A 112,666-nucleotide genomic window follows, 5' to 3' on the forward strand; every position below is an offset into this window, starting at 1 on the left:
GTTAGTCTGTTAGTCTGTTAGTCTGTTAGTCTGTTAGTCTGTTAGTCTGTTAGTCTGTTAGTCTGTTAGTCTGTTAGTCTGTTAGTCTGTTAGTCTGTTAGTCTGTTAGTCTGTTAGTCTGTTAGTCTGTTAGTCAATAATAACGATGCTTTCATATAAGTAAATAGCTATCATGAGTAGAGGAATTAACACTACTTTGAGTGCAAGACCCTTATCAACCTAACAAATGGTGTCACACAAAAAACTCATGTGGTTAAGCTATTAGACCTTACATTTTAAACGTTCATTTTTCGCATATTTTAAGTGTTAACTAGGAAATTCTGTCAAGCTTATACATGTAACAATGAGTCATTCGATATAAATTTTACATCATGAAGCTAATCAGGCTTGTAGACGTTAGCCTTTCATTATTGGACAGATATGCATTAGTTAATTTATTAACTAAGTTGCAATGAAACTAGAAAGATATTGTAAAGACTCCTTCTAACAATATTCCCTGTTTATCAAGTAAATCATGTGCAAAATCAATTTTTATTGTAAATTCAACATTCTAAATAGAGTTTTATTTCTTTTTTTCGCGTCTTGAAGAATTTTATCAAAAGACAATATTTCGAAGTAGATATTGTATGTTGGATGATACCAAATAAAACCATTGTTATCTGATGTTGGCGTATATGAATTATCCTCACAGTAATCTCGAATGCTCTTTGTCAAATCGCATACTATATAGCAGTAAATAGGTATACCTTTTGCCAAATATAAACTGCGTCCACGGACACCTACATTGTTCTTATCGCGCAGTTTTTTTGCACTTAAGATGGACAGGCACTTAAAGTCATGCTTAAAATCTCTGACCTTGTCTTTTTAGTCCCTCAAATTCATTTTAATATTAACCGATATGTTCCCAAAAATAACTTTTCTCACAAAAAAAACCGTGACTTATGTGCTGATTACCTTGAAATTACAATGCAACTCGCACAGTTTCTCGCACCCTGCGCTATGTTTTTGTAAGGTGTTTATGTAGTGAATGTTTTATTTTGATTAAGCCAATAATGCTTTGCTGTTTTTGATGCTGCTTCGTCGCTTGTGTTGTGCGCGTTCACAGTACATATCTAACGAATGCGCTTTGCCTACGGCACCATGAAAAACACGTTCAAACTGGGTGGTCAGTTTTAGCCAGTTTCCGGCCTGAATATTGAGGCGCTGTAGAATCGGAGCTTGGTGTGGTTCTATATGGCCTCGTTTATCTGCTCGTATGCAGTTCCCAGTGAGTTCAACCAGCTCAAGATAAGGCTTTAATTCAAATGGAATACCTTTTGGCATATGTTTTCTGGGACTACCTACAAAGCGGGCGAGTAGTTTAGGTTGTTTGCCTGATGTGGCAGCTTCACAGCGTTTTTTGATGCTGGTATGTTCTGATTGTTCTGGGGTGCGTGCCATTTGGGCGCGTATTGGGTTTAAATCTACGTATGCCATGCAGGCCAGTAGTGCTGACTCATCCAGCAAGGCTTGTGATTTAAATCGTCCTTCCCAAAAATGCCCAGTGCATTTATCTTCTTTGTTAGCTCGTCTGGCAATGTGTTCGTTTAGCACACGCATAAACCAACTGATACTCGCTAGTCGGGTTCTATACTCTTTGATATCTTTACTTAAAAAGAACCGCTGACCTTCATCTAACGCTTCACCATTGAGATATTGATGGCTAAGCAGCGTGCCTTTAAACAATTTATGCCAACGCAGTAAAATGTCTCTATCACTGAGTCTTTGTACCTTTTTATCATCTACATACAGCACAATATGGGTATGGTTACTCATCACCGCATAAGCACAGACATCAATACAAAACACCTGCGCTAAAAACAACAAACGCTCTTCTACCCAGCCTCGTCGATGCTCATACGATTTGCCAGTGAGTTTATCTTCTCCACACAAAAACGCACGGCGAACACAACGCGAAACACAGTGATAATACTTAGTATCGGATAGGCTAATTTGACACTTCCTTGCTAATCCCATCGTTCACTCCTTGAACTGAGAATTGAAATGATTTTTAAGAACTAAAAGCTTAGACAAAAGACCCAAGGTTTCAAGTTTGAATGCCTGTCCTTATAAATTTTTTGTAAATTTTTTGTGATAAATTTTTTAGACTAAATGCTCTTTTATAGCTTTAGCCATTTCTAAAATTTCAGGGCCATGCAAACCTAGAGTATTACGATTAAGGTTAGCAGCCTTCATGTTTTCAATATGCCTAAGCCAAGCCTTATGGTGTAGCTCATTTCTTTTTATAACACTAATTCTAGATTCTTTCGTTTTAATTTTCGTCCAGTTATCATGCTCAGAGTCGATATAGCGATGATAAAGGTAAGAAACGAAAAAAGTAGCGCCAATAGTTGTAAGCAGCTCCCCCCCTTCAAACGAAAAAGTATGTCTATGAAATTTAGTCACCATCACTTTCTCCAATTCAAGAGCTTCAATTGTTATTTATCCACGCTTTCCATAATTCTTTTAAGCAGCTTTTCTTGCTTTCCTTCCAACACATCAATAAGCTGCTTCGAGAGTTCAGTTATATTTTTTATCATCTTTTTCTCTGCTCCATAAGCTTTCCAATGAATTGGCAAAACAAATGGTTCAAATCTACTTTTACCGGCCACATCTTCTACGTAAAGGACATAGCCATTCTCAAATGGGTCATCACCACTATGAGCTGCAAGGTTATGCCTCATTCTTCGTAACTCATCATGAACAACAATGTAATTCTTAGGTACGAGCTTCCTATTTAACTGAACTCCATGTCGCCCTTTTGTATCGGCGAAACACTTCCAGTAAGTCGTGAGCATTGAAACAAATAAACTGTGCAGAATTGGTTTATTTTCAGATAATTGAGCCTTTCTATCAAGCAAAGTCATAGCAATGTTTCCCCAACTCAAAACACTTGCCAAATCAGCAATGATCAACTTATAACCAATATAGCTTTGAGATAACCTGTCATCTAACACTCGGGTTTGAAGGAGCTTTCGACGGTACGTTACTTTGTGAACTAACTGCCCTTTACCAGAATCAAAGAAAGCTTTAACCTCAAAACCACCAATTTTTTCGTAGTACACTGAAACACTCCTTTGGTGCTTACAAATTACTCCCAAAACCTGTGCGATTATTAGTTTCCAGCACTTGCTAAAACCTGTTTATATTCGTCAAACATTATTTTGAAATTAAACGCTGATTCAGGATGACTTAGCATGTACACCTCATTAAGCCCTGACTTTGAGCTCAGGTGAAGTTCTCCATACTGAACAACAGGAATTTGATAGTTGTCAGTATAACGTTTATCTCTACTGCCATCTTTATTTGACATTGCCCAAGTATGGTCAACCACTTCAGAATCACTTGGCACGGATTCACGTTCTATAAAATTTGTCAGAGTAAATTCTACATCAACATCAAGTAAATCAATCAGAGCGAAGTCATCGCCGTTCTCAACAAAGAGAAACTGAGGAAAGACATACAAATCACCACCATTAGCATTTTCTAAATGAAGTGCTTTATAGTCACAGTGTATTTTACTGTTGCTTGTTCTCTTTAAACTGATCTCTCTGCGCTCAATGACATTGTCAGCAACTGTTCTTTCTGCAACACGGTCTATCGACTGCGATGTCGTAATATCCCATACTTTCTTTGTGTTAAGAACTTCAGAGAATCTATCATCAAGAGTACCAAAAGCGGCTTCAAGCTGGTCAGTAAGCTCAACTTCAAGCCCCAACGTGTGTTTTTCATAGTCTTGCTCTTTTCTCCTTAGTGCCTCGCTAGTTTTTGCTATAGCTTGTTTTTTTGATTCTATCTTACTTTGAAAAATAAGTTTCAGAGGAACCCAATTAATCCACGAAAGCTCTGACTCCTGCTTTTTAAGCTGTTCGTTCGCGTCATTGATTTCACTTTTGAGTTTACTCTTTCTACCCTCAATTTCAGTGAGAGTAGATTTTAGCTCATTCAAACTCTGTGATGACAACCTTCCTACGGCTTTGCTTTTGAAGTAAATTTTATCGAAATGATTCATATTCATCCCTTTGAAATTATTTTAAATTTCTAGCCAATTTATCAAAACCTTTGACAAGCACTGTAACCAACTACAACTTTTTATCTTCTGCGACAAAAAGCTCAATCACTCGATTTAATACAGAGTTTTTTACTTAACTGAAAAGCCTGTTGAGCCAGATTTAACGGACTCTTGCCCAAGTTGTAAACCTATGCCGAATGTCTTAACAAGACTTTCGTACAATTGATCCAATAATTCGTCAGAAACTTCCTCTTTAGGCACTTTTAGTAATACTACCTCGTCTAATTTGAAAACAAATTCCACATCATCATCAATAAGACAAATAGTGAGATCAACTGAGCTCATTTTTATCTCCTTGTTAGTAAAGTAAAAAATTATAATTCTTTTGTATTGAGTTCACGCCATTTCTATCTATTTTGAATCCTATTCACTATCCACCTATAACTGCATGGCTTTAGCTCAACTAAATCAGCCTCGCGCCTTTCAGCGTTGAGCGTATCAAGCTGTTCTAGAAACTGGTCATACACCTTTTGATACCTCACCACCGTGTGCGTGCGAAGGTATTCGTTTATCACGTCACCAATGAGGTCATGAACTTCTTGGGGCAATTGCTTGGTTCGATTGCCTTTGGCTTTATGCCTTGGTATCAGTGCGTGTTTATCCCAGCCGCTTTCCACAAAGGCTTTGTTCCAATGGGCTAGCGTTCGCCATGACGGTGGACTGCTGTCGTTTATCTCCACCGCCTTTTGGGCAATAAATGGTGCTAGCCATTTCTCTGTATAGGCAGGTACGCTCTGCTCAATTGCGCCTTGCACATACTTATAGCGTCGCGCCATTTCTTGTTTGGCTGCAAGGTCTTCAACTGTCTCCGCTTTAGGCTTTTTAACGTTACTAAGACGCTTAAAGGTTAACTTGGTTGGTAGCTCACGCCGTGCGATGGTTCTGAGCTGGCCGTTTGACACCAGTTTCTCAAGCCTTGGCTTTGCAAAATTAAAACGTCCGCCGCTTTCAATGTCCGTCAACACCACATCAGTTCCCGCAAAGTAAGAGCATGAGTGTTCTGATAGGCGTTTTACTAAAATCAGGTCGGGGTTTTGCAAGTCCATTGTGGTGGCGTTTCCTAAAGCAACGGCAAATCATAGTTCAAATAGCGTATACCCTACTTGAACACCACCAATACCGCTTAAAAGTGTTCATTTAGGGTGGTTTAAGGCGTTAGTACGCACTATGTTTATTTAGTCTAGATGCTAAATGAACAATTTCCATGAGTAAGAGGTATGTAGCTAGGTATTTACCAACATTGTTTACTTTGTTGATTTGTGGGTCGAATAAGGCGCGTGCGGCTTTTCCAACCTACGAGAACAAGTTAATAAAACACTATTGATTTAATGAACTGAGAATGAGTTTTTAACTTTAAAAAGATAGGAATTAGTATGTTTTAGTATAGTTTTGAGTACTATCAATAAGACTTACACTACAAACAACAAAAAGAAGAGTTGGGTGGCAGTCTTACCAGCCACATCTCGGCACACAAGTCACAAGCTGTGGCTGCTCCCTTCCGGGCCTGACCAGGTTCACCTGCTATTGTTGCGAGAGGACCAATAAGACTACCATAGAGGGCCTTGTTTGGCGCGGGAAGGATTATCTCTACTTTCGAGGTGAGTTTCAAGGGAAAACTCATTTATTCACGCCGACTGCTGGATGTTTAAGCAGTCGGCGCTTGTGAGTTACTGATTAAGCGATTTTTGTAGGGCACTTAGGCGCTGTTTTACTTTTTCCATATTTTCAGGGCCCATACGCAAAAATTGCTTTTGCGCTTCCGATAGCTGCTCCCACTCTGGGTAAGCATAACGGTATGTAACAGAGTCTTTTATCAATGGCACGCTGCTTTTCGGAATAGGTGTATTTAACAGCTCGGTAATGGCTTTGTTGAGTGTGCTATTAAAGTCAGTGCCTTCATAGCCAATCTCTTCATAGGCTTGTGTGATCAGTGGCTGAAACTTGTCTAACACACGCATCATTTGTGCCGTGCTCATGCTAGTGAGTATGTCTACATACGGTGTGTAACGCTCAAAGCTATTTGGATCAGTGACCACTATGTCGTCTTCTAGCGCCATAAATGGTTCTTCAGGCTTTTTGACCGGCATATGTTTTTCTGCAATTTTACCTTTAGCAAGGTTATCAACAAACACCACGCCACGGCGTACCATGTCATCGCTCACTATCAAAGATAGGGCTTTTTCAGTCATTATTTCAGCAACAGTTTGTTTTACCATCTCGTCGCTGTCGTCAAGCGTTGGCAGTGGTACTTCGGTCGATGTTGCAGTTGGCACATTAACAGGCATCTCGTTGCGCTCCATCTGTGGTGGCTGCGCAACGGGTTCTGGTGCATCTGTGGTTTGCGACTCAACAGGTTTAGATTGAGCCGTGTTAAGCTGCTCAGTGCTTTGTGGTTGCTGCGCTACCACATCTTGAGAATACTTGGTATTGGTTTGCTTTTGTTCATTTTGCTTTGATAATACAAACACCACAACAATAACCAACGCCACTACAACGGTAGCGGCCAGTAACAATTGACTGCGCGATGGTTTAGCGCTTTGAGAATGATCTGCACCGGACTCAGACATAACAGCTCCATAAAATTAGCTTGAAAAACAATATTCTTTTGAATATTTAAAAATTAAAACATAAAGTAAAAGTTATAGCACTTATAATGCGATGATAGCAGGACTAATTCTACTGACGAGCAAATTAGTAAAAAGTTCATTGTTTTTAGAGGATTTATGAATTTAAAACAACGTTTAGCCAAGCGCCCGCCAGTCGCCTTATTGTTAACTGGTGGTGGTGCTCGTGCTGCTTATCAAGTAGGGGTATTAAAAGCGCTTGCTTTAAGTATGCCTCGCACCGCGCCCATTCCATTTCAAATTATTAATGGTACATCCGCAGGCGCTATAAATTCAGCAGCGTTAGCCTGTTATGCGTCTTGTATGCATTTGGCGGTGCGTAAAATTGAATGGGTGTGGAAAAGCTTTCATTCTCACATGGTGTATCGCAGCGACTTTATTGGCGCATTTGGGCATTTGCTAGGCAATGTGATGCGCAGCTTTCAGTCTGGGCATTTAAATCATCCACCCGCCAGTTTGTTAGACAACTCCCCCCTTCGTGGTTTATTAAACGAGGTGTTAGATCTAACGCGTATCGAACGTAATATTCATAAAGGCTTTTTAGATGCAGTATCGGTTACTGTATCAAGTTATTCAACGGGTCGCTCTGTTGCATACTATCAAGCGAAAGACGCGCTACCTTGGCAACGTGCAAAGCGCCAAGGTGTGCCTGGTCGTATTTCTTTAGATGTTTTAATGGCCTCAAGTGCAATTCCTATGGTGTTTCCAAGTGTTCGGGTAAAACATCATTACTATGGCGATGGTTCAATTCACCAACTCTCGCCACTGAGTCCTTCTATTCATTTAGGGGCCGAGAAAATTTTTGTGATTGGTGTAGAGCAGCCTAAGATCCGTGCGCCATTAGGTTATGAGCCACACTTTCCTGGCATGTCGGCGATTGCCGGTCACCTACTTGATAGTGTGTTTAGTGATACGCTGCAATCTGACTTAGAACGCTTAGAACGTGTAAATCGTACGGTTGGTTTATTACCCCCTAAAACCCGAGATAAACACCGAGAGCTTAAACCCATCAATACATTGGTGGTTAACCCTACCGTTAATTTTAGGGATATTGCCGACCAATATTACGATGATATGCCGTTAGCCATTAAGCTGCTGTTACGCACTATAGGGGTAAAGCGCCACTCTAGTTCAAGTTTAACCAGCTACTTATTGTTTGAAAAAAACTACACACAACATTTAATAGATATTGGCTATCAAGATGGTATGGCGAGGCTTGACGAAATACGCCAGTTTTTAGAATTAGATAGTTAGGCCGCAATGCTAACCATACAGCAAGTACTGCTCTGCGCGCTCAACGCGCCTCGGCTTGCCTTTAAGCAGCAAAACATCATTGGCTTTTAGCACCATACTTTGCTGAGGGGCGGCCAGCTCCTCGCCATCACGGCGTAACGCGGTGATCACCACTTTTTGTTTATCTAAGCAAAGCTCCGCTATACTTTTGTCTATTGCAAAAGCTGAGTCTGGTAACGCCATGGCGTGCAAATACTCAAGCCTATCGATGTTATCTCCTTGCGGCTCTTGGTCGTCACCGGCAAAAAAACCGTGTAAATACTCATAACGATTATGGCGTTCTTTACTCACTCGCTTAAATATACGGCGCATGGGTACACCCGACATATGAAGTACATGCGACACCAACATTAAACTGGCTTCTAATGCCTCAGGCACCACCTCTGTTACCCCCAGCGCTTTAAGAGCATCAAGGTGACTATCATCCGTTGAACGTGCCAGTATTTTTACCTCAGGCGCCACTCGCTTAATGGCATCAATCACCTCTTGGCTTTGATTAAAGTCAGAGCAGGTAATAATCACCAAGCGGGCTTTATCTACATTGGCTTGTTTAAGTAATACCTGCGAGCCTGAATAACCAAACATCACAGGCTCCCCCGCCGTTTGCGCTTCTTCTACAATGCGGGGATTGCGCTCTATCGCCACATAAGGAATTGCCTCGGGCTTTAAAAAGCGCGCGATGGTTTGCCCTACACGCCCATACCCTAAAATAACCACATGGTTACTCAAACTTTCATTTATAATGTTTTGCCCAATATCATGCTGATAGTGCTCACCATTCACATTAAGTTTTTGCAAAATCATGGGTGTTCGGTCAATCAGGTAAGGGGTAACAGCCATAGATAGCACCCCTAGTGCAATTAAAAACGAGGCGCTGTTTAGGTCTAGTAAATTGTGTTTGCTGGCAAGCGCTACAAGTACAAAACCAAATTCCCCCATTTGCCACAGTAAAATACCAGCAGCAACAGCGTCTTTTTTACGCTCGCCCATAAGCTGTGCTAATAACGCTATAATTAGTACTTTTAGCAGTAATAACACCGCTAACGCTAAAATAATGTAGCCAATTTTATCAATAACATAAGGTATATTTAACTGCATACCTACGGTAACAAAAAACAACCCCATCAAAATATCGCGAAACGGTCTGATCTCGGCTTCTAACTGATGTCGGTATTGGCTTTCACCAAGCATCATACCAGCAAGAAAAGCCCCCAATGCCATCGATAACCCAAACAAATAGGTTAAGCCACCTGCACAAAGTGCCACCACTATCGTGGTCAGTACAAACAACTCATCGGTACGCACAGAGGCAACTTCGTTAAATATTTTGGGTAAAAACCACTTACCTATTGCCCATAGCAAAACGCAAACAAAGGCCCCTTTGGCCAAAGCAAACATCAGTGCACCTATTAATACTTGATTATCAGACTGGGCTATTAATGGTAACGCAATCAGTAAAGGCACTACGGCTATGTCTTGAAACAGCAGCATACCAATTGCTAGCTGACCACGGCGCAAATTAAGGTTGCCGCTTTCTTTGAGTATTTTAACCACCACTGCGGTTGACGATAATGCCATCAAACTGGCAATAATAAACGCACTAAGCCAATCGTAATTAAGCGCTTTAATCACAAACATACCAACTATGGTTGTGAGTAGGACTTGTAAACTGCCCAGACCAAACACCAAGTTGCGCATTGCCATGAGCTTAGGCACCGAAAACTCTAACCCCAAACTAAACAATAAAAACACGATACCTAGTTCGGCAATAAAGTGCATTTCGTAGCTGATACTCATCCAGCCAATACCGTGGCTACCAGCCAATACACCCGTCACTAAGTAAGCCAAAATGGCAGGTAAGCCCACACGCTTAAAAAGCCACACTAAAATCACAGCGGCAAGCAATAGGGCAAAAACCTCGGCAAAAATACTCTGCAAACGGCCTCCAAAGTGTCAAAAAATGTGGGATTTATCAAAAGTGCTCGTCATTAACTATAGCAAGCAACTGTTTTTCAGCCAGTTTAAATTATTGGCATGTTTTTAGCTTAAAGTAAGTAAATAGTAGTAGTTAGGGGAATACTCGATGGAAAATGTCCATATTTTAGCTCAGCGTGTGTCTACACGCGGCGATTTTTTGCCGTTCGATACCGAGCAATTTGTAAATACAAGTGCGGATCCCATCTATAAGCTTGTTGAGCAGCTGCAAACCACATTGCATGTTGATGAGCTATTAACCGTATTCGCCGAACATGCTCAGCGTATCATTAAGCTCTCGGGGCTCCAGTTCCACTCATCTTTGGGTGTGGCTCAAATGTACGAAAGTGATAACCAATTTACGCCTTACAAATTTGATTTAGAGCTAAATGAAGAGCATTTAGGGCAACTCGTTTACTATTGCCAATATCAATTAAGTGACAGCATTAGGGCAAAACTATGCCGTTTGCACAGCGCCCTTCTATATCCTTTGCGTAATGCGTTAACCTACAACCGAGTGCTAAAACTTGCTACCAAAGACGCATTAACCGGACTAAATAACCGTAGCCAGTTTACTGATAACCTTGCACAACGTATTGAACGTGGCCGTCGCCTGCAAAGTAAGTTTAGTTTGATGCTGCTTGATTTAGATAATTTTAAGCAAGTTAATGACGTGCACGGGCACAGCACTGGTGATGACGTACTAAAAAGATTTTCTGATATCTTAAAGCTGTCGGTTCGTAGCACAGACACTGTGTATCGATTTGGTGGTGATGAATTTGCGATCATTATCGACGACCCTGAATTTACCACCAACAAGGTAATAGCTGAGCGCATTATGCACGCCGTTCGTACGTGCCACATATTATCAACGTATAATGTAACTACCAGTATTGGCTTTACATTGTCTAATACTCAAGACTGCGAAAACAGTATTTTCTCACGCACTGACAAAGGGCTGTATCGTGCTAAAGCCGATGGCAGAAACTGCGCAAGAACGATATAAGTGAGTCTGATTCGGCTCAGTTCCCCTCACTGAGTCGAATCGTTTTGTCTGTGTTACTTTTTATTCAAAATCATCAGCTTGTAAATCGCCAAAGCCAACGCAAAGCCAAAAAAGTAGCCACTAATAAGCCAAGCCAACGCAATAAAGCTGCTCAGGTCACTAATAATGATCAACAACAGGGGCATTAAAAGCGCCAAAATAAAAAAGCTGCCCCCTTTTTCATGCCAATAACCCAATAATGTAGCTGCACTGGCAAAACCAAATAGCAGCGCATACGCCATATTGCTCAAAATAGGCATACCATCGATGACACCCAATACGGTAAACACCAAAATATTAAATAACATCGCCCAAACAGCTTTATCTGCTAACGAGCGACCAATTTCTTTCTTATTCACCATCAACTACTTCCCAACGAACGCCTTGTTGTGGCACATACATCGAATGCTCAAAATAATAACCAACAATTTGTACTAACTGTTCATCATAAAAGATCAACGGTACATGCGCACGTTGCCAACTCGGCACGCCCGCCTCTTTTAACCAATGTTTAACGGCGTTTCTGCCCGGTTTATTGCGAGGCCTTATTTTGCTGCTAAGTAAACCAAATTGCACTGATATTCGCTCATTGTTGTTTGGCGCTCTAACCCCAACACCGTGTTCCACTATCAAAGCGCGGCCGTCATTAAGTGTTATCGGCGCAAGTGCTACATCAACGCATGGCTGTGGGGGGTCTTGTGCAATAACAAAGTAAAGAAAACCGCGGTGCTTTTTTACACACCCTTTGCCCATCACAATGTTTATCTGTGCATCTTGCTTACTGGTTAAAGCCTGATGAAGTAGTTGCTCAAGCTGCACCTTAGAGGGCATTTTCTCATTGAATGATGCAAGCCAAGAGCGCACAACATTGGCCTGTCTAAGCTGACTAAGCGCACCCAGCCTTTGTAAATCTAACTGACCTTGCTCAGAGCAACAGGTTTGTAAATCTTGCAAGGTTAGTTCTTCAATGAGGCTTTGTTGTTGTTGAAGTAGTTCGATGCTACGCAACACACTTTGCAAAAAACCATTAAAACGAGATTTAAACAAAGGGATCACTTGATTACGTAAAAAATTACGATCAAAGCGGTCGTCTTTATTCGAGTGATCTTCAATATGCTCAATCGCAAACATGCGCGCAAATGCTTCTATATCCTCTCTAGAGGCATTTAACAAAGGCCTTATACACACTCTACCCGAGTCTAAAATGCGTTGTGCACGCATCGACGCCAGCCCATCAAGGCCAGAGCCTCGTTTTAAGCGCAGCAAAAAGGTTTCTAATTGGTCGTCGCCGTGTTGCCCTAGCACTATCATGCTATTTGCCATCGCCAGCGAGTCTAATGCCGCATATCGAGCATCGCGTGCCTGCGCCTCAAGACTATGACGCGCTTTTGCCTTAACCTCAACTGAGGCCGTTTTAAAGTCGATGCTAAGCGATTCACACAAGCGCTGGCAAAATGCACGCCATGAGTCGGAGTCGACCGATAAGCCATGATCAATGTAAATGGCTTCGATGACCCACCCTGGCATTTGCTCACGAAGCGTGTAACACAAATGCAGTAAAACAACCGAGTCAACCCCTCCTGACAAGGCTATGCTCAGCGGTCGCTGCTCAGAATTTGACCCGTTTATCGCAACAAAAAACTTTTTATAAAGCGTGGTATTTTTCATAATTCATAACGTAAAAAAGCCGCTTAAGCGGCTTTTTTAGTTTAGCATTGGCTTAGCAGTAACCAAAAGACATCAGTCTTTGGTAACGCTGCTCAAGCATAGTTTCAGTACCAAGCTCTTCTAGCTCCGCTAAATCACGTTTTAGCTGCGCTTTAAGGTTTTTAGCCATAACGTCGTAATCACGATGTGCGCCACCCAGTGGCTCTTCTACGATGCTATTAATCAAGTCTAACTCTTTAACGCGCTGCGCTGATACACCCATTGCCTCGGCGGCTAAAGGCGCTTTTTCAGCACTCTTCCAAAGAATTGAAGCACATCCTTCTGGTGAAATAACCGAGTAAGTGCTGTATTGCAGCATGTTTACACGATCACCCACACCAATAGCAAGTGCACCACCAGAGCCACCTTCACCGATAACGGTACAGATAGTTGGCACTTTCAGCGCCGCCATGACTTTTAGGTTACGGGCAATTGCTTCACTTTGACCACGTTCCTCTGCGCCCACACCTGGGTATGCCCCTGGCGTGTCGATAAAGGTAACGATTGGCATTTTGAAGCGCTCAGCCATTTCCATTAAGCGTAATGCTTTACGGTAACCTTCAGGCTTTGGCATACCAAAGTTGCGTTTGATTTTTTCAGCTGTGTCACGGCCTTTTTGCTGCCCGATCACCATAACTGGTTTACCGTCTAAACGCGCTACACCACCTAAAATTGCAGGATCGTTAGCAAACGTACGGTCCCCTGCAAACTCATCAAACTCGGTAAAAATGCGCTTGATATAGTCACGAGTATATGGACGAAGCGGGTGACGAGCTAATTGAGAAACCTGCCAAGCACCTAAGCCTGCAAAGACCTTTTCGGTTAGCTCAACGTTTTTCTCCTTTAAACGCGTGATTTCTTCTTCAAGGCTCAGATCTAAGCTACCTGAGCGGCTAACATTTTGTAACTCTTTAATTTTCGCTTCCAATTCTGCGATTGGAAGCTCAAAGTCAAGATAATTGAGGCTCATGCTCTAAACTACCTAATTTAGTTAAATTCTAGTTCTATTTCCTGCGCCGCCATCTGCGATAATCGAGTCAAAAGATCATCGGTTGGCGTCACACACCATTGGGTTCCCAGCGTTAGCTCGGCTAATGCATCCGGACGTTGATACATAATCTTTATAGGACATGTACCAAACTTATAAGGTTCTAACACTTTTCGTAAATTTTCGAAGAAGTTTGCTTCAATTTGAACCATATTTAATGTCATTTTTATTGCTCTTATGCGTTTTTCTCGCGCCTGAGCTATAGTACATACGTCTCTAGCGGTCATTGTAATGCCACCAGAGAAGTTATCAAAGCTGACCTGTCCGGTTACAACCAAGATTTGGTTAATTTGCAGCAATTCTTGGTAAACTTCAAACTGTTCAGGGAATAAGCGTACATCAATCCGGGCACTCTTGTCATCTAAAGTTATCAGTCCCCAGCGATTCCCCTTTTTATTTATTAGAGTTCTTGCATTAATCACCAGCCCTGCCGCCGTAGATTGCACATCTCGATTAGTTGGTTGCAAGTCTATCAGTCGGCCCGAAGTATAATGTTTCAGCTCTTTTCTATACTGATTAATCGGATGCCCGGTGAGATATAAGCCTAAGGTTTCTTTTTCACCGTCTAACCATTGGTTATCAGTCAGCGGCACCGCGCTGGTAAAGGCTTGTTCTACCTGTTCGGGCTCCACTGCAAGTAAACCAAACAAGTCAGATTGACCAAGTGACTCAGCTTTGTGGTGCTGCTCTGCCGATTTCATTGCATCGACTAAGCTGGCAAGTAAGGTTGCGCGGCCCGGTTGGTTTTTCTCTGGACCTAGTTTGTCTAGCGCCCCTGCATAAATCAGCTTTTCGACAACACGCTTATTTAGGCGTTTTAAGTCAACTCGCGCACAAAAATCAAAAAGATCTTTGAACTCTCCGCCTTGTTCTCTGGCTTCTAATATGGCTTCTACAGGGCCCTCACCCACCCCTTTAATCGCACCGATACCATAAACGATTTCACCCTGACGATTTACAGTAAACTTATACACCCCCGCATTCACATCAGGTGGAAGCAGTGTCAACTTCATGTTTTCACACTCATCCACCAAGGTGACGATTTTGTCGGTATTATCCATATCCGCAGACATTACCGCAGCCATAAACTCAGCTGGATAATGGGTTTTCATCCACAGTGTTTGGTAAGACACCAGTGCATAAGCGGCGGAGTGTGACTTGTTAAAGCCATAACCTGCGAACTTCTCTACAAGATCGAAGATTTTCATCGCAAGTTCGCCATCAACGCCGTTAGCTATGGCACCTTCTTCAAAGGTTGAGCGCTGCTTGGCCATTTCTTCAGGCTTTTTCTTACCCATTGCACGACGTAACATGTCAGCGCCGCCAAGCGTGTAACCGGCTAAGACCTGTGCTATCTGCATAACCTGTTCTTGATACAAAATAATACCGTAGGTAGGTTCAAGAATAGGGATAAGGCTATCGTGCTGCCATTGCACATCTGGATATGATAGCTCTTCTCGACCATGCTTACGGTCGATAAAGTTATCTACCATGCCTGATTGCAGTGGACCGGGGCGAAACAGTGCCACCAGTGCTATCATATCTTCGAAGCAGTCGGGTTTTAGGCGACGAATTAGGTCTTTCATTCCTCGGGATTCAAGCTGGAATACCGCAGTGGTTTCCGCTCTAAGTAGCAGCTCAATACTCTTTCTGTCATCCAGCGGAATGGCGTTAATGTCGACTGGCTCTTTACCTTCTCTAGCCAGTCGCTCGTTGGTCATATCTAATGCCCACTGCAAAATGGTCAGCGTTCTTAGACCCAAGAAGTCAAATTTGACCAGACCTGCGGTTTCTACGTCATTTTTATCAAACTGAGTAACCGGGAATTTACCTTCTTCATCACAATACAAAGCAGCAAAGTCTGTGATGGTGGTGGGAGAGATAACCACGCCCCCTGCGTGTTTACCCGCGTTACGCGTACAGCCTTCCAAGATCCGACACATGTCAATCAGATCGCGTACTTCTTCATCGCCGTCATACACCTCAGGAAGGCGCGGTTCAACATCAAACGCTTTCGCAAGCGTCATACCCGGATCGCCCGGTACTAATTTAGAAATACGGTCAACAAAACCATATGGGTGACCAAGTACACGCCCAACATCTCGAATAACCGCTTTGGCTGCCATGGTACCAAAGGTAATGATCTGCGATACCGCATCTCGTCCATATAGCATAGCCACGTGATCGATTACTTCATCTCGACGGTCCATACAAAAGTCAACGTCGAAATCGGGCATCGAAACACGTTCAGGGTTTAGGAACCGCTCGAAAAGTAAGTCGAACTCTAGTGGGTCCAAATCGGTAATTTTTAGCGCATAAGCCACCAAAGAGCCCGCACCAGAGCCCCGCCCTGGGCCTACTGGGATATTATTATCTTTACTCCACTGGATGAATTCCATTACGATTAAGAAGTAACCAGGGAACCCCATTTGGTTGATAACGTCCAGCTCAATCTGTAGTCGTTCATCGTATTCTTTGCGCTTAACTTGGCGCTCTTGTTCATCGGGAAACAAAAACTGCAAACGTTCTTCTAGGCCATCACGCGATACCTTAACCAAGAAGTCTTCAATTTTTAAATCACCCGTGGGGTAATCTGGTAGGAAATATTTGCCTAGCTGTACCGTGACGTTACAACGCTTTGCGATCTCGACTGAATTCTCGATAGCTTCTGGAATATCGCTAAATAGCTCGATCATCTGCTCGGGCGTTTTAAGGTATTGCTCTTTTGAAAAACGTTTAGGGCGGCGTTTATCTTCAAGCGTATAACCATCATGGATAGCTACACGGATCTCATGGGCTTCAAAGTCCTCTTCGTGTAAAAACACCACTTCATTGGTGGCTACAACCGGTATATCGCGTTCGCTGGCAAGGGCTACTGCTGCGTGTAAATACTCTTCCTCTTGTGCGCGGCCGGTTCGCGTTAGTTCCAAAAAGAAATGATCCGCAAAGTGTTGCTCATAAAACGCCAATGTATCGAGTGCAAGCTGCTGATTGCCTTTTAATAAGGCTTTACCCACATCGCCATCTTTGCCAGCTGAGAGCAAAATGAGACCTGTTTTAAGTTCAGCTAACCATTGCTTATCTACTACAGGACGATGGAATACATGGCCGCGTTGATACGCTTTTGAGATAAGTAGCGTGAGATTTTTGTAGCCTTCGTTGTCTTTAGCTAACACGACCAGTCGGCTTGGTTCATCTGGAAATTCGTCACTTTTGAGCCAAATATCAGCACCAACAATTGGTTTGATCCCTGCGCCATGGGCTGCGCCATAAAAACGAACCAAACCACATAAGTTCATCTGATCAGTAATGGCAAATGCTGGCAGCCCTAATTCTTGTGCTCTGGCAACGATTGGTTTCGTTTTCGCCAGCCCATCTACCATAGAAAAGTCACTATGCACACGTAAATGAACAAACTGGGGCGCAGCCATAATTACAACTCCTTCATTGCTAAAATACGTTGCACCGGCTTAAAGCTTTTTCTATGGTGAGGTGTAACGCCATGCTGCTCAAGCGCTGCAAAATGTGCCTTGGTTGGATAGCCTTTATGGCCTGCAAAACCAAACTCAGGAAATTGCGCATCTAACTCCATCATTTCTTGATCGCGAGCTACCTTGGCAATGATTGAGGCAGCACTAATTTCGGCGACTAAGCTATCACCCTTAACAACGCTTTGTGCAGCCATTGTCAACTTAGGTAAACGATTACCATCGACAAATACAAAATCAGGGGTGATGCTCAACCCTTCAACCGCGCGACTCATTGCCAACATAGTTGCATGCAAAATATTAAGCTCATCGATTTCATCAACCGATGCTCTGGCTATACAGTAACACAGCGCTTTTTGTTTTATTTCAGCTGCCAATTGTGTACGCTTTTTCTCGGTTAGCTTCTTTGAATCAGTTAGCCCCTCAATCGGGTTATTAGGGTCAAGAATAACGGCAGCAGTCACCACATCCCCCACCAAAGGACCTCGACCAACTTCATCTACACCAGCGATATATTGTACTTTAGGGCGCTCAACCTGCATCAATCAACTCCTCAACTGCATTTGCCGCTTGTTTGCTGGCATCTAGACGAATATTACGGTGAATATCGTAAAACTTTTGAATCAGTGCGTCATTGTTACCTTTTAGCATTGGATATAAGGCGTCTACCAATGCGTCTGAATTACAGTCTTGCTGCAAAAACTCTGGCACCAAGGGCGCATCAGCTAATAAGTTTGGCAGCGAAAAATACTTAATATTAAAGGTAAAAAAGTGCTTAAAAATCCAATAACTGAGCGGCTTAAACTTATAGCCCACTACCATAGGTTTTTTATACAGCATAGCTTCTAATGTGGCAGTGCCCGAGGCCAACAATACCGCATTTGCCGCTGCCATCACCTTACTTGATTGTCCATCCACCAAAATCGGTGATAAGTTAGGGGCGACTTGCCGTAAAATTGCCTCAAATTGGGCACGACGTTTGGCATTGACCAAAGGCACAATGATTTTCAAGTTAGGCAATCGTTGACTTAGCTTTTGTGCAGCCTGCAGGTAAGTTTCACTTAGTAATCCAACTTCTGATCCACGACTACCAGGCAGTAACGCGAGTACCAGATCGTCTTTATCTAAACCAAGTTCTTGTCGAGCCACACTGCTATCATGATCAAGCTCAATTTCGTCAGCTAATGTATGACCAACAAACTTACAAGGTACATCATGCTTATCGTAAAATGCTTTTTCAAAAGGTAGCAAGGATAGCACCAAGTTAGTCGCTTCAGCGATTGTAAAAATACGCTTTTGGCGCCATGCCCATACAGATGGGCTAACATATTGAACCGTTTTAATACCAGCCTTCTTTAGTGGTTTTTCAACTCGCAAGTTAAAGTCTGGTGCGTCAATTCCCACATAAATATCAGGCGGATTATCAATAAAATACTGTACTAATTGTTTGCGAATTTTGAGCAATCTAGGTAAGCGCCCTAGTACCTCTACCAGACCCATGACGGCCAACTCATCCATATCAAACAAAGTACGACAACCAGCCGCCTGCATTTTAGGACCAGCAATGCCGACAAACTCAGCGTGAGGGTATTTCTCTTTCAACGCTTCGATAAGTCCCGCACCTAAAATGTCACCTGACAATTCACCCGCCACAAGGCCAATAGTTAACTTTTTGTTGTTAGTCATCACATTAATCTATTTATAAATAAAAACGCCATACAAAGCATCGTATGGCGTTTATCAGCATCTTGCTATCACAGGCATTATCTAACGAATAATGCCGCGATCTGAGGTATCTAAAAAGTCTATCATTTGCTGCACCGCAGCAAACTCAGACGCATCTTCACGCATTGCTGCAACTGCGTCTTCCAAATTTAAGCTTTTGCGATACAGTGCTTTGTATGCTCGGCGCACTGCCATAATTTCATCGCTGCTAAAACCACGACGCTTCATACCTTCAGTATTAATCGCCGCAGGTCTGGCTGGTGTACCTGTGGTGGTAACAAACGGAGGAACGTCTTTGCTCACGCCTGAATACATACCAATAAAAGCATGGGCCCCTACTTTGCAAAACTGGTGAACACCGGTATTACCAGCTAGGATTGCCCAATCACCTACATGAACATGCCCTGCAACACTCGCGCCATTTGAAAAAATAACATGGCTGCCAATCACAGCGTCATGTGCGACATGGGTATAAGCCATAAACAGGTTGTTACTACCTATTTTAGTTACACCTTGATCTTGAATAGTACCACGATGGATAGTGGCACACTCACGAATGATATTGTTATCACCCATGATAAGTTGAGTTGGTTCATCCTTGTACTTTTTATCTTGGCAAGCTTCACCCACAGACGCAAACTGGTAAATATGATTACCAGAGCCAATGGTTGAAGGTCCTTTGATTACCACGTGTGACTCGATGATACAGTTGTCACCTATCACTACATCATTCCCGATGTAACTGTAAGGACCCACAGAGACGTTATCGCCCAACTGTGCGCCAGATTCAATAATCGCAGTAGGATGGATCACTATTAAAACTCTCTTCTTGCGCACATTAGGTCAGCACTACACACAACTTTGCCATCGACCTTGGCTTCACCATAAAATTTCCAAATATTACGACGCTCTTTCACAAAATCAATGTGTAAATGCATCGTATCGCCAGGAAGTACCGGCTGCTTAAAACGTGCGTTGTCTATCGCTGCAAATAAGTATAGCTCGTTCTCGCTACGATTCTCGACCGTTTTAAAACCAAGTAGGCCTGTGGCCTGCGCCATTGATTCTAAAATCATTACACCAGGAAAAATCGGTTGTTCAGGAAAGTGCCCTGTAAAAATAGGTTCGTTTATCGTGACGTTTTTTATCGCATGCAGATATTCACCCGCTTTGTAGTCGATCACTTTGTCAACTAGCAGCATTGGATAGCGATGCGGTAGTAACTTTAAGATTTCTTGGATATCAAAACCGTTCAGTTCGTTTGCCAAAATAGCGTCCTTTTATTATTCGTCTATTGTTTTGAGCTGTTCTGTTAAAGATTCTAACGCTTTCAAGCGCTGTTTAAAATCAGTCAGATTGCGTAAATGAGCCATGTTGCGTCGCCACTCTTTATTGGTGCTATGAGGCACGCCAGAGGAATAAACGCCCGCAGAAGTAATTGATTTGGTGATCATTGTCATGCCGGTGATGATGACGCCATCACATATTTCCATATGACCATTGATGCCAACTAGCCCCGCGATTTGACAATGTTTGCCAATTTTGGTGCTACCAGCAATCACCGAAGCGCCTGCAATTGCAGTGCCTTCGCCAATTTCAACATTATGTGCAATTTGGATTAGGTTATCTAAAATCACGTTATTGTGGATAACCGTGTCATCAAGTGCGCCTCTGTCAATCACTGTATTAGCGCCAACTTCAACATTATCACCAATAATAACCCGTCCAACTTGCGGTATTTTAACCCATTTGCCAGATTGATTTGCATAACCAAATCCATCACTGCCGATCACTGCGCCTGACTGAAATAAGCAATTTTTACCAATTTCAACTTCATGGTAAACACTTACATTCGCCCAAAGCTTAGTGTTTTCACCAATTTTTGCGCTGTTACCAACAAAACAGCCTGCGCCAATTTGAACATTGTCATCAAGCACTACATTTGCTTCAATCACCGCATTTGCCGCTATTGCGACATTTTCGCCAAGTTTTGCACTTTGATGAACAACTGCGCTAGGGTGAATGCCTTCGGCAGCCCTTGGAGTTGTATCCATCAATTGTGCTAATTTGGCATAAGCAATATAAGGGTCTTTTACGACCAATTTATTGCCGTCAAAATGTTCAGCGTCAGACTCCGACAAAATAACAGCACCAGCGTTCGTTGTTTCCAACTGAGTGCGGTATTTGCTATTTGCTAAAAAGCTAATATCTTTGTCTGTCGCTTGTGTGAGTGTCGCTATTTTACTAATTTGACACTCACCGTCGCCAACCAGCGTTGCATCAATCGATGCCGCTAGCTGAGCTAAACTATAATGTCTAGTCATTACTTTTTGCTTACCGCTTCAACAACTTTGTCAGAAAGGTCCGCTACTTTATCAGGGTTAAAGTAAATTGTCGTATCTTTTACCTTAACTTCGTCAAACTTACCGCTTTTAGCAACACTTTCGATTGCATCGATAATCAATTTTTGTACTTTCGCTAATTCTTCGTTTTGGCGCTGTTTAATTGCTTGCTCTAAAGGACGACCTTTTTCAGCTAGCTCTTTTTGCATGCCTTGGATTTTAGTACGCAAAATCTCTTTGTCTGCATCGCTCATAGTTGCGCCTTCACGTTGAAACTTCTCAACTTCAAAGCGAATGTCACCTTGTAGTTTTTCAAGTGCTTGACGCGGCTCCGCAAACTCGCTTTGTAGTTGTTGCTCAATTTTAGCCATCTGCGGTAGTTGCTTGTAGATACTCTGCATATCCACAATACCCACTTTATGAGCCAGCGCACTTGCAGAAGTACCCATCATAAGTGCTGCCATTAAACCCATTGCTGTCGTTTTTATAAGTTTGTTCACAATTAACTCCTTAGAATGTATTACTGATATTAAAACTGATCGTCTTCGTTTCGTCATCTTCTTCTTTCTTAAGCGGATAAGCAAAACTGATCAGCATTGGGCCCATCGGTGAGATCCACTGAATAGATAAACCGGTAGAAACCCTAAAACGGGTTGGATCTGAATAATCCGAGAGCTTTTTATATTGGTCTTCATGTAAGTTTGAGTATCTATCTACATCAAACTCGGTATCCCATACGTTTGCAGCATCAACAAATAAACTAGTACGTACCGAGCTGGTGTTTTCTTCATCTAAAAACGGTGTTGGTACAATTAGCTCAGCACCGAGCGTTGCTTTGGCATTACCACCAATACGGCCACCTTCAAACAATTTATCAAACTCGGTGCTACCACCTATATCTGATGTTGTCGTGCCATCTGGCAGCGTTGAACCAGGAATTTCGGTCATGCTACGCTGAATGGCTCTTGGTAATATCGTGTTACGGTCAAAACCGCGCAGTTCATTTTCAGAAATTCTGAAAAACTCTTGGAACGGTAATGTTTGTTCAAAGCCATTGGTTTCGCCGTAGCCATTACCATATGCTAAGCCTGCTCTAGTTGAGAACACCCACTGATGATCATTACTGATTGGCCAGTAATAACGTGAATCGTAATCAACTTTAAAGTAGTTAAGATCTGAGTTTGGTGTGGTTGCCCTAAAGGTCAAACTCTGGCGAGAACCCGCTGTTGGGAACATACCGCGGTTAACAGTGACACGAGACCAACCTGCACTTAGCTCATATTTGGTAAAGTCATAAGCGCCATCTGGATCTTCTGGGTTCAAAAACGCCAAGCGTAAAATGCGTGTCTGCTCATAGTCGGCAATATAATCTAGTTTTTCATCAATCCAACGTGCACCGAAGTTGATACGGTTAATCGCATTGATTGGGAAACCAAAACTCGTACCAATACCATATTGACGAGAATCATAGCCGATCAGACCAACTTTACTACCATCAAAATTACTGTAGAAAATACTACTACCTTGAGATACACCATCAGGCGTGAAATACGGGTCTGTGTACGAGATGCTATAACTATCAGAGCTTCGTGAAGTACTGATATTAAATGCAAGTTGGTTACCAGTCCCTAAGAAGTTTGACTCGCTCACACCAACATTAAACTGCAAACCACCGTATGATCCATATGCAACACCCGCTTGGAAACTACCCGCAGGTTGCTCCTTAACGGTAAAATCTACATCAACGAGGTCGTCAACACCTGCTATCGGCTTAACTTCAAAGTCTACTTTTTCCATGTATGGAAGACGTTGAATTTGTAGCTTAGAGCGCTCAAGGCTTTGGTTTGAAAGCCAAGCACCTTCAAGCTGTGTCATTTCACGACGTACCACCTCATCAGCAGTGATTTGGTTACCATTAACCAAAATACGACGTACATAAACACGCTTGCCTGGGTTGACCGATAAGGTTAACTGCACTTCTTTGGTTTCATCGTCAATTTCAGGAATCGTGCGTACTTCGGCGTTTGCATAGCCAAAGCGCGCAAGGTAGCCTTTGATGAATTCTTCTGATGAGGTAACGATTGAGCCGTTATATAACTCACCCGCTTTCAGTGGAATAATGCTCTTAATAAGCTCTTCACGACCAAGTAAGTCACCAATAAAGTCATACCCTTTAACCGTGTATGTCTCACCCTCGGTGATATTAGCAGTAACATACACTGATTCACGCTCAGGGCTTACTGATACTTGCGTCGAATCAATATTGAAACGCAAGTAACCGCGGTCTAGATAAAAGCTACGAATCTTTTCTAAATCGCCTTCGATAGTTTGCTTTTGGTAGCGGTCGTTTGACATAAACCTCCACCATGGCAAATCTTGTTGCGACTCAACCAGAGCTAATAGCTCTTCGTCCGAAAATAATTCGTTACCTACTAGGTTAATTTGTCTAATTGACGCGGCATCGCCTTCATCAAAGTCTAGCATTAGGCGTACACGGTTACGCGGCAGCTCGACAATACTGACATCGATCTTTGCGTTGTACTTACCAATACTATGAAAGAACTCAATAAGCCCTTTTTCAATGTTGTCGACTACCGTTTTGTCTAAGGGTTCGCCAACACGAATATTTTGCTGCTCTAAGCTTTCATTCAATTGCTCGTCTTTGATGTCTTTGTTGCCATCAAAATCAATACCAGCAATCGTTGGCCTTTCTTGTACCTTGAAGATAATTTGGCCGCCATCTCGATAAGCGACGATATTATTAAAGTGACCTGACTTATACAGCGACTTAATGGTTTGGGAAATAGTGTATGGATCAACTGAGTCGCCTACGTTAATTGGAATGTGCGTCAGTGCCGCTCCCAATGCAACGCGCTGTAACCCTTCTACTTTCATATCTTCAACGATAAAGGAGTTTTGCCCTAAAGCGGCAAAACTAGCGCCAAGTAAACTCGTTACTGCAAGATGTTTTTTTATAGGCATTTTATTATCTTTATCCTTTACAACAGTTCGCGCCTTACGCGCTTTGATGGGCGTCATATTCGCCATTCGAGTTACAACCTCGATACATCGTTAAGTAATGCAAAACAAGTTAAAGCAATAAGTACTATCGCACCTACCTTAAACCCTAACTCTTGTGTCTTTTCAGAGACTGGTTTTTTACGAATTAGTTCAATTATGTAATACATTAAGTGCCCACCATCTAAGACTGGCAGAGGCAATAAATTAAAAACACCAAGGTTGACACTAATTAGCGCTAAAAAGCTCAAAAACGCAACAATACCATAACTAACACTGGTGCCAGCGCCCACAGCGATACCAACAGGCCCACTTAGATTCTTTACCGATACCTGCCCTGTAAGCAAGCTACCAATCATGTCGAAACTTAAACGGACCAGCTCAAAAGTTTTCTCGGCGCCGAGCACCATACTATCCAAAGGGCCATAATGTCTAGTTTCTATGTAACCATCTGGCCACTTTTCAAGCAAAGGAACCACCCCTAAAAAACCCTGCATTGTCCCATCTTGGCCTTGGCGTGCTTGCGGTGTGATTTGAATAATCTGGTTTATACCGTTTCTTTCAATATTTAAAGAGAGGGTTTGGTTAGGCGAAGATTGAATTATCTGGACAAACTGCTGCCAACTTGTAACTGGCTTATTATCCAGTGATTTGATCGTATCGTTAATTTGTAGCCCTGCAAGCTCTGCAGCAGACTCTTTTGCTATATGCCCAAGCGTTAAAGTCAGTGCCGGTCTAAAAGGCATTATACCTATGGCTGTCAGTGGCGCTTCATCTTGTTTATCAAGTTTCCAACCATCGACGTTGATTTTTCTAATCGCGATTTGTTGCTGCGCATCTTTCACTTTTACTTCAATAACGTCTTCACCTAGATGACTCATCAAGCTAAACGTTACATCTTGCCAAGTATTAACCTCTTTGCCCGACATGCTAAGAATATGATCGCCACTTTGGATGTTCGCCTGCACTGCCCGAGAATTTACCTGCACATTACCCACGATAGGCTTAGCACTTTGCACACCTATCATATACATCGCAGCAAGGACTATAATTGCAAACAAAAAATTGGCGATAGGCCCTGCAGCCACTACCGCAATACGTGACATTACAGGTTTGTTGTTAAAGGCGAGGTGTTGTTTGTCGCTAGGCACATCATCAACACGGCCATCAAGCATCTTAACGTAGCCCCCAAGTGGGATCATCGCTATCACATATTCAGTACCATGTTTGTCATACCAACGATAAAGCGGTTTGCCAAAGCCGATAGAAAACCTAAGGACCTCCACACCAGCTCTGCGAGCGACCCAAAAGTGACCATATTCATGGACTGTAACGAGAATACCTAGTGCAAAAATAAATGAGCCGAGATTCCAAAAAAAATCAAACATATATTACCTTATGCGGTTCACAACATCGTGGGCAAGCATTCTGGTTTGAGTATCCAGTGCCATAATTTCGTGTACCGAGTTTAAAGAATGTAACGTTGATTTATCAAGTACCTGAGCATTCACCCGATAAATATCGCAAAAGCCAATTTGGTTATTTAAAAATGCTGCCACTGCAATTTCATTTGCCGCATTAACAACCGTTGTCGCCGCTTGCCCTGACTGACAGGCATCAATTGCCAACGCCAAATTTGGATAACGCGCAAAGTCTGGCTTAGTAAAAGTAAACGCTGTTAACGAAGAAAAATCGAGTGGCTGTACCCCTGCGTCAATACGCTCAGGGTAAGCTAGACCATATGCAATTGGTGTACGCATATCTGGTTGACCCATCTGCGCGACAATAGAGCCATCCGTGTATTGCACCATAGAGTGGATCATACTCTGAGGATGAATGACGACTTCAATATCTTGGGCCTGACAGGCAAACAGCCATTTCGCCTCAATAAATTCCAGCCCTTTATTCATCATGGTTGCTGAATCAACGGAGATTTTCTGACCCATAGCCCAATTTGGATGCGCTACAGCTTCTGCCACGGTGACATCTTTAAGGGTGTTTATATCACGATTCAAAAATGGCCCACCGGAGCCAGTTAATAGTATTTTGCTGACTCCGAACTGACTTAGCCCTTGCTTTGTGTCTTGTTGTAAAGCACTAGGTAAGCATTGATAAATAGCGTTATGTTCACTGTCGATAGGAAGCAAAGTAGCACCATGACGGGCCACTTTATCCATAAATATTTGGCCAGACATGACCAAAGACTCTTTATTGGCCAGAAGTACTTTTTTACCCGCTTCAACCGCTGCTAAAGTAGGAATGAGACCTGCCGCACCAACAATTGCTGACATCACGATGTCAACCTCGCAGTGTGCGGCCATCTGTGCCATATAGTCTGTGCCGCTAAGCACTTCTGTATTGCTACCTGTAAGACGCTCTCTGAGGCTTTTTGCAGCGTCCTCACAGTGCATGATCGCATATTGAGGGCGATGCACTAAGCATTGCTCAGTCATCTTATCTACGTTACGACCTGCGGCCAGAGCAAATACCTGATATCGTTCACTGTTGCGAGCGATCACATCTAGGGTCGACAAACCGATAGAGCCGGTTGCGCCAAGAATAACGACTTGCTCTTTTTGACTCATAAAGTAACCGTCCACGCGTAACATAAAGCGAAAATTGGTGCCGCTGCTGTTAAGCTGTCTATTCTATCTAAAATGCCGCCATGTCCAGGTAAACAAGCCCCTGAATCTTTTAGCCCAACTTCACGCTTAAACATACTTTCGAGTAAGTCTCCAATTGCCGAGAATAACGCGATAAATACCGTCATAACTGCGTAAATTATTTGTAGTTTTTGCTCGACCTGAGCAAAGTGGCAAAATACAAGCACAAAAATCACCGCGGTGATCACGCCGCCAACTAACCCTTCAATGGTCTTGTTAGGGCTCACGTTGGGCATTAACTTATGTTTACCGAAGTTTTTACCCGCAAAGTATGCACCGATATCTGCGCTCCAAACGATGCCCAGTACAACCATGATCAACGTCGAGCCATATTGATGAGCTTGCTGATATTCAGCGCTGCGTAATACGTTTAGAGCCAGCCAAAGAGGCACTAAGGTAAGCACTCCTGCGACTGCTCGCATCACAATCCCTTCATTCCACGCTCTCGCCTTGGATGGGTATTTAAAAACTAAAAACGTCGCGACCAACCACCAAGCAAAAGCCAGTGTGAACACATAATTTGCATCAGCCTGCAACTGCCCGCCTTGCCAAAGAGAAGTAATGGGCCAATGCCAATGTAGCAGAAGCAAAATAGCGCCCATAACAGCGACAAAGCCGCCTCGTTTCTTGGCACAAGATAAGCCCATAAATGCGGACCATTCCCAAGCGCCCAGTAATACAATCGCAGCTGCGATAAAACTAAATAGTGCCAAAGGCGTATAAAACACCAATAGCATCGCCAATGGTGCAAGCACCACCGAGGTTAAAATACGTTGTTTTAGCAAACTAATTTACCTTTAACTTGTTGTTTTGGACGCAGCGAGTAGTTGTTTTATTTGATCGCCGGTGCAGCCAAAGCGTCTTTCTCTTGATACATAACATGCGATAGCCTCTGAAAAAACTTCCTCATTAAAGTCGGGCCATAAAGTATCTGTAAAATAAAGCTCAGCATAAGCTGCCTGCCAAAGCAAAAAGTTACTTATTCGATAATCACCACCGGTGCGTATAAGTAAATCAAGTTCGCTTTGGTTTGCCATAGTAAGATGTTTTGATATTTCCTCTTCCGTGATCTGTTCGGGCGCTAATGTTCCTTCAGCTACTTGTAATGCTAACTTTTGCGCAGCTTGAGTTATATCCCAGCGGCCACCATAATTAGCAGCAACATTAAGTTGTAGTCCAGTATTTTCACTCGTCAACTGATGTGCAGCATTAACTCGCTCTTGCAAAGATGCGGGAAAGCGGCTTAAGTCACCTATCACAGTTAACTTTACATTATTTTTGTGGAGTTTCTTCACCTCTTTTGTCAGGACCAATAAAAACAGTTCCATCAAAGTGCTCACTTCGTCTTCAGGACGACGCCAATTTTCGCTACTAAAAGCAAACAGCGTTAAGGACTCAATCCCAAGATTTGAGCAGAACTGAACCGCATTACGAACTGAGTCAACACCCTTCTTATGTCCGTAAGTTCTAGGTCTATTGCGCGACTGTGCCCAACGGCCATTTCCATCCATAATGATGGCAACGTGTTTTGGCAAAGATTGCTGTGAAATCGTTTCAGCGTTTAAAACCATAATCCCGATTTAGATAAAAAAAAACGCCGCCTAGTATACCCTAGACGGCGTTGCAAAACTAATAGTTTTGACCTGCTTAGATTTCCATCAACTCAGCTTCTTTCGCGCTCAATTGCGTATCCATTTCTTTAACAAACTTATCAGTTAGCTTTTGAATTTCATCTTCAGCTTGGCGAGCTTCGTCTTCAGAAATGTCTTTGTCTTTCAACAATGCTTTGATATCACCGTTTGCATCACGACGAATGTTACGTATAGCCACACGACCGTTTTCAACTTCACCACGTACAATCTTAATAAGATCCTTACGACGCTCTTCAGTTAACGGAGGAAGCGGCACACGAATGATAGTGCCAGCTGACATTGGGTTTAGCCCTAAGTCTGAAGACATAATCGCTTTTTCAACTGCTTGTGCTAAAGATTTGTCAAACACACTGATGGTCAAGGTGCGCGAATCTTCAGTTGATACGTTAGCTACTTGGTTAAGTGGTGTATCAGCACCGTAATAAGACACAGTAATGCCATCTAGCAATGCTGGGTGTGCACGGCCCGTACGGATTTTTGATAATTGGCTAGCAAGTGCTGCTACGCTTTTTTTCATGCGCTCCTGCGCATCTTTTTTAATATCGTTAATCACAATTCAATCCTAGTCTTAACTGATTATTCCGAAGCGGCAGAAGAGATCAATGTGCCCTCTTCTTCGCCCATGATAACGCGCTTCAACGCGCCTGGTTTGTTCATGTTAAATACGCTCAATGGCATATTATGGTCACGGGCCAGCGTAAATGCCGCTAAGTCCATCACCTTTAATTCTTGATCAATGATTTCATTATACGTCAAATGACGGTAAAGAGTGGCATCAGGGTTCTTAACAGGGTCATCACTGAACACACCGTCAACCTTTGTCGCTTTGATCACGGTATCGGCTTCAATCTCAATACCACGTAAACACGCCGCTGAGTCTGTTGTGAAAAATGGGTTACCGGTACCCGCTGAGAAAATCACCACGCGGCCTGATTTCAATAGGCTAATTGCTTCCGCCCAGTTGTATGCATCACACACTCCGTTTAGAGGAATTGCAGACATTAAACGCGCATTAACAAACGCACGGTGCAGTGCATCGCGCATTGCTAGGCCGTTCATAACCGTTGCCAGCATTCCCATATGGTCACCAACAACGCGGTTCATACCCGCTTCTGCAAGCGAACCACCGCGTAAAAAGTTACCACCACCGATAACTAAACCCACTTCTACGTCGAGTTCTACAAGTTCTTTGATTTCTTGCGCCATGCGATCCAACACTTTTGGATCGATACCAAAGCCTTCATCTCCCATTAAAGCTTCACCGCTTAATTTAAGAAGAACGCGTCTAAAAACAGGTTTTCGATTGATAGTCATATTTTCCGGGCCATTTGTGAAAGTGAGATAAAAAATAACCGCGCTTATGATATTCATAAATGCGCGGCTATTTTAAAGAATTTTCAGCATCGAAGCAAAAGCAAATCAACAATTACCCTTGGGATAACTCCTAAGATAAATCTTCGGTGTTTACTTTTGCTACTGAACAAACTTATTCGCCTTTTGCAGCAGCGATTTGTGCAGCAACTTCAGCAGCGAAGTCTTCTTCTTTCTTCTCGATACCTTCACCAACTTCTAAACGTACGAAGTTAGATACTGTAGCGCCTTTTTCTTTAAGGATTTCGCCAACAGTTTTCTTAGGTTCCATGATGAAAGCTTGACCAGTAAGAGAAACCTCACCAGTGAACTTCTTCATACGGCCAACAACCATTTTCTCAGCGATTTCAGCAGGCTTACCTTCGTTCATCGCGATTTCGATTTGTACCGCTTTTTCTTTTTCAACTACGTCTGCAGGAACGTCTTCTGGGTTTACGTACTCTGGCTTAGAAGCAGCTACGTGCATTGCAACGTGCTTTAATGTTTCTTCATCAGCTTCACCAGCTACAACAACACCGATACGCTCACCGTGACGGTAAGAAGAAAGGTTAGCACCGTCGATGTACTCAACGCGACGAACGTTGATGTTTTCACCGATTTTAGCAACTAGTGCAACACGAGCTTCTTCGAATTGTGCTTGTAGGTCTGCAATCGTTGTTTTAGATGCAGCAGCAACTTCTAGTACAGAGTTAGCGAATGCAAGGAAGTTTTCGTCTTTAGCAACGAAGTCTGTTTGACAGTTAACTTCTAGTAGTGCAGCGAAACCTTCGCCTTCTTTGATAAGGATTGTACCTTCTGCAGCGATGTTACCCGCTTTTTTAGCAGCCTTTGCAGCACCGCTCTTACGCATATTTTCAATCGCTAACTCGATGTCACCGTTGGTTTCAGTTAGCGCTTTTTTACAATCCATCATGCCAGCGCCAGTACGCTCGCGTAATTCTTTTACTAGGGCAGCAGTTACAGCCATTAGAATATCCTCAAATATGAATTCTGTTTTAGGGAAGCGGAATAACCGCTCTTCAAGAATATCAAGTCTTCATCTCAGTAAGATGAAGACTTGATGACAGCTAATTACTCAGCTTCTACGAAATCGTCGTTTTCAGCTTGAGCAACGATGTTGCTTTCACGACCTTCAGTGATAGCAGTAGCTACAGCGCTAGTGTATAGCTGGATTGCGCGGATAGCGTCGTCGTTACCAGGGACGATGTAATCAACACCATCTGGGTTCGAGTTAGTATCAACTACTGATACTACTGGAATACCTAGGTTGTTAGCTTCGCGGATTGCGATGTGCTCGTGGTCAGCGTCGATAACGAAGATAGCGTCAGGAAGACCGCCCATATCTTTGATACCACCAAGGCTCTTTTCAAGCTTTTCCATTTCACGAGTTAGCATTAACGCTTCTTTTTTAGTCAGCTTCTCGAAAGTACCGTCTTGGCTTTGAGTCTCAAGGTCTTTAAGACGCTTGATTGATTGACGAACTGTTTTCCAGTTAGTCAACATACCACCTAACCAACGGTGATTTACGAAGTACTGATCACTTTGAAGAGCTGCTTCTTTAACTGCTTCGCTTGCAGCGCGCTTAGTACCTACGAAAAGAATTTTACCTTTGTTAGATGCTGTGTTCTGTAAGAAACGAAGTGCATCGTTGAACATAGGCACTGTTTTTTCTAGGTTGATGATATGTACACGGTTACGAGCGCCGAAGATGAAAGGCTTCATCTTAGGGTTCCAGTAACGAGCTTGGTGACCGAAGTGAACACCAGCTTGAAGCATATCGCGCATTGAAACGTTTGCCATTTTAAATTTCCTCTAATAGTTTAGGGTTAAGCCTCCACATATCCCATAGCACCAACATGCTTAGCATTTTACCAAGACATGCACCCAAGTGTATGTGTCGATATGTGTGTGTGTTAATATGAATGTGTATCTTAACTACAAACAACCTCGTAAGATTTATTTGTAAAAAGACGGCGCGCTTTATACCATATAAAAGAGCGTAACTCAACAATAAGTACAAAATTTGTGCGTTGTTGCTAACTAAAAAATATCGACTTGGAGTCTCAATGAGTGCAGTGATTAAAACCCCTGAAGAAATCGAAAAAATGCGTGTTGCCGGGCGTTTAGCCGCAGAAGTATTAGAAATGATTGGGCCTTATGTAAAGCCTGGGGTCACTACAGATGAGCTAAATACTATTTGTCACGATTATATTGTGAATGAACAAAATGCGATACCCGCACCACTTAACTACCATGGCTTTCCAAAGTCAATTTGTACCTCTGTAAATCATGTGATCTGTCACGGTATCCCAAATGACAAACCGCTAAAAGAAGGTGACATTATCAATATCGATGTCACGGTGATTAAAGATGGCTATCACGGCGATACGTCGAAAATGTTTTATGTTGGCACGCCAACAATTCAAGGTAAGCGCTTAAGTGAGATCACTCAAGAAAGCCTGTATCTAGGAATTAAGATGGTAAAACCCGGAGCACGCTTAGGTGATATTGGCGCGGCCATTCAAAAATTTGCCGAAGGCTTTAACTACTCTATCGTACGTGAATATTGTGGTCATGGTATTGGTAAAGAATTCCACGAAGAACCTCAGGTTATGCATTATGGCAAACCGGGAACTGGTGAAGTGTTAAAAGCAGGTATGTGCTTGACGATTGAGCCAATGGTCAATGCAGGCAAGCGCCACTGTAAGTTACTAAAAGACGACTGGACTGTTGTCACCAAAGACCGTAGTCTATCAGCCCAATGGGAGCATACATTACTGGTCACTGACAACGGCGTTGAGATTTTAACTTTACGTAGCGATGAAACCATTGACCGAGTGATAGAACACTAGGAGCCTTGGGTGGCACTGCCTAACAGAGTAAAAAAGCTGCTCGATGATGCCGAGCAGCTCAATGATTATAAAGATTGTTCTGCTTATTTTTATAAATGGCTACACAACGAATTTTCAAAGCAACCTGTACGTAACCTGATCAACGCACGCGCGGAATTTATCGACCGTCTGTTGATTAAGTTATTCCATGACACAGGTCTTGCCCAATATCCCGAAATCGCTTTAATCGCCATCGGGGGCTATGGTAGAGGTGAACTCCATCCCTACTCTGATATCGACTTTTTGCTATTAGTACAATCACCACCAGATGAACAGCTCAAAAGTAATTTAGAGAATTTTGTGACGCTACTGTGGGATTTAAATTTAGAAATAGGCCATAGCGTACAAACGCACGAGCAAGTGCTGGAACAAAAAAAGCAAGACGTTCACTTTACCACTAGCCTATTGGAAAGCCGTTTGATCTGTGGCAACCACATCGAATTTGAGCGCTTAAAAAGCCATATCGTAGAAACACCGATATGGCGCTCTGATGAGTTTTTTATCGCCAAAGTCGATGAACAAAAAGTTCGTCACAGAAAGTGTCACGGCACCGCCTATAATCTTGAACCCAATATCAAAGAAAATCCCGGTGGATTGCGAGATTTACAAACTATTTTTTGGGTCGCAAAAAAACACTTTCACGCTGAAACCCTCGAAGAGTTAATTAGTCATGGCTACCTGACCCATGAAGAGTATCAAGAGCTTTTAGAGTGTATCGAAAACTTATGGAATATACGTTTTGCGCTGCATTTAGCCGCCGGCCGAAACGAAAACCGCCTGCTGTTTGATCACCAGCCAAACGCCGCTGAGTTACTTGGTTTTGGTGCTGAAGGTAAAGCATCTGTAGAGCGCATGATGAAACGCCTGTTCAGGATCATGAGTCGGGTACGCGAAATGAACCAAATGCTATTGTCTTATTTTGAGCAAAGCATTTTACCCGATCAAGGCGAGCAGGCTGTGATACCCCTTGATAGAAACTTTGAACGTGTGGGCAATAAAATCCGCGTTAAAAACCCTTCTGTGTTTTTCAGACGAGAACAACTCTTTGTGCTTTTTGAGCATATTGCCGACAACCCAGAAATCACCAGCATTGACCCAAATACGATTAGAACAATGCGTCAAGTGCGCCGCAGGTTGCTTGGCGACCTACAAGATTATGCGGGTTGTCGAGATGCATTTTTGCGTCTATTAAAGCACCCCAACGGCATGGGTCGTGCTTTTACGCTGATGCATAAGCATGGTTTAATCGCCGCCTATTTGCCGCAGTGGCGAAATATTTTTGGACAAATGCAGTTTGATTTATTTCATGCCTACACCGTGGATGAGCACACCCATAAACTGGTTAATAACATTTATCATTACTTTGATAAAACCCAGCCGAGTGACTTCCCAATCTGTAGCGAAATTGTTACGCGTATGGACAAACCTGAGCTACTTTATCTTGCCGCAATATTTCACGATATCGCCAAAGGGCGAGGTGGCGACCACTCAGAGTTAGGGGCTGTAGATGCATTAGCATTTTGTAAAATGCACGGGTTTACCACCTCTGATTCGCGCCTTGTCGCTTGGTTAGTGAAAAGTCACCTGCTTATGTCTGTGACAGCTCAACGCAAAGACATCAATGACCCTGAAGTAATCAATGAATTCGCTTCCCAAGTTAAAAACGAGCGTCAGTTAGATTATTTATACTGTCTGACCGTTGCTGATATTCGAGCAACCAACGACAACTTGTGGAATGATTGGAAAAACACCCTGTTACGTGAGCTTTATTTGCACGCGCAACGCGCATTGCGTCTTGGTCTTGAAAACCCCATGGATATGCGTGATCAGATCCGTGATAAAAAACGCCAAGCTAAACAGCGACTGATCAATAAAGGCTTTGAAGAAGAGTTTATTGACCTAAGTTGGTCGCGTTTTAAAGCAAATTACTTTACCGCCTTTAGTGAGCAGCAAATTTCTTGGCAAAGCGAACACTTACTTAAGTCAAAAGACTTAAGTCAAGCCAGTGTCATAGTCAGCGAAAAGCCACTTCATGGCGGAACACAAGTATTTGTATACAGCCCTTATGAAGCCACATTGTTTGCCAAACTAGTTAGCGTCATCGGTTCCAAAAAAGCACAAATACAACACGCGCAAGTGATGACGACCAAAGATGGTTACGTGGTTTTTAGCTTTGTGATTTTAGAGGTAAACGGTAACCCAGTTGCCAGCACTCGAGCCAATTCAATTCGCAAAGGCATTGAGGCGGTTTTAGAAGATCCGAAGAAAAAAATTCGCTTGAAAAAGAACCGCTCGCAGCGCTTTAAAGACTTCAATATCAAACCTAAAATTATTGTTCGTCCACATGCCCGTAACGACAGAAACTTAATTGAAATTCAAGCCATCGATATTCCGGGCTTACTGACAAAGATTGCCGAAGTATTTCAAGCAAATTCACTGCATATTCATGCGGCAAGAATTACAACCGTGGGCGAGCGCGCAGAAGATTTCTTTGTGGTGTCAGATGACAATTATCAAGCTTTAAGCGAAGAGCACAAAGCAGAATTACACCGTGATTTAATGAAAAAATTAAACGCTGAATCAGAATAAAAGAGGACGTTATGTCAGATCTAAAACTCATCATTGAACAAGCGTGGGAAGAGCGCGATAGCATCACCCCAACACAGGTTTCTGAACCTGTAAAAAGTGCCATCATCCAAGTATTAGACTTACTTGATTCTGGTGCTGCTCGCGTTGCGGAAAAAATCAGTGGCGAATGGGTGGTACACCAATGGTTAAAAAAGGCAGTATTACTGTCGTTTCGTATTCGTGATAATCAACCGATGCACGATGGTGTTAGCCAATACTTCGATAAAGTACCACTAAAGTTTAGTGATTATACGCCTGAGCAATTTCAACAAGGCGGCATGCGTGTTGTGCCAAATGCCGTTGCTCGTCAAGGCAGCTTCGTAGGCAAAAACGTGGTATTGATGCCTTCTTACGTTAACATTGGCGCTTACGTAGACGAAGGCACCATGGTCGATACATGGGCCACTGTTGGCTCGTGTGCGCAAATTGGTAAAAACGTACACCTGTCGGGCGGTGTTGGCATAGGCGGCGTTTTAGAGCCTCTACAAGCGAATCCGACCATCATTGAAGACAATTGTTTTATTGGTGCACGCTCCGAGATTGTAGAGGGTGTGATTGTGGAAGAAGGTGCGGTTATCTCTATGGGCGTATATATTTCACAAAGCACGCGTATCTATGACCGGGAAACCGGTGAAACTCATTACGGACGCGTACCGGCGGGTGCCGTTGTTGTGCCAGGTTCGTTACCAAGTAAAGACGGTTCACACAGCTTATATGCCGCTATCATTGTGAAAAAAGTAGACCAACAAACCCGCGAAAAGGTGGGTATTAATGCTCTGCTGCGTTCAATAGACGACTAATTACCTACCAAAGGAGAGTTTTATGCTCTCCTTTAACTTAATCCCAGATTTACTCCATCGCTTTTTCCACCACATGTATCATGTGAAATTTCACCCACACCAATTGCATACAATATACAAAGTGTTATAGTCATGAAATCAGTCGCCACAATTTGGACATTGGAGATATCAAAAAATGACAATAACACCTCCACCGCACCTTGTTTTACTCAGCGTGTTTTTTCTACTTACTGCGTGCCAAAGCATACCCCCTTCAAAGCCATCATCACCACATGTCGATAAGTATGTAACGCAAAGTGACTATCGCCGTGCAGAACAATTCTTACCTCATAACTTAAAGACGTTAGTAAAAAATGCCTGGCTAGAGGCACATTGGCTAGATGGCAAAAATATGTTCTGGTTTCGACAGCAAGTAGGTGAAGATGGCCAACAATTTATACTAGTAGATGCACAAAACAACACCCAAAAGTATGCTTTTGATCATGCTAAATTGATGATGGCGCTTGAAAAAGTAGGCCTAAAGTCTAGCAGTCCATTTCACTTGCCACTAAACAACCCCAACATTACAAGCAACGACATCCGTTTCCAAAGCGATGAAAAAGCATGGCGATGTGACTTGGTTAACTACCGGTGTCATAACGAACCTAGCAAACCTGATAAAACTACCGGAGCAGGGACATCGCCCAATGGTCAATGGCAGCTCTTGGTAAAAGACTACAACTTAGTACTTCGTTCAACTGCAAGTGGCATTGAAAAGCAGCTAACTAATGATGGCTCTGAGAAGCGCCCTTATGCGCTTACACACAGTAATCCAAGCGCTAGCTTTTATGACCACTCCCCCTACCCTGATAACGGCACTGATATTATGTGGTCGGCTAATAGCCGTTTCGCTATCACCCACAAGCTAGATAGAAGTAACACAGGTAAGCTCACCTTAGTACAGGCAGACACAGGAAATGGCTTAAGGCCACGAGCGATAAGCTATTACTACCCAATGGCTGGAGACAAGCAGCTCCCTATGGCTGACATTATTCTGATTGATACTCAAACGAGCCAAGCAACTAAACTGGATACGCCTGCTGTGATGCAAACATACTATGGCGGACCGATTTGGGGATGGTGGCAAGATAATGACCGGTTTGTATACCATGACCGAAAAAGGGGTAATCAACACTATGCAATGCGTGAAATTAACCCTGAGACTAAAACCGTTCGAACGCTCGTGAATGAGCAGGATGACAAGTTTATTGACCCCTGGACACAAATTTACTGGCATCTACCAAAGCGTAACGAGTTTGTGTGGAGTTCCCAGCGCTCGGGCTATCAACACCTATATTTATATGATGGCAAAACGGGCGAATTAAAAAATGCCATTACTCAGGGCGAAATGACGGTACGCGTGATTAGGGGAATTGATGAAAAAAAAGGGTATGTGTACTTTGAAGCATCGGGCCGTGAACCGAATAGAGATCCCTACTATCGTCATCTTTACAGAGTCAATTTAGATGGTACAGGCCTTAAGCTGTTAACACCCGAGCCTGCTGAACATAGCACCCAATTATCTGAGGATTTCCAATATGTCATCGACACATATTCAACAACAACCTCGGCGCCCATAACGGTATTACGCCATACGCAAACGGGTAAGGTGATCAAGTTACTTCAACGCGCTGATATAACCGGGCTCCTTGCTACGGGGTGGCAACCACCCAAGCCTTTTCGCGTCTTGGCTGGTGATAACAAAACCCCCCTTTATGGACTTATGTACCTGCCATCAAATTTTGATCCAAATAAAAAGTATCCAATCATTGATGATATCTATACGGGTCCACATAATTTCTTTACTCCAAAGTCGTTTAACACTTATGGTTCACAGGCAAATGCTTTGGCCGAACTGGGGTTTATTGTCATAAAAATGGACGGCCGAGGTACAAGTAAGCGTGGCCGCGCGTTTCACGAGTATTCATTTAAAAACCTAGGTGGTGGAGTTGATGACCACGTTGTCGCTATCAAGCGCCTTGCTCAGCAATTTGCTTTTATTGATCTTGATAAAGTTGGCATTTATGGCTTTAGTGCCGGTGGTTATGATACAGCCCACGCGATGTTTAAATATCCTGAATTTTTCAAAGTGGGGGTAGCAGCCTCGGGGAATCATGACTTTAGAGCTGACAAAGCTGGCTGGAATGAAATGTGGATGGGCTACCCGGTTACGAAGCATTGGGATGAGCAATCAAACCTCACCATCGCCAAGCAGCTAAGAGGTAAACTTCTGCTTGCTCACGGCGAACTTGATCCTAATGTGCACCCGGCCGCAACGTTACAGCTTGTTGCTAAGCTAATGCAAGCGAACAAGGACTTTGATTTGATGATTTACCCGAACATGGGTCATGTATTAGATAAAAATCCCTATTTTGTTCGTAAGCGCTGGGATTATTTTGTAGAGCACTTGCTTGATGCTCAGCCTCCGAAAGACTATCACCTTAACTGGTAATGCAACGTATTAACAAATCAACAAAAAGGGCCTCAATTGAGGCCCTTTTCAGTATTCAAAATGTTTTACTTACAGTGCAGCAAATACATCATCGGTTTTAGCTGCGCAAACAAAATCATTTTTGTGCAAACCCTTGATTGAATGGCTCCACCAAGTCACGGTTACTTTACCCCACTCGGTCAGTAAACCAGGGTGATGACCTTCGTCTTCAGCCATCGCACCCACTTTGTTTGTAAACTCAAGTGCCTGTTTAAAGTTTTTGAACTTAAATACGCGCTCAAGCTGCATAATACCGTCACGTACCTCAGGCACCCAATCTGGAATTTGCTTGATAAGTACCGCTAACTCTTCATCTGACACTTTAGGCGCATCAGCACGACACGCTTCACATTTTTGTGCACTTAAATCAGACATTCAATAAATCCTTAACTTGCTAATTTTTCTTTAGGGGGAAATTTTGGCTCAAATAAGCCTAACTCTTTTGCTTTTTCAACCAACGACATGATATCCATTTGTGAAATATCAAACAAATCATGGATTGAGTTAATGGTGTAGTACACTGGCTGCATAATATCAATGCGATAAGGTGTACGAAGCACATCTAATACTTTCAATGGTGAAATTTCAGGTTTGTCACTGTAAACATACTGCGTCTCGCCTGGGCTTGATAAAATACCGCCACCATAAATGCGTAAACCGTCTTTGGTTTGCATTAGGCCAAACTCAACTGTAAACCAGTACAAGCGAGCAAGGTACACACGGTCTTTTTTAGCTGCTGCTAAACCTAGCTGACCGTATTTGTGAGTAAACTCTGCAAAGTCTGGGTTAGTTAGCATTGCACAGTGGCCAAAGATTTCATGAAAAATATCTGGCTCTTGCAAATAATCAAATTCTTCACGTGAGCGAATAAAAGTCGCAACCGGAAATTGCTTGTTCGCTAACAAACGGAAAAACTCATCAAAATCGATAAGTGCCGGTACAGGCGCTACCTGCCATCCTGTTTCTTTACCTAATACGTCATTGAGCTCGTGAAGCTGTGGAATTCTGTCTTGAGGTAGGTTAATTTTTTGCAGACCTTCCATGTATTCATCGCATGCTTTGCCCTCAATACATTTCAGCTGACGAGCTACTAGCTCTGACCAAATTTTATTCTCTTCGTCACTCCACGCAATGATGCCATTTGCATCAGGTTGCTTAGAAGTATATTTACTTGATTTAGCCATTTTAACCTTCTTATTACATCGTCGACCTAGACAGATCGCACTTCAACTTGTGATCTAGATACTAAGTAAAAGTTAGGGAAAGTTTAATAGGCAGTCCAAACAACGCCTCCTGAGTAAAGGGTAAAATCGTACACTTTTAATTACAAATTTGTATTGAAAAATAAACACCCGCCAAATAGGCGGGCTACAACAACAAGTGGTGTAAATAAAAAATTACACTAGAACACCTTAAATGCGTTATCTAGGTCATCGATAATGTCTTGCACATCCTCTAATCCGATTGAAATACGGATCAAGCCATCTGAGATCCCAGCCGCTTGACGCTCTTCAGGTGTGTACGGTGAGTGTGTCATGGATGCAGGGTGTTGAATAAGGGTTTCTGGGTCACCTAGGCTCACAGCCAAGGTACAAAGCTCTGTTGCGTTAATGAATGCTTCGCCATCTTTTAGGCTGCCGTTAATCTCAAATGCAATAACACCACCAGCTCCTTTCATTTGCTCACCTAAGAATTTATAACCTGGGTGAGATTCAAGTCCGGGATAAAATACTTTGCTTACTTTTGGATGCACTTCCAAATATTCAGCAACTTTTTGCGCGCTTTCACAGTGTCGAGCCATACGCACAGCCAAGGTTTTTAATCCACGGTTTATTAGCCAAGCGTCATGTGGACTGATAGTGGCACCGATGTCTTTCAACACAGTTAATTTGATCAACTCAATGTGCTCTTGCGAACCGCATACGATGCCCGCAACCACATCTCCGTGGCCATTTAAGTATTTGGTTGCACTGTGGATAACGATATCAATGCCAAAGTGTTTAGGCTTTTGCAAAAGCGGCGTCATAAAAGTGTTATCTATCACACTAATTAATTTATGCTGCTTAGCAAACTTACCTAACATGGTGAGATCAAGCACCGTCATATTCGGGTTGATTGGCGTTTCTGCAAAGAGCATTTTGCTATTCGGTTTTAGCGCTGCTTGTAACTCAGCTTCGTTTGTCATATCTACAAACGTTACTTCAATACCAAACTTAGGTAGCATATGCGCAAACAAAGCAAAGCTGCAACCATACAAAGCACTAGATGCAATAAGATGATCACCTTGCTGTAAAAAACTCAACACAGATGCAGATACCGCCCCCATTCCCGTTGCGGTTGCCGCTGCATCTTCCATTTCTTCTAATTGCGCAAGCTTTTGCTCAAGCTCTCGTGTTGTTGGGTTCCCCAAACGCGTATAAATATATCCAGCTTCTTCACCCGCAAAACGCGCTGCACCTTGCGCTGCATCTTTAAAAGCAAAAGTGGAAGTTTGATATAAAGGGGCTGTCAATGCACCGTGCGGGTCGTTAAAGTGCTCTGGGCCATGAATGCATTGCGTGTTGTCATGATACTTCTTCATAAATTAACCTGTTAACTTATTATTCTTTAATTGATTTATCTAATAAATAAGTCAGTAGGCTTAAATGCACAAGCAAGCCAGACGCTAAGACGGCTAGTTTATACCATTCACATATAGCAAGGTGTACAAAATTGTTGTCACCTCACTTTGTGTTATTTCACTTTATCTGGTTGATCTGCTCGCTTAAGTAGCGTGTTGACCAACTGATTAACAGTAGACTTAAGTAAACTCGGTTTATGCTCTAAGCGCGGAAGTGGTCTGCATAATTCCATGGCCTTGTAACCTAAGCGAGCAGTAAAAACTCCTGCGCTTAAACCTTGCCCTGCGCGAGCTGATAGCCGACCCAACAACTCAGCCCCCAAACTTGTTGCTGCCAAGTCTGATACCAGCTCTGTTGCGCCAACAAATACCATTTGCTTAACGAGTAACTTGTACAGGGTAATACGACTTCGATAGCCAAGCTTAATCCCATAATGCTTGGTAATTGCCTCAATTAAATGCACGCCACGCCAAAGCACTGCGAGCATATCCACAAGTGCCAAAGGGCTCATTGCCACCAGCATCGCACTGGTTGTCGCGTGTTGATTTATAATTTGCTTCGCTTTTTGATCGTGTGATTGCAGTAAACTCGACTCATACAACTGCAACACTTCTTTATCAGTGTGATGCGCCTGAATAGACGCTTTAAACTCAACTACTTGCTGCTTAGGGTGATGCTTTAGCACGCTCTCGAGCCAATTTTGCGCCTCACCTATTTGTGTACTATTGAGTAAACGTAGTCCATCTTGTTGGTGATGCTGGTGATGCTTCAAACGCTTCAACGCAACGGCTTCTTTCACTATAAATACCGTGGTACTGGTTATCGCCAAAGCTAGCACACTGATGTATAGCAAAGCGAGTAACCAAGACTCGTTCATAGCCTCAATAACGCTATAAATACTCTCAACGACGACCAGCACTAATAAGCTTATAAGAAACAATTTGCCAAAGCTGAAACGTTTCGATGTGCGTGAAAACACTTGCTCCAACTCAATGTCATTGTTCTGGGACAAGTCCATATCCATGCTCTGTGGTGAGCTTTCAACATGATGTTGCTCCTCTTCGAAGCGTTTTCCATTCGTCCGATTTACGCTGTCATTAACGCGCTCATCTTCAGGTTTTGGTTGTGTTTCAATACGCCTTCCTGCCCGCAGTTTATTACTTTGATTCATGTTAGCTTGTCTCCAATTAAAAACTGTAATGCGTGGTCAAGACGAACATGATGCAAATTACCTTGCTGCGCTTTTTGTGGATAAAATGACAAAAATTCGAAACCGTGTTCAGGCCATTGTTGGGGTGATAAACAGTGATTTGGAGGTTGCGGAGGTAAATAGGTTGTCCACTGCTGCTCACCAAGTACTTTACCGTAGACACACTCTAGGTGCTGACCATTATCTTTGACCACCTTAGTTTGTGTGCTTTGTACAGAAGATATTGCCATCGTATCCACCGACACACCCGAAAACCGCAGCTCATTTGTTTGTTCCCCTAACATATCGTTGAGCAACAAAGCAATATCAGCCTGTTGTGAAGGGCTAACATGATCACACTTATTTGCCGCAAACAACACTTTATCTATTTTTGGGTAAAATAAGCGTTTTAAAAATCCAGATTTACCGTAATTGAAAACCTGCATCACATGCGCTAATGCTTCACGTTGCTCTTGCAATGTATCAACCCCATCATTGAGCGCGCTGAGTACATCCACCAGCACCAATTGCCTATCAAACTGGCAAAAGTGTTGTTTATAAAAAGGCATCACAACTTGTTGTTTATATGCTTCAAAGCGGGCTTGAAGCTGCTGGTATTGACTGTGCTCACTGGCCTCACAGTGGGCTTTGGTAGGAAAGAATAGTAATATTGGCGCGCCCGCTAAATCAGATGGAATAAGCATTCTGCCTGGTTGTAGTTGGGCTAATTTGGTTTCGCTTTTAAGGGTGCTAAGTAGCTGCTGATAACTTTGTGCCAGCGTTTTTAACTCTTGTTCATCTACTTTAGCTTTGCCATCAAACGTATCGAGTAACGATAAAAAAGCGCCACTGTAATCTTTATAGGCATCACGCTGCAGCAACTCTAAGGTTGCCTTACTCCAAGTTTGATAATCCTGAGAGAGCATGGGTAGGTCAGCTAACCATTCTCCAGGATAATCTATCAACTCTAAATAAACCGTGCTAACTGGGGATAAGTGTGCCCGTAAGCCACTTTCACAGTGAAATTTCAGAGCTAAAGTTAACGTATTGATCCGTTGTGTTGAAGGAGGCCAAGTTGGTTCATCCGCCAATAGGCAATTACTCGCAGATTGGTAATCAAATGTTGGAATATCAAGGGCGCGTTGCGGTACTTGCTTTGCAGCAATTAACCTACCTTCTCTGACTACGTCAAAAAAAGGTAAATTTTGTTTTGTCGCTTGGCTGGTTAAATGTTTTACAAGCGCGGTAATAAATGCTGTTTTACCACTGCCACTAAAACCTGTAACGGCCAGTTTGATGTGTCGGTCGAGACTGCGATTGAATGCTTTTTGCGTATTACTTTTGAGTTTTTCGAGGGCTTTTTGCGTTACAAATTTGGCTTTCATAAAAACATCGATTCCCTCTTTGAAGTGCTAAGCGCTGTGGCGATGATACGCCACATAAGCTTAAGCCTTTACTACTGTTACAGCTTGTTGATTTCTCTGCTCACTGTAAACTCACTTGATGTCACGTATGTTTCCATACTTTGAATGCGTGTATCAAGGCGTGTTAATCGCTCTTTAAGGTCAAATAAGGCACGTCTTGGCGGCTCGCCCTTTTGCCATACTTTAAACTTAACTGAAATAGGGTCTTCATCCTGCTGCACAAAATTAGATGTGTGTGTTACTGGCTTGGTATCTAAAATAAACCAACAGGCGACGTATGCAACTACAAATAAAGGCCCGCCAGATAGCAGCACCGCTGTTATAACGAGTATGCGTACCAGCCACAACTCCATATTAAAATAATCACTTAAACCTGCACACACCCCAGCAATTTTGCCTCTTTTAGGGTCTCGGTATAATTCACGTTTGCTGTTACTCATACTTTACGTCTCCACTCGGGTGCCTCTTGATCAAGCAAAGCTTCCAAGGTTTCTACGCGTTCAGCCATTTTTTCAGCTTTGCTTGCAAGCTCTAACAACTGACGGTGCTCATGTTCGCTTAAGCCTTGGCTTACCTGTTTTTTACTACGGTAGTGTAAAATCAACCACAACGGGGCAACTACCAGCATAAAAAGAATAATTGGGGCTACTAAAATCTCTAAGTCCATAATTGCTACTCCAAACAATGGGCGTATTCGGTTATGCGGCATCTATTGATTTAGTGCAATAGATGCCACTTAAGTTCACTTACTTTTTGCTAGCTTCTTTTTAAGTTCAGCTAACTCATCGTCGATTTTTTCATTTTTTTGCAAGTCTGCAATCTCATCTGCTAATGACTTTTTGCCTATGTCATAAGACTCTATTTGTGATTCTAGACCATCAATTTTGCTTTCATAGCGTTCAAAACGATTAAGTGCGTCTTCAACTTTTGAGCTATCAAGCGCCTTTTTAACTTCTAAACGCGATTCTGCAGAGCGTTGACGCAGTACAATCGCTTTTTGTCTTGTTTTGGCATCAGCCAACTTCTCTTGCAGCGTTGCAACTTCTTGTTGCAGCTTGTCAATGTGTGTTTCAACATGTTCCAGCTCAGATTTAACACTGTTTGCAGCCTCTTCAGACTTCTGCCTTTCAAGTAATGCTGCACGTGCTAAATCTTCACGCTCTTTGCTCAAAGCTAGCTCTGCTTTTTCCTGCCACTGCTGTGTTTGCTCATTTAACTGTTCAACGCGGCGTGACAACTCTTTCTTTTCTGCCAAGGTTTTAGCAGAAGTAGAGCGAACCTCAACTAATGTATCTTCCATTTCTTGGATGATAAGGCGTACCATTTTTTCAGGATCTTCCGCTTTATCTAAAATGGCATTGATATTAGAATTAACGATATCCGCAAAACGAGAGAAAATTCCCATAATCTTTACCTCTTTGGTTTATAAATTTGAAATTACTGATAACGTATGTATCAAATTGCTTGCCAACTTTTTAAAAGCTTAAAAATTTATATTTATCATAAAGTTATAACTATTCAAAAAATTCTTTAGTTCAGTGCTTTTTTCAAATACACTAACAGTTAGTAAAAATAACTAAGAGTTAGGCAATATGAGCCAATTTCGCCAACAGGATAATCTACTCGGCCAATCAGACAGCTTTTTATCTGTGCTAGATCAAGTCTCGCAACTGGCGCCGTTAGAAAAACCCGTACTTATTATTGGTGAACGTGGTACCGGTAAAGAGCTTATCGCAGCACGATTACACTATCTGTCTGAGCGCTGGGAACAAAACTATATTAAGCTAAATTGTGCTGCACTCAACGAAAACTTACTTGAAAGTGAATTATTTGGTCATGAGAGTGGCGCTTTTACCGGTGCCAGTAAACGACATGAAGGTCGTTTTGAAAGGGCCAATGGCGGCACACTCTTTTTAGATGAATTAGCCAATACCTCTGCGATGGTACAAGAAAAACTATTGCGCGTGATTGAATATGGTGAATTTGAACGTGTTGGTGGCAAAAGTACAGTCAAGGTCGATACTCGCTTGGTATGCGCGACCAACGAAGACTTACCTACACTAGCCGACCATGGTGAATTTCGTCATGACTTACTCGACAGACTCGCATTTGACGTCATTACGTTGCCTCCCCTTCGAGCTCGCCAAGAAGACATTTTGTTACTCGCTGAGCAGTTTGCAATTAATATGGCTCGCGATTTAAATTGGTCGTTGTTCAGTGGCTTTACACGTAAAGCGACTGACAAACTATTAGAATACGATTGGCCGGGTAATATTCGAGAGCTAAAGAATGTTGTTGAGCGAAGCTTGTATCGTCACGGTAGCGAAGGCTTACCTGTTCATAATATTGTGTTAGATCCTTTTGAAAGTCCACATAGACCTACACAACGGGTTAAAGCAAAAGCAGCAAATGAACCAACACCCACTATCGTTTATGCCGATTCAGAACAACAACCTGCGGCACCAGAGCAAGTAAAGCAAGAAGCAAATATCGAGTTTCCATGTGACCTCAAGTTGCTCTCAAATGAGTATGAGATTAATTTAATACAAAATGCACTTGAACATAGCCAATTTAACCAAAAGAAAACTGCACAAATGCTTGGTTTAACGTATCATCAACTGCGTGGATATTTGAAAAAATACAATCTGTTAGACTCGGGTCAAAAACAAGAGGCATAGATGTGCGTAATTTGCTACTAGGTGCGTTGTGTACGTACTTACTGGGCTGTATTGATGCAAGCCAACAAACGATTAGAAAAACACAAGGGTTAGTGTATTGTGCCGAGGCTAATCCTGTGTCGTTTAACCCACAAGTGACAACAACAGGCTCCACGATAGATATTATCGCCAGCCAACTCTACGACACTTTGCTCAGTATTGACCCAGAAACCGCTGAATTTAAACCTGAATTGGCCACCAAATGGCAAGTCAGCAATGATGGTAAAACAGTCACCTTTTACTTACGCAACGACGTACAGTTTCACCAAACAGATTACTTCACACCAACACGAAAATTGAACGCCGATGATGTAGTTTTCTCTTTTGGTCGATTATTTGATGTCTATAACCCTTACCATTTTGTAGGTGATGCAAACTATCCTTACTTTCAAAGTGTTGGCCTTGATCAGCTGATACGCCAAGTCGTCAAGGTTGATGACTATACCGTGCGTTTTGAACTGTTTAATTCTGAAAGTAGCTTTTTATCTAATTTAGCCACTGACTTTGCCGTCATTTTATCCAAAGAATATGCCGACAAACTGGCTAACGTGGAACGCAAAGACTTATTTGATATTTATCCTGTTGGTACGGGCCCATTTAAATACAAAAACTACTTACGCGATAACCTTATTCGTTACCACCGCAACGAGCACTATTGGAAGCATAAAGTTCCAATGCAACAACTGGTTTTTGACATTACTACTAATGGCACCAGCCGCATTGCAAAAATGCTTACAAAAGAGTGTGATATAACCGCTCATCCCAGTGCAACACAATTAAGTGTACTGACTGCACGTGACGATATTCATGTTGAAAAAGCACCAAACCTGAACATTGGCTATTGGGCTTTCAATACCGAAAAACCGCCATTTGACAATTTACTAGTGCGTAAAGCATTGGCTTACTCAGTAGATTTTGAAAAAATCATGCAGGCGGTATTTTATGGTAATGGGATAATTGCTCGTTCACATTTGCCCCCATCATCTTGGGCATTTGAAGCGCAAAGCAATATGCCAACATATAACCCCGAGTATGCAAGGCAACTGCTTAAAGAAGCAGGGTTTGAAAACGGCTTTAGCATGACCCTTTGGGCCATGCCAGTGTCTCGAATATATAATCCAAATGCCCGTAAGATGGCAGAACTAATCCAAAGCGACTTAAAACAAATAGGGATCACGGCACGTATTGTTGAGTATGAATGGAATACCTTTTTGGAACGGGTTGGTAACCATGAACACGACAGTGTACTGTTAGGTTGGGCCGCAGATACACCTGATCCCGATAACTTTTTTAGCCCGCTGCTTAGCTGCACAGCAACGTTTAGTGGTAAAAATCCATCTAACTGGTGTAATCCAGAGTTTGATCTATTGCTGACCCAAGCGCTTGATGTAACAGACATAGAACAACGTAAAGTATACTACCAACAAGCCCAACAAATGATCATTGAGCAACTACCGCTCGTGCCTATCGCGCATGGTGTGCGCTTTCAAGCAACCAACAGTGACCTCAAAGATATTTCCCTGCGTCCTTTTGGCGGGATCTCTTTAGGCAAAGCGAGGCGAGACTAATGTTGTTTGAATATTTATTAAGACGCATCAGCTTATTACTGTTTATGGTGTTTACTCTCACCGTATTTACCTTTTCGCTTAGTTACATGTTTCCCGGTGAATTACTTAGCAACGTAACTGGGCAACTACATCCTACCTACGCACAAAGTCAGGCACTAACGCTAAAGTATCACTTAGATGAGAGTATATTTGTTCAGTACCTCGCCTTTTTAGAACGGATAGTACAAGGTAACTGGGGGCTCTCGCTGTCATCAGGTCAACCCGTTTTTGAGCATGTTGTAAAACTCTTTCCAGCAACGCTGGAGTTATGTATCTACGCTTTAGCTATGGCTATCATTTTTGGTATCCCTGGAGGTATTATTGCCTCGGCTTATCATAAGCGCTGGCCAGAAAAAATTATTAACTCTTTAAGCCTACTTGGTTTTTCAGTCCCTATCTTTTGGCTGGCTTTATTACTTATCATGGTATTTTGCTTAGGCTTAGGGTTATTTCCAATGTCAGGGCGTATTGGCCTGTTGTATGAAGTTGAGCCCATTAGCAACTTTATCCTGCTTGATATTATCCTACAAGGCTTCCCTTACGAGGGACTGGCATTTGTCGATGCACTGCATCATTTGGCCTTGCCGACAGTGGTTTTAGCAATGTATCCCACAACCGTATTGATCCGCTTTACCAGAGACTCGATGCTAGATGTGTTAGAGCAAAATTATATCAAAACAGCTCGTGCTAAAGGCTTAAACCGCCGTCAGTTGATCATGCATCATGCGCTTAGAAATGCACTTTTGCCCGTTATCAAACAAATTGGTTTGCAGTTTAGTACGCTGATTACTTTGGCGATGATCACCGAAGTCATCTTCTCATGGCCAGGGGTTGGTCGCTGGCTTATTGATAGTATTTATCAACGCGATTACCCCGCAATTCAAGGCGGGTTATTGGCTGTTTCTATGTTTGTTATTTTAGCGAATATGGTGGCTGAGTTTAGTCATACCTTGTTCGATCCACTATCGAGAAATCAGGCCCATGGCAAAGTTTAGTTTATTTAGTGAAGAGTCAAACCGCTCGCCATTGTCTCGATTGTGGCGAAAATTTAAATCTAACCACCCTGCATTGGTTGGCCTTTGGGTGTTTGTCGCCCTCACCTTACTGGCTATTACTGCGCCATTCATTGCGCCTTATGGGATCAACCAACAACATGGTGATGCGCTTTTACTGCCGCCATCTTGGCACGAGCTTGGCGATGTACGATTTATTCTTGGCACCGATGATTTAGGCCGTGACGTACTCTCTCGGTTGATGAACGGCGCAACCTTCACCTTTGGTTTGTCCATCATCGCGGCGCTGGTGACAACGCTCATAGGGGTGATACTTGGCACATTTGCAGGGATCAGTAAGGGGTTTCGTTCGAGTTTGCTCAATCACGTATTGGACATTACTTTATCTATCCCTTCGTTACTGTTAGCTATCATTATTATTGCGGTGCTTGGACCTGGATTACTCAACACCGTTTGGGCCATCATTTTTGCGCTGCTACCGCAACATGTTCACTCTGTAAGAAACCTCGTGGTAGAAGAATTAAATAAAGATTATATCAGTGCATTTCGTTTAGATGGCGCTTCTAAATGGCAAATACTAACCCGTGGTGTATTACCTAATATTTATGAACATATTGTGGTTATTTTTACCATGGCGCTGTCAACTGCAATATTAGATATTGCAGCGTTAGGCTTTTTGAAGTTAGGCGCACAACCTCCTACTACAGAATGGGGCGCAATCTTGGCTGAGAACCTCAGCCTGATTTACCTTGCGCCATGGACCGTTGGCTTACCAGGTGTGTTATTATTTATAGCCGTGTTGTCGACCAACTTGGTAGGTGATGGGTTAAGGCAAGTGCTAAAAGGTCGAAAGGTAGATTAATGCAGCTATTAGACATTCGTAATTTGACCATTGAATTACACACTGAAGAGGGTGTGATCCGAGCTGTTGATCGCATCAACTTGAGCCTCAAAGAGGGTGAAGTGCACGCTCTCGTAGGGGAGTCTGGTTCAGGCAAAAGCTTAATCGCCAAAGCAATTGTTGGGGTGCTTAACAAACGCTGGACAGTCACTGCGGATAGAATGCATTGGCAAGGTGTTGACTTGATGAGGCTTGGCCCTGAGAAACGCCGAAAAATAGTCAGCCGAGATATGGCGATGATTTATCAAGAGCCGAGCAGAAGCCTAGACCCTACAGCAAAAATCTATGAACAAGTAGCCGAGTCATTACCCGATAGTAGCTTCAAAAGTAACTTTTTTTCTCGTAGTAATGAACGTAAAGACAAAGTTAAAGCGCTACTACATAAAGTTGGGATCAGAGATGATAAAAAGGTTGCCAGCAGTTACCCTCACGAGCTATCTGAAGGTGTTTGTCAAAAAGTAATGATAGCGATGGCCATTGCCCGCAGCCCAAAGCTGTTAATTGCCGACGAGCCCACCACCGCCTTAGAAAGCGTTGCCAAAGCACAAATTTTTAGATTATTAAAAAGCCTTAACCAGTTAAAAAATATGTCAGTTTTGATGATCTCTCATGAATTAGAAGAAATCACCGACTGGTCACATGCAATGCACGTTTTATATTGTGGACAGATGGTTGAAGCAGGTCCCACTGACAAAGTATTTAACACTCCATATCACCCGTACACACAAGCACTGGTTAAAAGCTTGCCTGACTACGCACAAGGCTTGGCGCACAAAGAACCGTTTTATGCGCTAAAAGGAACTATTCCACCATTGCAGCATTTACCAATTGGCTGTCGCCTTGGTCCTCGTTGCCCACAAGCACAAAAACAGTGTGTAGTTACACCGCCACAAAGTAAAGTGCATAGTCATACTTATGCCTGCCACTTTCCGCTTGTAAAGGAAAAATCCAAATGCAACCGCTCTTAAAAGTTCAAGGACTTAATAAATCGTTTTGTACCCGAGCTGGCGTATTTAAACGTAAGCATGCTCGTGTACTTCAAGATATTTCGTTTTCGGTTGGTCATGGTGAGACGCTGGCGATTATTGGTGAAACCGGCTCAGGAAAAAGCACCTTAGCGCGAGTGCTCGCAGGAGCAGACTACTCCGATAAAGGTCAAATATTGCTAGATGGCGATACCATTGAAGATGATGGCATTAGGTGTGATGAATGTCGCCACATTCGTTTAATTTTTCAAGACCCTACCCGTTCGCTTAATCCTGGTTTAACCATTGGTGATATGCTTGATGATTGCCTGCGGCTCAATACTGAGCTTACCAAAGCGCAACGCGATAAAAAGATTAAGCACACACTGACTCGTGTGGGCCTGCTGACCGAACATTTTGAGTATTACCCACATATGTTTAGTGGTGGTCAATTACAGCGTGTTGCACTAGCTAGAGCGCTTATTTTAGACCCCAAAGTGGTCGTATTAGATGAGGCATTATCTTCGTTAGACCCCTCCGTACGGGCGCAAACGGTCAACTTACTGTTAGAGCTACAAAGAGACACAGGGCTAAGTTATGTGCTTATCACCCACCACTTGAGCCTTGTTAAGCATATGAGCGACCAATTATTGGTTTTAAATAAAGGTAAGGTGGTTGAATATGGTGACACGCTGTCTATTTTCGCCACACCTAAGTCTCGCGTAATGCAGCGCTTACTAAATGTTTAGCGCATAAATGCTAACAGTGATTGCTATATTGCTGCTTCCCCAACTCTACATATCCTCTGAGACCTAAATAAACGCAAAGCAACCTGAATTGAACTTGCGTTAAAAAATTGTATAAAACCATATTAATCGTCTTAAGCTGGACTATGTACACGGCATTCTAAGAAAAATCTAACTAATACTCTGGCGAAACCCAAAAAAATGAACTAAATGTAACTTTCTAGTATTTACTTAAACATACCATGAGTGACAAAAGGATTGGATGAATATGGAAAAGAGTGAAGGGACTCTGAAATCCGAAAAAACAACATTGAAAACATGCCTCCAAGCTATCGTTGGTGGAGTAGTTGCAGCTGGGCTCGTTGCCGCGTGGTTAATTGTTTATTTGCAACCTATTCTATCAGCTAAATTTGAAGAGCAAGCAATCAGAAATAACATTGCGGTACTCAAAATAAGTCAAAAACAGCAAGAGCTTGATGCAGAAAACAAAAAACTGACCAGTAAACGAGATGCTCTTTTAAGTGCTGTAAAAAAACTTGAGTTAGAAAACAACAACCTACAGGTTCAATACGCTGTCCTTGAAGAAAAGCAAACGGCATTTATTAAGCAATACCGTGAATTAATTGAAAAAGAAAAAAAGGCAAAAAGTGATAGCCAGCAATGCTTATCAGAGAAAGAAAGCTTAGCCTCCAGAATTTCTACCATGGAAGAAAATGTTAAGGTCTACGAAAAACAAGCCAGTGACACTCAAGAAGCAAGAAAGGAAACTGAAAGAAGTTCAAAGTTCATCCAGAACGAATTAGAAAAGGCGTCAGTTCAATGTGAATTAACTTTACCGGTAAGCTGGGTTAAACCTAGAGATTGGCTTGGGCGCCACTACAAATTAACAATTGATAAAGGAATATATATCTGGCCAACAGAGTTAGATGAAGAATCGAGCACTGCAAAATATATCATCAACACTTCAAGTTTAAGTCGAGATTCGGGTATCAAACTCATAGAGGATGGAACTATTTCAGTTGGTTCAGAAGTTACTTTTAAGTATGAAGATGCATCATACAAACTAAAACTGCTATCTATTAGGCAAGCTGGCAAACTTCCATCTGATGCAGCGTATTTCACAGCGGATAAATGCACTGGTGGTATTGAGCATTAGTGTCGAATAAAGACGTCACCAATATACGTAGAAAGGAGAAAATATATGTCTGATTTTGGAAATGAATTTATTGAAGCTAACTCTGAGTTTCGCCAAAAGTTTGCATCAAGTGGTGTAAATGAAGTTCCAGCGACAAAAGAGTTTGTAGTGAATGCAACAGGTAATTTATTTGTCGCCACGACACTCAATGGAGGCGCTGATGGTGATTCGACGATATCTGAAGAAGCTAAAACGGCCTTTGGGCAAGTCAGTGTCTTTTTTGCTGCTATGACAAAAGCAATGGCTGAAGAAGAGAAGTCATTATTTGATTACATGGCAATAAATAATGTTGTCTCCACATCAGGCCTTTTTATAAAGGTAACAGATAGCAATGTGCGTTTTACCAGTCAAGCTTGGGGGGTTAAATTAGGCAATCAACTTGTTCAAACGCTATTTGGTTTAAGTGGAAACTTAGGTGCAATTGGTAAGTCACTCATGAGCATGGTTGGGGCAATTGGCAAAGAAGCAAATGGAATTGAGGTTTCCTCCACTTCCCAAACGAGAGAGCAAGAAGTAGGCACTATTATTTTTGTCTGTGAGTATTTGCTTGGAGCTATCTCGATTACTCCGATAGTTTTTAAGATTGACTCTCAAGACGCATCTGATGCGTTTGAAGCTTCTGTTTGTTTTAAGGCACATAAGAAGACAATTAAAGTAGATATAGTAAAACAAGTTTATATGTTTGTTCCTCCTGAATTCATCAAACAAGCAGGTGTATTAAATGAAGCTATGGAAAGTGAGGAGTTTGACAAACTTGTTGAATCGCTAAGAGAAGCAGTAAAAACGCCACAAGGTGAGTAAAGGATGTAGCCAACACCATACTTGATTAATAATTACCTCTATTTAAGGGCGCTTTATGTTCAAAAGATTGTGGCTGGGGCTTAAGGTTATTTTTGGTGGAACACTACCTCATAGCGACTCTGAAAAACTATATTTACCAAATAAAAAATATTATTTATTTAATGAAACTGGCAACATACTAATTTGCACAACAGAGAAAAGTGTTACAGGTTTTGAAGAGGATATTCGTAGCGCTTTTAATAATGTCACTGTTTTTTTCGCAGCAATGACCAAGGCGCTTAGTCAAACAATAAACCCTGTGACTAATAAACCTTTTTCAACTTATAACTACCAAGCGATAAAAAACGTATTTGCAAGTTCTGGGCTGTTTGTTGAGACCTCTAAAGAAGTGGGCGTTTTTAGGAGCCCACATATAGGTGAAAAGCTTGGTCAAAATTTTGTAGAGCATATTCTGAATCGTGAATTTGATAGACGAACGTTATCTTTTACTCGAGGTATGTTTAGTGGTATGCGTAAACAACATGAAGTAGCTGATGGTGCAGAGCTCGACCCTGATTCGAATAAAATGTGTAGAGGAGGACAAGTCTTCTTTGTTTGCGAATTGCTTTGTGGCGTACCTACAACAAGTGTAGTTTTAGTAACTATTGAACCTAAGAGCGGAGTTGCAAATACTCAAGACTCGACCGTAAAAGCGAAGTCTGATGGCGCAGATATCGATATTTTAGATATTGGGAGTACTCAACAATCACGTCGAAAGGAGAAGGGGATTGTTAGAGATTGGGCGTACAAAAAACGAACCTACTTATTTATATCTCCTCAATTCATAATGCAATCAGCAGGTAATTTAAATCCAGACAATTATTCGTCTTATGAGGAACTTGTTGATGCAATTTCTGACGATTTGCTTAAAAAGCTAAACCCTTTAGTTTGACTACCTACTTTGTTCGTTATGGCTAAACTGTATACCTCTAGACTGTTTATGCCACTAGAGTTGTTCACTCCTTGAACTGGTAATTGAAATGATTTTGAAGAACCTAAAGCATCGACCACTACAGACTCAATCACTATTGGATTAGATTAATAATTCCCCGTTTTATTAACCAAATAGTCAATATACGATTTTGATAATCTGATTATTAATAAGTTAGACATAGATGTAGAGAATACAATGAGTTTTATGACCTATAACCAAGAATTTACTGAATTGAAAATGCATGACATGACTTGACGCGCATAACTTGCTTTTAAGTCTACTTTTTAAATGTCTGTTCTTCACTCCCAAAAGCCTTGGAATAAATGAGAACATCAAACAAATCACAGCTCTATTAATAAAAAAGGCCACAACGAACGTTGCAGCCTTTTTATGTCTTTGTGTTCGCTACACCCTGACCTACATCAGGATGACGAAGGTCAGGGTTTTAAACGCTTTTTGTCATTTAAATGATTATTCAAAAAACAGTTTATCGCGCTCTTTTTTGCCTACTTCATTCATAGTTGCTGCATCAAACAAACGACCATTGATCATGGTGTAAGTTACTTTATCTGTGTCACGAATGTTTTTCAGTGGGTCGCCGTCAATCACCACCAAGTCAGCAAGCTTACCCGCTTCAATTGAGCCGATATGCTGGTCTAAACCAACATACTTTGCTGGGTCTAGCGTGGCAGCACGCAATGCTTCAAGTGGTGTCATGCCGCCTTGTGCAAACATCCAAATCTCCCAGTGAGCAGCTAAGCCTTCACGCTGACCATGGGCACCTAGGTTAACTAAAACACCTAGCTCTTGTAGCTCTTTAGCCACTCTGGCGTTATTAAAGTGGTTGTAGTGATGATCTGGTGATTTAATACGACGCATAGAGCGAGGTAACAATTGATTTTTAGGCACAAACTTACTTAAGCGTGGGTGGTTCCACACATCCGTTTTATCGTACCAGTAGTTTTCACCCCAAATACCGCCATATGCCACGCCAAGTGTTGGTGTGTAACCGACTTCACTTTGTGACCAAAGCTGTTTCACGTCATCATAAATGTTTGCCACCGGAATTGAGTGCTCAACCCCCGTATGCCCATCGACAACCATGGTTAAGTTGTGTTGCAGTAGTGAGCCACCTTCTGGCACAACCATCATGCCTAGCTCTCGAGCCGCTTCTACAACTTGTTGACGCTGCTCGCGACGCGGTTGGTTATATGACTTAACACTAAATGCGCCCACTTTCTGTAAACGCTCAATGTGGAATTTGGCATCATCTAACGAGTCAATATGTGCTGTATAACCCGGTACATTGGCACCATATAAAATAGTACCTGTAGAGAAGATACGAGGGCCAACAATCTTACCTGCTTTTTGCATCTCGCTGGCTGCGAAGATCTCCGTAGTATCATTAGATGGGTCGTGAATGGTAGTCACACCTAAAGACAGACCTGCTAGATTTTTCCAGTTTTGCTCAGGAACAATTTCATCACTGGCTTGTGAGCCATGAGCGTGCGCATCTACAATCCCTGGGATAATCGTTTTACCTGCAACATCAATCACTTTAGCGCCTTTGGGCACAGTTACTTGCGCTACACTACCCACGGCTTTAATGTGCTTTCCGTCGGTTAAAACAACGCCGTTTTCGATGACTTTATCACCTTGCATTGTAACAATTTTAGCGCCAGTTAGAGCTATCATGCCTTTAGGCTGCGCCATATCTTGCTTAAAGCCGATGTCGGTGCCGCTTTTAACTTTAAAGTCAGCCTCTTTATCTTGTTTGATATCAAACATACCATCAAGACTTGCATGATAAAGCTCAGGCCCTAAGCTCCAATAAAGCTTGTCACCCTTGGTGCTCCAGCTAATGTTTTCGCCTGCGCGAACCGAAAGCTGCTCAACAGGGAACTGTTTGTCGGTTGGAGAAATAGAAATGGTTTTGCCTGTTTGTACAAATGGCGTCACAAACACTTTAAAACGCTCAGCAAAGGCAAGATATTTACCGTTTGGCGATACTCTAAATTCAGTTGCATGTTTCGCTTCATACAAAACACGAGACTTCTTGGTCTTAAGTTCAATTGAGTGCAGCTCAGGGTGTTTGCCATATCCCATCATGTATAGCGTGTCATTGCTATCAGCAAATTGCGCTTGATAACCATCTTCGCTGATAAGTTCAGGTTCACCACCATTGCTCGATACCTGATAAAGCCCTGGGTTCAAAGACCACTGTGGGTTTAAAATTGAGCCACCACGAGTTTTACGATACACCACGGTTTTACCATCAGGGCTAAAGGTAGGTTCAACGTATTTACCCGGCTCTTTCGTGATCACTTTGCCTTTACCGCCACTGGCAGAAATCACTCGTACACTGCCCTGCTCATTGTCATCCCATGTGGTATAAACAATCTTTTTGCCATCACGAGAGAATTGCGGGAAAAACTCAAAATGATCGTTTTGTTTAGTTAAACGCTTCACTTTACCCGACTCTAAATCGCGTGCGTAAATATGACCCATGGCTTCAAACACAGCCGTTTCACCATTGGGTGATACCTGCACGTTACGCAGCATTTTCACATCAAATTGATCTTGATCGATATTTTGTGCAAAACGCAGTGCTTTTTGAATTTTCTTCGTGGTTTTAACTGTAAACTCAATGGTTTCAATGGCTTTATCTGCAACCGCTAGCTTGTGAATTTTACCACCGGCCCAAAAAACTAGGCTCTTGTTATCTGGTGTCCAAGCAATTGTTGGATACACGCCGTGAATTGCCCATGTTTCTTGCATATCACGTTCAAGGTTGCCATATAGTTTGGTTTCTTTGCCTGACTCTAAGTCATATAAGTACAAGCTTGATTGGAAATCATCACGCTTTACGTAAGCCAGTGTTTTGCCATCTGGTGACGGAGTTGGACGAATTGCGCCGCCCATCCCTGATAAAATCACTTTGATTTCACCCGTTTCTCTGTCAAATCGCTTGATCTTGTAGATACCTGCTACAGAGTCTTTCGAATAGTGAAAAGTTTTACCCGGTGTGGCATCTTGAGAGAAGTAAACATAACGGCCATCAGGTGAAAATGCCGGTTCCCCTAGATCTTTTTGGTCGTTATCACGCTTGGTCAGCTGAAAACCTGTACCGCCCGATTTGTGATACATCCATACTTCACCAGCACCTAGTGAACGCGTACCCGTAAAGTGCTTACGCGCTACAAGATAGTCACCGTCAGGGCTCCATGCAGGGCTGTTTAGCAAACGAAACGTTTCGTTGGTTACCGCTGTTTGCTCAGAACCGTCGGTTTTCATCACCCAAATATTATCACCGCCGCCTTGGTCTGAAGTAAATGCAATGTATTGCCCGTCAGGGCTAAAGCGAGGCTGCATCTGCCAGCCAATGTCAGAAGTGAGCTGTTTAGCTTCACCACCTGAAATTGGCATGGTGTAGATATCACCTAGCAGGTCAAATACCAAAGTTTGACCGTCTGGGCTGATATCCACATTCATCCAAGTACCTTGTGTTACAGAGATGTTTGCGTCTAAAAATTCACCTTGCGGTGCATCCACATTCCATTTTTCTGATTTGGCTTCTTCAGCTTGGGCGCTACCGAGCGCTAATGCAATAGAGAGCGACAGTGCGCTATAAAACTGTTTTTTCTTCATTGTTATACTCTCAACTAAAATTTGCACCATCACAGCAAAAAACGGCTAAAGTTGCCAGTAAAATGCCATCAAATACAGATTTTTGCGGCTGTTACGCAGTTGAGTGGCTAATGACGCTGCCAATCAATGGGGTCAAATTGAAAATAGCGCATCAACAAGCGATAGAGCTCAGGGTCATAACTTTTTAGCGCCGCTGGTTTTTCAATAAACGTTTCGGTCAATACAGCAAAAAATTCTGCTTCGTTGGTCGCCCCATAGCTGTGCATCACATGGGGCATTTGATACGCCACATGGCTTTTTAAATTTGCATATGCTCGGCTAAATACCCGTGCCCAGTCTGCATACTCCTGTTTAGTGGCTAATTGCGGTGTGCCGTTTGTTTGCCCTGTTTGTTGATCTAGCTGATGAGCAAACTCATGAAATACCAGGTTATGACCATCCCCTGGCAAGCGGTTGCCTTCAAGTACATCATGCCAACTCAAAACTAACGTACCACCGGGCCATGACTCTCCTTGGCGGATGGAAGTGTGATAATTCACAAGGCCCGCGTTGTCGGTGCTTGTTTGGGGCGCGTAGTAACTACTGGGATACAGTAAAACCTCTTTCACGTTTGGATACAAAGGCCATGCTTGTTTGAGCACCAACAAGCATGCATCTGCCGCAACAATGAGCTCCATCGCACGATTTGTTTTAAGACCATCTCGGCCTAAAATACGCTTTTCTCCCAAAAACCACACGATGTGTCTTTCTAATGCTTCGCGGTCGGCATCTGTCATCGCTCGGTAAATTGGCATGTATTTCAACAGCACTTGTCTATCCATATGCGACAAACTTTGTGCTTGATACTTCTTTTGCCAAAACGCGTTTTGGATGGTTTGCCAGCGCCAATACACAACCACAAACACCAACAGCGCGAGCATTAAAAATACATTAATCATCATTGTTTACTTATTCATCTTTTTAAACATAGTTGGTACAAACTGCGGTATTTTCAATACAGCTTTGATAATATTTACCTCCTATTTTCTGCAAACGTATTTGAGTTATGACATTACCGATTGAAGCCATCAAACCTGAATTTTTAACTCAGCTTGCACACAACCATGTTGTGGTAAGTGCAGCAACTGGCTCCGGTAAGTCAACCTGTTTACCCTTATGGGCAAATGACCTAGGTAAGGTGCTAGTGATTGAGCCAAGACGCATTGCTTGTACATCTTTGGCTGAATATTTAGCCTCTCAAGCACAACAAAAAATGGGCGGAAAAATTGGTTATGCAATTCGCTTTGAGCATCATTTTGATGAAAACACCCAAGTGGTATTTGCCACACCGGGTGTAGCACTACGCTGGTATTTCGAAAACCAACTTAGTGACTATCACGTTGTGATGCTCGATGAATTTCACGAACGCCGCTGGGATATGGACTTGCTATTAGCGTTACTTAAAAGCCACGCTCGCCACCGTTTAATCGTCACTTCCGCAACACTAAACACAACACCAATTATTAACTATTTACAAGCAACTGCGCTGCATTCAGATGGCAAAATGTATCCAGTAAAAGAGCGCTTTATGGCAAATGACTCACGCGCGATGCCCAGCAAATATGATTTAAGCGAGCGAATTTGCGAGGCCTGTGAATATGCGTTAGACAATACCGATGGCGACATTTTGGTGTTTTTGCCCGGTAAAGGTGAAATCCAAGCAGCCGCTGGGCAGCTATCACACCTTGATGCTCTGGTTGTGCGTTTATATGGTGGCTGTCACCCAGAGCAACAGCGTCTCGCATTAAATGTGCAAAATCAACAACGCATCATATTAGCCACCAATGTCGCAGAAACTTCCTTGACGATACCCAATGTAAGCTGCGTGATAGACTCTGGATTGGAGCGGCGTACACACCTCAGAGCAGGTAAAACGGTACTTAACCTTGAAGCCATTGCCAAGGATTCAGCTAAACAGCGCCTTGGTCGCGCGGGCCGTACACAATCAGGGATGTGTATTCGCCTGTATGGTGAACATGCGCCACTTATTGATACCACGCCACCAGAAATACACCGCGAAAGCCTAGTTGAATTGGTACTGGCTGCGGGTTGTTCAAGCAGTGGGGTTGATAGCCTAGAATTTATTGAGCCATTACCGCAGGCATCGAAAGCCGCCGCCATCGAAAAGCTCTCTCAAATAAAAGCCATTGATAAACAGCTACGTGCGACCGACCTTGGCAAACTGCTTTATCCCTTACCCGTAGATGCCGAACTGGCGTATTTAATCAACGCCATGCCCAGTAAGTCGCTACAACAAGCTATGGTCGATGCGATCGCGGTGCTGAGTGTGCCAGCTCGAGTCTATCAATTGCCAAATTCACCAGAGCAAATAGACATACTGAATAAACAATTACCCAATCACTGCGATTTAGAATTGGTCATCGCACTGGTACGAGATCAATTAGAATGTGTAAAAGCTGAGCCCGACGCGCTCAACGAAGCAAAACAATTTAGCGACCAGTTACGTATCGCATTTGATTTACCACAGCGAAAACACGCAGCCAGCTATGATAGAAATCAACTTGTTGAAGCGATAGCCAAAGCCAAACCCGATTGGCTATTTGTAAAACGAAATAACCGACGTGGTGCATTTGGCAATGGTAAAAGCGAAGTTGTGCCAGCTAAAGAAACTCGAGTCAACGATAAGTGCCAAGCCATGCTAGTGCTTGATACGTATGCACTGGCTGGAAAAGGCACTAAACAAGCCATGACGTTGGCAACGCTCAATGCCCCCGTAAATTTAAACTTAGTCACAACTTTGGGTCTTGGTGAGCAGCACTTTATCGATGCATGTCTTGTAGATGAACTGATCATGGCAAAAGTTAGTCATGCCTATGCCGGTCTTGAACTGAATGAACAGCTGCTGGAGCCCTCAGGTCAACTCTTTATCGATGCCTGTATCGCGCTGATTTTAAAAGGAGAGCTGCTTGCTCCTGCAGGCTCACAAATTACACAGTCACTGGCTGAGCACCAGCTGTACTATCTAGCCAATAACACCCCATTTGAAATGCTGACTGCCAAACAATATTTGCAAGACAAGCTCACTGAACTGGGACTCCAAGAGCAAGATGACATTGAGCTAATTGAGCCACAAGATTTGTTCTATCAACAAGTTGAACCTTGGCAGCTAGAACCGTTTATAGAAAAACACCCGTTGCATGTAAAGCTTAACGACTTACTTATGCAGGTAGAGTATTCATTCACAGGCAAACGTATTTTGCTGACTCATGTCAGCGGCAATAGAAAGGAAGCGCCAAAAAAGTGGGAGCTTCCTGCTTGGTCTGGCTTCAAAGTTCGCTACAAAAAAGCCAGTAAAGTGGTAGATGTGAAGTAATGCCGTTATGAGTGTTTAGTTTTCTTACCGGTTAGGCGGCGGTCCCTCGCTTAAATTCATAATACGCACTTAGCGCAGTGTACTGCCAACAAGCCTTTAAATGGGCCGTAGTGGTGCTATTTTCTTCATCACCTTACTCATTAAAGAAATAGTTAATCTAAAACGCTTTGGCATGTTTATACACAAGGTCGACCAAGCCACTTTATAACCCGACATACTGGGGAAATAAAATCCCTTATAAGGTACAATAGTGAAAAATGTATTCAAAAATGACTCCCAAAAAGGAAAACCTCACTAGTTTTTTATTGCCAAAATTATAAAGTCCAATGTATAATACCCTCCCAATCGAATAGCAGCTTTTTGCTGGCCTTTCATTTTTGTAATTAGCCGTAAAAAATAAAAAAGTATCAGCAGTCTCCAATGGATGATTGCGTTTTTTTGCGCGCGCGTTTTACAAATATATCTGGTTAGCAGTTGTATTCACGGTTGGCGATTCCCGCATAGCGATTACCTCGCAGCGATGTCTATCGCAAGAAACCAACACACACGAGATTTAAAAGTTTAACCGTTTCTGAGGAACAAGTATGAGCATCACTGTACGCAACTTATCCCCTATTGCTGGCGCATTAGCAGTAGCATTGACTAGCTTATCTTCTACATCTGTTATGGCAGAAGAAGTACAAGCCGAAAAGTCAAAAATTGAAGCAATCACAGTAACAGCAACTAAACGTTCGCAAGTTATTTATGAAGTGCCGATTGCAATGAGTGCATTCTCTGGTGATGACCTAGACTCACAAGGTATTTCAGATATCACTGATGTGGGCAAATTTGTTCCAAACCTAAATATTACAGGCTTTTCAGCAGGTCATAACTCTTCTGCAAACCCATTTATTCGTGGTATCGGCCTACAAGATCACCTGATCACCACAGACCCTGGTGTGAGCGTTTATGTTGATGGTGTTTACCTTGGTCGCCAAGTAGGCCAAAACTGGAACCTTGCAAACATTGAACGTATCGAAGTATTACGTGGTCCTCAAGGCACACTTTATGGCCGTAACTCAATTGGTGGTGCAATCAACATCATCACTAAGCAGCCAGATCAAGATGCAGTGACTAAAGTAAGCGCTGAAGTTGGTACTCGCGGTCGTCTTAAAGGCAGCATTTTCACCAACCAAGCGGTCACAGAAGACCTAGCGTTTAACTTTAACTTAGGCTTTAATCGCCGTGGCGGTTTAGGTGAATTTGTAAACCTACCTAATGCCGAATATGATGTGGGTGAAAATCAAGAGTTCCACGGTCGTATCTCTGTAAAATATAACGCCAGTGAAGACCTACGTTTAGTATTCACAGCCGATGCAAACGACGGTGAAGGTGGTACACGTCCTTACACCACATTAATTGATGAGCTACCTAATGGTCGTTTATACCAAAATGGTCTGCGCAACTCAGACACAACTGTTGATCCATACGACAATGCAACAAGCACCATGGAAACAGCAACCGTTTCTAACAATGCAAACGGTATTTCACTGACTGCTGAGTACGATATTAATCCAGATTTTGGTACTAAGTTCATCTTCTCAAAACGCTCATCTGAATATAAAGCAGGTCTTGATGATGACAGCACAGCTGCTGCACTTGATCACTACCCTGAGCGCGGTAGCGCAGACCAAACATCGGTTGAATTGCAATTAACAGGTTACTTAGGCGATGCGGATTTTGTAACTGGTGTTTACTGGTTCAACGAAGAAGGTTCAAACCGTCAGGATGCATCAGAGGCGAGCTTTGATGGAGGCCCAACGAAGCTTGAACTAGACCAAGAAACCACCAGTCGAGCAATCTTTGTTAACGTAGGTGTTGATGTAACCGATGACTTACGTATTTCAGGTGGTGTACGTTACACTGAAGATGAAAAATCAGCATCAACCAACGTATTTGACCCTGTTGGCACCATTTACTCAAGCCGTGACTGGGATGAAATTTCATGGGAGCTGGCAGCAAACTACACCTTTGAAAATGGCTTAAACTGGTACACCACAGTGCAAACTGGTTATCAGTCAGGTCAGTACCCTGCTCGCCCTTACTTCTTAATTGGCCAGTTCTTCGGTGCAGGTGGTTTTGACAACCCAGAAGCCGCCGCTATCGTGCGTGCAAACAACGCCTTTATGGCGAGCGATAACATCAGTGCAATCAACTACGAAACCGGCTTCAAAGGTCAGTTAACAGATGACTTCAGCATGAGTGTTGCGTTTTTCAATACTGAATACGATGACTTACCATATCAAGTAAACGTGGTAACAGACGCAGGTTTCGATACTAATAACTTAATTGTCGAGCAAACCTCGCGTGGCGTTGAATTTGAAAGTACTTACTATGTCACTGACCGCTTTACACTACATTCAAGCTTTGGCTTTATGGATGTAGATGTAGAAGAGCAAAATGGTGTTAAACCAGTTGCGCCATTAACACCTGAGTGGACGGCATCAATCAGCCCATCTTATGAGTTTGAGCTAAGCAGTGGCGCTACCGTAAACGCACGTATGGATATTTCATACCGCGACGACATGTACGGAGAGCCAAGCTCTGACCCTCGTCGTATGACGCAAATTGACTCACGTACAACGACTAACTTTGATATCACCTATTCACCCATGAATGCAAACTGGGATATTTCATTGTATGGCCGTAACATCTTTGATGAGCGCTACGATGATGCTCGCTTGAACACAGGTGACTACATCCTAGTGATCAAGAGCAATGACGCTAGCGAATTTGGTGTACGCTACAAAGCGACGTTCTAAGTCATACTTGTAAACACTGAATAAGAAAATGCCAGCGTTATGCTGGCATTTTCCTCTTAATAAAAAATACCGACTCTCAAAATGCAATAGCACCGCAAACCTTACGGTTACAGCGCAATATAAAGCCTCAGAGCAAACCACCAAAGTCGAGAATAATAAAGCTGGATCATCAAGTTCTGGAGCATTGAGCTTTACAATGAGTTTATTGGCGTTTCTAGTTATCTCTCGTAGGTTGAATGGCAAAGCACTGATTAAGCGCATATAAGATACAATCTATAAAATACGAACTTAAATGCTTCACAATAGGCTACAGACAAATCTGTAGCCTATTGATATATAAATTTATCAACGAGGTACATCTTGCTTGCGTTTTACCAAGAATGTGAAGTCGAAACATTCACTCGGCATGTTCTCATTAAGTGGGTTAAAGAAACTGTTAATTTTACGAGCTAAGCTCTATCAAGTACCGATAGTGCTTTTGCTAAAGCAGGGTCATTGCCTGAGCTATCTTTATCCGCCGTATCTAAACGAATATGTGGTACAAAATCTTCTCTAAAGCTGCCGTTCACATGATATAAACGCTCAAAACCCAGCTCTAACCAAGTTTCACTGTGTTTAAGCTGCACGGTTTTTATACCACCGAGTAAATCTGCCATTGGCGCACCAATCACCGTTTTGGCACCAATTGCATCCAAGCCAATCGTCATGCCCTCCCCCATACTGCCTGTCCAGTGACCCGCCAAGACAACAAAAGGCTTATCGTAATAAGGCAAGCTAGGCTCAACGTAAGCCGTTGCCATTTCGGCGTGAGTATATGGCAGGCCAACCTGCTGAGTTTGGTATCGTTGATAGGCTGTTTTGTGTGTTACAAAGTGACCTAAAATTGGCTCAGCTACACCGGTGTTTCCGCCACTTGGCGTATTTCGCAAGTCAATGATCAACGCCTTGGTATCAGCAAGCGCTGCTAAAGCCTGTTTAAACTCATCAACCGTTTTGTTATTACCTAGCCCATTATTGAAACGAATGTAGCCAAAATTATCTATTTTACGAAAACTGATCATGGGACCATCTCGAAAAGCATTTATCGCCTCATAACTTGCTGCAAGATGATAGTGTTTTTCAGCATCTTTGCCCTTGGCTGTCACTTTTCTAGATGTATTACGATAACCTCCCAAACTGACATTTGCAGCAAAGTTGACCTGTTCTGGCTGTAATTGCGATATCTCGCGCCCAAGCACCTGCTTAACTGCTTCGTGCATAGGCATACCGTCAATTTCTATGATCTCCATATTGGGACGGATCCCTGCAACATCTGCCGCAGATCCAGCTTTTACATCAACCACCACAAACTGCTGGTTTTGATAATTTACATATATATCTGAACCTGTTGGAAATACGCTATAGTCTTGTGCGTTGTAAGGACCTAAATTTAAATGCGGGTCGTAAAAGTGCCGTAATAGCATTTGTGCAGTATCGGCAAATGCTTGTTTAGATTGTGTAACGATGAGCTTGGGAGCAAAAACTTCAAACAAGGTATCTTTATCAACCCCAGCTCTATCAAGATAAGCATATTGCTGTTGTAAGGTGCTTTGTAATTCTAACCACGCGGTGTCCGCATCAAATTTCTGCGCGATATCTTGTGTCATCACCTGCTGATGACATGCACTTAAACTAAGTGCCAATAGCCCACCGAATAACATCCCTAAGTTTTTGTTTTTCATTGTTATACCTAGTAGTACCTAAATTAGATAGGCGCATACCATAGCAGTAAAACGGATATAGTGAAATGACAGTCGTGATAGCGCTGGCCACAGCCTTACCAATGTCATCAAGTACCAAACCAACTGAAAAGTTTTTCGTATGCTCATACTTAAACAATGGGCTTTGAAATGGGCAAGTCAGTGTGATGCCGTTTAGCGGTGCCCCGTGGTTTAATTTGAACCAAGAGAAGTATCCAAAACCGGTCGCTTTACATTGAAGGAATTATCGTGTTAGACAGTTATCGGAACATAAAGTAATCAATAAGGAAAATAAATATGAAATTACAATTAAAAAAGAAAACTTAACCAAACTATCTAAAACTCTGAGCAAGCAACAAACAAATAATATTGCAGGTGGGACTGGGACGGCTCCACCAGAGATTACTGGCGATCCACAAACTTGCCCTGATAATTATACTCAAGTGTGTACCTTCATCTGTTAATTGGCAGTGCTTAACGCAGCAAAAGACTAGAAGGGTAAACCGAGTTTATTTACCCTTCATAAAACATATCTAGCCGATAACACACATACTCAGTAGCGAATACTCATAACCCTAGCAATTGCTGCTGTAACTCATGAATTTGGTCGCGTACTTTTGCCGCTTGCTCAAACTCGAGCTCACGAGCATGTTGCATCATCTTCGCTTCAAGTTCACTAATTTGCGCAGCGAGTTGTTTAGGATCAGAATTAGCTTTTGCCTCTTTTGGCTTTCTGTGCAGCTTAGCTTTGGCGATATCTGCCTGTGACACTTCCTCACCGGTATCCATAACATCGGTGATCTTCTTATTTAAGGCTTGCGGTTCAATACCATGCTTTACGTTATAAGCATGTTGAATTGCTCGGCGGCGCTCAGTTTCATCGATTGCCTTACGCATCGACTTCGTTATCACATCACCATATAAAATGGCTTTACCATTTAAGTGACGTGCGGCACGACCAATGGTCTGAATAAGCGAGCGCGCTGAGCGCAAAAAGCCTTCTTTGTCGGCATCTAAAATTGCGACGAGCGATACTTCAGGCATATCCAAGCCTTCACGCAGTAAGTTAATGCCCACTAGCACATCAAATACTCCCTTGCGTAAGTCTCGAATAATTTCCATGCGTTCAACCGTATCAATATCTGAGTGTAAATAACGCACTTTTACATCATGATCATTCAAATAGTCGGTTAAATCTTCGGCCATGCGCTTGGTTAAGGTCGTAACCAATACCCGCTCTTTTTTCTCAACGCGTAAATAAATCTCTGATAGCAAATCATCTACTTGAGTAGCGACAGGACGTACTTCTAATATCGGGTCTAACAACCCAGTTGGACGGATCACCTGCTCTGCAACATCACCGTTTGATTTTTCAAGCTCAAAATCACCAGGTGTTGCCGATACATAAATCGTTTGCGGCGCGATGGCTTCAAACTCATCAAACTTTAATGGTCTATTATCCATGGCCGAGGGTAATCTAAAACCATACTCAACTAAGTTTTCTTTACGACTTCTATCACCTTTATACATAGCCCCTATTTGCGACACAGTGACATGAGACTCGTCAATGATCATTAAGGCTTCATCTGGCAAGTAGTCCAGCAAGGTGGGTGGTGGCTCGCCCGGTGCCCTGCCAGATAAGTAGCGACTGTAGTTTTCAATACCAGAGCAATAACCAAGCTCAGTCATCATTTCAATATCATACTGGGTACGTTGTGCGACCCGTTGTTCTTCAACTAACTTGTTGTTTTCAAGTAGCTGTGCCCTACGCGCTTTTAGCTCAACCTTGATTTTATCAATGGCATCAAGGATCTTCTCTCGTGGCGTTACATAGTGGGTTTTTGGATAGATAGTGGCTCGTATCAGATGCTTTTCCACAGCCCCAGTGAGTGGATCAAACATACTGATGCGCTCTATTTCATCATCAAACATTTCCACTCGAATAGCATAGGAGTCAGATTCAGCAGGAAAGATATCTATCACTTCTCCGCGTACGCGATATGTACCTCGGCTAAAGTCCATATCGTTACGGGTATATTGCAATTCAGCCAAACGACGCAGCATATCTCGTTGGTTGACGGTATCCCCAACCTTGAGCAATAGCATCATCTTCATGTAAGAGTCTGGATCGCCAAGACCATAAATAGCGGATACCGACGCAACGATGATGGTATCACGCCGTTCAAGTAATGCTTTGGTTGCCGACAAACGCATTTGCTCAATATGCTCATTAATTGAGGCGTCTTTTTCGATAAACGTATCACTGGCAACCACATAGGCTTCGGGCTGGTAGTAATCATAATAAGAAACAAAGTATTCAACCGCATTGTCTGGAAAAAACTCTTTCATCTCTCCGTACAATTGCGCAGCCAGCGTTTTATTGTGTGCCATGATAATCGTTGGGCGATTCAGGTTACTAATGATATTGGCCATAGTAAAAGTTTTACCCGTACCCGTCGCGCCTAAAAGGGTTTGATGTGCAAGGCCCGCCTCCAAACCATCACACAGCTGCGCAATTGCTGTGGGCTGATCACCACTTGGTGAAAAATGTGATACCAGCTTAAATTCATCGCTCATCAAGCATACTCCCTATCTGATGCATCGTGCATTCTCGCCAAACTATGGTTAAACCAATTATAAGCCACCAATGCTGTCATTAAATTACCTATTGCTGCGCCAATGAATAAACCGGGAAGATCGCCTAATAATGAGCCAATATAAGCAAAAGGCACATAAAATATAAACAACCTTACCACGCTCAGTGCCAATGCATTCATTGGTTTGTGCAAGGCATTAAATGACGAGTTCGATAAAATAATAACCCCCTGGAACCCGTAGCTTAACGGCATGATATAAATAAATAGCTCTATCACCGTGACTACCTCAGCTTCATTACCAAATGTGCGACTTATCACACCTGAAAACAGCAATAAAACGAGGTATATAATAAACTGCCAAACCATTACAAATTTTAATGTTTGTTTATAAGCTTGTTGGACTCTATCGTACTTACCTGCACCAAAATTTTGGCTGACAAAGGGAGGTAAAGTCATCGACAAAGCTAACACAACTAAGCTTGCTATCGATTCAATACGACTTCCGACACCAAATGCGGCAACGGCCTCAGGACCATAGCTTGCGACGATAGCAGTCATCACCGCCATCGCCATCGGAGTCAGCATATTTGCACCTGCAGCGGGAAAACCTATTTTAAGGATTTTACGGCTTGCGCTAATCACTCCCTGCTGACCACCATGCAAACTAAGTAAACGTTTTTTTACTGCTAGCAAATATAAAATAATAGCCACAGCCACCGACCAAGCAATTACACTGGCAATTGCAGCTCCTTTTATACCCAGCCCGGATATTGGACCAAGGCCAAATATAAGTAATGGATCTAGCAATGCGTTAATTAGACCTGCAAACCCCATAATAAAGCTAGGTGTTTTGGTATCGCCACTGGCTCGCAACACGGAGTTTCCTATCATGGGGGTAATTAAGAAAACACTGCCTAAAAACCAAATCGAAATATAATCATATATGTAGGGCATTACTTCGTGGTTAGCACCAAGTAATTTGAAGATAGGTTCAATGAAAATAAAACCGACAACCGATAAAGAGAATACAAAGACTGCGGATATAAGTAATGCGATTGTGGCATCAAATTTAGCTTCATCTATTTTGTTGGCACCCAACGCCTTAGCAATAACGGCAGAAGTGCCAATACCTAATCCAATAGCAAGACTAATAACGGTAAAAGTAACCGGAAAAGTAAAACTGACCGCAGCCAGTTGTTCAGTACCAAGCATACTAATAAAAAAAGTATCTACAATATTGAACATCATCAAAGTGATCATGCCGAAAATCATAGGGATGGTCATTCGTTTCAAAGTAGCTGGGATATCTGCACTTAAGATATCATTGCCTTTATTTGGATTGTGCACAGACGACATATGATGTGTGTTCTCCTATTATGAGCTTGGCATTTTAAATCATCAGCGACCTTAAACCCAGCCAATTCATCAGCGATTTTACCGCCCATCCAATTACACTCGATAAAACTTAGATTAATCTAGTTAGCTTTAAATAGACCGAGACATAGCTCAAAAAAGCACAAAAGGCTCTTAAATGACAAATTAGTTACACATTTAACAACCAAGCGTATTTTTTTTGCACAACAAAAGCGCGTTTTGGTCATAAAAACTTCACTTGCATCAAAATTCGCGCCAATTATATGCAAGATTGTTAGTGGTATGATTTTATTGATAAAAAATAATTTTAGAAAATATATTGAAATGCTCGCAGGGCTCTATTTTCATAGCTTTGACACACTTCTTAAATATTAATAAACAATGTTATCCACAGATTCCGTGGATAAGTCGATAAACGTCAATAGAATAAGGCCCTAGAGAGAGATCATTTACAAGCTGTTGATTATGACAGTGTGATCGCGTGCACCAGATCAGCTCAAAAACGAGACAAATTAGACTTACTAACGCTATATCATTACGTTCCTAAAACTATTACGCTTATTCCAACAAACAAAACAAAAATACAACCAATTGTATTTTTTAAGTTTTTTCCAAGTACACGGTTAATCTATGCATATTTTACTCAGAGACCGCGCACAAAAAGCGCTTGTTCAGCAAGAATGAGCAAAAATTTAACGCAGCGTGCGGAGATCTTTGTGCAACGATCTGACCACCGCAATTATGATCAAAAAGAAAAGTTTAGAAAACACGCGATTCGACTAATAATTAGCTCAAAAGACTAATAATCACACGTTTTAGTTAAAATCTAATCATCAAGGTATTTAAACGCACAACACCCACAGCAGCGATTAGAGTATTTTTGCAATAAATTTCGGCAAATCGAATAGAAAAGCAGCGAATAAGACAGTTTTTTAATTTTATGTCATTTTATTGGTTGACACCTTGCTATGGGGTCATTAATATTTCGCCCCGTTGAGAGACACACGCTTCCCCCTTAGCTCAGTTGGTTAGAGCGACGGACTGTTAATCCGCAGGTCCCCCGTTCGAGTCGGGGAGGGGGAGCCAAGTTTCTTAATAAAAAAACGATTCCCCCTTAGCTCAGTTGGTTAGAGCGACGGACTGTTAATCCGCAGGTCCCCCGTTCGAGTCGGGGAGGGGGAGCCAAATCGTTTTTGCAATTGTTCCCCCTTAGCTCAGTTGGTTAGAGCGACGGACTGTTAATCCGCAGGTCCCCCGTTCGAGTCGGGGAGGGGGAGCCAAATTGCAGCTTCCTACTTTATATATTGTTCCCCCTTAGCTCAGTTGGTTAGAGCGACGGACTGTTAATCCGCAGGTCCCCCGTTCGAGTCGGGGAGGGGGAGCCAATATGACATTTCGATAGACAATCCAACTCTTTTGAACTAACCTACAACTGCTTAAATACAAATAAAATAGCTTGATTTAAAGCGACTTTTCCCTCGTTGATAGATTAAAAATAATGGCTGAATAATGGCTAGTTTTAAAAAGCTCGTACTATTACAATTTTTTTCTTGGTTGGTATTTTCCCTCCTTGGTGTGTTGTTTTTCGCATCCAGCTTTGATGCAGCTGTAAGTAAAGCTCAACAAAGTGCGCAATCTATGGTCACACAATACATCCAAGACAAAACCATGGCTGAAGTTACGCCACAACATATTCAAACCGCACTTGCAGATGGAAAGGTATTTTCTACTTTTATTGTGCGTGACTTTAATGGCGAAACTATTTTAAACATCACCCAACCTACTGACTTGCCTTTTTTCAGTAGCATTATCGAATCTAGCATTAATGCTGTGCGCCCTCAGTTTGCAGTCAACAAAAGCAAAGATATAAAAATAGAGTTTATAATAAATGCACAAAGCCAAGGTCAATTGTTACAGCAAGCCATGCTACTCACTTTTGCAGTCACTGCCCTACTCGCTTTTATTCCTATTTTTTACATGCGGACGATATACCGACGCTTGATCCGCAATGTCAGCACCACGGTCGCAGATGCCGTAGATGTGTACATAACACGCAATCAAAACTCAGCTAATATCGACAATGAGTTTGATACCGAAGAAATGCAATCTCTTGGCGCTGATCTCACGCCCTCTTTTAAGCGTCTTGCACACTTTTTAAAGAGTAAAGAGCACGATATCAAAAGCGCCGCACAAAGTATCAAGCAAGAAGCTTATAAAGATGTTATCACCGGGCTTGGTAACCGGAATATGTTTGTTGAGTACTACGAACATCATGTTGAAGCTGCCACTAAAAAAACATTTGGTAGCTTAGCGATGATCCGTTGCAGTGAGCTACAAATCATCAACCAAACTCGCGGATACCAAAAAGGCGATGAATATATAAAATCGGTGTCTGAAATCATTAAACACGTTAGTGGCACTTACACCGGCAGCCAAACGTTTCGTTTAAATAGCTCTGATTTTGCAGTTATCTTGCCCAACGTACCTTCTAAAGAAGCTGAACATTTTGGTGAAACTTTACAAGCGCGCTTTACCCAGTTCCAGCAAAACCAAGAGTTAAGCTCAGTAGCCAATACAGGTATTGTGCCTTATGAAACAGGTAAGCCATTAGGTGAGTTGTTGTCAGTTGTGGATAATGCGATGAGCATGGCACAGAGTAAACAAGCTAATGCATGGCATATCCAACGCGAATCTGACTTAGTTAATAATGTTGGCGCGGGCTTTGGTAACCAAAACTGGCGTAAAGTGATCAGTGAAGTAATAACGTCCAAACGCGTTGCCTTAATGATGCAAAACATCATGCCTGTTGGCAAAAACACTAAGGCATATGCAGAAATTCAAGCACGGTTTAAAACCGAAGAAGGGCAAATGCTACCTACAGCGTCATTTTTGGCGATGGCTGAAAAGCTTGAGATGGCAATCGATATTGACCGTTTGATCATCGATACGTCTCTTGAATTAATTAAAACACGCAACTTCACCGAAAAATACTTTGGTATCAACGTGACAGCATCAAGTGCTCATAGCGACCAATTTGTTATCTGGCTAGAGCGCCGATTACTCAAAGACGCCAATATTGCCTCTAAACTAGTATTTGAGGTGAGTGAATTTGGTTTACAGCAAAACATCAAAGCGAGTAAACGCTTTATTGACATGGTGCATCGCGTTGGCGCGCGTATTACCGTAGAACGCTTTGGTGTAGGATTGACCTCATTTAAGTTTTTCAGAGACTTAAAGCCAGACTTTATCAAGATGGATGCAAGCTACACTCGCGGTTTAGAAGAAGACAAAAACAACCAATACTTTATGCGCTTGATGGTCGATCTGGCGCACCGAATTGGTGTCAATGTATTTGCTGAAGGTGTTGAAACACAAGAAGAAAAGCATATTGTTGAAACACTCTGCCTAGATGGTGTTCAAGGCTACTATATCGAAAAGCCAAAAGAAATCTAACTCGTTTCAATACGGACAAATAAGGCCATTTAAAATGGCCTTATTTGTTTTTGTACTTGGGTGTCAACAAAATATGGCACTATGCACAGTTAAGTAATTTATAATCGTCGATTTTTATTATGATCTTCGTGAACAAAATTGTTAAAATCACCGCCATCTAAATCACACCTCAGTTTTTCGCTAAAGGGGCAGTAATGACTGAATATATTATGTTGCTTATCGGTACTGTGCTGGTAAACAACTTTGTGCTAGTGCAATTTTTAGGACTATGCCCATTTATGGGGGTGTCCGGTAAGTTAGACACGGCTGTTGGTATGTCGTTAGCCACCACGTTTGTGCTGACTTTAGCCTCTGTAACTAGCTATTTGGTCAACCAATACATATTACTCCCACTGGAACTCACCTTTTTAAGAACCATGAGTTTTATTCTAGTGATTGCGGTTGTGGTTCAATTTACTGAAATGGTAGTTCGTAAAACCAGTCCAACCCTTTATCGACTGCTAGGGATCTTCTTGCCACTGATCACAACCAACTGTGCCGTATTAGGTGTTGCATTGCTCAATATTAAAAAAGATCACACTTTTATTGGCTCAGCGGTTTATGGTTTTGGCGCAGCAGTTGGATTTTCTTTGGTGCTGGTACTTTTTGCGGCGATGCGCGAGCGACTCGCAGCAGCCGATGTGCCCACCCCTTTTAAAGGCGCATCAATCGCTATGATCACAGCTGGCTTGATGTCATTGGCCTTTATGGGCTTTTCAGGATTAGTGAAATTATAATCATGACTTTGTTTTATGCCTTAATTGCGCTTGGCTCTTTGGCGCTTATATTCGGCCTCATTTTAGGCTATGCCGCGGTAAAATATCGTGTAGAAAGTAATCCGATTGTTGATCAAGTGGATGCGATTTTACCGCAAACCCAATGTGGACAGTGCGGATACCCAGGCTGTCGCCCCTATGCAGAAGCCATTGCGAACGGTGATGAAATCAACAAGTGCCCGCCAGGTGGTGAAGCGACGGTTAAAAAGCTTGCCGATCTGATGGGCGTAGAAGCCAAACCATTAGCTGGCGGAGAAGAAGCTGAGCCAGTTAAAACTGTCGCTTACATTCGAGAAGATGAATGTATAGGCTGTACTAAATGTATTCAAGCCTGCCCTGTTGATGCCATTGTTGGTGCAACCAGACAAATGCATACCGTGATAGATGATGAATGTACAGGTTGTGACTTGTGTGTTGAGCCCTGCCCAGTCGACTGTATAGACATGTTACCTGTTGAGCAAACCAAGCAAACTTGGAAATGGCAACTCGACGCCATCGCCGTGAAGCAAATAGATTAAGAGGTTTAAGTGGACTCGTTAGTTGAACAAATCGAACGTGGCACCCTGTGGCAATTTCCGGGCGGTGTGCACCCACCTGAACAAAAGTCGCTGTCAAACCAGCACCCCATTGCACGACTTCCTTTGCCAAGTAAAATTGTGTTGCCACTTAAACAGCATATCGGTGCCAATGGCCAGTTGCTAGTAAATAAAGGGGATAAAGTGCTTAAAGGGCAAGCACTGACAAAGCCAAGTGCTAATTGGTCATTACCAATACATGCCCCAACTTCGGGTGAAGTGCTTGATATCACCCCCGCCCCTTCAGCTCACCCATCGGCGCTACCTGAGTTGAGTATTATCATGGCTCCCGATGGTGAAGATAGCTGGTGTGAACTGCACCCTGTTGCTGACTTATCAAGTCTAACTCACGCCCAACTCATTGATATTTTGCATAATGCAGGAATAGCGGGCATGGGTGGCGCAGGTTTTCCTACTTATATCAAAGCCGATAGCCATCAACCCATTGAGTACTTGATTGTCAATGGCGTGGAGTGTGAGCCCTATATCACCGCTGATGATTTATTAATGCAAACGCATGCCAAAGAGATTGTGCAAGGCATTGAAGTGATGCAGCATTTGCTAAAGCCTCAGCGTATTATAGTTGGTATTGAAGATAACAAGCCACAAGCTATAGCCGCAATGAAACAGGCATGTGAGCATAACGACGCAATTTTAGTGCGCGCTATACCTACTAAATATCCATCTGGCGGTGAAAAGCAACTTATTCGCGTGCTTACCTCAAAAGAAGTACCTAGCGGTGGTATTCCTGCCGATATCGGCGTGCTCGTACAAAACGTAGGAACCCTGTTTGCTGTTAGTGAGGCGATTTACAAAGGTAAGCCGCTCATTGAGCGAGTTGTAACTGTCACAGGTAATACCATTCACAAAGCGCAAAATGTATGGGCACTGATTGGCACCGAGATCAAACATTTACTTGATTGTCAGGGCTTTACGCCAGTACCTGAACAGCGTGTTGTAATGGGTGGCCCGATGATGGGCTTTACATTACCAACTGTGCGGATTCCTGTGGTAAAAACCACCAACTGCATTTTAGCGCCTGATAACCAAGAGCTTGCGCAGCCCGGCGATGAAAAAGCCTGTATTCGCTGTAGTGCTTGCGCTGATGCCTGCCCACAAACTTTATTGCCGCAACAGCTTCAGTGGTTTGCCAAAGCAAAAGATTTTGACAAGCTAGAACAGTACAACCTGTTCGACTGTATAGAATGTGGAGCTTGCTCTTATGTATGTCCAAGCGAGATCCCCTTAGTTCAATATTATCGTGTAGCAAAAGCTGAGATCCGTGAACAAAAACTCGACCAAATTAAAGCTGAGCGCGCCAAAGAACGTTTTGAAGCGCGTAAAGAGCGCTTGGAGCGAGACCAACAAGAAAGACAAAACCGACATAAACGCTCATCGGCCAAAGCGGTTAAACCGGATGCTGAAAAAGCAAAAGTTGCAGATGCCCTTGAAAGAGTAAAGCAAAAACAAGGCGACAAATCAGCTGTACAAGCAGCCATTGAACGCGCTAAAGCGAAAAAAGCCGCCGATGGTTCAATTGAACCCGACAACAGCGAAGTCGCTCAGGAGCGCGCAAAGCGCAAAGAACAAGCTCGTCTATATAAAGAGCAAAAACAAAGCGCTCAAGATACCGAGCAAACGGCTGATGATAAAAAAGATGCGGTAGCTGCTGCTATTGCCCGCGCTAAAGCCAAAAAAGCGGCGCAGCAAGCTGAAAAAGCAACGCCTGATGAGCAGCCGAACACTGATGATGCCAAGCCAGAACCACGCAAAGCCGCCGTAGCCGCTGCGATTGCTCGTGCTAAAGCGAAAAAGGCTGCTCAGCAAGCTGAAGAAACCCCATCGGATACCGCTGCAGAACCTGCACAAGCTCAAACGGATGAACAAAGCGATCCACGCAAAGCCGCCGTAGCCGCTGCGATTGCTCGTGCTAAAGCGAAAAAAGCTGCTCAGCAAGCTGAAGAAACACCGTCGGATACCACTGCAGAACCTACGCAAGTTCAAACGGATGAACAAAGCGATCCGCGTAAAGCCGCGGTGGCCGCTGCAATTGCTCGTGCTAAAGCCAAAAAGGCCGCTAAGCAAGCTGAAGAAAGGCCGTCGGATACCGCTGCAGAACCTGCACAAGCTCAAACGGATGAACAAAGCGATCCGCGTAAAGCCGCGGTGGCCGCTGCAATTGCCCGTGCTAAAGCGAAAAAAGCTGCTCAGCAAGCTGAAGAAACACCGTCGGATACCGCTGCAGAACCTGCGCAAGTTCAAACGGATGAACAAAGCGATCCGCGTAAAGCCGCGGTGGCCGCTGCAATTGCCCGTGCCAAAGCCAAAAAGGCCGCTAAGCAGGAAGAAGAAAACGCACAAGATGCAGACTCAACCGCTGCGCCAGCAGAGCAACCAAAACCAGCTGACAATAATGACACAAGTGAGAATGCTCCACTAACGCCTGAGCAAAAACGCCAAGCTGCCATAAAAGCGGCCGTTGCAAAAGCGAAAGCCAAAAAACAAGCTAAAGAACAAGAAGGAAATGACCCGTCATGAAACTAACCATGGCCTCATCGCCCCATAATCACAGCCATAAAAATGTCAGCAAGTTGATGCTTAGTGTCATTGCGGCCTGTATTCCGGGCATTATTGCTCAATGCTACTTTTTTGGTTTTGGCGTTATCGTGCAGCTTTTTATTGCGCTTATCACCGCCAGCGCCAGCGAAGCCGTTATGCTAAAACTGCGAAATCGCCCTATTTGGACTAGCTTAAGCGATGGCAGTGCTTGGCTAACCGCTGTTTTGCTTGCGGTTAGCATTCCGCCTTTAGCACCATGGTGGGTGGTGGTTATTGGTACTATCTTTGCGATTGCCATGGTAAAGCAGCTTTATGGAGGCCTTGGCTTTAACGTGTTCAATCCAGCCATGGCAGCCTATGTGCTGCTGTTGATCTCATTCCCTGTGCAAATGACCAGCTGGAACGCGCCAAGTGAATTACTTGCCCAGCCAATCAGTGTCGCAGACACACTTTCTTTGGTTTTCTTCGCTGAGAATGGCGCTGGACAAAATCTCATTAGCACGATGACGGGAGTTGATGGCACGACAATGGCCACGCCGCTAGATACTGTAAAAACTGCAGTATCACAAAACCTCACGGTCACTGAGGCCATGTCAGCGGTACAGTTTGGTGAGTATGCTGGTATTGGTTGGATGTGGGTTAATCTTGCCTTTTTAGCTGGCGGGTTATTCCTGTTAAAAGCCAAAGTGATCAATTGGCATATCCCAGTTGCTATGTTGGGCGCCCTCGCCTTGTGCGCTGCTATTGGTTTTATTATCGCCCCAGGAAGCCACGGCGGTAGTATTTTTCACCTACTCAGTGGTGCAACCATGTTGGGAGCTTTTTTTATTGCCACCGATCCGGTATCAGCATCTACCACTAATCAAGGTAGGTTAATTTACGGTGCTTGCATTGGTGTACTGGTGTATGTCATCCGTAATTATGGTGGCTACCCAGATGCGGTGGCATTTGCCGTACTGATTATGAATATGGCAGTGCCCCTAATTGACCATTATACCCAACCTAGAACCTACGGACATGGAGCAGCAAAATGATAGCGCAATCTATGTATCGCAATGGTGCGATTTTAATGGCATTTGCTTTAGCAACCACAGGCTCCGTTGCACTGGTTCAATCACTAACAGCAGAACGTATAGCGATACAAGAAAAACAGCACTTAATGCAATTACTTGGGCAAGTGCTCAATGCCGATGAGCATGATAACCTGCTGTATTTAGACTGTACCACCAGCAACGCGCCAGAGCTTGGCCCCGGTGGTCCACACATTATTTACCGTGCCAGCAAAGCGGGTAAACCTTCAGCTTTACTGGTACGCCACGTTACACCTAAAGGCTATAGTGGCAATATCGATATTTTAACCGCGGTTAAGGCGGATGGTAGCATTGCTGGTGTGCGTGTAACACGCCATGAAGAAACACCAGGCCTCGGCGATAAAGTAGAATTAGCCAAGTCAGATTGGATCACCACATTCAATGGCATGACAATCAGTGAGGCAAACGTTAAACAGTTTGCTGTGAAAAAGGATGGCGGCCAAATTGACCAATTCACGGGGGCTACAATCACACCAAGAGCTGTGGTTAACTCAGTAAAACAAGCCGTTATGTACACTCAGAAAAACTTTAACACCTTTTTTTCAGGTGAGAACACCTGTAATGGAGCGTCGCAATGAGCCAATTCAAAGCCCTATTAAAAGAAGGTATGTGGGCAAATAACCCGGCGCTAGTACAGTTATTGGGCTTATGCCCTTTACTTGCAGTAACAAGTACCATCACTAATGCGCTCGGCTTAGGCCTTGCGACCCTGCTGGTGTTAGTTGGTTCTAACGTAACTGTATCTGTGGTGCGTGATTGGGTGCCTAAAGATATTCGTATTCCAGTATTTGTTATGATCATCGCCGCATTTGTAACCATCATACAACTGCTGATGAACGCCTATACATTTGGCTTATATCAATCGCTCGGTATTTTTATTCCATTAATCGTCACCAACTGTGCCATTATCGGCCGCGCTGAAGCGTTTGCCTCTAAAAATAATGCGCTTTTAAGTGCGTGGGATGGCGTCATGATGGGCTTAGGTTTTGCCATTGTGCTAGTTGTATTGGGTACCATGCGCGAGCTGATAGGCCAAGGTACGCTATTTGATGGCGCAGATCTGTTATTGGGTCCGTGGGCTGCCAGCTTACGTGTTGAAATATTTGAATTTGATAGCCAATTTTTGGTCGCAATATTACCGCCGGGTGCATTCTTAGGTTTGGGGCTACTGATCGCTGCTAAAAACGTAATTGATGCACAAATTAAGGCCAAAGCCGTGCCCAGTGACCAACCAGAAAAAGCGCCACGCGCCCGTGTTACCAGCTTAACCTAGAATAAAAAGAAACCGTTATGAACAAACAAAAACGAATTGAAATACTCACCCGTCTGCGCGACGACAATCCGCACCCAGAAACTGAGCTTGAGTACTCATCGCCGTTTGAGTTGTTAGTAGCCGTGACCTTGTCTGCACAGGCGACCGATGTTGGTGTGAACAAAGCCACGCGCAAACTGTTTCCGGTAGCCAATACCCCACAAGGTATTTTAGATCTTGGTCTTGAGGGCTTACGTGATTACATCAAAACCATTGGCTTGTTTAACTCAAAAGCCAATAACGTGTACAAAATGTGCCAAATTCTGGTAGACAAACACAACAGCGAAGTACCCGAAAACCGTGAGGCTCTAGAAGCCCTACCCGGTGTAGGCCGTAAAACCGCTAATGTAGTATTAAATACCGCTTTTGGCTGGCCCACCATTGCCGTCGACACCCATATCTTCCGCGTTTCAAACCGCACCAAGTTCGCCATGGGCAAGGACGTGGTTGCGGTAGAACAAAAGCTGGAAAAGGTGGTACCGAAAGAGTTCAAGGTAGACGTCCACCACTGGCTGATCCTTCATGGTCGTTATGTGTGTACGGCACGCAAACCTAAGTGTGGTTCATGTTTGATTGAAGACTTGTGCGAGTTTAAAGATAAGACTGACATCTAATATTTGGCTTAAAAAATGAACGATAGTCTGATTTCTATTTGGAGTGCAAACTTTAATGCCGCAACATCGACAGTTGTCATTCCAGATGGTTGCCGCGATTTAATAGTCAAAACGTTGGGCAATGAAAAACCAAATTGGTTAGTGTCACCTCTATACGATCGACCCGAACTTGTTCAGATAGAAGCAAGCTGCAATTATATTGGGTTTCGTTTAAGCCCCGGAGCAGAAATTAAAGAGCGTGAATTATTAGACTACATTGAAACAAAACAACTTCATGTTGAAGATGTGAAAGATTTTATAAGTGACTTTATTTCTACCGAACGCTCGATTGAAGAAGCACTATCGTGTTTTGCCAGTGAGATGGGTTCGGTAAAACAAGTTTCTGCTCAACTTGGGGTCAGTACCAGAACTTTGCAGCGACTGGTTTTAAGTAAAACCCAAAGAACGCCCAGCTATTGGTTGCAATTAGCCAGGATTAGAAAAGCTGCCAGAAGTTTAAGCCAAGGTGTATACCTAGTTGACGTTGCGGAAAACTTCGGCTTTGCTGATCAGTCTCATATGAATAGAGAGTTTCAGCGCTGGTTTGCGTTAACACCAGTACAGGTATTAAATTCTCCAGCTATTATCAGGCAGCTAAATGACAAAGGCTATGCCTGAGAAGCTACAGGCGTACAGATTTCAACTAAAAAGCCATTGTTCTCAGTTACATAAGCTATTGTCTGACCCCATGGCATATCCGTAGCGTCTTGCACGAGTGAGGCCCCCGCCTCCAGTGCTTTAGACAGTGCCGTCTTTACATTATCAGTTTCAAAAGCTATCTCAAACGTGGGGGCTTTTAAGTTAGGTTTAGCAGGATTTTTTCCTAGTTCTTTCATGAGCTTGATAGAGGAAAATGAAAGTGTCGTACTGCCCGTCTCTAATTCCCCATACTCTCCACTCTCATGGAGCATTTTCTTTTTAAGGCCAAATGCTTTTTCATAGAAACTGAATGTTTCAACAACATCATCAACATAAAGTATCGTGTATTTAAATTTCAAGGCGTTGCCTCCTCATTGGTTAAAGTCTGAAGAAGGTTATAGATCGATAATCAATATGTCTTGAACAATTGCGACAATACTTGAATTAAATGATTTACCACGACAATACCGTAATCGGCTGGCCCACCATAGCCGTCGACACCCATACCTTGGGTGTAACAAACCGCACTAAATTTGCCATGGGTAAAGATGTAGTCAAAGTCGAAAAAAGCTCAAAAAGGTTGTGCCTAAAGAATTTAAAGTGAATGTTCAACATGGCCGCTATGTGTGTACCGCACGTAAACCCAAGTGCGGCTCATGTATGATTGAAGACTTGTGTGAGTTGAAAGGCAAAACCGAATAATATTTTGAGTTTATTCAATTAATGCTTTTGCTGATTATATCCCTCAATAGGGTTTTAAGTTTTTTGGGCTAATGAAGAAAACTCCTTTACACCTTTCCTCCAATAGGCAAACGCGACAACTGTGGCTACCAACGCTAATACAGCTCCAAATTCATCAATGTAATAACTTGAGTTTTCGTTTGTAATGGTAATAGGCGTAAATACTTTTTGAATAAATATATTAGAAGCCCCATGATACATAACGGCTGTCCAGACACTGTCTGTTTTTAACCGGATATAAGCCATGATAGTTCCGCTAGAAATAATGAATAACGTAAAGAAAAATAGTTGATAGTAAATCGATGTGTCGCCATTCCCATACAAACCTAAAAAGATCAACGGCCAATGAAACGCAGACCAGAGTATGCCACTCACTAACACGACCCCAGTAAATGATGTGATTTTAGAAAGCTCAGAAACTAATAGCCCTCTCCATCCTATTTCTTCTCCTAAAATAGACGGAATTGACATGATGAAGCTGATACATGCAACTAAAAACAAATGAAAAAGAAATATACTTAAATCATTCCATTCGCTTAAGTTATAACTTTGCTTTTTGTCCGCTAAGAATTCACTGTTGTATAAGTCGCCGCCCCCCAAAGACCAAATAAGTAAATAAGCCACTGACGCAATAGCAAAGGGTATCAGATAGCTTTTCCATTGCACTTTCCAACTTCCCCACTTCCAACCTAGTTCAGATAAGCTTTTCTTTCTAACTAAACAAGTTAAAACCGTAGCTGCTCCTACTGACAACATTAGGGGCGTTGCTTGCCCCATTCTAAATATCAGCCAAAATCCTAGGAAGTAAAAAGCAATAACGAAGGCCAAAAATGTTGAGAGCGTGATATAAGTGTCTTTAGTAGAATTCATATTAGGCTTTCTCATCTTTTTTTAAAGCAACTCGTTGCTTATAGGACTGTAAGTGTTCAGGAAAACGCTTACCAAAAGGTTTGTTTTGAAGTGCTGTTATGGCTGAATTCAGAACACTTTGAATATCTACACCTATTTCGTCAGATAAGTCTTTGAATGCTTGCGCAGCATCCAAACAATACAAATTTAGTATCTCAGATTTTTCTTGCCCTTTAGGCGTCAAGTGATACAAGGTTCTTCGCTTGTCATTATCATCTTTTATGCCTTCAACTAATTTTAACTTGAGCATTATTTTTAACCGCTGAGAAGCCAACTGATGCGACAAATTCAGTCCTTGGGAAATTTGCATTATAGATGCGCTCTCTACGTTAGATAAAAACAACAATGTAGATGAAGCAAAAACAGGAAAACCCATTTCTTTTTCGGTATATAACTCTTCCGACTGGCTTTGTATAAGACAATGTAAATCAAAAACAGACTTTGCCATAAAAGCATAATTCGATCTTATTTGATTACTAAAATGTGATTCTTTAGTCATGAATTTTATTCTCTTATTCACACCATAAAATATCCGCAACTACTTGCGAAAGCCATTGCCAATACTAGGTAGACATTACACATCATGCAAGGAACTATTTGTAACATTATTTAAATTCATAACGTTCCATACTGCCTCAAATATGCCAACATGAGGAACACTTCAATATCTAACTTTATTATCTTTTGTCTGGCCCACCACAGCCGTCGATACGCATATCTTTCGCGTATCAAACCCCACTAATTTGCTATGGGTAAAGACGTGTTTGCCGTTGAAGAAAAACTTGAGCAAGTAGTACCAAAAGAGTTTAAAGTCGATGTACATCAATGGTTTATTTTACATGACCGTTATGTGTGTACGGCACGCAAACCTAAATGCGACGCATGCTTGATTGAAGACTTGTGTGAGTTTAAGCCAACATTTAAATACCCATATAGCGTCTATATTGTTGGTCAAATGGTAACTTTGCAGTATCCTTTTAGTGAGTATGAACTCACTCAATGTAACTCCTTAGGTGTTGAGCTGGTTTAACTGCCCAATCATAAATAATTAGAGGAAAATAATGGGAGTTTTCGAACGTTACTTATCAGTTTGGGTTGCAATGAGTATTGCGATTGGTGTTATTTTAGGTATCACTTTCCCATCTGCTTTCTCATTAATTGCCAAACTAGAAGTGGCACACGTAAACGTAGTTGTCGCAGTATTCATTTGGGTAATGATTTATCCGATGATGGTGCAAGTTGACTTTTCTACTCTCAAGGAGGTCGGCAAGAACCCGCAAGGGCTTGTTTTAACCTTAGCTATCAACTGGCTTATAAAGCCTTTCTCAATGGCTGCATTAGGCTGGTTATTCTTTGAAGGGATTTTTGCAGATTTAGTATCCCCAAAAACCGCGCAAGAGTATATTGCCGGTATGATACTGCTAGGCGTTGCACCTTGCACCGCAATGGTATTCGTCTGGTCGCAACTAACCAAAGGAAATGCTAATTACACCTTAGTTCAAGTATCTGTGAACGATATCATTATGATTTTTGCCTTTGCACCAATTGCGGGCCTGTTGCTTGGTGTATCTGATATTCATGTTCCTTGGAACACCTTATTTATATCTGTGATTTTATATGTATTGTTGCCTTTAATTGCAGGCGTACTGACAAGAAAAACTTTAAATAGCTCAGGACGTAATGAAACCAAAATAACTGAGTTACTAAACGTAATTAAACCATTTTCAATCGTGGGTTTACTCGCCACGGTCATTCTACTTTTTGGATTTCAAGCCAATACCATCATAGAACAGCCCGTTAATATTGTTTTAATTGCAATCCCGCTAATTTTGCAAACATACGGTATATTCATCATCACTTTTTTCATCGCTTTAAAACTAAAATTAAAACATGACATTGCAGCGCCAGCCTGTTTAATCGGCACATCTAACTTCTTTGAGTTGGCAGTAGCGGTAGCTATTTCATTATTTGGTTTACATTCAGGTGCAGCATTAGCAACCGTTGTTGGTGTATTAGTAGAAGTACCTGTTATGTTGTCGCTAGTGGCCATAATGAATAAAACAAGACATTGGTTTACTTAGAAATGGATTTTCTTGGCGTAATTACTTATCCCAAGTTCAGTTTAAATATTGTCATTACTGTTGTTTTTATCATTGCCGACCGTCTAATCATATCGATTAAAAAATACGCCGTTCGAAATTTAACCCGCATGCTATGGGCATACAACTGCGATAACGCCTTAGTCAATAAACGCTTATCTATTCACTTTTATTATTATTCTCCTGTGGCTCACCATCCCTTTACACTTGCTGGCATTTTTAGGCTGATTCCACTATTAATAGAACATTTTCAAAGTATTAGTTTCACAAATCTCTGCTCTTTCTTTATGCTACTGAAAGTTTTTAAATATTAATGCGAACTTCATTATGCTACCTGTCCTTCGTATCTTGCTAATCGAACAAGAACCAGCCGTTTTACAAGCGCTTTCAACAAATCTGGCAAAAACAATCCCAAACTTTGAACGAGAAGATGTTCAGATCGATATTATTGAATGTCTTGATCTTCCAAAGGCCTTAGAATATGTCACCGAAGATGGTGATATTCAGGCGGTGGTTCTAAGCTGGGATGCGCTCAATAAAAGTGAAGAGCAAGTTTACAGTCGATTTATCGACCAGTTAAAGAGTATTCGCCTTGAGCTGCCGGTGTATGTCATTGGAGATGACACCAAGGGACTTGAGATAGTCAACGAATCCGAAGAGATAGAGTCTTTCTTCTTTAAAGATGAAGTGATCTCCGACCCTGAAGCAATTTTAGGCTATATGATCAACGACTTTGATGACAGAGCAGAAACCCCATTTTGGACGGCGTATCGTAGTTATGTTGGCGAAGCGAATGATTCTTGGCATACACCGGGACATAGCGGTGGCTCTAGCTTTAGAAACTCCCCTTATATCAAAGATTTTTACCAATTTTATGGCCGCAATGTATTTGTCGGAGACCTGTCGGTATCGGTAGACTCGTTAGGCTCATTGTCCGATAGCACCAACACTATTGGCCGCGCTCAAGAGTCTGCTGCTGCAACGTTTGAGGTTAAACGAACCTATTTTGTTACCAACGGCTCATCTACCTCTAATAAAATCATTTTACAAACACTGCTTCGCAAAGGGGATAAAGTGATCATCGACCGCAATTGCCATAAATCTGTGCACTATGGCATTTTGCAATCAGCCAGTTTTCCCATTTATTTATCGAGTATTTTAAACCCGAAATATGGCATCTTCGCGCCGCCATCGTTGGCCGATATCAAGCAGACTATTGAGCAAAATACCGATGCAAAATTGCTGGTTCTTACGGGGTGTACTTACGATGGCCTGCTGAGCGATTTGAAACAAGTTGTCGACTTTGCCCACCAACATGGTATCAAGGTGTTTATCGATGAGGCTTGGTTTGCTTACTCTTTGTTTCACCCCAGTTTACGCCATTATTCTGCCATCCACGCTGGTGCCGACTACGTGACTCATTCGGCGCATAAAGTCGTGTCGGCGTTTTCTCAAGCGTCTTATATTCATATTAACGACCCTGACTTTGATGCTGACTTTTTCCGAGAGATTTACAGTATCTACGCCAGTACATCACCAAAGTATCAGCTGATTGCATCTTTGGATGTGTGCCAAAAGCAACTGGAGATGGAAGGTTACAAGCTGCTCAATGCCCTATTGAATCATGTGGCTGAATTTAAACAGCATATGGCAACACTCAAGCATATTAAAGTCTTGGGTAAACAAGATTTTATGGAAATATTTCCACACTTTAGTGGCGATAACATGGGTCACGATCCGCTAAAAATTCTCATCGACATTAGTGAACTACCTTATTCGTTAAAGGATATTCATAAGTTCCTGCTAGACGAAATTGGCCTAGAAATCGAAAAGTACACCCATAGCACCATCTTGGTTTTACTTACCTTAGGCGGCACACGTTCGAAGATCATTCGTTTATACAATGCCTTGAAAAAACTCGACAGTGGCAAAGTAAAACTATCAAAATCAACACGCCGTTCTCGCCTACCTGAGAATTTACCAGCTATAGACTTGGCCTGTATTCCAAGCGATGCGTTTTATGGCGAGCGAGAATCAGTGCCTATCGGCAAGGCCAACAACCGCATTTGTGCGGGTTTAGTTACCCCATATCCACCAGGCATTCCACTTTTAGTGCCCGGTCAACACATTACTGAAGATCATATCGACTACCTCAAAGAGTTAGCAGGACAAGGATTAACGATTCAAGGCAGTTTCGATGGCGAGATTTATGTGCTTAAAGACAAAGAAGATAAGTAACACCGACTCCTGTCAGTAACCTGTTAACAAGGCTGCAATACCGCCAAACATTGCGGCCTTGTACTCCTAGGTTGCTTCTTTGAAAAAATGGCGATTGTCACATGGCAAACAGGCCAGTTGAAATCCAAGTTATATATTTAGCCTAATGCAATAAGCTACATGGGATCTAAGGTTAATAGCACTCTTTTGGCGTTAGGAGCAACCTGACATGACCGATGGATTGCAGCCATGTGGGCTTGCCCCTCTTGCCAAGCACTGCCTTTTAACAATGCAACATCAAAGGCGTTCAGCTGTTGAATGCTGTTTTCGCTATAATATCCATTGTGTACAGCCGTCTTTAACTCTATCTCACCTGCCCCGGTGTTTGCATACGCACTCAACATCTCGTTTGGTAACCACTGCGTACCCTCACCTAAGTACGTATTCACTAATCTAACAGGGATTTGGTCAACATGCAGTTTAGGGCACATTGCACTTGATAAAGGCGCTAAACGCAGGCCAACACTGCTACAACCAAATAGATAAGTAAGCATGTCTGAGAGTAGATAAATATCTTCTATTGCTGCCAACTTACCAGTGCCATTAGGCAATGCTGTGACTAAATGATCTTTTAACGAGTCCATGGTAAGTACGCTACGAATACCTAAACCAAGCACGTGAAAAACCTCGTCAAAATAGCCTGCAATTACAGTGTTTATATCACGGCGCCAAATCGCAACACTGATGTCTGCTACGATAATGTGAGTAAGTGATTCAGGTAAAGGGCTCGATGACCAGCTGTGTAACTGCTGTTTTTGTGCACAAGCCATGTTAGTACTCCCACTCTGGGAATGGATCGGGTAACTTAGCCCAAGAATCTTGTCCTTGAGCCAGCTCGTCACTCGACAACAAGCAATCGTTTAGCCTGTTAATAATCGCCTGCTTGTCTAAGCCTTGACCAATAAACACCAACTCTTGTCGCATATCTCCAAATGGCTCAACCCATTGCGCTTCAATTGAGGTAATAAATTGTGGGTCATCAGGCCACTGCTCTTTTGGCACGGCATGCCAAAATAACCCCGCAGCCCCATATCTCGCGATCCCCCCCGCTTGATTCCAACTGCCTGCAAACTGAGGACGAGTCGCAAGCCAAAAGAAACCTTTAGAGCGGATCAGCTTTCCTGCAATTTCTTTGCTGTGTAAGAAGTCAAAAAATTTTTGAGGATGAAATGGACGCCTTTCACAGAATGTAAAGCTACTGATATTGTACTGTTGATTCTCAGGGATATGCTCGCCGCGCATTTCTTTTAGCCAACCCGACGCCTGTTGAGCCTTATCAAAGCTAAACTTTTGAGTGTTTATGATAGCTTTAACAGGAACCCTGCCGTGTTGTATCTCGATTTGCTGTGCGTCAGTATTCAAAGTTTTTAAAATGGCTTTCAGTGTGTCCAGCTGCTGCTCTGACACTAAATCTGTTTTACTAATCAATAGTACATCTGCAAACTCAACTTGTTCGACTAATAAATCGGCAACACTTCGCTCGTCCTCTTCGCCCAAACTTTCACCCATATCTTGCAGATAGTGTGCTTGCTCATAATCATTTAAAAAGTTCACTGCATCGACAACCGTGACCATGGTGTCTAGCGTGGCAATATCAGCTAAGCTAACACCGTCCTCATCTAAAAAAGTAAAGGTTTCAGCAACGGGTAATGGCTCAGAAATCCCCGTAGATTCAATGACTAAATAATCATATTTACCCGCCTTGGCTAAACGGTCAACTTCTTCGAGCAGATCTTCTCGTAACGTACAACAGATACAACCGTTGCTCATTTCAACAAGCTTTTCTTGCGCGCGATTAAGCGTGACTTCATTTTTTACCGTCATAGCATCAATATTAATCTCGCTCATATCGTTAACAATGACAGCAACCTTTAACCCTTCTCGGTTGTTTAAAATATGATTCAATACCGTTGTTTTTCCTGCCCCTAAAAAGCCAGAAAGCACTGTAACGGGTAATAAGTTTTTTGTATTTGGCATAGCAATGTAGCTCTATCTCGCAGTTTAAATTGAAGCGATTGAAAAGCAGCACCAGCCATATTTGCTCTCAACCACAAAAAGATATGTTATAATGTAACACAAATTAAGCAGCGTGTTGCATAACAAATTACGACTATTGGCCATTAGCTAAACTTACAGCCGACACATTTAGTTGAAGAGCAGTGTGAATTTAAAGAGAGATCTGAGTAATCAGGCTATTATTTCTGAAGTGTTTTGTTTTATTCGTTTGCCGTATACATGCAGGCAAAAATAATAGACGTGGATGAAATATGTGTCGCTTTATCATTTATAAAGGCAGTGCAATCACCATGAATAAATTAGTGATTAAACCTGCAAACTCTCTGATTGTACAAAGTAAAACCTCTAGAAAGCGTGCAAAGCCGGTCAATGGCGATGGCTTTGGTGTTGGTTGGTATCCACTACACAACGATCCCGAGCCTGCCCGTATCGTTAGCATTGAACCAGCTTGGAGTAATCAAAACCTAATTCAGCTAACCACAAAAGTGAGCAGCAAACACTTTTTTGCACATGTTCGCGATGCTTCAATAGATATGCCTGTGTCGCAAAGTAACTGCCACCCATTTACATCTAGCCGCTATATATTCATGCATAATGGACGGTTGGATCAATTTCCCAAATTCAAGCGAAGTATTTTAAATAGCTTATCTGATAAAGCATTTAATCTGATCAAAGGCAACACCGACTCCGAATATGCTTTTGCATTGTTTATGGATACGATTGATTTTTGTGACAACTTATCGGCTGAGGAGCTAAAACATGCCCTCTATGAAACCATCAGACGCATCATTCAATTTCGAATAGATAATGGCGCAAATACTAATGCATTTATTAACTTTGCAGTGAGTGACGGTATCAGTACAGTTGCCACCCGTTTTGCAACGGATGTAAATAGCCAACCTGCCTCACTATTTTATACGCAAGGCACGTTTAACTATGATCAACTGGCTGACGATATCATCGTTAATCACGAACCAAATGGCGATATCATTATATGTTCAGAGCCACTGACCGAAACATCACATGGATGGATAAAAGTAGCCCGAAATCACGCAGTAGTCGTTGACTCAAATAACTCTGTCACGGTTGAAGCTATCCCAATCCCTTTTCAAAGCTAACGTGAGGTAATGTCTAATCTCGCTCCCCCCCACCATATAGGTAACGATGTAATGAGATAGAGAGCGCACACTTTTAAACCTGTGCCATCAACAACCATGCAGCAAAGCCTCTGCTAGCAGTAGGCTGATATTGCACGAACAATGCTTTACTTCGTCTACATAAACAATTGTAACCCGACAAATGCGGCTCCGTATTCATAAGGAGTTAACAAGTAACGTATTGTTGCATATACTGAGTAACGCATTAGCAATGCCCGAAGTGCATTGGCTTACAAGAAAAGCAAATGGATGATGATACGTAAAACGGGAACTATTTAGATGGCCAAAAACAGTAGTGAGATAAATCATTTGGCGCTAAAGCCCGTTGGCCATTACGACAATTTAGGCCTAATATTTGATGTTTACATTGACAGAGTATGCCTTTTAACACTGATAAGCGAGTATGAAAAACGCTTTCATAAACGATTGTACGGCGCTTACACTGCCGCATTAGGTTGTCGTGATATTCTCTACCGTATGGACGATATTAATGCAAAAGAGCAGGTATTTATGCCTTATGCGTGTGATTGTGGCGCTTGGGAGTGCTGGTTTTTTCAAGGCGTTATCACCAGTTATGATGACTTTGTGTTTTGGGGCCAGTGGCGCAACTCACACAGAAGTGACAAATCTAAAAAATCAGCAGGCTTGTATTGGTGCTATAAAGACTTTCCCACTTTATGTTTTGATAAGACACAATATTTAGCCGAAATAAACAAAGCGCAAGCACTCGTAAAAGCAGATAAAATGTCAATGAAAATGCTTGGCTTATCTACCTAGTGATCATTCAAAATCCGATAAAAGATAACAATTGTCTTTTTACTCGACAGTCATAATGATAAAACAATTATTAGCACACTTATAACAGCTTCATATACATCGTTAGTTTCAATTGGGAGTACAGCTTGGCTAAAAAATATTACGTCGTTTGGCAAGGCCGCAAAACTGGCATTTTTTCATCTTGGGCAGAGTGTAAGTCACAAGTTGACGGTTTTACTGGCGCAAAATTTAAGTCATTTCCAACGTTAAATGAAGCAGAGTCTGCATTTGGTAAGTCACCAAGGGGCTTAACTGCAAAAGCAAACCCAAAGCTTACCAAACCATCAAACAAGCAAAAGCCAGCCCCTCTTAGTCAAGAACAAATAGACGCCATGCCGTTTGAGGTAAAAATATATACTGATGGCGCATGTGAACCGAACCCAGGAGAAGCTGGCACCGGGCTTGCCGTATATGAACACAATAAGCTCAGTGAGCTTTGGTATGGTTTATACCAACCACTGGGAACAAACAATACCGCAGAGCTTCAAGGGCTGCATCAAGCGCTCTTAATTGCCAAAGATAAGCTGGCAACTGGCAATACCGTGGCTATTTTCTGTGACTCTAAATATTCGATAGATTGCATCACTAAGTGGGCAAGTGGCTGGAAGCAAAAAGGCTGGACTAAACCTAGTGGTGAAATAAAAAACTTGGATATTATTCAACCTGCGTATGCTCTTTATCAAGACATTGCATCTCAAATTACCATTCACCATGTAAACGGACATGTCGGCATTGAGGGTAATGAGTTAGCCGATAGGATGTCTATCATCGCCATTGAATCTCAGGATGAAAACCTTTCTTTGTACGAAGAACCTGATAACAATGCTAAACTCTTAGCTTTGCGCACTGGCTGACAAAAGCTAAACATAAACCATTTTTGGCTGTGGTTATGTGAAGAGTAACGACTACGTCCTCGATGTTTGCCTTGTAGGTTAAATAATCACCTTATTGAAAATGTGTGCAACTCATACACTAAAACTCTAAATAAATGATTATTATCACTACAAAAAATCGATAAATTACCTCTATACTAAGTACAGCAAACACTAACAAAATTTAACCTTAAGATGGAAGACAAACTCGCGTTACTAGAAGAAAAAGTTCGCCAGCTTGAAGCACAACTCGCAACTGCAAATGCTGAGCGATTAAAATACAAAACCCTTTTTGATGTCTCTGGAGATGCGCTCTCAATCATTGACCTTAGTACTGGTAGATTTATCGAATGCAATGAAGCGGCTATTGTTCTTCATGGCGTAGCAACTAAGGAAAACTTTATTAGCCTGCATCCGTCTGATATATCCCCTGAATTTCAGCCTTGTGGTCGGCGTTCTGACGAAATGGCAAATGAGTATATATCAAAAACATTTACCGAAGGGCCACAGTTATTTCAATGGCTCCATTCGCGCTCAGATGGCTCAACATTTCCTTGTTTAGTTTCGCTCACAGCACTTCCGCTTGCAGATACAAACCTCGTACTTGCCATTGGCAGAGACATTTCAGAACTTTCTGAGACCCAAACTCAACTGGAAAATGCAGTTTTAGATATCGAACGGTTTCAATCCGCGTACTTAGAAGAAAAAGAAAAATTTGAGCAGTTTGTCAACTTGGCACCTGTCGGCATTGTCATTAATCGCTTGTCTGATGGTCGCTTTGAATACGTCAATAATGAGTTTAGCCGCTTTACTGGCTATGATGTTGATGAACTAAACAATATGGATTACTGGCAACTCACACCTAAAGCCTACGAACAGCAAGAACAAGGTATGCTAACGCAACTACTCACAGAGGGCCGATATGGTCCTTATAAAAAAGAGTATATCCATAAACAAGGCCATACTTACCCCGTGCAACTTTCAGGTATTAAAATTGCGAAAAGTGACGGCACAGAATCTATATGGTCTGTTATTCAAGATATTTCTGCCCAACAACGCATAGAAAAACAACTACAAGCAACTAAAGATGAAGCCGAATTAAGCGCCTTTAGAATGAAGCTAGCCAATGACTCAGCAGGTATTGGCGTGTGGGAGTGGGATGTGATCAGCAATGAGTTAATCTGGGATGATTGGATGTATACACTCTACGGTATAAAAGGAGCTGACTTTTCTGGCGCCTATGAAGCGTGGGAGAACAGTGTACACCCTGATGATATAGAAGCGACTAAAGCGCTATTATTCGACACTGTAGCAGGCAAAGGCACTTATGACCCAGAGTTTCGCGTTGTGCACCCCAATGGGCAAATAAGAACCATGAAAGCAAGTGCTGATGTCATCAGAGATGAGAGCGGACAAGCCTTAAAAGTAATCGGTGTAAACTATGATATCACAGACAAAGTCAACGCCATCAATGAGCTACAAAAAGCAAAGTTAGCCGCAGATGAAGCCAATCGCGCTAAAAGCGAGTTTTTAGCCAATATGAGCCATGAGATCCGCACGCCTATGAATGCGATTCTTGGTGGCTTACAGTTGCTGCAAACGACACAACTCAATGATGATTTAAAAGCAATTCTTGCCAATGCGTCGTCTTCAGCTAAGTCGTTACTTACATTAATCAACGACATACTCGACTACTCAAAAATAGAAAACAACAAATTAAAGCTGGAGCAACAGCCATTTTTATTTTCTGACGTTGTAAAGTCGGTGCAATTTGATGTTGACACTTTAGTGAGTAATAAAGGCATCGATTTAATACATATTGTTGATAAGAGTTTCTCAGATGGCTGGCTAGGTGACATCGTTCGTGTAAAACAAATACTATTAAACTTAGTCTCAAATGCGGTTAAATTTACCGAGCAAGGCCGCGTAACAATCGCGTTAAGCTGTAAAAAATATCATGGCAAACAAGCGGTATGCATCTGCGTGACAGATTCAGGGATAGGTATGAGTGAGACGGCGCAAGCACGCATTTTTGAACGCTTTGAGCAAGCTGACAGTTCGACTACTCGTAAGTTTGGCGGCACAGGGTTGGGCATGTCAATTACTATCAATCTTGTAAAATTGATGGGGGGAACAGTTAATCTAAGTAGTCGGATAGGTCATGGTACAACCGTAGACGTGATGTTGCCTTTGAAAAAGTCGGATAAGAATGTAACAGAGCAAGCAAGTAAAGCTGTGGTAGCGCCGCAACTATCTGGAAAGAAAATTCTTATTGCAGAAGATAATCCAATTAATCAGGTACTGATTAAATCGATGCTCAAAGACACTAACGCAGAGTTAACCGTAGTAGATAATGGCAAATTAGCGGTAGAGGCTGTCAAGCAAGAGGACTTTGATCTCATCCTGATGGACATTCAAATGCCTGAAATGGATGGTGTAGAAGCACAACGAAGAATACGCCAAACACATAGTGATATGCATATCATTGCTCTTACAGCGAATGTGATGCTAGCAGATGTAGAGCGTTATCTTCAGCAAGGTTTTACCGCTCATATTGGTAAGCCGGTGGATATGAATAACCTCTATGGTGTGTTAACGCGTTATTTGAGCTAAACACGGCTGCACTTTGTTTGTTATTTGCGCAGTATATTTTCACTCTGTCGGCCAATCGACATTGCTACTGTCAATCACTCACGTATAAATTAATGCGCATAAAGATAGTGTGCCGCCGCATTGCTCATTTGCTTAAAATCATGTCCAACACCTTTCACAACTTGATGTTGCCAATTAACTCTGGCACCAATGTGTGCCGCATATTGAGCACTTTGTGCAAAAAAGTAATTGCTTCTGGATAATCTGCCCAAGCCTTGTTTATCTACTGTTGGCGTATGCAACATACTGCCTCTGGTTTCGCTTTCATTATCTAGCTCTCCAACCAGCAAAGTCAGCGACTTAGCAAAACTTCTATGTAAATGCTCATCTGAAAGGCCACTGTTTTTTAAGCCAAATGGTAAGCCATCTTCGCGGTTAGCAATTGTATAAGAGCCTGAATTTGCGGCAACGATTCGTTTAGCTTTTGAATCTGGGTGAAAAATCGCAAACCGATGTAATATTTGCCCACCTGCTGAGTGCCCAAAAATATCATAATTGCTTTGCTGTCCAGCTAATGCGCCAATAGCACTGTCAAATATGCGATCAAAATCATTAAATAACCAGCTTTGCGCATCATGGTTAATATCGAATAGCAGTTCTTCATCTTTAAAGCGATATTGACTGGTCTTTTTACCATCGGCCAACGCTTGCTGATTATTAAAAACAAGGTTCGATACTATGCCACCTAAATGATAACGGGCAAAGTCATAATCATCTTCAGCGTATGCGGGGGATAATATCAAAACGTTATATTGTTCAGAGGCGTCAATCCAGCTATCTCTGTAACTCCAAGCATTTCGGCCAGCGCCTGGAATAACCAGCAAAACTCGAGAAGTTGCATTAAATTTGCGCGGTACGTGATAAAACACATTAATTAAACGTGCTTCATGCCCTTTTCCACCAGAGATAAAATAGTTGCCGGAACCTGCGTGCAATTTGAGATCTCTTGTTACCCCTTGTGGATGTAACTCAATTAAGTTCATGCCACAAACCGGGCATTGGCCATCATGCTCAAATGTGGTTGTATTGTAAATGTCTTTAACATGCGGACATAGCTGGCAAACATATTTCCCCCCAGAGGCATTTGTTGTTTGCACCAAAGGCTTATGAGCTGTTGCATGGCCATGACCAAATTTCGCATTACTAATAACTGGGTTGCTAAAAGCTAACCCACTGAATAGTAGAGTTATTAAGAACACTAGCGCTTTCATATTCGCCCCTTTTACCTTGTTAAAAATGCGCTGCGATAAGCCGTCGGGCTGACTGAAAAATTGCGTTGAAAAGCACGATTAAAACCATGGCTGGTGTGATATCCAAGGCTTAGCGCTATCGATTTAATATTTTTGTCTGAAGTGGCCAGCAGTTCACTGGCTAATTGCATGCGGTATTTCTCGATATATTGTGCGGGCGTGTTACCCGTTTCGGATAAAAATAGGCGATGACATTGTCGCTCACTCAAATGCACCACTTGTGCTAAGTCTTGCACCGACATCTCTTCATGAACATGTGCTTTTATCCACTCATTGACCATTTCCATGCGTGGCGTTCTTGGCTTTTGCATGTTTAATAAGTCAGAAAACTGTTTTTGATTACCCGAGCGTTTTAAATAGACTACTAAGTGTTTTGCCACTTGGTGAGACACCGCTTTTCCTAAGTCTAACTCTATCAATCGCAACGTTAAATCAATGCCTGAGGTAACCCCAGCCGAAGACCAATAACGCCCGTCTTGTACATAGAGTTTTTCACTATCAACGTTTAAATGTGGAAATTGTGCTTTAAGGTCATCAATAAATGCCCAGTGAGTAGTCACCTTAGTGCCCTCTGCAAGCCCTGCTCTGGCAGTAAAATATACCCCCGTGCATATTGATACAACGCGTTCGCAGCGCGACATTAACCTCGCAAGCATCTGGAGTTGTTGCGCCGTGAAAAGCTCACTTCTAGCGCCTTTGCCACCTGGGATCACCAGTGTATGGCATGTCATAACTTCTCCAAGTGCAAGTTCAGGCATAATTTGCAATCCAGCTTCACAGCGTACGGGCTCTTTGTCAAAACTAATCACTGTTAAAGAGTAGCTGTCAGGCACTGCCTGACTGGCTTCCTGAAAGGCTGATTGAGGGCCTGCTAAATCAAGTAATTCCATGCCCTCATAGGCTAAAAAATAGATGGGCTTTTTCATTATGCCTTCCTAGCTTATATATTTAGCCAGCAGTATAAACTAAAAGCCCAAATGGCTTAAATGACAGCAAAGCTACCAATACTGCCATTATTTAATAAAAACAGATATGGGTAGAACGTGACAGACACAAAAGGCAGCAACAGCATCACCCTTTGTGCTTTCATTTTGCTCACTCGCAAGTTAAAACAACCTCATCACCCTGAACTTGTTTCAGGGTGATGAGGCTGTCGGAGTATTTTACTTTAACTCAAGGTGTTCACCGTACAAACTTGGCTTGATTTTCATCTATAACTCAAACCAATGCTCCGCGTTGTTTAAAGTAGACCAAAGTTTGACGGATGGGGTAAATAGACATTGCAGACACCGCAACTATATTGCACACCCATACAGCCACAAAGTAAGTCATCACGAGCGCGTGGTAATCAAAATACCCTCTTGCGATAAGCTGTATAAATTGCAAAGTCATAACAACAACCGTGGTAAACATACACACTCTAGTCGTTCTAGAAAACAAACATTGCCGAGCCCTATGATAAGTAAATATCATTATCAAAAAGATGAACTGAATGATCATACCTGATATGTAAAACACTTTGATTTTGCTGTTTAATTCAGCGATGAACGGACTTACAAAAAACTGTTCTATTTCAGAGGCAAACACATGAAAAACGAACATACATAAAATGGTCATAAAGCACGAATGCATTTCGTGGTGTTTTAAGGACTTTAGTGTTCGTCCTCGCGCGTAAAATAATGCCCCCCCATATTTTGGCAATTGCGTAACTAAAAACCAAAGGAGAAGAGTGAATTCATACCCCTTAATTACCCATCCAAGAAGATTCACAAAGTCATTCATCGATACAGCACCCAATATATTGTCATTTATCAACATTACCTTCTTAATGTGTTAACCCTCTGCGCTGTTTAAAATACGCCAAGGTTTGCCTTATTGGGAAGGCTGATATAGCACAGATTGTAATTAAGCTACATGCCAAGCCACCGGCTACATAAACGGGAAATAAGTCATGATAGTCAAAATAACCTCTCGCAATAAGCTCCATAAAACTCAACAACATGGATATGATCCTTGTATAGATGCAGACTCTGGTGGTTTTTGAAAACAAACAACCGCGCAGTCGGTGCCATATAAAAATAACTAGGATCTCTGAAAAATGAACCCCCATCACTCCTATGTAGAACACTCTAAGTTTATTTACCCGATCAAAGTCTAACGAAACGAGGTACTGCTCCACAGCGGAACCATACAAATGGGTAAGCACAACACAACAGACTGTAATAAAGCATGATTGCATGTCGTGATGCTGTAGAGATGTTAGTGCATTGCGCCGCCCGTAGAATAAAGACCATTTATAGGTAGGGAGCTGAGTAACCAAAAACCATATAACAATAGCGATATTAAAGCTTTTAACTATCCACCCTAGGCGGTAAAGGACTTCATTTAATTCCATTTATTTGTTACCCAAGCACGCGATAATAGTGGGAGTCAATTTTAGACAAAGATAGTAAGGGAGTGGATTAGAATTGGCAACATGGTACGTATACGTTAATTTCATTGATTAAAATATTATTAACAGAAGTGCTGTACCCAATAACAACTTTACTTTTTTAAGCTGCGCATTAACTCGAACTTTTATCCCCTAATTCGGGTCTATTTATGTTATTTTGCGCACTAAGATATTGCACACGACACGCATAGTTAGGTATTGGATAGTGGATACATTACTTAAACAACATTTTTATCGATTAAAAGATTATCAACTTATGTTGATCGGCTGGGCGCTGATCCTCACGGTTGTTTGCTTAAACTGCACGGTACACAGTTTGTTAATTGCTAAAGAGCGGGTTGATATCGCCTCTTCTATCTTATGGTCGCTGCAAAAGTTTGGGGTATGGTTAATCATGACACCCGCACTGTGTAAAGCGCTGACCAATCGCCATCAAGCATCAATAACAGCACACTATGCTTTGGTCGGTATTTATGCAGTCGGATTTGCCCTCGCGGTAAATACCACTTTAGATATCACAATCGAGCAGATCACTTGGCTTGAGAGTCTGTTTTATCAGTGGCCTCATCATGTTATCGCTTACATCACTATTGTATTTGTATGGCATCTAAAATATCGCTTATTTAATAGTAACGACTCGCTTACTACACTCAGTGCAAATAAATCATGCCCGTCTGAGCCAGTACAAGACAGTGACCAAGACAAAACTCAGCCGCCAAAGCCTTCCATAAATAAGCTAACTCACTCACAGCAAACAAGCGAAAGCCAAACGCAATCACTATGTTTAGAGCTGGATAATATTCAGATTAAACTTGACGATATTGTGTTTATTAAAGCTGCAGGCAATTACATTGAAGTAACCTGTAAGAGCAAAACTCACTTGTTGCGTGCCACAATGAAAGAACTTAACGAGCTACTTCCCAGTGACCAGTTTTTCAGAAGCCATCGCTCGTACTTCATTAATATGTCTTACGCGCAAAAAGTGATTAATGAACGCTCCGGCCACGGATTAATCGTATTAAAAAACCAGCAGCATGTTCCCGTAAGTAAAAGTAAACGCCAAGCCGCACATGCTATGTTTGGTCAATAATCACAAGCGCTTGGGACGAGTGGAGGAGGTTAAACAGATTATCCCAAAGTGAGGCATTTCATCACTTAACTATTGGCTCACAACCGCCCGCTCTTTAATTTATGAGCTCAGCAAGTTAAGGAGCAAATTATTATGAATCAACACGCATTAAGTACCACAACTCGTTTACTGCATTGGCTAGTAGGACTGACCATGTTAAGTCTTATTACTATCGGCTTTTATATGGTTAACCTTGAAGCATGGGCACTTTACCCTACTCACAAAGCCCTTGGTGTATTGGCTTTACTGCTCATATTACCCCGAGCTATTCATCGTGTTAGGCAGGGTTTTCCCAAACCTGTGGCCGATATGTCGGTGACCATGCAAAAGCTCTCACACAGTGCGCATTGGTTACTATTACTTGGTACCCTTTTTATGCCAATAAGCGGCATGCTTTACTCTGGGTTTGGTGGCTATGGCATTGATATATTTGGTTTGACTTTAGTTCATGAAAACATCGTCAACGATGAAGTAGTCGCAATTAATGAACACATATTTATCGTTGCCAAAAATGCACATAGTTTGATTGGCTACGCGCTGAGTGCCCTTATCGTTGCACATATTGGCGCAGCGGTTAAGCACCATGTTATTGATAAAGATGCCACCTTAAACCGAATGCTCGGCAAGCTTTAATTGGATAATGCAAGCAACCCAATCACAAGCAAACGTGATTGGGTTAGTGCAATTTCATATACCTAGATGAGACTTTTAAATTGTCATAAAACCAAGTTGCATCGTTTTGGGTAACCCCTGCCAATATCATATCTTTCGATATCGCAAAGCGCTTTAGTGAATAATCTCTTAAGTTGAGCTGCTGTATATAGCGCACTTCATCATTGCCAACACTTGCATATAGGTATTTGTTATTTATAAATAGATCGTCATATTCATCCATACCAGTTAACTCATGCAGCGTAATTATATCCCCATTTAGCGCTTGCTTTTTCAACATTTTGCCCTGCACATAATACAGATTACCTTCATTATCCAAGACGGCACAACTTGCTGAAGAGTGAGTCAATTGCTGCACTTTGGCGCTGCCTAAATATAAGCGACTGGGGAATGGCTCCCCCCGCTTCATTTGATTGACTAGTAGGCTCTCACCATCGCTGTACCAAGCTCGGATATATGCGGTATTTGTTAGTGTCACTTTGTCAACAATCTGCTCGGAATCATGAACCATAATACGTTGATTTATCGCATACGCTAATTTTTTGCCATCAACAGACCAACTGAAACCATTAAAGTGTTCACTGTGCTGTGTTGTTGCTAATACCTCTTCTTTCTCTGCGTCAACCAAATACAGCTCATTAGTTCCACTTCTATCAGATTGATAAACGTAACGCTTATTGTTCTTTGGGTTGCTTGTAGGAAATAAATCAGCCCCCACATTATTAACCTTGAGTAAAGGTGTTTCTCGTTTGGCGTTTGCGTATAGAGTAAAACCAATCTGAAGTGATTTTTGGCGTAAATAAATCGCATCCTCAAAACGTGAGTACTGAGCTGTCGCGATATGCTTGTCAGTTGGATAAGCAATTGTAGTTGTGTTGCCCGCTAATGTTAATTGCAAAAGCTCACTTCCCTTTGAGAGCAATAGCAGTGGCTTACTCGAATGCCAATCAATAGAATGATAGACACCAAAGTCCTGAAAAATATCTTCGGTAGCTAGGGTATCGAGTGTAACTGTTATAACTTTATAGTGAGCTTGTCCCAAGCTCACTAATACTGCGAGCATATTGTGTTTATCAGAGTGAGTCATATCCACAATCTGTTGGGCATGACTAAAATCGCTCACGATTGAGAGTGATTGAGAACCACCGTCAAACTGATAAATATGCTTAGCAGTAGAAAAGTAAATTTTATTTTCAATAACTTGTGGCTTTACCGCTGGCAATAATTGAGTTTTAAACAGGTGCTGATGCTGTTCCGCAACTTTAATAAACTCATAGCCTGAATCTGAGCGTGTTTTTACAACCACTGGAGCGCCTTGATACCAAAAGGCAAACAGTAGAGGCTCTGAGCTGGTTAAAATGACTTTTTCGCTTTGCCCATTTTTCAACCACAATCGATACTGGTTTTCATCTTCAGATAAATAAAGCCAGTCAGCATACTCATTTTGACTGAGAGAGTAACTATCCAACGGTGTTTTTAACAACGTTGAGAGTGTGTGATAGCGCGGCGCTTGTAGTGTTTCATTATTTACATAAACCGCGAGTAATACCAACACGAGTAGCAATACTACGGCCCCTAAATAGCATCTTTTAAAATGATTAATGTGCGGCTGCGCCTTTAAACAATATCCTTTTGTTGGATAAGTTATTAACCACTTAGCTGATGTCGCGTCTTCTCCCAGCGCTTTTCTAATCAGTGCTATTGCGCGCTGTACCAAGCTTTGGTTATAAACCCTGCCCGGCCAAACCTCATTGAAGATTTCTTGTTGGCTAATCACCAGCCCTTGCTGCTCGTATAAACAAGCCAATACCGCCATAACTTTTGGTTCAAGTTCAGCTGTTTGTGTATTAGAGCTCACTTCACACCGAGAAAAATCGAAAGAAAAATGCTGATATGTACAACGCCCTGAGATAGTCATTATTTTTATTATCTTTTATATCAATAAGTAAGAAAATCTTCAGAAAAACTAAAGCTTTTTCAAATTGCTTATACGAGTTACCAAAAACACTATACGAAAACCGCAATTCATATGGAAATTAACATGAAAAAAATATTCTCGGTACTCGTTTACCTAATCGCTTTTAATGCCAGCGCGCAGTTTTCAGCTGTGAAGGTTAACTCAAAAGTATATTCGGATACACAAACCGTTCAAGTTAAGCTACCTAGTAGTTATACTAGCAATAACACACGAAACTACCCTATTTTATACGTGCTACATGGCCAGTGGGATAGCGCATATATTGATGCAACTTTAGATGCCATGGCAAGCAATGTTCCTGAATTTATTGTTGTTGCAATCCCTAGTAAAGGTGCGCAACTTCACCCTATAACCTCAAATTCAAGCAACCCCCCTGCAAGTCTGTTTCGCCAATACCTCAGTCAAGAACTTATACCTTATGTTCACAAGCATTATCGAAGCGCTAAATATTCAGTGCTTGTGGGACATTCGAATGCAGGAAAGTTTGCGCTTGAGCAGTTTCTAAAGGGTAATACGCAATTTACCGACTACTTTGCTTTTAGTCCTTCAATGGACGATGGTTACTTAGTTGAGTTAGCTGCAAAAGGCAAAGCGCTAAGTGGCTCACTGTTTATGTCTGTGGCTGATGAAGGTGAGCATATGCAAGCGCCGTTTGAAAAACTAGCAACACATTTTACGCAGCAAAAGCATCTTAACTTTAGCGCTAAACAATACCCAGGCTACGGCCACCAAGATAGTAAATTAATCGCATTTGTGGATGCATTAAAGTTTCGCTATAACAAATGGCAACCCAGTTATGAAGAAAAAGTAGCGGGGTTTGATTCTTATTTTAATCATTATAAGCACCTTGAAAAAACATATGGTTTTCAAGTTTTGCCACAAAAAGATGATGTACTGAGACTCATTGCCTACTTTGCCGTTCACGAAAAACCAAGTGAAGTTAAATTATTTACCGACTACTTGCAAAAGCACTTTGATGATGCTGAGCAATCTATCGTTGAACTGCGAGAATACCTACTTGCTGAAGGATATGACGGTGCCGTTAAGCTACTGATTTAAAGAGCGGGCCGTGCAGGCCCACCTTTTAAAATATTAGTTATTGTTTAAAAAGCTTATTTTCAAGTTTTCTATCGCACAGCCTACCTGGCTCTTATTAATGCGCAGAAAGCGTGTGTGCTCATCCGCTTGAAAAATAAAATTAAACTCACCCTGTTGCGCTTGAGCTTGTTTTTGCTTGGCCAAGCACATTGCTTGGGTCAGCGAGCGCAGCTTGGTATTTTCTAAAACGTTGGTAAAGCGTTGATCAGGTAACGCAGGTACTTTGATATCTGGCAACGCATTTTGCAAGGTGCGCGCACTTAATAAAAAATCATGTTGTTTTTGTTCAATAAGTGCCCCACTTGGCCAGTAAGAGTAGCTAAACTGTTGCTTTGAAAGCGACTTTATATGCACCACACCATATTTACCCAATACCGTCAGCACTTGTCCAGATGAAGATTTGATAACCGCCAATGCCGTTGTTTCATCTACACCAAAACCATGGCGCTGGTCTGTTTCATTCAGTAATACCGCTAAACGTAAACTTCGATTTCGCTCACTAAAGTGCGTATCTAGCACCCCCAAACTAAATGTGCCAAGTCCTCCTTCGCTTTGATATGTTAGCGCATCCGCCACCAACCCCTGCTGACAATCTTCAATACACCTAGCACTAGGTGCTGCTTGAGCATGGGCTCCGCTTTTTAATGCCTGCTTACTGCTACCATTACTGATCATAGGCACTTGGCCAAACTGATTTTTGCCACCACTTTGTACCGCAGTGCCTGCACTTGTACCGATTAATAAAGGACGGTTCAGTATCGCTCGAGTCCAAGGGTATGCTTGACCTTTTTCGTCAAACATCACTTGCCTTGTTAAACTCTGATCTCCGCCGTTGAACATGATGCCGGTACTAAGTTCAATCATTTCAACAAGATGTTTAACGCCTTTTTCGCAGAGCGCTTGTTCGGCATCGGTACGATCGGCGTAGACATTTTCACGGTTAAACAGCCGCATAGTTTGCTGGCGAATTTCATCTAGTTTATTGCACTGCCCCGTGGTGATAGCTTTTGCAAGTGCAGGCGTAAGCGCTAACCACTGAGCTTGCTTTACTGTTTGGCTAAGTAGCCCTTCATAAAAATCTGCGGATTCATAAGGGTCTCGACTTGATGCGGTAATAGCCAGTAAACGAGGGCTTGACTGTGCCACCTTGGCAGAGGCTTTTATAAAATTGACGATATCATTACTAGCACGTTCACGGTTGTTTTGAATGTTCACTTGCTCTTGAATACGGCTTCCCTGCTCATTAAGGATTGGCTTTTCGAGCATATCTAAAACAAAATAATATTCAAGATCAGTCAGTTGGCTTAATAATGCATTATCCATATCTCGCCATTTCCATAGCAACGCCTTTTTATTTATCGCGCTTGAATGCTGCTTAGCTATTTTATTAAGTACCGCAGCCACTTTATTTTTATGCTGTAAATTTGGGCTTGGCCACAGGGCTTTTACACGTGCTATGCGCTTATCATCTACTACAAACTGATTTGCAGTTTTGCCTTCAGGCGCACCCTTATTGTTGCAATTTTCAGGATTTAAACTGGAGCAAGTTGTCAGTGCGCCACCAATTAACACCAGTGTTTGCGGCTTTTCATTTGCTGCTATCTTCATCGAAAACAAAGGTAAAATCAGCAAAAAAAGCCACAAAAACCTTGTTTTAAAGTTATCAAATATAACCGTGTGAATACTTGTCATCACGTTCTCACTCATGTTGAGGTTAAAAAAAGTGCTTGCAGACACAATTGTGCCTTGCTATAAAAAAAAGGAACTTTAAAACGCGAGTAAGCTAGCATTGACCCGCTAGCTTTGTCAAAAACCTATTTGGATTAGAATTATGTTTAAAAAAGCACCATTGCTTTGTACATATTTCTACTCTCCTCACTACCTTTCGGAGTGGTTTGACGAGTAGCCCACACCTCACAACCCATTGTTTTGTGAGGGGCTGTTTGTGTTCATCTATCACTGCCCTGTCTGAATAATCATAATAATCGAGCGTATGGCATATTTGCGCCTGCTCGTTAAAGACATAAAGGTAATCCGTCATGTTTCGTCGATTAACTATTGCAACGGCAGTAAGTGCTTTACTTTGCCCGGTTGCAAGCGCGTATGCACAGCAAAATAACGAATTAGAAAACATTGAAAGAGTAGAAATTACGGGCTCACGTATCAAAGGCGTTGATCTTGAAGGCAGTGTTCCTCTGACCGTGTTAGATCAACAAAGTATCAAACAATCTGGTGCCAACACCATTTATGAGTTACTCAAAGACCTATCAGTTTTAAAAGGTGGTACGGGCACCTTCTCAACCTCCGAAAGTGGTGGCACATCAACCTCAACTCCTGCCGGTCAATCCGCGGCAAGCCTTCGTGGCATGGGGCCATCATCAACACTGACTTTGATTAACTCGCGCCGCATTGCACCAAGCTCATTTGCAGCTGGCACCGAAAATTTTGTTGATATTAACGCTATCCCTCTTGCAGCCATTGAGCGAATTGAGATTTTGGCAACTGGAGCTTCAGCTGTCTACGGTGCCGATGCTGTAGCAGGTGTAATAAATTATATTCTCAAAGATGATTACAACGGCGCAGAACTTAACGCCTCATTTTCTGATAGCACAGCTAGCCATGATGAGGGTAAGAAGCAAATTAACTTTTTATTCGGCACGCAAATTGGCGATAGTCACCTAAGTGTGTTTGCGGATATCTACGATAGAAACGCATTTAAGGCCACCGATCGAGACTTTAGCGCTTCACCAAACTTAAGCAGTGCCTATTCGTACCTGCCTACGCTCGAAAACTCGCCCAACATTTATTATTACAGCAGTCGTGATGGCAATGAACTCCCAGCGCCTAATTGTCAAAGTGCGCTCGTTAGCACCGAATATGGTGAGCAAATCTGCGCCTATTACAGCAATCAACATGACTATTTAGAGACACCTTTTGAAAGTATCTCTACAGGGTTTATGTTTAACAGTACCTTGGCTGGCCTTGACTGGCACACAGACTTCTTTTACAGCCAAACGAAGTCTCAAGCCTACTCCTCCCCTGCGCCAATCAATCAGCTCAATGATAGCGATGGCCCCTACATTCTTGAAGACGCCTTGTTTATTTATGACCAAGCTGATGGTAGTAACCCCTTGTTAGATAAATTATATATTGATCCATTTACTACTCAAAGTGGCCGAGAAGTATATGGTTTTGCCTTTGACGCACGTTTTAACGACTCTAGAACAGTTGAAGTTGATACTAAAAACTTTCGTTTGGTCAGTACGCTTGAGGGCGAATTAAACGACTGGAGCTGGGAGTCGGGTGTTACCTTATCCCGTTCACGCTCAGAGCAAGAGGCTATTGCTGGGGTGTATAATCGCTATCAGTTTCATGCCGCTATTACCGGGGAGCTTTGCTCAGATGGTACTCTCGCGAGCTTCGATGGTAGCGCATTAAACTGCCAAACAGGGCAGCTCCTGCCATTTTATAACCCTTTTGTACAAGGTGATGCCAATAACGATGCAGTACTTGCCACTACACAAGCGCGCCCAACGCGCGATGGCAAAAGCACAGTGTATGGCTGGGATGCCAATATCAGTGGCGAATTGTTCACTTTTAATGACCTACCTGCTTATACGTCATTTGGTATTGAGGCCCGAAAAGAAGAACTCACAGATACTCCTTCTGTTAACTCCCAGGCTAGAGCAGAAAATGATTACTTAGTTGACGTGTTTGGTTTTGGCTCAAGTCTTTCTAGCGCAAAACGCACTCAATATGCCGCATTTGCCGAGCTCAATGTTTCAGTTACCGAGCAAATTGAGCTGCAACTGGCTGGTCGCTACGATCATTACGATGATTTTGGTAGCACCTTTAACCCTAAAATTGGTGTGAGTTATCGCCCGTCTGACTCGCTCATTTTAAGGGGATCTTGGTCCACGTCGTTCAGAGCGCCCTCTCTCACGCAAGCAGGCGTAAAACTTAGAACAACTCAATCATCATTTGATTGTGGTACCAACCAAGCCGTTGCAGATCTATATTGTATGGGTGATGGAACGCAAGTGAGTGTTAACTCCCTTGAGCTCGGCAACCCTCACTTAAGCGCTGAAGAGTCTGAAGCACTGAGTGTTGGCTTTGCTTGGAGTCCAAGTATTGATACAAACCTGACCATTGATTATTGGTACTTTGATCACCAACAAGTGATTGATACCAATATGACTGCGGTACTAGATAGAGCGATGAGCGATGCTACATTACGCCACTGTGGGTTAGTACCTGACGGCCAACAAGGCGTCTCTTATGACGCTCAGTTATGTGAAGTGACCGATAACAGTGGCCTCACTATTACCCAACAAGGCGCAAATTTATCACAAATTCTGGATGCGTATATAACGACCTTTGAGCCACGCGAAGATGAGTATTACTTGCCACTGTATCGCGATCACGTTATCCCGTTAGAAAACACCGGTACACAAACGCTTTCAGGTATTGATTTTAAATTCGATCAGCGCTTTAACTTAGCGGCAAGTCAGCTCACAGTTGCCCTTAACGGTACTCACTACTTAAAATTTGACCGCAACAAACCTGGGTCTGATTCCTTGGAAAAGCTCGTTGGTAGCTATCAATACCCAAGAAACATGGTTCGCACCACCTTAGACTGGAGCCTTGATAATTATTACATCACGCTAGGGGCGAATTACACCAGTAGCTATGAAGATGATATTGAGGGTCTGCGAGGGCGAGAAATAGATGAGTTAGAAGGCTTAAACGAGCTCAATAGTAACGGAAAACGTAACGTAGATAGTTGGCTGGTGTGGGATTTATCAGCAGGCATAGACCTTAATGATAATTTCATCCTCAGAGCGCGCATTGATAATGTGTTTGACAAAGAGCCTCCACGTGTATTTGGCTCACGCCGTGGGTTTGATTCTATCAATCACAACGCCTACGGACAGCGCGTTACACTCAGTGCAACCTATCGTTTCTAACTGGTTCGTACCGCAAACCAATTAGGGCCTAACTTAGTTTGTAGTGGCTTTGCTCATCAGAGTTTAAGCCACTACGCTATCTATATTGATTGGATAGCCATTGTGATATCCAATAACTCGCACATGAAGTGATACTATGAAAAATAAAAAATTTACAATGCCAGATGCTAGCATTATTTTACTGGCAGTGGCATTACTTGCCTATGTCGCCTCTTTGTTAATAACGCCCGGTAAATTTGACGCACCAAAGCAAAGCCATGCAGTTGCGCTATCTGAGTATCAAACGGTTGATGATTTAACGCCTTTGCCTTTGTTTGCTCAAAACGGTGAGATAGGACTTGCCAATGTATTGTTCGAGGGCTTAGTTGCTGGTGATAAATACGGTGCCACTATTGGTGTAATGGCGTTTATTCTTATAACTGGTGGCGCATTTGGCATCATCATGAAAACAGGTGCCATTAATAATGGCATTATGGCGCTTATCAATAAAACGCAACGTATTGAGTGGTTGTTTATTCCTCTATTATTTTGCCTATTCTCACTCGGAGGGGCTGTATTTGGTATGGGCGAAGAAGCCATTGCGTTTTGTATTGTATTGCTCCCCATCATGAAGCAACTTGGTTATGACGCTAAAGTTACGGTATTAACAACGTATGTGGCTACACAAATTGGCTTTGCCACATCTTGGATGAACCCATTTAGTATTGCCATCGCGCAATCTATTGCAGAAATTCCCGTGTTCTCGGGCGCTAACTTCAGAATGCTCGCTTGGCTGGTATTTACCGTTTTTGGTTTAATTTTTACCGTGCGTTACGCCAGCTCAATTAAGCAAACGTCATCAAATACTCATCAGCAAAATACCTTATCAACAGCCCTTGATACCGCTGATAAAGCTATCTTACTCACTTTTGTGTTAGGTATCGGCTGGGTTGTTTGGGGGGTCATGGCTAAACAGTATTATATTCCTGAACTCGCGACACAGTTTTTTTGTCTTGGTTTTGCAAGCGCCATTATTGCTATTATCTTTAACAAACTGAGCGCCAACGACTGTGCAGAGGCATTTAAACAAGGTGCCCAAGATTTGCTTCCCGCCGCTATGCTGGTGGCACTAGCGAAAGGCGTGGTATTACTACTAGGGGGAAGCGACCTTAATTCACCCTCTGTTTTAAATACACTTTTATATTACAGTGCAAGTAGCATTGCCTCTGTACCCGACTTTATTGCAGCATGGGGCATGTTGCTTTTTCAAAGCCTGTTTAACTTTTTTGTCTCGTCAGGTTCAGGGCAAGCAGCCATCACTATGCCACTTATGGCACCACTTGGCGATTTGCTTAATATATCAAGACAAATTGTGGTACTGGCTTTTCAACTGGGCGATGGTTTAACCAATATTTTTATTCCTACATCAGCAAGCCTGATTGGCTGCCTTGGTATCGTAAAACTAGATTGGGGCGAGTGGGCTGCGTTTATCTGGCGGTTTACACTGGCATTATTTGCACTTGCCAGTACTTTTATTTTTATCGCCTATTTCATTAACTACCAATAAGAAGAGCTTTCTATGCTAACGCTTATTCAAGGAGCAAGTTTATACACTCCGGCTTATCAAGGCACCAAGGATGTGTTACTGGCCGGTTCAAAAGTGATTGATATTCAGTCGAATATTCAACTAAACAGCAATATCCCAGTGACTATAATTGACGCTCATAAGTATATACTCACCCCAGGGTTTGTAGACTCTTTAGTACACATTACTGGCGGCGGCGGTGAAGCGGGCTTTGCCAGCCGTACACCTGAAATGCAACTAACCGACGCGACATTGCATGGGATCACAACCGTTGTTGGTGCCTTAGGCACCGATTCGAGCAGCCGTACACTCAGTAATCTGATAGCCAAAGCCAAAGGCCTAAAGGAACAAGGTCTTAACGTATATTGCCACACAGGCTCATATCACCTGCCAGCAAAAACGTTGACTGGTTGTATCACTGATGATCTGATGTATGTTGAGGAATTCATTGGTGTTGGTGAAGTTGCAATCTCTGATCACCGCAGTAGTCAACCCACTGTACAACAATTGGCACAACTTGCTGCTGAAGCCAAAGTAGCAGGTATGCTAAGCGGTAAAAGTGGGATAGTCAGCGTACACGTGGGACCACAAAAAAGTCACTTAGCGCTATTGCATGCGGTGGCAAACAACACAGATATCAACCTCAGTGCATTTTATCCTACTCATATGAATAGAAATAAAGCGCTTTTGGATGCAGGCATCAAGTTTTGTCATGCTGGTGGCACCATCGACTTCACGGCGAGTACCACCCAATACGACCTTGAACACGGCGAATATTCTGCCGCTCAAGCGCTGGCCTATTGTATCAATCAGGGCGTTAGCCCAGCACAACTTACTATCAGCTCTGATGGTCACGCAAGCTTACCGATTTTTGACACGCAACTAAACCTAGTGGGACTTGAAATCGGCAAAGAAGAGTCTTTGCACCAAGCATTTGTTCAAGCTGTACAAGAATTTGATGTTGCAATTGAACATGCGCTGATGGCGATAACAAGTAACCCCGCAAACATACTCGGTGTGAAAAAAGGACATATTGGGACAAATTGCGATGCCGATTTAGTACTACTAGATAAACAGACTTTAAAGCCCGTCTACGTATGGAGCAATGGTATTTTAATGGTCGAACAAAGTACTCCTGTAGTAACAGGCATGTTTGAGTAACAACACTATGAGCCCAGCTATTTTTGTGGGCTCTATCTATTTTCAACTGACAAATTTTATCGCCCCTATTTAGCTGCCACTGTTCAAATTTGCTTTAGATACGCAGATAAGCTCTTTTTGCAGTTATAAATTGTAAGCATTAGTTCATCAATAAAACTTGGCAATAAATTGCTTGGCCAGACACTCTTAGTCCAGCAGCAGGCGTCGACATTTGATAGTTGAGACTAAACATATCGTTCAAAATATCAGTAAATACGCCCCAACAGTTTATTAAACACACTCTGCGGACGTTTCTACGTCATTTTTAATCGCCTTACGGCATATTCTGCGTGCCGCTTAAGATCTGCTACTCGCTACTCGATTTCTTTAGTGGATCATTGGACACTCAGAGCAGGACTCTAATACCAATTCGCTTACTTAAGTAATCTATTTTTAGGTAAGAAAATCTTATCTATAGCTAGGAAAAAATATCGCTATTCCTTTGTTCTACATGAGAAGTTTTTAACGCACTTCGCGTCAGATTTTGTCTTTCAAATGATTAAGTGTTGTTGCGGATTGCCATTGCTTTATCCGCAAGCACCACAAAATCACTGCCCTACTATCTTTGCAGCTTCAATCGCGGCATTTAGACGAGTAAATTAGTGTGCGCTTAACGCAACAAACAAGTTTTTTAAAAAAATAAGGGAATAAAGAGAAGATAAGGAGTGAAATTTTGTTTTTCTATAAGCTTGCACCAATAGACACGACAACATGCACAAGAAGTGGCGTCCCCTAGGGGATTCGAACCCCTGTTACCGCCGTGAAAGGGCGGTGTCCTAGGCCTCTAGACGAAGGGGACGCAGAAATTGGTTTGCAAATCACTGATTTGCTATTTCTGCGTTAGAAGAGACCGAGCCTGCGAGGCGAATGACCTTATAACTATTGCAGAAATTGATTTGAGTATCGAAGATGCTCTTAGTGAATATCTAGATGCTCATTTCTGTGTCACTAGGACTGGCTGTTTTAACTCGCACCATATGAGTTTTTTTATACTTCACCTAAAGTAAAGTGGCGTCCCCTAGGGGATTCGAACCCCTGTTACCGCCGTGAAAGGGCGGTGTCCTAGGCCTCTAGACGAAGGGGACGCAGAAATTGGTTTGCAAATCACTGATTTGCTATTTCTGCG

88 protein-coding genes, 6 tRNA genes, 1 other RNA gene and 2 pseudogenes are annotated in these 112,666 nt (G+C 42.5%); 44 read left to right on the forward strand and 53 right to left on the reverse strand.

Features of this window, described 5'->3' with window-relative positions; translation table 11 throughout:
- Positions 1-1,041: 1,041 nt before the first annotated feature.
- The 8 genes from HG263_RS19950 to HG263_RS19985 all read right to left on the reverse strand — a co-directional run bounded on the left by HG263_RS19950 (position 1,042) and on the right by HG263_RS19985 (position 6,678).
- Positions 1,042-2,016, reverse strand: a complete 975-nt coding sequence (locus HG263_RS19950; protein ID WP_171627845.1) for a transposase — start codon at positions 2,014-2,016, stop codon at positions 1,042-1,044.
- A gap of 126 nt (positions 2,017-2,142) precedes the next feature.
- Positions 2,143-2,448, reverse strand: coding sequence for a hypothetical protein (locus HG263_RS19955; protein ID WP_171627846.1), 306 nt, complete (start codon positions 2,446-2,448; stop codon positions 2,143-2,145).
- Between the two features lie 29 nt (positions 2,449-2,477).
- Complete coding sequence (locus tag HG263_RS19960) at positions 2,478-3,104, reverse strand: hypothetical protein (protein ID WP_171627847.1); 627 nt, start codon at positions 3,102-3,104, stop codon at positions 2,478-2,480.
- 50 nt (positions 3,105-3,154) lie between these two features.
- Positions 3,155-4,051 carry a coiled-coil domain-containing protein gene (locus HG263_RS19965; protein WP_171627848.1) on the reverse strand — a complete coding sequence of 299 codons (897 nt, stop codon included), beginning with the start codon at positions 4,049-4,051 and terminating at the stop codon, positions 3,155-3,157.
- Positions 4,052-4,180: 129 nt separating this feature from the next.
- Positions 4,181-4,396, reverse strand: coding sequence for a hypothetical protein (locus tag HG263_RS19970; RefSeq protein ID WP_171627849.1), 216 nt, complete (start codon positions 4,394-4,396; stop codon positions 4,181-4,183).
- A gap of 62 nt (positions 4,397-4,458) precedes the next feature.
- Entirely contained in the window at positions 4,459-5,157 is a 699-nt protein-coding gene (locus HG263_RS19975) for a hypothetical protein (protein WP_171627850.1), read from the reverse strand.
- A 401-nt stretch (positions 5,158-5,558) separates the two neighbouring features.
- Positions 5,559-5,655: signal recognition particle sRNA small type (gene ffs / locus HG263_RS19980), an RNA gene on the reverse strand.
- Positions 5,656-5,778: 123 nt separating this feature from the next.
- Complete coding sequence (locus tag HG263_RS19985; protein WP_171627851.1) at positions 5,779-6,678, reverse strand: DUF3014 domain-containing protein; 900 nt, start codon at positions 6,676-6,678, stop codon at positions 5,779-5,781.
- Positions 6,679-6,834: 156 nt separating this feature from the next.
- Between HG263_RS19985 and HG263_RS19990 the strand changes: the two genes are divergently transcribed.
- A complete protein-coding gene (locus HG263_RS19990; RefSeq protein WP_171627852.1) occupies positions 6,835-7,989 on the forward strand; it encodes a patatin-like phospholipase family protein in 1,155 nt (384 codons plus the stop codon).
- A 9-nt stretch (positions 7,990-7,998) separates the two neighbouring features.
- On the opposite strand, the gene HG263_RS19995 is transcribed toward HG263_RS19990, so the two are convergent.
- Positions 7,999-9,966, reverse strand: coding sequence for a monovalent cation:proton antiporter family protein (locus tag HG263_RS19995; RefSeq protein ID WP_171627853.1), 1,968 nt, complete (start codon positions 9,964-9,966; stop codon positions 7,999-8,001).
- Positions 9,967-10,111: 145 nt separating this feature from the next.
- On the opposite strand from HG263_RS19995, the gene HG263_RS20000 reads away from it, so the two are divergent.
- Positions 10,112-11,008: a GGDEF domain-containing protein gene (locus HG263_RS20000; RefSeq protein ID WP_171627854.1), complete on the forward strand. Its 897-nt coding sequence runs from the start codon at positions 10,112-10,114 to the stop codon at positions 11,006-11,008.
- A 53-nt stretch (positions 11,009-11,061) separates the two neighbouring features.
- Here the strand turns inward: HG263_RS20000 and HG263_RS20005 are convergent, their stop codons facing one another.
- The 19 genes from HG263_RS20005 to rpsB form a co-directional block, all read right to left on the reverse strand.
- A complete protein-coding gene (locus HG263_RS20005) occupies positions 11,062-11,409 on the reverse strand; it encodes a hypothetical protein (protein ID WP_171627855.1) in 348 nt (115 codons plus the stop codon).
- A complete protein-coding gene (tilS, locus tag HG263_RS20010) occupies positions 11,399-12,715 on the reverse strand; it encodes a tRNA lysidine(34) synthetase TilS (RefSeq protein WP_171627856.1) in 1,317 nt (438 codons plus the stop codon). The genes HG263_RS20005 and tilS overlap by 11 nt, the downstream gene beginning before the upstream one ends.
- A gap of 52 nt (positions 12,716-12,767) precedes the next feature.
- A complete protein-coding gene (gene accA, locus HG263_RS20015) occupies positions 12,768-13,724 on the reverse strand; it encodes an acetyl-CoA carboxylase carboxyl transferase subunit alpha (RefSeq protein ID WP_171627857.1) in 957 nt (318 codons plus the stop codon).
- A gap of 17 nt (positions 13,725-13,741) precedes the next feature.
- Entirely contained in the window at positions 13,742-17,233 is a 3,492-nt protein-coding gene (gene dnaE, locus HG263_RS20020) for a DNA polymerase III subunit alpha (RefSeq protein ID WP_171627858.1), read from the reverse strand.
- Between the two features lie 2 nt (positions 17,234-17,235).
- Complete coding sequence (gene rnhB / locus HG263_RS20025) at positions 17,236-17,832, reverse strand: ribonuclease HII (RefSeq protein ID WP_171627859.1); 597 nt, start codon at positions 17,830-17,832, stop codon at positions 17,236-17,238.
- Complete coding sequence (gene lpxB, locus HG263_RS20030; protein ID WP_171627860.1) at positions 17,822-18,976, reverse strand: lipid-A-disaccharide synthase; 1,155 nt, start codon at positions 18,974-18,976, stop codon at positions 17,822-17,824. The genes rnhB and lpxB overlap by 11 nt, the downstream gene beginning before the upstream one ends.
- An 81-nt stretch (positions 18,977-19,057) precedes the next feature.
- Positions 19,058-19,828 carry an acyl-ACP--UDP-N-acetylglucosamine O-acyltransferase gene (gene lpxA / locus HG263_RS20035; protein ID WP_171627861.1) on the reverse strand — a complete coding sequence of 257 codons (771 nt, stop codon included), beginning with the start codon at positions 19,826-19,828 and terminating at the stop codon, positions 19,058-19,060.
- Positions 19,829-19,830: 2 nt separating this feature from the next.
- On the reverse strand, positions 19,831-20,283 hold the full coding sequence (gene fabZ, locus HG263_RS20040; RefSeq protein WP_171627862.1) for a 3-hydroxyacyl-ACP dehydratase FabZ: 453 nt from the start codon (positions 20,281-20,283) through the stop codon (positions 19,831-19,833).
- Between the two features lie 15 nt (positions 20,284-20,298).
- Positions 20,299-21,339 carry a UDP-3-O-(3-hydroxymyristoyl)glucosamine N-acyltransferase gene (lpxD, locus tag HG263_RS20045; RefSeq protein ID WP_171627863.1) on the reverse strand — a complete coding sequence of 347 codons (1,041 nt, stop codon included), beginning with the start codon at positions 21,337-21,339 and terminating at the stop codon, positions 20,299-20,301.
- Complete coding sequence (locus HG263_RS20050) at positions 21,339-21,857, reverse strand: OmpH family outer membrane protein (protein WP_171627864.1); 519 nt, start codon at positions 21,855-21,857, stop codon at positions 21,339-21,341. The genes lpxD and HG263_RS20050 overlap by 1 nt, the downstream gene beginning before the upstream one ends.
- 10 nt (positions 21,858-21,867) lie before the next feature.
- Positions 21,868-24,339, reverse strand: coding sequence for an outer membrane protein assembly factor BamA (gene bamA / locus HG263_RS20055; RefSeq protein WP_171627925.1), 2,472 nt, complete (start codon positions 24,337-24,339; stop codon positions 21,868-21,870).
- Between the two features lie 71 nt (positions 24,340-24,410).
- The gene (gene rseP / locus HG263_RS20060) at positions 24,411-25,763 is read right to left on the reverse strand and encodes a sigma E protease regulator RseP (protein WP_171627865.1); all 1,353 of its coding nucleotides are present in this window, start codon (positions 25,761-25,763) and stop codon (positions 24,411-24,413) included.
- A gap of 3 nt (positions 25,764-25,766) precedes the next feature.
- Entirely contained in the window at positions 25,767-26,960 is a 1,194-nt protein-coding gene (gene ispC, locus HG263_RS20065) for a 1-deoxy-D-xylulose-5-phosphate reductoisomerase (protein WP_171627866.1), read from the reverse strand.
- Positions 26,957-27,823, reverse strand: a complete 867-nt coding sequence (locus HG263_RS20070) for a phosphatidate cytidylyltransferase (protein WP_171627867.1) — start codon at positions 27,821-27,823, stop codon at positions 26,957-26,959. The genes ispC and HG263_RS20070 overlap by 4 nt, the downstream gene beginning before the upstream one ends.
- A 12-nt stretch (positions 27,824-27,835) precedes the next feature.
- On the reverse strand, positions 27,836-28,609 hold the full coding sequence (gene uppS / locus HG263_RS20075; RefSeq protein ID WP_171627868.1) for an undecaprenyl pyrophosphate synthase: 774 nt from the start codon (positions 28,607-28,609) through the stop codon (positions 27,836-27,838).
- A gap of 76 nt (positions 28,610-28,685) precedes the next feature.
- Positions 28,686-29,243, reverse strand: a complete 558-nt coding sequence (gene frr, locus HG263_RS20080; protein ID WP_171627869.1) for a ribosome recycling factor — start codon at positions 29,241-29,243, stop codon at positions 28,686-28,688.
- A gap of 23 nt (positions 29,244-29,266) precedes the next feature.
- Positions 29,267-30,004, reverse strand: a complete 738-nt coding sequence (gene pyrH / locus HG263_RS20085) for a UMP kinase (protein ID WP_171627926.1) — start codon at positions 30,002-30,004, stop codon at positions 29,267-29,269.
- Between the two features lie 172 nt (positions 30,005-30,176).
- A complete protein-coding gene (gene tsf, locus HG263_RS20090; protein WP_171627870.1) occupies positions 30,177-31,028 on the reverse strand; it encodes a translation elongation factor Ts in 852 nt (283 codons plus the stop codon).
- A 104-nt stretch (positions 31,029-31,132) separates the two neighbouring features.
- Entirely contained in the window at positions 31,133-31,861 is a 729-nt protein-coding gene (gene rpsB, locus HG263_RS20095) for a 30S ribosomal protein S2 (RefSeq protein ID WP_171627871.1), read from the reverse strand.
- A 266-nt stretch (positions 31,862-32,127) separates the two neighbouring features.
- On the opposite strand from rpsB, the gene map reads away from it, so the two are divergent.
- The 4 genes from map (at position 32,128) to HG263_RS20115 (ending at position 38,871) form a co-directional block, all read left to right on the forward strand.
- On the forward strand, positions 32,128-32,913 hold the full coding sequence (gene map / locus HG263_RS20100; RefSeq protein ID WP_171627872.1) for a type I methionyl aminopeptidase: 786 nt from the start codon (positions 32,128-32,130) through the stop codon (positions 32,911-32,913).
- A 9-nt stretch (positions 32,914-32,922) separates the two neighbouring features.
- Positions 32,923-35,541 carry a [protein-PII] uridylyltransferase gene (gene glnD, locus HG263_RS20105; RefSeq protein ID WP_171627873.1) on the forward strand — a complete coding sequence of 873 codons (2,619 nt, stop codon included), beginning with the start codon at positions 32,923-32,925 and terminating at the stop codon, positions 35,539-35,541.
- A gap of 11 nt (positions 35,542-35,552) precedes the next feature.
- A complete protein-coding gene (gene dapD / locus HG263_RS20110) occupies positions 35,553-36,380 on the forward strand; it encodes a 2,3,4,5-tetrahydropyridine-2,6-dicarboxylate N-succinyltransferase (RefSeq protein WP_171627874.1) in 828 nt (275 codons plus the stop codon).
- 175 nt (positions 36,381-36,555) lie between these two features.
- A complete protein-coding gene (locus tag HG263_RS20115) occupies positions 36,556-38,871 on the forward strand; it encodes a S9 family peptidase (RefSeq protein ID WP_171627875.1) in 2,316 nt (771 codons plus the stop codon).
- A gap of 69 nt (positions 38,872-38,940) precedes the next feature.
- Here the strand turns inward: HG263_RS20115 and HG263_RS20120 are convergent, their stop codons facing one another.
- The 8 genes from HG263_RS20120 to pspA form a co-directional block, all read right to left on the reverse strand.
- Entirely contained in the window at positions 38,941-39,285 is a 345-nt protein-coding gene (locus tag HG263_RS20120; protein WP_171627876.1) for a 4a-hydroxytetrahydrobiopterin dehydratase, read from the reverse strand.
- 11 nt (positions 39,286-39,296) lie between these two features.
- The gene (gene phhA, locus HG263_RS20125; RefSeq protein ID WP_171627877.1) at positions 39,297-40,094 is read right to left on the reverse strand and encodes a phenylalanine 4-monooxygenase; all 798 of its coding nucleotides are present in this window, start codon (positions 40,092-40,094) and stop codon (positions 39,297-39,299) included.
- A gap of 218 nt (positions 40,095-40,312) precedes the next feature.
- Complete coding sequence (gene megL / locus HG263_RS20130; RefSeq protein ID WP_171627878.1) at positions 40,313-41,491, reverse strand: methionine gamma-lyase; 1,179 nt, start codon at positions 41,489-41,491, stop codon at positions 40,313-40,315.
- Positions 41,492-41,643: 152 nt separating this feature from the next.
- Positions 41,644-42,702: a TIGR01620 family protein gene (locus HG263_RS20135; protein ID WP_171627879.1), complete on the reverse strand. Its 1,059-nt coding sequence runs from the start codon at positions 42,700-42,702 to the stop codon at positions 41,644-41,646.
- Entirely contained in the window at positions 42,699-44,105 is a 1,407-nt protein-coding gene (locus HG263_RS20140) for a YcjX family GTP-binding protein (RefSeq protein ID WP_171627880.1), read from the reverse strand. Before HG263_RS20140 ends, HG263_RS20135 begins: the two co-directional genes overlap by 4 nt.
- 77 nt (positions 44,106-44,182) lie before the next feature.
- Complete coding sequence (gene pspC / locus HG263_RS20145) at positions 44,183-44,584, reverse strand: envelope stress response membrane protein PspC (protein WP_171627881.1); 402 nt, start codon at positions 44,582-44,584, stop codon at positions 44,183-44,185.
- On the reverse strand, positions 44,581-44,814 hold the full coding sequence (gene pspB / locus HG263_RS20150; RefSeq protein WP_171627927.1) for an envelope stress response membrane protein PspB: 234 nt from the start codon (positions 44,812-44,814) through the stop codon (positions 44,581-44,583). Before pspB ends, pspC begins: the two co-directional genes overlap by 4 nt.
- Positions 44,815-44,886: 72 nt before the next feature.
- On the reverse strand, positions 44,887-45,549 hold the full coding sequence (pspA, locus tag HG263_RS20155; RefSeq protein WP_171627882.1) for a phage shock protein PspA: 663 nt from the start codon (positions 45,547-45,549) through the stop codon (positions 44,887-44,889).
- 187 nt (positions 45,550-45,736) lie between these two features.
- On the opposite strand from pspA, the gene pspF reads away from it, so the two are divergent.
- From pspF to HG263_RS20200, 9 genes are all read left to right on the forward strand, one after another.
- Positions 45,737-46,822 (forward strand): phage shock protein operon transcriptional activator, encoded by a 1,086-nt coding sequence (pspF, locus tag HG263_RS20160; protein WP_171627883.1) that lies wholly within the window; start codon positions 45,737-45,739, stop codon positions 46,820-46,822.
- Positions 46,823-46,824: 2 nt separating this feature from the next.
- Positions 46,825-48,429: an ABC transporter substrate-binding protein SapA gene (gene sapA / locus HG263_RS20165; RefSeq protein WP_171627884.1), complete on the forward strand. Its 1,605-nt coding sequence runs from the start codon at positions 46,825-46,827 to the stop codon at positions 48,427-48,429.
- Positions 48,429-49,463: an ABC transporter permease gene (locus HG263_RS20170; protein ID WP_171627885.1), complete on the forward strand. Its 1,035-nt coding sequence runs from the start codon at positions 48,429-48,431 to the stop codon at positions 49,461-49,463. The genes sapA and HG263_RS20170 overlap by 1 nt, the downstream gene beginning before the upstream one ends.
- The gene (locus HG263_RS20175) at positions 49,450-50,343 is read left to right on the forward strand and encodes an ABC transporter permease subunit (protein ID WP_171627886.1); all 894 of its coding nucleotides are present in this window, start codon (positions 49,450-49,452) and stop codon (positions 50,341-50,343) included. The genes HG263_RS20170 and HG263_RS20175 overlap by 14 nt, the downstream gene beginning before the upstream one ends.
- Positions 50,343-51,350 carry a peptide ABC transporter ATP-binding protein gene (locus HG263_RS20180; protein ID WP_171627887.1) on the forward strand — a complete coding sequence of 336 codons (1,008 nt, stop codon included), beginning with the start codon at positions 50,343-50,345 and terminating at the stop codon, positions 51,348-51,350. The genes HG263_RS20175 and HG263_RS20180 overlap by 1 nt, the downstream gene beginning before the upstream one ends.
- Positions 51,335-52,096, forward strand: coding sequence for an ATP-binding cassette domain-containing protein (locus tag HG263_RS20185; protein ID WP_171627888.1), 762 nt, complete (start codon positions 51,335-51,337; stop codon positions 52,094-52,096). Before HG263_RS20180 ends, HG263_RS20185 begins: the two co-directional genes overlap by 16 nt.
- Positions 52,097-52,361: 265 nt before the next feature.
- The gene (locus HG263_RS20190) at positions 52,362-53,249 is read left to right on the forward strand and encodes a hypothetical protein (protein WP_171627889.1); all 888 of its coding nucleotides are present in this window, start codon (positions 52,362-52,364) and stop codon (positions 53,247-53,249) included.
- 45 nt (positions 53,250-53,294) lie between these two features.
- Positions 53,295-54,089: a hypothetical protein gene (locus HG263_RS20195; RefSeq protein WP_171627890.1), complete on the forward strand. Its 795-nt coding sequence runs from the start codon at positions 53,295-53,297 to the stop codon at positions 54,087-54,089.
- 55 nt (positions 54,090-54,144) lie between these two features.
- Positions 54,145-55,020 (forward strand): hypothetical protein, encoded by an 876-nt coding sequence (locus HG263_RS20200; RefSeq protein ID WP_171627891.1) that lies wholly within the window; start codon positions 54,145-54,147, stop codon positions 55,018-55,020.
- Positions 55,021-55,533: 513 nt separating this feature from the next.
- On the opposite strand, the gene HG263_RS20205 is transcribed toward HG263_RS20200, so the two are convergent.
- A complete protein-coding gene (locus HG263_RS20205) occupies positions 55,534-58,710 on the reverse strand; it encodes an amidohydrolase family protein (RefSeq protein ID WP_246240046.1) in 3,177 nt (1,058 codons plus the stop codon).
- Positions 58,711-58,817: 107 nt separating this feature from the next.
- Positions 58,818-59,648 (reverse strand): M90 family metallopeptidase, encoded by an 831-nt coding sequence (locus tag HG263_RS20210; protein WP_171627929.1) that lies wholly within the window; start codon positions 59,646-59,648, stop codon positions 58,818-58,820.
- A gap of 107 nt (positions 59,649-59,755) precedes the next feature.
- Between HG263_RS20210 and HG263_RS20215 the strand changes: the two genes are divergently transcribed.
- Both HG263_RS20215 and HG263_RS20220 read left to right on the forward strand, forming a co-directional pair.
- A complete protein-coding gene (locus tag HG263_RS20215) occupies positions 59,756-62,083 on the forward strand; it encodes a helicase-related protein (RefSeq protein WP_171627892.1) in 2,328 nt (775 codons plus the stop codon).
- A 584-nt stretch (positions 62,084-62,667) separates the two neighbouring features.
- Entirely contained in the window at positions 62,668-64,884 is a 2,217-nt protein-coding gene (locus HG263_RS20220) for a TonB-dependent receptor (RefSeq protein ID WP_171627893.1), read from the forward strand.
- Positions 64,885-65,333: 449 nt separating this feature from the next.
- Here the strand turns inward: HG263_RS20220 and HG263_RS20225 are convergent, their stop codons facing one another.
- From HG263_RS20225 to HG263_RS20235, 3 genes are all read right to left on the reverse strand, one after another.
- Positions 65,334-66,605 (reverse strand): S41 family peptidase, encoded by a 1,272-nt coding sequence (locus HG263_RS20225; RefSeq protein WP_246240047.1) that lies wholly within the window; start codon positions 66,603-66,605, stop codon positions 65,334-65,336.
- Positions 66,606-67,190: 585 nt separating this feature from the next.
- Complete coding sequence (uvrB, locus tag HG263_RS20230; RefSeq protein WP_171627894.1) at positions 67,191-69,200, reverse strand: excinuclease ABC subunit UvrB; 2,010 nt, start codon at positions 69,198-69,200, stop codon at positions 67,191-67,193.
- Positions 69,200-70,576 carry an MATE family efflux transporter gene (locus tag HG263_RS20235; protein WP_171627895.1) on the reverse strand — a complete coding sequence of 459 codons (1,377 nt, stop codon included), beginning with the start codon at positions 70,574-70,576 and terminating at the stop codon, positions 69,200-69,202. The genes uvrB and HG263_RS20235 overlap by 1 nt, the downstream gene beginning before the upstream one ends.
- 1,027 nt (positions 70,577-71,603) lie before the next feature.
- On the opposite strand from HG263_RS20235, the gene HG263_RS20240 reads away from it, so the two are divergent.
- From HG263_RS20240 to HG263_RS20300, 13 genes are all read left to right on the forward strand, one after another.
- Positions 71,604-71,680, forward strand: a tRNA-Asn gene (locus HG263_RS20240).
- Between the two features lie 22 nt (positions 71,681-71,702).
- A tRNA-Asn gene (locus HG263_RS20245) sits at positions 71,703-71,779 on the forward strand.
- 18 nt (positions 71,780-71,797) lie between these two features.
- Positions 71,798-71,874, forward strand: a tRNA-Asn gene (locus HG263_RS20250).
- A gap of 28 nt (positions 71,875-71,902) precedes the next feature.
- Positions 71,903-71,979 (forward strand) — tRNA-Asn (locus tag HG263_RS20255).
- Positions 71,980-72,103: 124 nt separating this feature from the next.
- Entirely contained in the window at positions 72,104-74,047 is a 1,944-nt protein-coding gene (locus HG263_RS20260; RefSeq protein ID WP_171627896.1) for an EAL domain-containing protein, read from the forward strand.
- Between the two features lie 194 nt (positions 74,048-74,241).
- The gene (gene rsxA, locus HG263_RS20265; RefSeq protein WP_070993143.1) at positions 74,242-74,823 is read left to right on the forward strand and encodes an electron transport complex subunit RsxA; all 582 of its coding nucleotides are present in this window, start codon (positions 74,242-74,244) and stop codon (positions 74,821-74,823) included.
- Positions 74,824-74,825: 2 nt separating this feature from the next.
- Positions 74,826-75,380, forward strand: a complete 555-nt coding sequence (rsxB, locus tag HG263_RS20270) for an electron transport complex subunit RsxB (RefSeq protein ID WP_152086595.1) — start codon at positions 74,826-74,828, stop codon at positions 75,378-75,380.
- 9 nt (positions 75,381-75,389) lie between these two features.
- The gene (rsxC, locus tag HG263_RS20275) at positions 75,390-77,975 is read left to right on the forward strand and encodes an electron transport complex subunit RsxC (protein ID WP_171627897.1); all 2,586 of its coding nucleotides are present in this window, start codon (positions 75,390-75,392) and stop codon (positions 77,973-77,975) included.
- Complete coding sequence (gene rsxD, locus HG263_RS20280) at positions 77,972-79,030, forward strand: electron transport complex subunit RsxD (RefSeq protein ID WP_171627898.1); 1,059 nt, start codon at positions 77,972-77,974, stop codon at positions 79,028-79,030. The genes rsxC and rsxD overlap by 4 nt, the downstream gene beginning before the upstream one ends.
- Positions 79,027-79,665, forward strand: coding sequence for an electron transport complex subunit RsxG (rsxG, locus tag HG263_RS20285; protein WP_171627899.1), 639 nt, complete (start codon positions 79,027-79,029; stop codon positions 79,663-79,665). The genes rsxD and rsxG overlap by 4 nt, the downstream gene beginning before the upstream one ends.
- Positions 79,662-80,360 (forward strand): electron transport complex subunit E, encoded by a 699-nt coding sequence (locus HG263_RS20290; RefSeq protein WP_171627900.1) that lies wholly within the window; start codon positions 79,662-79,664, stop codon positions 80,358-80,360. Before rsxG ends, HG263_RS20290 begins: the two co-directional genes overlap by 4 nt.
- 17 nt (positions 80,361-80,377) lie before the next feature.
- Positions 80,378-81,013 carry an endonuclease III gene (gene nth / locus HG263_RS20295; RefSeq protein WP_171627901.1) on the forward strand — a complete coding sequence of 212 codons (636 nt, stop codon included), beginning with the start codon at positions 80,378-80,380 and terminating at the stop codon, positions 81,011-81,013.
- A 15-nt stretch (positions 81,014-81,028) separates the two neighbouring features.
- Positions 81,029-81,670, forward strand: a complete 642-nt coding sequence (locus HG263_RS20300) for a helix-turn-helix transcriptional regulator (RefSeq protein ID WP_171627902.1) — start codon at positions 81,029-81,031, stop codon at positions 81,668-81,670.
- Here HG263_RS20300 and HG263_RS20305 read toward each other — a convergent pair.
- Positions 81,661-82,050 carry a VOC family protein gene (locus HG263_RS20305; protein WP_171627903.1) on the reverse strand — a complete coding sequence of 130 codons (390 nt, stop codon included), beginning with the start codon at positions 82,048-82,050 and terminating at the stop codon, positions 81,661-81,663. The genes HG263_RS20300 and HG263_RS20305 overlap by 10 nt on opposite strands.
- A gap of 104 nt (positions 82,051-82,154) precedes the next feature.
- On the opposite strand from HG263_RS20305, the pseudogene HG263_RS20310 reads away from it, so the two are divergent.
- Positions 82,155-82,393, forward strand: a pseudogene (locus HG263_RS20310) (iron-sulfur binding domain-containing protein); the annotation flags it as partial.
- Between the two features lie 54 nt (positions 82,394-82,447).
- Here the strand turns inward: HG263_RS20310 and HG263_RS20315 are convergent.
- Both HG263_RS20315 and HG263_RS20320 read right to left on the reverse strand, forming a co-directional pair.
- On the reverse strand, positions 82,448-83,302 hold the full coding sequence (locus HG263_RS20315) for a CPBP family intramembrane glutamic endopeptidase (RefSeq protein WP_171627904.1): 855 nt from the start codon (positions 83,300-83,302) through the stop codon (positions 82,448-82,450).
- Position 83,303: 1 nt separating this feature from the next.
- A complete protein-coding gene (locus HG263_RS20320; RefSeq protein ID WP_171627905.1) occupies positions 83,304-83,840 on the reverse strand; it encodes a MarR family winged helix-turn-helix transcriptional regulator in 537 nt (178 codons plus the stop codon).
- Positions 83,841-84,021: 181 nt separating this feature from the next.
- On the opposite strand from HG263_RS20320, the pseudogene HG263_RS22495 reads away from it, so the two are divergent.
- The 3 genes and pseudogenes from HG263_RS22495 to HG263_RS20335 form a co-directional block, all read left to right on the forward strand.
- A pseudogene (locus HG263_RS22495) lies at positions 84,022-84,254 on the forward strand (iron-sulfur binding domain-containing protein); the annotation flags it as partial.
- Between the two features lie 148 nt (positions 84,255-84,402).
- Positions 84,403-85,422: an ACR3 family arsenite efflux transporter gene (arsB, locus tag HG263_RS20330; RefSeq protein ID WP_171627907.1), complete on the forward strand. Its 1,020-nt coding sequence runs from the start codon at positions 84,403-84,405 to the stop codon at positions 85,420-85,422.
- A 345-nt stretch (positions 85,423-85,767) separates the two neighbouring features.
- Complete coding sequence (locus tag HG263_RS20335) at positions 85,768-87,678, forward strand: aminotransferase class V-fold PLP-dependent enzyme (protein WP_171627908.1); 1,911 nt, start codon at positions 85,768-85,770, stop codon at positions 87,676-87,678.
- A 155-nt stretch (positions 87,679-87,833) separates the two neighbouring features.
- On the opposite strand, the gene HG263_RS20340 is transcribed toward HG263_RS20335, so the two are convergent.
- Together HG263_RS20340 and zigA are read right to left on the reverse strand one after the other, a co-directional pair.
- On the reverse strand, positions 87,834-88,487 hold the full coding sequence (locus HG263_RS20340) for a DUF1826 domain-containing protein (RefSeq protein WP_171627909.1): 654 nt from the start codon (positions 88,485-88,487) through the stop codon (positions 87,834-87,836).
- A 1-nt stretch (position 88,488) separates the two neighbouring features.
- Positions 88,489-89,694 (reverse strand): zinc metallochaperone GTPase ZigA, encoded by a 1,206-nt coding sequence (gene zigA, locus HG263_RS20345; protein WP_171627910.1) that lies wholly within the window; start codon positions 89,692-89,694, stop codon positions 88,489-88,491.
- Between the two features lie 290 nt (positions 89,695-89,984).
- On the opposite strand from zigA, the gene HG263_RS20350 reads away from it, so the two are divergent.
- From HG263_RS20350 to HG263_RS20365, 4 genes are all read left to right on the forward strand, one after another.
- Entirely contained in the window at positions 89,985-90,851 is an 867-nt protein-coding gene (locus HG263_RS20350; protein ID WP_171627911.1) for a class II glutamine amidotransferase, read from the forward strand.
- Between the two features lie 318 nt (positions 90,852-91,169).
- Positions 91,170-91,667: a hypothetical protein gene (locus HG263_RS20355; RefSeq protein WP_171627912.1), complete on the forward strand. Its 498-nt coding sequence runs from the start codon at positions 91,170-91,172 to the stop codon at positions 91,665-91,667.
- A 125-nt stretch (positions 91,668-91,792) separates the two neighbouring features.
- Entirely contained in the window at positions 91,793-92,560 is a 768-nt protein-coding gene (locus HG263_RS20360) for a ribonuclease H family protein (RefSeq protein ID WP_171627913.1), read from the forward strand.
- Between the two features lie 213 nt (positions 92,561-92,773).
- On the forward strand, positions 92,774-95,191 hold the full coding sequence (locus HG263_RS20365; protein WP_171627914.1) for a PAS domain-containing hybrid sensor histidine kinase/response regulator: 2,418 nt from the start codon (positions 92,774-92,776) through the stop codon (positions 95,189-95,191).
- A gap of 89 nt (positions 95,192-95,280) precedes the next feature.
- Here HG263_RS20365 and HG263_RS20370 read toward each other — a convergent pair whose 3' ends face one another.
- The 3 genes from HG263_RS20370 to HG263_RS20380 all read right to left on the reverse strand — a co-directional run bounded on the left by HG263_RS20370 (position 95,281) and on the right by HG263_RS20380 (position 97,872).
- On the reverse strand, positions 95,281-96,441 hold the full coding sequence (locus HG263_RS20370) for a hypothetical protein (protein ID WP_171627915.1): 1,161 nt from the start codon (positions 96,439-96,441) through the stop codon (positions 95,281-95,283).
- An 11-nt stretch (positions 96,442-96,452) separates the two neighbouring features.
- Entirely contained in the window at positions 96,453-97,406 is a 954-nt protein-coding gene (locus tag HG263_RS20375; RefSeq protein ID WP_171627916.1) for a GlxA family transcriptional regulator, read from the reverse strand.
- Between the two features lie 292 nt (positions 97,407-97,698).
- Positions 97,699-97,872 carry a hypothetical protein gene (locus HG263_RS20380; protein ID WP_171627917.1) on the reverse strand — a complete coding sequence of 58 codons (174 nt, stop codon included), beginning with the start codon at positions 97,870-97,872 and terminating at the stop codon, positions 97,699-97,701.
- 1,265 nt (positions 97,873-99,137) lie between these two features.
- Between HG263_RS20380 and HG263_RS20385 the strand changes: the two genes are divergently transcribed.
- The gene (locus tag HG263_RS20385; protein WP_171627918.1) at positions 99,138-100,022 is read left to right on the forward strand and encodes a LytTR family transcriptional regulator DNA-binding domain-containing protein; all 885 of its coding nucleotides are present in this window, start codon (positions 99,138-99,140) and stop codon (positions 100,020-100,022) included.
- Positions 100,023-100,154: 132 nt separating this feature from the next.
- Positions 100,155-100,694: a cytochrome b gene (locus tag HG263_RS20390; RefSeq protein WP_171627919.1), complete on the forward strand. Its 540-nt coding sequence runs from the start codon at positions 100,155-100,157 to the stop codon at positions 100,692-100,694.
- A gap of 43 nt (positions 100,695-100,737) precedes the next feature.
- Here HG263_RS20390 and HG263_RS20395 read toward each other — a convergent pair whose 3' ends face one another.
- Positions 100,738-102,591 (reverse strand): winged helix-turn-helix domain-containing protein, encoded by a 1,854-nt coding sequence (locus HG263_RS20395; RefSeq protein WP_171627920.1) that lies wholly within the window; start codon positions 102,589-102,591, stop codon positions 100,738-100,740.
- Between the two features lie 183 nt (positions 102,592-102,774).
- Between HG263_RS20395 and HG263_RS20400 the strand changes: the two genes are divergently transcribed.
- Complete coding sequence (locus tag HG263_RS20400) at positions 102,775-103,770, forward strand: alpha/beta hydrolase (RefSeq protein ID WP_171627921.1); 996 nt, start codon at positions 102,775-102,777, stop codon at positions 103,768-103,770.
- 33 nt (positions 103,771-103,803) lie between these two features.
- On the opposite strand, the gene HG263_RS20405 is transcribed toward HG263_RS20400, so the two are convergent.
- Entirely contained in the window at positions 103,804-105,546 is a 1,743-nt protein-coding gene (locus HG263_RS20405) for a cyanophycinase (protein WP_343044023.1), read from the reverse strand.
- A 302-nt stretch (positions 105,547-105,848) separates the two neighbouring features.
- Here HG263_RS20405 and HG263_RS20410 point away from each other — a divergent pair, with 302 nt between their 5' ends.
- From HG263_RS20410 to iadA, 3 genes are all read left to right on the forward strand, one after another.
- Entirely contained in the window at positions 105,849-108,776 is a 2,928-nt protein-coding gene (locus tag HG263_RS20410) for a TonB-dependent receptor domain-containing protein (protein ID WP_171627922.1), read from the forward strand.
- Between the two features lie 136 nt (positions 108,777-108,912).
- Positions 108,913-110,322, forward strand: a complete 1,410-nt coding sequence (yfcC, locus tag HG263_RS20415; RefSeq protein ID WP_171627923.1) for a putative basic amino acid antiporter YfcC — start codon at positions 108,913-108,915, stop codon at positions 110,320-110,322.
- 12 nt (positions 110,323-110,334) lie between these two features.
- Positions 110,335-111,501, forward strand: coding sequence for a beta-aspartyl-peptidase (gene iadA / locus HG263_RS20420; protein WP_171627924.1), 1,167 nt, complete (start codon positions 110,335-110,337; stop codon positions 111,499-111,501).
- A gap of 762 nt (positions 111,502-112,263) precedes the next feature.
- Here iadA and HG263_RS20425 read toward each other — a convergent pair.
- Positions 112,264-112,339, reverse strand: a tRNA-Glu gene (locus tag HG263_RS20425).
- Between the two features lie 210 nt (positions 112,340-112,549).
- A tRNA-Glu gene (locus tag HG263_RS20430) sits at positions 112,550-112,625 on the reverse strand.
- Positions 112,626-112,666 lie beyond the last annotated feature (41 nt).

The sequence above is a fragment of the Pseudoalteromonas caenipelagi genome (assembly GCF_013140855.1).
Lineage (GTDB): Bacteria > Pseudomonadota > Gammaproteobacteria > Enterobacterales > Alteromonadaceae > Pseudoalteromonas > Pseudoalteromonas caenipelagi.

Coding starts and splice junctions, on each gene's coding strand:
- HG263_RS19950 (WP_171627845.1), bottom strand. CDS start 2,016: ATGGGATTAGCAAGGAAGTGTCAAATTAGCCTATCCGATACTAAGTAT.
- HG263_RS19955 (WP_171627846.1), bottom strand. CDS start 2,448: ATGGTGACTAAATTTCATAGACATACTTTTTCGTTTGAAGGGGGGGAG.
- HG263_RS19965 (WP_171627848.1), bottom strand. CDS start 4,051: ATGAATCATTTCGATAAAATTTACTTCAAAAGCAAAGCCGTAGGAAGG.
- HG263_RS19970 (WP_171627849.1), bottom strand. CDS start 4,396: ATGAGCTCAGTTGATCTCACTATTTGTCTTATTGATGATGATGTGGAA.
- HG263_RS19975 (WP_171627850.1), bottom strand. CDS start 5,157: ATGGACTTGCAAAACCCCGACCTGATTTTAGTAAAACGCCTATCAGAA.
- HG263_RS19985 (WP_171627851.1), bottom strand. CDS start 6,678: ATGTCTGAGTCCGGTGCAGATCATTCTCAAAGCGCTAAACCATCGCGC.
- HG263_RS19990 (WP_171627852.1), top strand. CDS start 6,835: ATGAATTTAAAACAACGTTTAGCCAAGCGCCCGCCAGTCGCCTTATTG.
- HG263_RS20000 (WP_171627854.1), top strand. CDS start 10,112: ATGGAAAATGTCCATATTTTAGCTCAGCGTGTGTCTACACGCGGCGAT.
- HG263_RS20005 (WP_171627855.1), bottom strand. CDS start 11,409: ATGGTGAATAAGAAAGAAATTGGTCGCTCGTTAGCAGATAAAGCTGTT.
- tilS (WP_171627856.1), bottom strand. CDS start 12,715: ATGAAAAATACCACGCTTTATAAAAAGTTTTTTGTTGCGATAAACGGG.
- accA (WP_171627857.1), bottom strand. CDS start 13,724: ATGAGCCTCAATTATCTTGACTTTGAGCTTCCAATCGCAGAATTGGAA.
- dnaE (WP_171627858.1), bottom strand. CDS start 17,233: ATGGCTGCGCCCCAGTTTGTTCATTTACGTGTGCATAGTGACTTTTCT.
- rnhB (WP_171627859.1), bottom strand. CDS start 17,832: ATGCAGGTTGAGCGCCCTAAAGTACAATATATCGCTGGTGTAGATGAA.
- lpxB (WP_171627860.1), bottom strand. CDS start 18,976: ATGACTAACAACAAAAAGTTAACTATTGGCCTTGTGGCGGGTGAATTG.
- lpxD (WP_171627863.1), bottom strand. CDS start 21,339: ATGACTAGACATTATAGTTTAGCTCAGCTAGCGGCATCGATTGATGCA.
- bamA (WP_171627925.1), bottom strand. CDS start 24,339: ATGCCTATAAAAAAACATCTTGCAGTAACGAGTTTACTTGGCGCTAGT.
- rseP (WP_171627865.1), bottom strand. CDS start 25,763: ATGTTTGATTTTTTTTGGAATCTCGGCTCATTTATTTTTGCACTAGGT.
- ispC (WP_171627866.1), bottom strand. CDS start 26,960: ATGAGTCAAAAAGAGCAAGTCGTTATTCTTGGCGCAACCGGCTCTATC.
- uppS (WP_171627868.1), bottom strand. CDS start 28,609: ATGGTTTTAAACGCTGAAACGATTTCACAGCAATCTTTGCCAAAACAC.
- pyrH (WP_171627926.1), bottom strand. CDS start 30,004: ATGACTATCAATCGAAAACCTGTTTTTAGACGCGTTCTTCTTAAATTA.
- tsf (WP_171627870.1), bottom strand. CDS start 31,028: ATGGCTGTAACTGCTGCCCTAGTAAAAGAATTACGCGAGCGTACTGGC.
- rpsB (WP_171627871.1), bottom strand. CDS start 31,861: ATGGCAAACGTTTCAATGCGCGATATGCTTCAAGCTGGTGTTCACTTC.
- map (WP_171627872.1), top strand. CDS start 32,128: ATGAGTGCAGTGATTAAAACCCCTGAAGAAATCGAAAAAATGCGTGTT.
- dapD (WP_171627874.1), top strand. CDS start 35,553: ATGTCAGATCTAAAACTCATCATTGAACAAGCGTGGGAAGAGCGCGAT.
- HG263_RS20115 (WP_171627875.1), top strand. CDS start 36,556: ATGACAATAACACCTCCACCGCACCTTGTTTTACTCAGCGTGTTTTTT.
- HG263_RS20120 (WP_171627876.1), bottom strand. CDS start 39,285: ATGTCTGATTTAAGTGCACAAAAATGTGAAGCGTGTCGTGCTGATGCG.
- phhA (WP_171627877.1), bottom strand. CDS start 40,094: ATGGCTAAATCAAGTAAATATACTTCTAAGCAACCTGATGCAAATGGC.
- megL (WP_171627878.1), bottom strand. CDS start 41,491: ATGAAGAAGTATCATGACAACACGCAATGCATTCATGGCCCAGAGCAC.
- HG263_RS20135 (WP_171627879.1), bottom strand. CDS start 42,702: ATGAATCAAAGTAATAAACTGCGGGCAGGAAGGCGTATTGAAACACAA.
- HG263_RS20140 (WP_171627880.1), bottom strand. CDS start 44,105: ATGAAAGCCAAATTTGTAACGCAAAAAGCCCTCGAAAAACTCAAAAGT.
- pspC (WP_171627881.1), bottom strand. CDS start 44,584: ATGAGTAACAGCAAACGTGAATTATACCGAGACCCTAAAAGAGGCAAA.
- pspA (WP_171627882.1), bottom strand. CDS start 45,549: ATGGGAATTTTCTCTCGTTTTGCGGATATCGTTAATTCTAATATCAAT.
- pspF (WP_171627883.1), top strand. CDS start 45,737: ATGAGCCAATTTCGCCAACAGGATAATCTACTCGGCCAATCAGACAGC.
- HG263_RS20170 (WP_171627885.1), top strand. CDS start 48,429: ATGTTGTTTGAATATTTATTAAGACGCATCAGCTTATTACTGTTTATG.
- HG263_RS20175 (WP_171627886.1), top strand. CDS start 49,450: ATGGCAAAGTTTAGTTTATTTAGTGAAGAGTCAAACCGCTCGCCATTG.
- HG263_RS20180 (WP_171627887.1), top strand. CDS start 50,343: ATGCAGCTATTAGACATTCGTAATTTGACCATTGAATTACACACTGAA.
- HG263_RS20185 (WP_171627888.1), top strand. CDS start 51,335: ATGCAACCGCTCTTAAAAGTTCAAGGACTTAATAAATCGTTTTGTACC.
- HG263_RS20190 (WP_171627889.1), top strand. CDS start 52,362: ATGGAAAAGAGTGAAGGGACTCTGAAATCCGAAAAAACAACATTGAAA.
- HG263_RS20195 (WP_171627890.1), top strand. CDS start 53,295: ATGTCTGATTTTGGAAATGAATTTATTGAAGCTAACTCTGAGTTTCGC.
- HG263_RS20200 (WP_171627891.1), top strand. CDS start 54,145: ATGTTCAAAAGATTGTGGCTGGGGCTTAAGGTTATTTTTGGTGGAACA.
- HG263_RS20205 (WP_246240046.1), bottom strand. CDS start 58,710: ATGAAGAAAAAACAGTTTTATAGCGCACTGTCGCTCTCTATTGCATTA.
- HG263_RS20210 (WP_171627929.1), bottom strand. CDS start 59,648: ATGATTAATGTATTTTTAATGCTCGCGCTGTTGGTGTTTGTGGTTGTG.
- HG263_RS20215 (WP_171627892.1), top strand. CDS start 59,756: ATGACATTACCGATTGAAGCCATCAAACCTGAATTTTTAACTCAGCTT.
- HG263_RS20220 (WP_171627893.1), top strand. CDS start 62,668: ATGAGCATCACTGTACGCAACTTATCCCCTATTGCTGGCGCATTAGCA.
- HG263_RS20225 (WP_246240047.1), bottom strand. CDS start 66,605: ATGAAAAACAAAAACTTAGGGATGTTATTCGGTGGGCTATTGGCACTT.
- uvrB (WP_171627894.1), bottom strand. CDS start 69,200: ATGAGCGATGAATTTAAGCTGGTATCACATTTTTCACCAAGTGGTGAT.
- HG263_RS20235 (WP_171627895.1), bottom strand. CDS start 70,576: ATGTCGTCTGTGCACAATCCAAATAAAGGCAATGATATCTTAAGTGCA.
- HG263_RS20260 (WP_171627896.1), top strand. CDS start 72,104: ATGGCTAGTTTTAAAAAGCTCGTACTATTACAATTTTTTTCTTGGTTG.
- rsxA (WP_070993143.1), top strand. CDS start 74,242: ATGACTGAATATATTATGTTGCTTATCGGTACTGTGCTGGTAAACAAC.
- rsxB (WP_152086595.1), top strand. CDS start 74,826: ATGACTTTGTTTTATGCCTTAATTGCGCTTGGCTCTTTGGCGCTTATA.
- rsxD (WP_171627898.1), top strand. CDS start 77,972: ATGAAACTAACCATGGCCTCATCGCCCCATAATCACAGCCATAAAAAT.
- rsxG (WP_171627899.1), top strand. CDS start 79,027: ATGATAGCGCAATCTATGTATCGCAATGGTGCGATTTTAATGGCATTT.
- HG263_RS20290 (WP_171627900.1), top strand. CDS start 79,662: ATGAGCCAATTCAAAGCCCTATTAAAAGAAGGTATGTGGGCAAATAAC.
- nth (WP_171627901.1), top strand. CDS start 80,378: ATGAACAAACAAAAACGAATTGAAATACTCACCCGTCTGCGCGACGAC.
- HG263_RS20300 (WP_171627902.1), top strand. CDS start 81,029: ATGAACGATAGTCTGATTTCTATTTGGAGTGCAAACTTTAATGCCGCA.
- HG263_RS20315 (WP_171627904.1), bottom strand. CDS start 83,302: ATGAATTCTACTAAAGACACTTATATCACGCTCTCAACATTTTTGGCC.
- HG263_RS20320 (WP_171627905.1), bottom strand. CDS start 83,840: ATGACTAAAGAATCACATTTTAGTAATCAAATAAGATCGAATTATGCT.
- arsB (WP_171627907.1), top strand. CDS start 84,403: ATGGGAGTTTTCGAACGTTACTTATCAGTTTGGGTTGCAATGAGTATT.
- HG263_RS20335 (WP_171627908.1), top strand. CDS start 85,768: ATGCTACCTGTCCTTCGTATCTTGCTAATCGAACAAGAACCAGCCGTT.
- HG263_RS20340 (WP_171627909.1), bottom strand. CDS start 88,487: ATGGCTTGTGCACAAAAACAGCAGTTACACAGCTGGTCATCGAGCCCT.
- zigA (WP_171627910.1), bottom strand. CDS start 89,694: ATGCCAAATACAAAAAACTTATTACCCGTTACAGTGCTTTCTGGCTTT.
- HG263_RS20350 (WP_171627911.1), top strand. CDS start 89,985: ATGTGTCGCTTTATCATTTATAAAGGCAGTGCAATCACCATGAATAAA.
- HG263_RS20355 (WP_171627912.1), top strand. CDS start 91,170: ATGGCCAAAAACAGTAGTGAGATAAATCATTTGGCGCTAAAGCCCGTT.
- HG263_RS20365 (WP_171627914.1), top strand. CDS start 92,774: ATGGAAGACAAACTCGCGTTACTAGAAGAAAAAGTTCGCCAGCTTGAA.
- HG263_RS20370 (WP_171627915.1), bottom strand. CDS start 96,441: ATGAAAGCGCTAGTGTTCTTAATAACTCTACTATTCAGTGGGTTAGCT.
- HG263_RS20375 (WP_171627916.1), bottom strand. CDS start 97,406: ATGAAAAAGCCCATCTATTTTTTAGCCTATGAGGGCATGGAATTACTT.
- HG263_RS20380 (WP_171627917.1), bottom strand. CDS start 97,872: ATGACTTTGCAATTTATACAGCTTATCGCAAGAGGGTATTTTGATTAC.
- HG263_RS20390 (WP_171627919.1), top strand. CDS start 100,155: ATGAATCAACACGCATTAAGTACCACAACTCGTTTACTGCATTGGCTA.
- HG263_RS20400 (WP_171627921.1), top strand. CDS start 102,775: ATGAAAAAAATATTCTCGGTACTCGTTTACCTAATCGCTTTTAATGCC.
- HG263_RS20410 (WP_171627922.1), top strand. CDS start 105,849: ATGTTTCGTCGATTAACTATTGCAACGGCAGTAAGTGCTTTACTTTGC.
- yfcC (WP_171627923.1), top strand. CDS start 108,913: ATGAAAAATAAAAAATTTACAATGCCAGATGCTAGCATTATTTTACTG.
- iadA (WP_171627924.1), top strand. CDS start 110,335: ATGCTAACGCTTATTCAAGGAGCAAGTTTATACACTCCGGCTTATCAA.